The sequence below is a fragment of the Pseudomonas sp. SLBN-26 genome (assembly GCF_006715895.1).
Taxonomy (GTDB): Bacteria; Pseudomonadota; Gammaproteobacteria; order Pseudomonadales; family Pseudomonadaceae; genus Metapseudomonas; species Metapseudomonas otitidis.
Genome location: NZ_VFOB01000001.1, coordinates 5,119,925 through 5,231,027 on the forward strand (window position 1 = coordinate 5,119,925; position 111,103 = coordinate 5,231,027).

The 111,103-nt window shown below is 65.1% G+C and carries 112 protein-coding genes, 2 tRNA genes, 1 other RNA gene and 2 pseudogenes (1 of these 117 only partly in view); 75 read left to right on the top strand and 42 right to left on the bottom strand.

Annotated features, from left to right (window positions below; translation table 11 throughout):
* Positions 1-509, bottom strand: the 5' portion of a protein-coding gene (locus tag FBY21_RS23650; RefSeq protein WP_044412906.1) for an AraC family transcriptional regulator. 493 nt of this gene lie to the left of the window's left edge; 509 of the gene's 1,002 nt are visible here — the first part of the coding sequence; it begins with the start codon at positions 507-509; the stop codon falls past the left edge of the window.
* 216 nt (positions 510-725) lie between these two features.
* Between FBY21_RS23650 and FBY21_RS23655 the strand changes: the two genes are divergently transcribed.
* Positions 726-1,481, top strand: coding sequence for an EAL domain-containing protein (locus tag FBY21_RS23655; RefSeq protein WP_044412904.1), 756 nt, complete (start codon positions 726-728; stop codon positions 1,479-1,481).
* 152 nt (positions 1,482-1,633) lie between these two features.
* Here FBY21_RS23655 and FBY21_RS23660 read toward each other — a convergent pair whose 3' ends face one another.
* The 5 genes from FBY21_RS23660 to cydP are packed head-to-tail and all read right to left on the bottom strand — an operon-like array spanning position 1,634 to position 4,976.
* The gene (locus FBY21_RS23660) at positions 1,634-1,927 is read right to left on the bottom strand and encodes a cyd operon YbgE family protein (protein ID WP_232060765.1); all 294 of its coding nucleotides are present in this window, start codon (positions 1,925-1,927) and stop codon (positions 1,634-1,636) included.
* Positions 1,920-2,030, bottom strand: a complete 111-nt coding sequence (cydX, locus tag FBY21_RS23665) for a cytochrome bd-I oxidase subunit CydX (RefSeq protein WP_142014109.1) — start codon at positions 2,028-2,030, stop codon at positions 1,920-1,922. Before cydX ends, FBY21_RS23660 begins: the two co-directional genes overlap by 8 nt.
* Positions 2,031-2,042: 12 nt before the next feature.
* Positions 2,043-3,185 (bottom strand): cytochrome d ubiquinol oxidase subunit II, encoded by a 1,143-nt coding sequence (gene cydB, locus FBY21_RS23670; protein ID WP_142014112.1) that lies wholly within the window; start codon positions 3,183-3,185, stop codon positions 2,043-2,045.
* 10 nt (positions 3,186-3,195) lie between these two features.
* On the bottom strand, positions 3,196-4,758 hold the full coding sequence (locus FBY21_RS23675) for a cytochrome ubiquinol oxidase subunit I (RefSeq protein WP_142014115.1): 1,563 nt from the start codon (positions 4,756-4,758) through the stop codon (positions 3,196-3,198).
* Complete coding sequence (gene cydP / locus FBY21_RS23680) at positions 4,755-4,976, bottom strand: cytochrome oxidase putative small subunit CydP (protein ID WP_052807659.1); 222 nt, start codon at positions 4,974-4,976, stop codon at positions 4,755-4,757. Before cydP ends, FBY21_RS23675 begins: the two co-directional genes overlap by 4 nt.
* Positions 4,977-5,233: 257 nt before the next feature.
* On the opposite strand from cydP, the gene FBY21_RS23685 reads away from it, so the two are divergent.
* The 10 genes from FBY21_RS23685 to argE all read left to right on the top strand — a co-directional run bounded on the left by FBY21_RS23685 (position 5,234) and on the right by argE (position 12,289).
* Positions 5,234-5,530 (top strand): YceK/YidQ family lipoprotein, encoded by a 297-nt coding sequence (locus FBY21_RS23685; RefSeq protein WP_107331852.1) that lies wholly within the window; start codon positions 5,234-5,236, stop codon positions 5,528-5,530.
* A 123-nt stretch (positions 5,531-5,653) separates the two neighbouring features.
* Positions 5,654-6,478, top strand: coding sequence for a class I SAM-dependent methyltransferase (locus FBY21_RS23690; RefSeq protein ID WP_044412882.1), 825 nt, complete (start codon positions 5,654-5,656; stop codon positions 6,476-6,478).
* A 160-nt stretch (positions 6,479-6,638) separates the two neighbouring features.
* Positions 6,639-7,073 carry a YeeE/YedE family protein gene (locus FBY21_RS23695; RefSeq protein WP_142014118.1) on the top strand — a complete coding sequence of 145 codons (435 nt, stop codon included), beginning with the start codon at positions 6,639-6,641 and terminating at the stop codon, positions 7,071-7,073.
* A 1-nt stretch (position 7,074) separates the two neighbouring features.
* Complete coding sequence (locus FBY21_RS23700) at positions 7,075-7,494, top strand: YeeE/YedE family protein (protein ID WP_142014121.1); 420 nt, start codon at positions 7,075-7,077, stop codon at positions 7,492-7,494.
* A gap of 12 nt (positions 7,495-7,506) precedes the next feature.
* A complete protein-coding gene (locus FBY21_RS23705; protein ID WP_074974007.1) occupies positions 7,507-7,695 on the top strand; it encodes a DUF2892 domain-containing protein in 189 nt (62 codons plus the stop codon).
* Between the two features lie 64 nt (positions 7,696-7,759).
* Positions 7,760-8,314, top strand: a complete 555-nt coding sequence (locus tag FBY21_RS23710; RefSeq protein ID WP_142014124.1) for a DUF3365 domain-containing protein — start codon at positions 7,760-7,762, stop codon at positions 8,312-8,314.
* A 405-nt stretch (positions 8,315-8,719) separates the two neighbouring features.
* On the top strand, positions 8,720-9,994 hold the full coding sequence (locus tag FBY21_RS23715) for a flavin-containing monooxygenase (RefSeq protein WP_142014127.1): 1,275 nt from the start codon (positions 8,720-8,722) through the stop codon (positions 9,992-9,994).
* A 29-nt stretch (positions 9,995-10,023) separates the two neighbouring features.
* Positions 10,024-10,452: a RidA family protein gene (locus FBY21_RS23720; RefSeq protein ID WP_044412869.1), complete on the top strand. Its 429-nt coding sequence runs from the start codon at positions 10,024-10,026 to the stop codon at positions 10,450-10,452.
* Positions 10,453-10,461: 9 nt separating this feature from the next.
* On the top strand, positions 10,462-11,139 hold the full coding sequence (locus FBY21_RS23725) for a DUF1028 domain-containing protein (RefSeq protein ID WP_074974011.1): 678 nt from the start codon (positions 10,462-10,464) through the stop codon (positions 11,137-11,139).
* The gene (gene argE / locus FBY21_RS23730) at positions 11,132-12,289 is read left to right on the top strand and encodes an acetylornithine deacetylase (protein WP_142014131.1); all 1,158 of its coding nucleotides are present in this window, start codon (positions 11,132-11,134) and stop codon (positions 12,287-12,289) included. Before FBY21_RS23725 ends, argE begins: the two co-directional genes overlap by 8 nt.
* 12 nt (positions 12,290-12,301) lie before the next feature.
* On the opposite strand, the gene FBY21_RS23735 is transcribed toward argE, so the two are convergent.
* From FBY21_RS23735 to FBY21_RS23770, 8 genes are all read right to left on the bottom strand, one after another.
* Complete coding sequence (locus FBY21_RS23735; RefSeq protein WP_142014133.1) at positions 12,302-13,228, bottom strand: ABC transporter permease; 927 nt, start codon at positions 13,226-13,228, stop codon at positions 12,302-12,304.
* A gap of 50 nt (positions 13,229-13,278) precedes the next feature.
* On the bottom strand, positions 13,279-14,382 hold the full coding sequence (locus FBY21_RS23740) for an ABC transporter permease (RefSeq protein ID WP_044412857.1): 1,104 nt from the start codon (positions 14,380-14,382) through the stop codon (positions 13,279-13,281).
* A gap of 12 nt (positions 14,383-14,394) precedes the next feature.
* On the bottom strand, positions 14,395-15,927 hold the full coding sequence (locus tag FBY21_RS23745) for an ABC transporter ATP-binding protein (protein WP_044412854.1): 1,533 nt from the start codon (positions 15,925-15,927) through the stop codon (positions 14,395-14,397).
* Between the two features lie 844 nt (positions 15,928-16,771).
* Positions 16,772-17,605 (bottom strand): nucleoside-binding protein, encoded by an 834-nt coding sequence (locus tag FBY21_RS23750; protein WP_142014135.1) that lies wholly within the window; start codon positions 17,603-17,605, stop codon positions 16,772-16,774.
* A 900-nt stretch (positions 17,606-18,505) separates the two neighbouring features.
* Positions 18,506-19,441 (bottom strand): LysR family transcriptional regulator, encoded by a 936-nt coding sequence (locus tag FBY21_RS23755; protein WP_142014138.1) that lies wholly within the window; start codon positions 19,439-19,441, stop codon positions 18,506-18,508.
* On the bottom strand, positions 19,438-20,037 hold the full coding sequence (locus FBY21_RS23760) for an IMPACT family protein (protein WP_142014141.1): 600 nt from the start codon (positions 20,035-20,037) through the stop codon (positions 19,438-19,440). Before FBY21_RS23760 ends, FBY21_RS23755 begins: the two co-directional genes overlap by 4 nt.
* Positions 20,037-20,705 carry a TetR/AcrR family transcriptional regulator gene (locus FBY21_RS23765; RefSeq protein ID WP_044412842.1) on the bottom strand — a complete coding sequence of 223 codons (669 nt, stop codon included), beginning with the start codon at positions 20,703-20,705 and terminating at the stop codon, positions 20,037-20,039. Before FBY21_RS23765 ends, FBY21_RS23760 begins: the two co-directional genes overlap by 1 nt.
* Before the next feature lie 137 nt (positions 20,706-20,842).
* Entirely contained in the window at positions 20,843-21,238 is a 396-nt protein-coding gene (locus FBY21_RS23770; RefSeq protein ID WP_142014144.1) for a hypothetical protein, read from the bottom strand.
* A gap of 467 nt (positions 21,239-21,705) precedes the next feature.
* Here FBY21_RS23770 and FBY21_RS23775 point away from each other — a divergent pair, with 467 nt between their 5' ends.
* Positions 21,706-21,972 carry a type B 50S ribosomal protein L31 gene (locus tag FBY21_RS23775; protein WP_074974029.1) on the top strand — a complete coding sequence of 89 codons (267 nt, stop codon included), beginning with the start codon at positions 21,706-21,708 and terminating at the stop codon, positions 21,970-21,972.
* Here FBY21_RS23775 and FBY21_RS23780 read toward each other — a convergent pair.
* Positions 21,963-22,898: a LysR family transcriptional regulator gene (locus FBY21_RS23780; RefSeq protein WP_044412836.1), complete on the bottom strand. Its 936-nt coding sequence runs from the start codon at positions 22,896-22,898 to the stop codon at positions 21,963-21,965. The genes FBY21_RS23775 and FBY21_RS23780 overlap by 10 nt on opposite strands.
* Before the next feature lie 261 nt (positions 22,899-23,159).
* Between FBY21_RS23780 and FBY21_RS23785 the strand changes: the two genes are divergently transcribed.
* The 4 genes from FBY21_RS23785 (at position 23,160) to FBY21_RS23800 (ending at position 28,759) form a co-directional block, all read left to right on the top strand.
* Entirely contained in the window at positions 23,160-24,662 is a 1,503-nt protein-coding gene (locus FBY21_RS23785) for an aldehyde dehydrogenase (RefSeq protein WP_142014147.1), read from the top strand.
* 122 nt (positions 24,663-24,784) lie between these two features.
* Positions 24,785-25,831 (top strand): ABC transporter substrate-binding protein, encoded by a 1,047-nt coding sequence (locus FBY21_RS23790; protein WP_107331348.1) that lies wholly within the window; start codon positions 24,785-24,787, stop codon positions 25,829-25,831.
* Positions 25,832-25,935: 104 nt separating this feature from the next.
* Positions 25,936-27,321 carry an APC family permease gene (locus tag FBY21_RS23795; RefSeq protein ID WP_139233724.1) on the top strand — a complete coding sequence of 462 codons (1,386 nt, stop codon included), beginning with the start codon at positions 25,936-25,938 and terminating at the stop codon, positions 27,319-27,321.
* Positions 27,322-27,376: 55 nt separating this feature from the next.
* A complete protein-coding gene (locus FBY21_RS23800) occupies positions 27,377-28,759 on the top strand; it encodes an aspartate aminotransferase family protein (protein WP_044412827.1) in 1,383 nt (460 codons plus the stop codon).
* A gap of 408 nt (positions 28,760-29,167) precedes the next feature.
* Here FBY21_RS23800 and FBY21_RS23805 read toward each other — a convergent pair whose 3' ends face one another.
* Positions 29,168-30,412, bottom strand: a complete 1,245-nt coding sequence (locus FBY21_RS23805) for an acyl-CoA dehydrogenase family protein (RefSeq protein ID WP_142014149.1) — start codon at positions 30,410-30,412, stop codon at positions 29,168-29,170.
* A gap of 1,340 nt (positions 30,413-31,752) precedes the next feature.
* Here FBY21_RS23805 and FBY21_RS30385 point away from each other — a divergent pair.
* Positions 31,753-32,244 (top strand): annotated as a pseudogene (locus tag FBY21_RS30385) (methyl-accepting chemotaxis protein); the annotation flags it as partial.
* Positions 32,245-32,412: 168 nt separating this feature from the next.
* Complete coding sequence (locus tag FBY21_RS30390; protein WP_409563823.1) at positions 32,413-32,826, top strand: PilZ domain-containing protein; 414 nt, start codon at positions 32,413-32,415, stop codon at positions 32,824-32,826.
* Positions 32,827-33,081: 255 nt separating this feature from the next.
* Here the strand turns inward: FBY21_RS30390 and FBY21_RS23815 are convergent, their stop codons facing one another.
* Genes FBY21_RS23815 through FBY21_RS23825 form a run of 3 tightly spaced genes read right to left on the bottom strand, consistent with a single transcriptional unit; the run spans position 33,082 to position 35,220 of the window.
* Positions 33,082-33,552: an arsenate reductase ArsC gene (locus tag FBY21_RS23815; RefSeq protein ID WP_142014155.1), complete on the bottom strand. Its 471-nt coding sequence runs from the start codon at positions 33,550-33,552 to the stop codon at positions 33,082-33,084.
* A 17-nt stretch (positions 33,553-33,569) separates the two neighbouring features.
* Positions 33,570-34,853 carry an arsenic transporter gene (locus FBY21_RS23820; RefSeq protein ID WP_044413624.1) on the bottom strand — a complete coding sequence of 428 codons (1,284 nt, stop codon included), beginning with the start codon at positions 34,851-34,853 and terminating at the stop codon, positions 33,570-33,572.
* Between the two features lie 10 nt (positions 34,854-34,863).
* The gene (locus tag FBY21_RS23825) at positions 34,864-35,220 is read right to left on the bottom strand and encodes a metalloregulator ArsR/SmtB family transcription factor (RefSeq protein ID WP_074970427.1); all 357 of its coding nucleotides are present in this window, start codon (positions 35,218-35,220) and stop codon (positions 34,864-34,866) included.
* Between the two features lie 173 nt (positions 35,221-35,393).
* On the opposite strand from FBY21_RS23825, the gene FBY21_RS23830 reads away from it, so the two are divergent.
* From FBY21_RS23830 to FBY21_RS23880, 11 genes are all read left to right on the top strand, one after another.
* Positions 35,394-36,572 (top strand): saccharopine dehydrogenase family protein, encoded by a 1,179-nt coding sequence (locus FBY21_RS23830; RefSeq protein ID WP_142014158.1) that lies wholly within the window; start codon positions 35,394-35,396, stop codon positions 36,570-36,572.
* A gap of 2 nt (positions 36,573-36,574) precedes the next feature.
* The gene (locus FBY21_RS23835; RefSeq protein ID WP_142014161.1) at positions 36,575-37,678 is read left to right on the top strand and encodes a DUF2855 family protein; all 1,104 of its coding nucleotides are present in this window, start codon (positions 36,575-36,577) and stop codon (positions 37,676-37,678) included.
* Positions 37,679-37,928: 250 nt separating this feature from the next.
* On the top strand, positions 37,929-38,933 hold the full coding sequence (locus tag FBY21_RS23840; RefSeq protein ID WP_142014164.1) for an AraC family transcriptional regulator: 1,005 nt from the start codon (positions 37,929-37,931) through the stop codon (positions 38,931-38,933).
* Between the two features lie 111 nt (positions 38,934-39,044).
* The gene (locus FBY21_RS23845; RefSeq protein ID WP_142014167.1) at positions 39,045-39,659 is read left to right on the top strand and encodes a c-type cytochrome; all 615 of its coding nucleotides are present in this window, start codon (positions 39,045-39,047) and stop codon (positions 39,657-39,659) included.
* 2 nt (positions 39,660-39,661) lie between these two features.
* Positions 39,662-40,837, top strand: coding sequence for a cytochrome-c peroxidase (locus FBY21_RS23850; RefSeq protein WP_142014170.1), 1,176 nt, complete (start codon positions 39,662-39,664; stop codon positions 40,835-40,837).
* A complete protein-coding gene (locus FBY21_RS23855) occupies positions 40,834-41,859 on the top strand; it encodes a tetratricopeptide repeat protein (RefSeq protein WP_142014172.1) in 1,026 nt (341 codons plus the stop codon). Before FBY21_RS23850 ends, FBY21_RS23855 begins: the two co-directional genes overlap by 4 nt.
* A gap of 13 nt (positions 41,860-41,872) precedes the next feature.
* Positions 41,873-43,255, top strand: a complete 1,383-nt coding sequence (locus tag FBY21_RS23860; RefSeq protein WP_142014175.1) for a parallel beta-helix domain-containing protein — start codon at positions 41,873-41,875, stop codon at positions 43,253-43,255.
* A gap of 302 nt (positions 43,256-43,557) precedes the next feature.
* Positions 43,558-44,892, top strand: coding sequence for a DUF1329 domain-containing protein (locus tag FBY21_RS23865; RefSeq protein WP_253543779.1), 1,335 nt, complete (start codon positions 43,558-43,560; stop codon positions 44,890-44,892).
* A gap of 16 nt (positions 44,893-44,908) precedes the next feature.
* Entirely contained in the window at positions 44,909-46,729 is a 1,821-nt protein-coding gene (locus tag FBY21_RS23870; protein ID WP_142014178.1) for a DUF1302 domain-containing protein, read from the top strand.
* 55 nt (positions 46,730-46,784) lie between these two features.
* Complete coding sequence (locus FBY21_RS23875; protein ID WP_142014181.1) at positions 46,785-49,145, top strand: efflux RND transporter permease subunit; 2,361 nt, start codon at positions 46,785-46,787, stop codon at positions 49,143-49,145.
* Between the two features lie 11 nt (positions 49,146-49,156).
* Complete coding sequence (locus FBY21_RS23880) at positions 49,157-50,101, top strand: WD40/YVTN/BNR-like repeat-containing protein (protein ID WP_142014184.1); 945 nt, start codon at positions 49,157-49,159, stop codon at positions 50,099-50,101.
* A gap of 7 nt (positions 50,102-50,108) precedes the next feature.
* Here the strand turns inward: FBY21_RS23880 and FBY21_RS23885 are convergent, their stop codons facing one another.
* From FBY21_RS23885 to FBY21_RS23890, 3 genes are all read right to left on the bottom strand, one after another.
* Positions 50,109-50,657 carry a DUF4166 domain-containing protein gene (locus FBY21_RS23885; protein WP_160158620.1) on the bottom strand — a complete coding sequence of 183 codons (549 nt, stop codon included), beginning with the start codon at positions 50,655-50,657 and terminating at the stop codon, positions 50,109-50,111.
* 69 nt (positions 50,658-50,726) lie between these two features.
* Complete coding sequence (locus FBY21_RS29465; RefSeq protein ID WP_160158621.1) at positions 50,727-50,903, bottom strand: hypothetical protein; 177 nt, start codon at positions 50,901-50,903, stop codon at positions 50,727-50,729.
* Positions 50,900-51,796, bottom strand: coding sequence for a DMT family transporter (locus FBY21_RS23890; RefSeq protein WP_142014191.1), 897 nt, complete (start codon positions 51,794-51,796; stop codon positions 50,900-50,902). Before FBY21_RS23890 ends, FBY21_RS29465 begins: the two co-directional genes overlap by 4 nt.
* 83 nt (positions 51,797-51,879) lie before the next feature.
* Here FBY21_RS23890 and FBY21_RS23895 point away from each other — a divergent pair, with 83 nt between their 5' ends.
* On the top strand, positions 51,880-53,211 hold the full coding sequence (locus FBY21_RS23895) for a PLP-dependent aminotransferase family protein (RefSeq protein WP_142014194.1): 1,332 nt from the start codon (positions 51,880-51,882) through the stop codon (positions 53,209-53,211).
* Positions 53,212-53,220: 9 nt separating this feature from the next.
* On the opposite strand, the gene FBY21_RS23900 is transcribed toward FBY21_RS23895, so the two are convergent.
* From FBY21_RS23900 to FBY21_RS23910, 3 genes are all read right to left on the bottom strand, one after another.
* A complete protein-coding gene (locus tag FBY21_RS23900) occupies positions 53,221-53,964 on the bottom strand; it encodes a class I SAM-dependent DNA methyltransferase (protein ID WP_142014197.1) in 744 nt (247 codons plus the stop codon).
* Positions 53,965-54,062: 98 nt separating this feature from the next.
* A complete protein-coding gene (locus tag FBY21_RS23905; RefSeq protein WP_142014200.1) occupies positions 54,063-54,323 on the bottom strand; it encodes a hypothetical protein in 261 nt (86 codons plus the stop codon).
* A gap of 7 nt (positions 54,324-54,330) precedes the next feature.
* Positions 54,331-54,585 carry a DNA-binding protein gene (locus tag FBY21_RS23910; protein WP_107328335.1) on the bottom strand — a complete coding sequence of 85 codons (255 nt, stop codon included), beginning with the start codon at positions 54,583-54,585 and terminating at the stop codon, positions 54,331-54,333.
* Between the two features lie 195 nt (positions 54,586-54,780).
* On the opposite strand from FBY21_RS23910, the gene FBY21_RS23915 reads away from it, so the two are divergent.
* A complete protein-coding gene (locus tag FBY21_RS23915; protein ID WP_142014203.1) occupies positions 54,781-55,038 on the top strand; it encodes a hypothetical protein in 258 nt (85 codons plus the stop codon).
* Between the two features lie 107 nt (positions 55,039-55,145).
* Positions 55,146-55,478 carry a hypothetical protein gene (locus FBY21_RS23920; RefSeq protein ID WP_222119532.1) on the top strand — a complete coding sequence of 111 codons (333 nt, stop codon included), beginning with the start codon at positions 55,146-55,148 and terminating at the stop codon, positions 55,476-55,478.
* Positions 55,479-55,506: 28 nt separating this feature from the next.
* On the opposite strand, the gene FBY21_RS23925 is transcribed toward FBY21_RS23920, so the two are convergent.
* The 5 genes from FBY21_RS23925 to FBY21_RS23945 form a co-directional block, all read right to left on the bottom strand.
* On the bottom strand, positions 55,507-56,181 hold the full coding sequence (locus FBY21_RS23925) for an MAE_28990/MAE_18760 family HEPN-like nuclease (protein ID WP_142014207.1): 675 nt from the start codon (positions 56,179-56,181) through the stop codon (positions 55,507-55,509).
* On the bottom strand, positions 56,178-57,221 hold the full coding sequence (locus FBY21_RS23930; RefSeq protein WP_142014210.1) for a DUF262 domain-containing protein: 1,044 nt from the start codon (positions 57,219-57,221) through the stop codon (positions 56,178-56,180). Before FBY21_RS23930 ends, FBY21_RS23925 begins: the two co-directional genes overlap by 4 nt.
* Position 57,222: 1 nt before the next feature.
* Positions 57,223-58,281, bottom strand: a complete 1,059-nt coding sequence (locus tag FBY21_RS23935; RefSeq protein WP_142014213.1) for a DNA cytosine methyltransferase — start codon at positions 58,279-58,281, stop codon at positions 57,223-57,225.
* Between the two features lie 502 nt (positions 58,282-58,783).
* Entirely contained in the window at positions 58,784-59,140 is a 357-nt protein-coding gene (locus FBY21_RS23940; RefSeq protein WP_142014217.1) for a hypothetical protein, read from the bottom strand.
* A gap of 94 nt (positions 59,141-59,234) precedes the next feature.
* Positions 59,235-59,555 (bottom strand): hypothetical protein, encoded by a 321-nt coding sequence (locus tag FBY21_RS23945; RefSeq protein ID WP_253543781.1) that lies wholly within the window; start codon positions 59,553-59,555, stop codon positions 59,235-59,237.
* Between the two features lie 244 nt (positions 59,556-59,799).
* Between FBY21_RS23945 and FBY21_RS23950 the strand changes: the two genes are divergently transcribed.
* Positions 59,800-60,537 carry a SapC family protein gene (locus FBY21_RS23950; RefSeq protein WP_142014220.1) on the top strand — a complete coding sequence of 246 codons (738 nt, stop codon included), beginning with the start codon at positions 59,800-59,802 and terminating at the stop codon, positions 60,535-60,537.
* Positions 60,538-60,638: 101 nt separating this feature from the next.
* Here the strand turns inward: FBY21_RS23950 and FBY21_RS23955 are convergent, their stop codons facing one another.
* Positions 60,639-60,914: a hypothetical protein gene (locus tag FBY21_RS23955; protein ID WP_044413657.1), complete on the bottom strand. Its 276-nt coding sequence runs from the start codon at positions 60,912-60,914 to the stop codon at positions 60,639-60,641.
* Positions 60,915-61,294: 380 nt separating this feature from the next.
* On the opposite strand from FBY21_RS23955, the gene FBY21_RS23960 reads away from it, so the two are divergent.
* Positions 61,295-62,068: a TIR domain-containing protein gene (locus FBY21_RS23960; RefSeq protein ID WP_142014223.1), complete on the top strand. Its 774-nt coding sequence runs from the start codon at positions 61,295-61,297 to the stop codon at positions 62,066-62,068.
* A 297-nt stretch (positions 62,069-62,365) separates the two neighbouring features.
* Here FBY21_RS23960 and FBY21_RS23965 read toward each other — a convergent pair whose 3' ends face one another.
* Together FBY21_RS23965 and FBY21_RS23970 are read right to left on the bottom strand one after the other, a co-directional pair.
* Complete coding sequence (locus FBY21_RS23965) at positions 62,366-63,124, bottom strand: MltR family transcriptional regulator (RefSeq protein WP_222119533.1); 759 nt, start codon at positions 63,122-63,124, stop codon at positions 62,366-62,368.
* An 18-nt stretch (positions 63,125-63,142) separates the two neighbouring features.
* On the bottom strand, positions 63,143-63,559 hold the full coding sequence (locus FBY21_RS23970) for a hypothetical protein (protein ID WP_142014227.1): 417 nt from the start codon (positions 63,557-63,559) through the stop codon (positions 63,143-63,145).
* A gap of 253 nt (positions 63,560-63,812) precedes the next feature.
* Here FBY21_RS23970 and FBY21_RS23975 point away from each other — a divergent pair, with 253 nt between their 5' ends.
* From FBY21_RS23975 to FBY21_RS30005, 17 genes and pseudogenes are all read left to right on the top strand, one after another.
* Positions 63,813-64,019, top strand: coding sequence for a hypothetical protein (locus tag FBY21_RS23975; protein ID WP_142014230.1), 207 nt, complete (start codon positions 63,813-63,815; stop codon positions 64,017-64,019).
* A 563-nt stretch (positions 64,020-64,582) separates the two neighbouring features.
* Positions 64,583-64,768 (top strand): hypothetical protein, encoded by a 186-nt coding sequence (locus FBY21_RS23985; RefSeq protein ID WP_142014235.1) that lies wholly within the window; start codon positions 64,583-64,585, stop codon positions 64,766-64,768.
* 3 nt (positions 64,769-64,771) lie between these two features.
* Positions 64,772-64,972, top strand: a complete 201-nt coding sequence (locus tag FBY21_RS23990; protein ID WP_107331557.1) for a hypothetical protein — start codon at positions 64,772-64,774, stop codon at positions 64,970-64,972.
* Positions 64,969-65,097, top strand: a pseudogene (locus tag FBY21_RS29470) (Arc family DNA-binding protein); the annotation flags it as partial. The gene FBY21_RS23990 and the pseudogene FBY21_RS29470, both read left to right, overlap by 4 nt.
* 19 nt (positions 65,098-65,116) lie before the next feature.
* Complete coding sequence (pflM, locus tag FBY21_RS29475; RefSeq protein WP_160158636.1) at positions 65,117-65,401, top strand: lysogeny maintenance protein PflM; 285 nt, start codon at positions 65,117-65,119, stop codon at positions 65,399-65,401.
* A gap of 54 nt (positions 65,402-65,455) precedes the next feature.
* On the top strand, positions 65,456-66,040 hold the full coding sequence (locus tag FBY21_RS24000; protein WP_253543783.1) for a DNA cytosine methyltransferase: 585 nt from the start codon (positions 65,456-65,458) through the stop codon (positions 66,038-66,040).
* Between the two features lie 3 nt (positions 66,041-66,043).
* Positions 66,044-66,256: a hypothetical protein gene (locus tag FBY21_RS24005; RefSeq protein ID WP_142014246.1), complete on the top strand. Its 213-nt coding sequence runs from the start codon at positions 66,044-66,046 to the stop codon at positions 66,254-66,256.
* Positions 66,257-66,503: 247 nt separating this feature from the next.
* A complete protein-coding gene (locus FBY21_RS24010) occupies positions 66,504-66,863 on the top strand; it encodes a hypothetical protein (RefSeq protein WP_069563382.1) in 360 nt (119 codons plus the stop codon).
* Positions 66,864-66,886: 23 nt separating this feature from the next.
* Positions 66,887-67,009 (top strand): hypothetical protein, encoded by a 123-nt coding sequence (locus FBY21_RS30000; RefSeq protein ID WP_260845400.1) that lies wholly within the window; start codon positions 66,887-66,889, stop codon positions 67,007-67,009.
* A gap of 11 nt (positions 67,010-67,020) precedes the next feature.
* On the top strand, positions 67,021-67,254 hold the full coding sequence (locus tag FBY21_RS24015) for a hypothetical protein (RefSeq protein ID WP_142014248.1): 234 nt from the start codon (positions 67,021-67,023) through the stop codon (positions 67,252-67,254).
* Between the two features lie 8 nt (positions 67,255-67,262).
* Positions 67,263-67,484 (top strand): major capsid protein, encoded by a 222-nt coding sequence (locus FBY21_RS24020; RefSeq protein WP_107331554.1) that lies wholly within the window; start codon positions 67,263-67,265, stop codon positions 67,482-67,484.
* A 145-nt stretch (positions 67,485-67,629) separates the two neighbouring features.
* Complete coding sequence (locus tag FBY21_RS24025) at positions 67,630-68,865, top strand: attachment protein (protein WP_142014251.1); 1,236 nt, start codon at positions 67,630-67,632, stop codon at positions 68,863-68,865.
* A gap of 2 nt (positions 68,866-68,867) precedes the next feature.
* Complete coding sequence (locus FBY21_RS24030) at positions 68,868-69,224, top strand: DUF2523 family protein (protein WP_069563385.1); 357 nt, start codon at positions 68,868-68,870, stop codon at positions 69,222-69,224.
* Between the two features lie 2 nt (positions 69,225-69,226).
* Complete coding sequence (locus FBY21_RS24035; RefSeq protein ID WP_142014254.1) at positions 69,227-70,516, top strand: zonular occludens toxin domain-containing protein; 1,290 nt, start codon at positions 69,227-69,229, stop codon at positions 70,514-70,516.
* A 146-nt stretch (positions 70,517-70,662) separates the two neighbouring features.
* Positions 70,663-71,940, top strand: coding sequence for a hypothetical protein (locus FBY21_RS24040; RefSeq protein ID WP_142014257.1), 1,278 nt, complete (start codon positions 70,663-70,665; stop codon positions 71,938-71,940).
* Entirely contained in the window at positions 71,940-72,944 is a 1,005-nt protein-coding gene (locus FBY21_RS24045) for a tyrosine-type recombinase/integrase (protein WP_142014260.1), read from the top strand. The genes FBY21_RS24040 and FBY21_RS24045 overlap by 1 nt, the downstream gene beginning before the upstream one ends.
* A 578-nt stretch (positions 72,945-73,522) precedes the next feature.
* A complete protein-coding gene (locus FBY21_RS30005) occupies positions 73,523-73,654 on the top strand; it encodes a hypothetical protein (RefSeq protein ID WP_260845401.1) in 132 nt (43 codons plus the stop codon).
* 264 nt (positions 73,655-73,918) lie between these two features.
* Here FBY21_RS30005 and ssrA read toward each other — a convergent pair.
* Positions 73,919-74,270: a transfer-messenger RNA gene (gene ssrA, locus FBY21_RS24050) on the bottom strand.
* 139 nt (positions 74,271-74,409) lie between these two features.
* Between ssrA and FBY21_RS24055 the strand changes: the two genes are divergently transcribed.
* Positions 74,410-77,325: an ATP-binding protein gene (locus FBY21_RS24055; protein WP_074970402.1), complete on the top strand. Its 2,916-nt coding sequence runs from the start codon at positions 74,410-74,412 to the stop codon at positions 77,323-77,325.
* Between the two features lie 80 nt (positions 77,326-77,405).
* Here the strand turns inward: FBY21_RS24055 and FBY21_RS24060 are convergent, their stop codons facing one another.
* The 4 genes from FBY21_RS24060 to FBY21_RS24075 all read right to left on the bottom strand — a co-directional run bounded on the left by FBY21_RS24060 (position 77,406) and on the right by FBY21_RS24075 (position 83,852).
* Positions 77,406-77,687, bottom strand: a complete 282-nt coding sequence (locus FBY21_RS24060; RefSeq protein ID WP_044413662.1) for a hypothetical protein — start codon at positions 77,685-77,687, stop codon at positions 77,406-77,408.
* Between the two features lie 307 nt (positions 77,688-77,994).
* Positions 77,995-80,805: an FAD-binding and (Fe-S)-binding domain-containing protein gene (locus tag FBY21_RS24065; RefSeq protein ID WP_142014264.1), complete on the bottom strand. Its 2,811-nt coding sequence runs from the start codon at positions 80,803-80,805 to the stop codon at positions 77,995-77,997.
* 68 nt (positions 80,806-80,873) lie between these two features.
* Positions 80,874-82,019, bottom strand: coding sequence for an FMN-dependent L-lactate dehydrogenase LldD (lldD, locus tag FBY21_RS24070; RefSeq protein WP_044413668.1), 1,146 nt, complete (start codon positions 82,017-82,019; stop codon positions 80,874-80,876).
* Positions 82,020-82,166: 147 nt separating this feature from the next.
* Complete coding sequence (locus FBY21_RS24075; RefSeq protein WP_142014266.1) at positions 82,167-83,852, bottom strand: lactate permease LctP family transporter; 1,686 nt, start codon at positions 83,850-83,852, stop codon at positions 82,167-82,169.
* A gap of 315 nt (positions 83,853-84,167) precedes the next feature.
* Between FBY21_RS24075 and FBY21_RS24080 the strand changes: the two genes are divergently transcribed.
* Entirely contained in the window at positions 84,168-84,935 is a 768-nt protein-coding gene (locus FBY21_RS24080; protein ID WP_044413674.1) for an FCD domain-containing protein, read from the top strand.
* Positions 84,936-84,995: 60 nt separating this feature from the next.
* On the opposite strand, the gene smpB is transcribed toward FBY21_RS24080, so the two are convergent.
* On the bottom strand, positions 84,996-85,475 hold the full coding sequence (smpB, locus tag FBY21_RS24085) for an SsrA-binding protein SmpB (RefSeq protein ID WP_044413676.1): 480 nt from the start codon (positions 85,473-85,475) through the stop codon (positions 84,996-84,998).
* Between the two features lie 148 nt (positions 85,476-85,623).
* Between smpB and FBY21_RS24090 the strand changes: the two genes are divergently transcribed.
* Together FBY21_RS24090 and FBY21_RS24095 are read left to right on the top strand one after the other, a co-directional pair.
* A complete protein-coding gene (locus FBY21_RS24090) occupies positions 85,624-86,058 on the top strand; it encodes a type II toxin-antitoxin system RatA family toxin (RefSeq protein ID WP_069561650.1) in 435 nt (144 codons plus the stop codon).
* Positions 86,051-86,371 (top strand): RnfH family protein, encoded by a 321-nt coding sequence (locus tag FBY21_RS24095; RefSeq protein ID WP_142014270.1) that lies wholly within the window; start codon positions 86,051-86,053, stop codon positions 86,369-86,371. Before FBY21_RS24090 ends, FBY21_RS24095 begins: the two co-directional genes overlap by 8 nt.
* Before the next feature lie 95 nt (positions 86,372-86,466).
* Here FBY21_RS24095 and FBY21_RS24100 read toward each other — a convergent pair whose 3' ends face one another.
* Positions 86,467-86,988, bottom strand: a complete 522-nt coding sequence (locus FBY21_RS24100; protein WP_074970392.1) for an outer membrane protein assembly factor BamE — start codon at positions 86,986-86,988, stop codon at positions 86,467-86,469.
* 96 nt (positions 86,989-87,084) lie between these two features.
* Between FBY21_RS24100 and fur the strand changes: the two genes are divergently transcribed.
* Positions 87,085-87,489, top strand: a complete 405-nt coding sequence (gene fur, locus FBY21_RS24105) for a ferric iron uptake transcriptional regulator (RefSeq protein ID WP_044413688.1) — start codon at positions 87,085-87,087, stop codon at positions 87,487-87,489.
* A 54-nt stretch (positions 87,490-87,543) separates the two neighbouring features.
* Here the strand turns inward: fur and recN are convergent, their stop codons facing one another.
* Entirely contained in the window at positions 87,544-89,217 is a 1,674-nt protein-coding gene (gene recN, locus FBY21_RS24110; protein WP_142014273.1) for a DNA repair protein RecN, read from the bottom strand.
* Between the two features lie 155 nt (positions 89,218-89,372).
* Here recN and grpE point away from each other — a divergent pair, with 155 nt between their 5' ends.
* The 8 genes from grpE (at position 89,373) to FBY21_RS24150 (ending at position 99,569) form a co-directional block, all read left to right on the top strand.
* Positions 89,373-89,939, top strand: coding sequence for a nucleotide exchange factor GrpE (grpE, locus tag FBY21_RS24115; RefSeq protein WP_044413691.1), 567 nt, complete (start codon positions 89,373-89,375; stop codon positions 89,937-89,939).
* A gap of 103 nt (positions 89,940-90,042) precedes the next feature.
* Entirely contained in the window at positions 90,043-91,953 is a 1,911-nt protein-coding gene (gene dnaK / locus FBY21_RS24120; protein WP_069564936.1) for a molecular chaperone DnaK, read from the top strand.
* A 121-nt stretch (positions 91,954-92,074) separates the two neighbouring features.
* Entirely contained in the window at positions 92,075-93,202 is a 1,128-nt protein-coding gene (gene dnaJ, locus FBY21_RS24125) for a molecular chaperone DnaJ (protein ID WP_044413696.1), read from the top strand.
* Between the two features lie 82 nt (positions 93,203-93,284).
* Positions 93,285-94,088 (top strand): 4-hydroxy-tetrahydrodipicolinate reductase, encoded by an 804-nt coding sequence (dapB, locus tag FBY21_RS24130; protein ID WP_107328318.1) that lies wholly within the window; start codon positions 93,285-93,287, stop codon positions 94,086-94,088.
* 196 nt (positions 94,089-94,284) lie between these two features.
* Entirely contained in the window at positions 94,285-95,421 is a 1,137-nt protein-coding gene (carA, locus tag FBY21_RS24135; RefSeq protein WP_044413703.1) for a glutamine-hydrolyzing carbamoyl-phosphate synthase small subunit, read from the top strand.
* A 35-nt stretch (positions 95,422-95,456) separates the two neighbouring features.
* Positions 95,457-98,678, top strand: coding sequence for a carbamoyl-phosphate synthase large subunit (gene carB / locus FBY21_RS24140; protein WP_142014276.1), 3,222 nt, complete (start codon positions 95,457-95,459; stop codon positions 98,676-98,678).
* Entirely contained in the window at positions 98,675-99,148 is a 474-nt protein-coding gene (greA, locus tag FBY21_RS24145) for a transcription elongation factor GreA (RefSeq protein WP_044413709.1), read from the top strand. The genes carB and greA overlap by 4 nt, the downstream gene beginning before the upstream one ends.
* Positions 99,149-99,269: 121 nt before the next feature.
* A complete protein-coding gene (locus FBY21_RS24150) occupies positions 99,270-99,569 on the top strand; it encodes a hypothetical protein (RefSeq protein WP_313904203.1) in 300 nt (99 codons plus the stop codon).
* A 25-nt stretch (positions 99,570-99,594) separates the two neighbouring features.
* Here the strand turns inward: FBY21_RS24150 and yhbY are convergent, their stop codons facing one another.
* Positions 99,595-99,909: a ribosome assembly RNA-binding protein YhbY gene (yhbY, locus tag FBY21_RS24155; RefSeq protein ID WP_044413714.1), complete on the bottom strand. Its 315-nt coding sequence runs from the start codon at positions 99,907-99,909 to the stop codon at positions 99,595-99,597.
* A 76-nt stretch (positions 99,910-99,985) separates the two neighbouring features.
* Here yhbY and rlmE point away from each other — a divergent pair, with 76 nt between their 5' ends.
* The 11 genes from rlmE (at position 99,986) to infB (ending at position 111,093) form a co-directional block, all read left to right on the top strand.
* Complete coding sequence (gene rlmE, locus FBY21_RS24160; protein ID WP_069561639.1) at positions 99,986-100,609, top strand: 23S rRNA (uridine(2552)-2'-O)-methyltransferase RlmE; 624 nt, start codon at positions 99,986-99,988, stop codon at positions 100,607-100,609.
* Between the two features lie 198 nt (positions 100,610-100,807).
* Complete coding sequence (gene ftsH, locus FBY21_RS24165) at positions 100,808-102,721, top strand: ATP-dependent zinc metalloprotease FtsH (RefSeq protein WP_044413721.1); 1,914 nt, start codon at positions 100,808-100,810, stop codon at positions 102,719-102,721.
* 9 nt (positions 102,722-102,730) lie between these two features.
* Positions 102,731-103,582: a dihydropteroate synthase gene (folP, locus tag FBY21_RS24170; protein ID WP_142014282.1), complete on the top strand. Its 852-nt coding sequence runs from the start codon at positions 102,731-102,733 to the stop codon at positions 103,580-103,582.
* A 17-nt stretch (positions 103,583-103,599) separates the two neighbouring features.
* Positions 103,600-104,943, top strand: coding sequence for a phosphoglucosamine mutase (gene glmM / locus FBY21_RS24175; protein WP_074970385.1), 1,344 nt, complete (start codon positions 103,600-103,602; stop codon positions 104,941-104,943).
* 65 nt (positions 104,944-105,008) lie between these two features.
* On the top strand, positions 105,009-105,764 hold the full coding sequence (gene tpiA / locus FBY21_RS24180; RefSeq protein ID WP_142014287.1) for a triose-phosphate isomerase: 756 nt from the start codon (positions 105,009-105,011) through the stop codon (positions 105,762-105,764).
* Between the two features lie 4 nt (positions 105,765-105,768).
* The gene (secG, locus tag FBY21_RS24185; RefSeq protein ID WP_052807672.1) at positions 105,769-106,152 is read left to right on the top strand and encodes a preprotein translocase subunit SecG; all 384 of its coding nucleotides are present in this window, start codon (positions 105,769-105,771) and stop codon (positions 106,150-106,152) included.
* A gap of 10 nt (positions 106,153-106,162) precedes the next feature.
* Positions 106,163-106,248, top strand: a tRNA-Leu gene (locus tag FBY21_RS24190).
* A gap of 98 nt (positions 106,249-106,346) precedes the next feature.
* Positions 106,347-106,423: transfer RNA gene (locus FBY21_RS24195), tRNA-Met, on the top strand.
* 124 nt (positions 106,424-106,547) lie between these two features.
* Positions 106,548-107,006, top strand: coding sequence for a ribosome maturation factor RimP (gene rimP, locus FBY21_RS24200; protein ID WP_044413736.1), 459 nt, complete (start codon positions 106,548-106,550; stop codon positions 107,004-107,006).
* Between the two features lie 47 nt (positions 107,007-107,053).
* Positions 107,054-108,535, top strand: a complete 1,482-nt coding sequence (gene nusA, locus FBY21_RS24205; RefSeq protein ID WP_044413740.1) for a transcription termination factor NusA — start codon at positions 107,054-107,056, stop codon at positions 108,533-108,535.
* A gap of 26 nt (positions 108,536-108,561) precedes the next feature.
* Complete coding sequence (gene infB / locus FBY21_RS24210; protein ID WP_044413743.1) at positions 108,562-111,093, top strand: translation initiation factor IF-2; 2,532 nt, start codon at positions 108,562-108,564, stop codon at positions 111,091-111,093.
* Positions 111,094-111,103 lie beyond the last annotated feature (10 nt).

Below are 111,103 nucleotides of genomic sequence, written 5' to 3' on the forward strand. Positions count from 1 at the left end.
TCCGGCTCGGGGTAGGTGAACTCCACGCGGATCGGCATCGGCCGGTGATAGGGCTCCAGCCAGTGGATCAGCGCCAGCACCAGCGCCGCGCCAGCGTCGAGGAAGGCCCGGGGGGCGCTCAGCTGGCCCAGCTCGCGCCCGTGCAGCACCAGGTTGCCGGCGCTGTCCCGGTCGAGGAACAGCTGCGAGCCACTGCTGATCAGCGGGTGGTACTCCACCACCCGTTCCAGCGCGTTGCCCAGGGTCGGGGCGGACATGATGCTGTAGGTGAACGGGCTCCACACCGAGGGATGGGCGTAGTGGTAGGCCAGCAGGCCCAGATCCGGGTTGCCGGTCTGCCGCAGGGCCTCGTCGAACAGGCCGTAGATCACTGCCGTCCGGATTGGCGCGCCACTGGCCAGCGCGGCTTCGATCTCCTGTGCGGGGATCGCCAGGCTGTCCGGGTCGACTCCTGACTTGACCAGGGCCTTCCACAGGACCTTCGAACAGGCGGCGGTAATCGCGTACATGAATCTATCCAGGCCGGGTCATTGAGTTCTTGGAAGTGGGGTCGCCCTGTACTTCAGGACAAGGAAAAGGTGTCCCCGGACACTTACCGCGCATTTCTTCGCAATAGGATAATTTCCGTGAAAAACTTCACAAAGTTTTATGTGCGTGCATGTTCCCGCGCATGCCGGTTCTTTGTGGATTTAAAACATTCATCGAGGTCGTCCTTGTGTGCGCGCATGTCCCAATCCAGTGATCTTGCCTGTGAGTTCTACGATGCATTGAACGACGGGAAGTTGGGCCTGGCCTTTCAACCGGTGGTCCATTCCCGGCACCCCCATCGTGTTCTCTATTACGAAGGCCTGCTGCGCAGCCTGGCCGAACCGTTTCCCTGCAATCCCATCGCCCTGCTGGAGCGCCTGGGGCGTATCCGCCTGCTGGACGCCTCGGTGGTGTCCAACGTCGTGCGCTTGCTGGACCGCAACCCAGCCCTCACCCTCGGCTGCAACATCTCGGCCCTGAGCGCCACCCTCGACCCCGGCTGGGAGGCTCTGGGCGGCCTGTTCGAGGACCGTCCGGAACTGGCCGGTCGGCTGGTCATCGAGATCACCGAGAGCGCCCGCTTCGGCAGCCACGCCGATGCCCTGGCGTTCTTCCAGCGCTTCTCCCACCTGGGTTGCAAGGTGGCGGTGGACGACCTCGGCGCCGGCTGCTTCACCCTGGATTTCGTCGCCGAGGCGCGCCCCGGCATCATCAAGATCGACCGCAGCTACCTGGTGGAAGCACGGGAGGGTGGCTCGGCACTCAGGCGTCTGGAACAGGTCGTCGAAACCTGCCGGGATATATCCCCGGTGGTGGTACTCGAAGGCATCGAAACCCCGGCCGACCATCAACTTGCCTGCGCGGTAAATGTCGAATGGCTGCAAGGCTTCTTGTTCGGCATGCCGCGTGTCGATCACCCGGATATACCGGGCAATGGATCACTGAAGTTCTGATGGGTATGCGCGAGAGTTGCGCAGCTTAACCGTCTGGTGAATGCACTGGCGTGGCGTTGATAACACTTTCGAACATGGGCGAAGTGCAATTGTAAGTTGACCAACTCGACAACTTCACAACTGCCGATACCCCCCGCCTTGCGCGGGGGCGTTCAGAAACCCTGCGCCCGGGCCAGCAGCGCGTAGCCCAGCACCAGCAACGGCCAGGCGCACCAGGGGCTGAACAGCAGGCGCCAGGGCAGGGCGCGCGGGACGAAGCCCACGCCGTGGACGAAACCGCCGCTGATGCCGAGCATGGTCAGCATCAGCAGGCCGTGGGAGTAGGCGCCCGCGTCGTCGACGAAGGCACCGGGGTGGATCAGCAACAGCAGCGCGAGCGGCGCCGCCAGCAGCAGCGAGAGCGCTCGCCCCAGCGGGGCGGCGCTCAGGGCGCGGGGCTCAGTCATTGGCGTCCTCATCCAGGTTCTGCGTGGTTTCCAGCCACAGCGCGTTGATGATCCCGAAGCTGCAGGCCAGCAGCACACCGAGTATCCAGGCGAAGTACCACATGGTCGGGCTCCTTCAGTAGAGGCGATGGGTGTTTTCGTCGATGTGCGCGGTGGTCACCCGGCCCCACATCTTCGCGTAGCCCCAGAGGGTGTAGATCAGGATCAGCGGCACGAAGAGGCAGGCCACCACGAACATGATTCCCAGGGTCTTGTGGCTGGACACCGCGTCCCACACCGTCAGGCTCGACATCGGGTCCAGCGAGGACGGCATGACGAAGGGGAACAGCGCGAAGCCGGCGGTGCACAGGGTGCCGACGATGGCCAGGCTCGACCCGAGGAAGGCCAGCCCGCCGCGCCGCGCCGAGGCGCCGGCCAGGGCCAGCAGCGCGCCGAGCACGCCGAGCACCGGCGCCAGCATGGTCCACGGGTAGGCCGCGTAGTTGCCCAGCCAGCCGGGATTGCCGGCGGCCACCTGCTTGGCCAGCGGGCTCAGTGCCTTGCCGGTCTCCAGCGGGGCGGCGATCACCTGCCCGCCGATGCCGCCCAGCCACAGCCAGGCCCCCGCAGCGAGGAAGGCCGCCAGGTACACCAGCGCCGCCACCTGCGCCGCGCGCCGGCTGCGCAGGGCGACATCGCCCTCGGTGCGCATCATCAGCCAGGTGGCCCCGTGCAGCATCAGCATCGACAGGCTGGTCACCCCGGCCACCAGGCCGAAGGGGTTGAGCAGTTGCCAGAAGCTGCCGTGGTAGCTCACCCGCAGGTCCCCGTCGAACTGGAAGGGCACGCCCAGCAGCAGGTTGCCGAAGGCCACGCCGAACACCAGCGAGGGCACCAGCGCCCCGGCGAACAGCCCCCAGTCCCAGGTCTGCCGCCAGCGGGTGTTGGCCAGCTTGCTGCGGTAGTCGAAGCCCACCGGGCGCACGAACAGGGCGAACAGCACCAGCAGCATCGCCCAGTAGAAGCCCGAGAAGGCGGCGGCGTAGACCAGCGGCCAGGCGGCGAACAGCGCGCCGCCGGCGGTGATCAGCCAGACCTGGTTGCCGTCCCAGTGCGGCGCGATGGTGTTGATCACCACCCGGCGCTCACTGTCGGTGCGGCCGACGATCGGCAGCAGCGCCGCCGCCCCCAGGTCGAAACCGTCGGTCAGGGCGAAGCCGATCAGCAGCACGCCCACCAGGACCCACCAGATCAGCTTGAGGCTTTCGTAATCCAGCATGGCGGTCTCCTCAGGCAGCGGCCGGTTGTTGCTCGAAGTGGTAGCGCCCGGTGTGCAGGCTGGAGGGCCCGAGCCGCGCGAAGCGGATCATCAGGTACATCTCCACCACCAGCAGCAGGCTGTAGAAGGCGATCAGCGCGGTCAGCGAGCCCCACACATCGCCGGTGCTCAGGCTCGAGGTGGACAGGTGCGTCGGCAGCACCTCGCCGATGGACCAGGGCTGGCGGCCGTGCTCGGCCACGTACCAGCCGGTCTGCGCAGCGAGCCACGGCAGCGGCAGGCTCCACAGCGCCCACTTCAGCAGCCAGGGCTTGCGCTCCTCGTTCTTGCGCGCCGAGGCCCAGAAGGCACAGGCGAACAGCGCCAGCATGAGGAAGCCGGCGGCCACCATGACGCGGAAGCTGAAGAACAGCGAAAGCACGTCGGGGATGGTGTCCAGGCTGGCCTGGCGCACCTGCTCGTCGGTCGCGTCCACCACCTTGTCGGTGTACTTCTTCAGCAGCAGGCCGTAGCCCAGGTCCAGCTTCACCGCGTTGAAGGCCGCCAGGGTGGCCTCGCTGCGGTCACCGCCGCGCAGTTGCTCCAGCAGCGCGTAGGCCTTCATGCCATTGCGTATGCGTGCCTCGTGCTGCACCAGCAGGTCCTTGATGCCGGTGACCTCCTTGTCCAGCGAGCGGGTGGCGATCAGGCCCAGCACATAGGGGATCTTGATGGCGTAGTCGGTGCGCATGGCCGCCTGGTCGGGGATGCCGAACAGGGTGAAGCCCGCCGGTGCCGGGTGGGTGTCCCACTCGGCCTCGATGGCCGCCAGCTTGGTCTTCTGCACGTCGCCGATCTCGTAGCCGGACTCGTCGCCCAGCACGATCACCGAGAGGATCGACGCCAGGCCGAAGGCCGAGGCGATGGCGAAGGAGCGGCGGGCGAAGCCCTGGTCGCGCTTCTTCAGCAGGTACCAGCTGGAGATGGCCAGCACGAAGATCGCCCCGGTCACGTAGCCGGCCGCCACGGTGTGGACGAACTTGACCTGGGCCACCGGGTTGAACAGCAGGGCGCCGAAGTCGGTCAGCTCCATGCGCATGGTCTCGAAGTTGAACTCCGCGCCCACCGGGTTCTGCATCCAGCCGTTGGCGATCAGGATCCACAGCGCCGAGAGGTTCGAGCCCAGCGCGACCAGCCAGGTCACGGTCAGGTGCTGCACGCGGGTGAGGCGGTCCCAGCCGAAGAAGAACAGGCCGATGAAGGTGGATTCGAGGAAGAACGCCATCAGGCCCTCGATGGCCAGCGGCGCCCCGAAGATGTCCCCCACGTAGTGGCTGTAGTAGGCCCAGTTGGTGCCGAACTGGAACTCCATGGTCAGCCCGGTGGTGACGCCGAGGGCAAAGTTGATGCCGAACAGCTTGCCCCAGAACTGCGTCATGTCCTTGTACACCTGCTTGCCGGTCATCACGTACACCGACTCCATGATCGCCAGCAGGAACGACAGGCCGAGCGTCAGGGGCACGAACAGGAAGTGGTACATCGCAGTCAGGGCGAACTGCAGGCGCGATAGATCGACGACTGCTTCCGTGATCATCTCGGGCTCTCCTCAGTGGATGGTTGGGGGGATGCGGAAGGGGGCGTGGGCGCATCGAGCAGGCGGGCGGCCGTGCGTGATGCGCCGTCACGGGGGACCGTGGGGGCGTCGAACCAGAGCGTCTTGATGCCCCAGAGCAGCAGGAGCTTGATCAGCAGGATGCAGGTGATTTCCCTGACCAGGGTGCGCGAGGACATGAGCGTACGACGTGTGTGCATGCCAGATACCCCTTGGGGTATGAATGGTCCCTATTCTTGATCCTGGCCATCTCCCTGCACAAGGTGTGGGTAATGCGGCTGGGTGTCGCAGTGCAAGCTTAGCCAGTTCTCGCGCATGTCAAGGTTGGCGAGGGCTGCAGCCGAGGTCGGGATGATCGCCGGCACGCCTGGCGTGTCGAGATGTCGCAGCCGTTCACGGACCGCGGAGACGCCGATGGGGTAGGCTGCACCCCCATCCACCCCTGGCGTGACGGACCATGCGAACCCTCATCACCGCACTCACCTGCCTGGCCCTGAGCGGCTGCGGCACCTTGCTCGGCCGCGCCGACGACCACACCCCGAGCGGGCTGATCGGCCACGACTACTACAAGGGCGTGAAGGCCGACGTCATGCTGCTCAGCTTCGACCTGTACCCCGGCTACGGGGCTTATGCCTCGCTGTTTTGCTGGCTCAGCGTGGTCTGCCCGGTGGCCACCGTCGTCTCCATGCCGGTGGATGCCACCGTGGACACCGTGCTGCTGCCCTGGGACGCCTACTCGGCCTCGCACTTCTAGCCTTACAGCGCGCACGCCATCGGTCGGCGGCTTAATCCGACAGTACCCACCGTCGCCAGTATCTGGACGGAGGCGCCCCCGAGGCGCAGCATCGACGGCCTTCACGGACGACAGGAAGACCCCATGAACGGATACCTGGACCTCAATCGCGCCAACTGGGATGACCGCGCCCCCCTGCACGCCGCCTCGGCGGACTACCAGGTGGAGCGCTTCGTCAGAGACCCCGGCCACCTCTCCGACGTGGTGCGCTTCGACCAGCCGCGCCTCGGCGACATCGTCGGCCTGCGCGGCGTGCACCTGCAGTGCCACATCGGCACCGACACCCTTTCCCTGGCGCGCCTCGGCGCCCGCATGACCGGCCTCGACTTCTCCCCCGCGTCCCTTGAGCAGGCCCGCGAATTGGCGCGGCGCTGCGATGCCCCGCTGGAGTTCGTCGAGGCCGAGGTCTGTGCCGCCGACCAGGCACTGCCGCGCGCCAGCTTCGACTTCGTCTACACCGGCATCGGCGCCCTCTGCTGGCTGCCCAGCATCCGCGACTGGGCGCGTACCGTTGCGGCCCTGCTCAAGCCCGGCGGCTGGCTGTTCATCCGCGACGGGCACCCCATGTTATGGACCGTGAACGAGGAGCGTACCGACGGCCTGGTGATCGAATACCCCTACTTCGAACGGCCCGAACCGATGATCTGGGACGACGCCAGCAGCTACGTCGAGACCGACCGCCCCCTCACCGCCACCCGTACCCACGAGTGGAACCACGGCCTCGGCGAGATCATCACCGCGCTGCTGGAGAACGGCATGACCCTCACCGGGCTGGAAGAACACCGCAGCCTGCCCTGGGAGGCCCTGCCCGGGCGCATGCACCGCGTCAGCGGCGGCGAATGGCGCCTCAGCGAAGCCCCCGACCGCCTGCCCCTCAGCTACACCCTTCAGGCCGTCAAGCGCGGCTGAACCTGCCTCGGGAGCCCTCCGGGGCTCCGCCTTTCTCCTTGACCGTTCATCCGCTGCGGCGAAATGGCCGCTTGCCGGCACGTTTGCGCTGTAGCTAAATACCCCTATGGGTATATTGGCGGGCGGAAACGCCGCGCCCGATGGTCAACGAGGAGACCCCATGCACATCGACTGGATGGCCTTCACCCCCGGCTCCGCCTTGGCCGGCGGCGTGCTGATCGGCCTGGCGGCGGGCGCCTTCGCCGCCTTCAACGGGCGCATCGCCGGCATCAGCGGCCTGCTGGGCGCGCTGCTGCAACCGGGCAGCGAGGGGCGGGGCGAGAAGGCCCTGTTCCTCCTCGGCCTACTGCTCGCCCCGCTGCTCTGGGGGCTGCTGGGCCACTGGCCGCAACCGCAATTCCACACCGGCGTCCTCGGCTTGGTGGCGGCCGGCCTGCTGGTGGGGCTGGGCACCCGCTATGGCGCCGGCTGCACCAGCGGCCACGGCGTCTGCGGTCTGTCGCGGCTGTCACCGCGCTCGCTGGTAGCGGTGGCCTGCTTCATGGCCAGCGGCTTTGCCAGCGTCTTCGTCATCCGCCATCTGCTGGGAGCCTGACATGAGCCGACTCAGCGCATTCCTCGCCGGGCTGGTATTCGGCCTCGGCCTGCTGCTGGCCGGCATGGCCGATCCGGCCAAGGTCCTCGGCTTCCTCGATCTGGCCGGCGCCTGGGACCCGTCCCTGGCCCTGGTGATGGCCGGCGCCATCGGCGCCGCCCTGCTGCCCATGGCCTGGGCCCGGCGCCACGACCGCTCGCTGCTGGGCGAGCCCATGCGCTTGCCCGAGCGCCGCGACCTCGACCGCCGCCTGATCGGCGGCAGCCTGCTGTTCGGCATCGGCTGGGGCATCGCCGGCATCTGCCCCGGCCCGGCGGTGGCGCTGCTGCTGACCGGCCACTGGCAGGTGCTGCTGTTCGTTGCCGCCATGCTCGCTGGCATGGCGCTGTTCACCGTGCTGGATCGCCCGCGCGGCCACTGAAGGAGACCCGCCATGACTGCCAACGTTGGAACCCTCGACCGCACCCTGCGCCTCATCGTCGGCCTGCTGCTGATCGCCCTCGCGGTGTTCGGCGTGATCGGCGCCTGGGGGTATATCGGCATCGTCCCGCTGCTCACCGGGCTGTTCCGTTTCTGCCCGGCCTACCCGCTGCTGGGCATCAACACCTGCACGCGCCGCTGAGCGGTTGCGTCCTTTCACCACCGCCGCGAAGGATCGCCGTTGCGACGCGGCCAAGGAGTTCGTCATGCGTTACCCCCTGCTCGCCGCCTGCCTGGGGCTGTGCGTCAGCGCCCAGGCCGAGAGCCTCGACGCCCGCATTGCCGAAGGCGCCGCGTTGATCCCGGCCTTCCAGAAGCACCTGCTGGAGACCGTCCAGGGCGCCATGCGCCAGGGTGGCCCGGCCCAGGCCGTGGCGGCCTGCCAGACCCTCGCCCCCGGCATTGCCGAGGCCCACGGGCAGGACGACTGGCGCGTCGGCCGCACCGCCCTCAAGGTGCGCAACCCGGCCAACGCCCCGGATACCTGGGAGCGCCAGGTGCTGGAGGACTTCGCCCGCCGCGCCCAGGCCGGCGAACCCCTGGCCGGCATGCAGCGCGCCGAAGTGGTCGACGGCGAAGTGCGGGTGATGAAACCCATCGCCACCGGCGCGCCGTGCCTCGCCTGCCACGGCCCCCAGGTCGAGCCGCAGCTGGCCCGCCTGATCCGCGAGCGCTACCCCGACGACCAGGCCACCGGCTTCCGCGAAGGCGAACTGCGCGGCGCCTTCACCCTGCGCCGCCCCGTCGCCGACGAAGGTTGACCCGCCCGCTCCGTGCCCCGCCCCGATGGGCTTCGCACAGCGCAGCCCATCCCACCGCCGCTCCGTGCCTCACCCGTAGGATGCGGTGAGCTACGCGAACCGCATCAAGCACGCCTCGCGCCGCCGCTCCCAACCCCGCGCCGTTGCCGAGTTTTTTCATGGGCAGCGAGCATATTTTTAATAATTTTCCTGGCCTGGAAGCTGGCGCACCATCTGCCCGACCCGAACGAAAGCCAGACCGCACAGACGGTCGAGCCGGGGTGCAGCGTGCGTGATTCCAGCCTCCAACGGCCTCGTGCCCGCCTGCCCGGTTCATCCCTCTGCGCCTTGTCCGTCGTTCTCCGCCGGCCCTGAGCGGCCTGCAATTCCAAGAGCCGAAAACCGCCCAGCAGAAGGACACCGACCATGACCGTTGGACAGACTGAAATCGATACCCTGATCGTCGGCGCGGGCCAGGCCGGCATCGCCATGAGCGAGCACCTGACCCGGCTCGGCGTGCCCCACCTGGTGCTGGAGCGCGACCGCATCGCCGAACGCTGGCGCTCCCAGCGCTGGGATTCCCTGGTGGCCAACGGCCCGGTCTGGCACGACCGCTTCCCCGGTATGGAATTCGAGGGCATGTCCCCCGACGCCTTCGCTTCCAAGGAGCAGGTGGCGGACTACTTCGAAGCCTACGTGCAGCGCTTCGAAGTGCCGGTGCGCACCGGCGTCGAAGTCACCCGCGTGGTGCGCAACGTCGGCCAGCCGGGGTTCCGCGTGGAGACCTCCGACGGCGTGATCCAGGCCCGTCATGTCGTCGCCGCTACCGGCCCCTTCCAGCGCCCGGTGATCCCCGCCATCGCCCCGCGCAGCGAGACCCTGGTGCAGCTGCACTCCGCTGACTACCGCAACCCCGGCCAACTGCCCGCAGGCGCCGTGCTGGTGGTGGGCGCCGGCTCCTCCGGCGTGCAGATCGCCGATGAACTGCAACGCGCCGGCAAGCAGGTCTACCTCTCCGTCGGTGCCCACGACCGCCCGCCACGCAGCTACCGCGGCCGCGATTTCTGCTGGTGGCTGGGGGTGCTCGGCGAGTGGGACCAGCAGGCCATGAAGCCCGGCCGCGAGCACGTCACCATCGCCGTCAGCGGCGCCCGTGGCGGCCACACCGTGGACTTCCGCGCCCTCGCCGAACAGGGCATCACCCTGGTGGGGCTGACCCAGGCCTTCGACGGCGGCAGCGTGCGCTTCGCCAACGACCTGGCCGACAACCTCGCCCGGGGCGACGAGAACTACCTGTCCCTGCTGGATGCCGCCGATGCCTACATCGAGCGCAACGGCCTGGACCTGCCGGCCGAGCCCGAAGCCCGCCGCATGCGCCCCGACCCGGCCTGCGTGCGCGAGCCGATCCTCGAACTGGACCTGGCCGCCGCCGGCATCGGCGCCATCATCTGGGCCACCGGCTTCGCCACCGACTACAGCTGGCTGCAGGTGGACGCCTTCGACGCCCAGGGCAAGCCCCGCCACCAGCGCGGCGTGTCCAGCGAACCGGGGGTCTACTTCCTCGGCCTGCCGTGGCTGTCGCGCCGGGGCTCCTCCTTCATCTGGGGTGTCTGGCACGACGCCAAGCACGTGGCCGACCAGATCGCCACCCAGCGCAAGTACCTCGCCTACCACGACGCCGCCCAGCGCCGTCAGGGCTGAGCCCCGAACCCGACGCCAAGGACACCGCCATGCCGACCCATACCCGCATCCGCATGTTCAACACCCGCGACACCTACCCCAACCAGACCCTGGACAACGACCTCTGCCAGGCCGTGCGCGCCGGCAACACCGTCTACGTGCGCGGCCAGGTGGGCACCGATTTCGACGGCAACCTGGTGGGCCTGGGCGACCCCCGGGCCCAGGCCGAGCAGGCCATGAAGAACGTCAAGCAACTGCTCGAAGAGGCCGGCAGCGACCTCTCCCACATCGTCAAGACCACCACCTACCTGATCGACCCGCGCTACCGCGAGCCGGTCTACCAGGAGGTGGGCAAGTGGCTCAAGGGCGTGTTCCCCATCTCCACCGGCCTGGTGGTCTCGGCCCTCGGCCAGCCCCAGTGGCTGATGGAGATCGACGTGATCGCCGTGATCCCCGATGACTGGCAGGCCACCCGCTAAGGAGCTCCCATGACCTTTTCCATCGTCGGCCGTTGCGCGGAAACCGGGCAGCTGGGCATCGCCATCAGTTCCTCCAGCATCGCCGTCGGCGCGCGCTGCCCCTGGGTGCGTGCCGGGGTGGGGGCGGTGGCCACGCAGAACGTCACCCTGCCGGCCCTGGGGCCGCAGATCCTCGACCTGCTGGACGCCCAGCACCTCACGCCCCAGGCCGCCCTCGACCGGGCCCTGGGCGCCAACGGCTGGAGCCAGTACCGCCAGGTGACGGTCATCGACGGCCAGGGCCGCACCGCGCTGTTCAGCGGCAGCGAAGCCCTCGGCGTGCACAACGCCGTGGCCGGCGAGCAGTGCGTGGCCGCCGGCAACCTGCTGTCCGACCCGGCGGTGATCGACGCCATGGTGCGCGCCTTCGAAACCTCCGAAGGGCAACTGGCCGAGCGCCTGCTCAGCGCCATGCAGGCGGCCATGGCCGCCGGGGGCGAAGCCGGCCCGGTGCACTCGGCAGCGCTCAAGGTGATGGGTGACCTCACCTGGCCCATCGTCGACCTGCGGGTGGACTGGGCCGAGCACGACCCCATCGGCGTGCTCGCCGGGCTCTGGCAGGCCTATGCCCCGCAGCAGCAGGATTACATCACCCGCGCCCTGGACCCGACGGCGGCGCCCAGCTACGGAGTGCCCGGGGATGAGTGACGCCACCAGCCTCGACCTGCTGGAGCGGCTGGTGGCCTTCCCCACCGTCAGCCGCGACTCCAACCTGGCGCTGATCGGCTTCATCCGCGACTACCTCGCCGGCCACGGCGTGGCCAGCGAGCTGTTCCTCAATGCCGAGGGCACCAAGGCCAACCTCTTCGCCACCCTCGGCCCCACCGACCGGGGCGGGGTGGTGCTGTCCGGGCACACCGACGTGGTCCCGGTGGACGGCCAGGCCTGGACCCGCGACCCGTTCCGCCTCAGCGAAAGCGAGGGCCGCCTCTACGGGCGCGGCACCGCCGACATGAAGGGCTTCATCGCCTCGGTGCTGGCCGCCGTGCCGGCCTTCCTCGCCCAGCCGCTGCGCCTGCCGGTGCACCTGGCGTTCTCCTACGACGAGGAAGTGGGCTGCCTGGGCGTGCGCTCCCTGCTCGACGCCCTCGCCCAGCGGCCCAACCGGCCGCGCCTGTGCCTGATCGGCGAGCCCACCGAACTGCGCCCGGTGCTCGGCCACAAGGGCAAGCTGGCCATGCGCTGCCAGGTGCATGGCGCCGCCTGCCATTCCGCCTACGCGCCACAGGGGGTCAATGCCATCGAATACGCCGCGCGGCTGATCGGCCACCTGGGCGAGATCGGCGAGGAGCTGGCCCGCCCCGAGCACCACGACCCGCGTTTCGACCCGCCGTATTCCACCGTGCAGACCGGGCTGATCGAGGGCGGCCGGGCGCTGAACATCGTCCCCGCCGAATGCCGCTTCGACTTCGAGGTGCGCGCCCTGCCGGGCTTCGATGCCCAGCAGGTGGCGACGCGCCTGGACCGTTACGCCCAGGCCGAGCTGGTGCCGCGCATGCAGACCGTGCAGCCGGGCACCGGCATCCGCTTCGAGCCCCTGGGCAGCTACCCGGGCCTGGCCACCGATGCCGCCAGCGAGGCGGCCGAACTGGTGGCGCTGATCAGCGGCTCGCGGGACTTCGGCACCGTGGCCTTCGGCACCGAAGGCGGGCTGTTCCACGAGGCCGGCATCCCCACCGTGGTCTGCGGCCCCGGCAGCATGGACCAGGGCCACAAGCCCGACGAGTTCGTCACCCTCGCCCAGCTGGAGGCCTGCGACGCCATGCTGCTGCGCCTGGCCGAGTACCTGCGGGCCTGAACCACCGCGCCCTCAGTGCCCGCCCTTCCAGGGCTGGCCGAGGGACACGGGGGCAAACAGGCGGGTGCGCACCGCATCGCGGGAGAGCAGCACCAGCACCAGGATGGTCGCCACGTAGGGCAGCATCGCCAGCAGGTTGGCCGGGATGGCGAGCCCCACGCCCTGGGCCACCAGGTGGAGGATGCTCGCTAGGCCGAACAGGTAGGCGCCCAGCAGCACGCGGAACACCCGCCAGCTGGCGAACACCACCAGCGCCAGGGCGATCCAGCCGCGCCCGGCGGTCATGTTCTCCGCCCACATCGGCGTGTACGCCAGGGACAGGTAGGCCCCGGCCATGCCCGCCATCGCCCCGCCGAACAGCACCGCCAGGGTGCGCACCCGCAGCACCGGCAGGCCCATGGCGCTGGCCGCGTCGGGGTTCTCGCCCACCGCCTGCAGCACCAGGCCGATGCGGCTCTTCAACAGGGCCCAGGCGATCAGCGCGAACAGCGCGAAGGACAGGTAGATCATCAGGTCCTGGCTGAACAGCACCTTGCCCAGCACCGGCAGCGCACCCAGCAGCGGGATCGCCACCGGCTCGAAGCCTGCCAGCGGCTTGCCCACCCAGGCCGCGCCGACGAAGGACGACAGGCCGATGCCGAAGATGGTCAGCGCCAGCCCGGTGGCCACCTGGTTGGCGTTGCAGCCCAGCGCCACCAGGGCGAACAGCGCCGACAGCAGCACCCCGGCGGCCATCGCCGCCAGCACCCCGAGCCAGAGGCTGCCGGTGCCGATGGCGGCGATGAAGCCCACCACCGCGCCGAACAGCATCATTCCCTCCTGGCCGAGGTTGAGCACGCCGCTCTTTTCACACACCAGCTCGCCCAAAGCCACCAGCAGCAGCGGCGTGCCGCAGCGGACCATGGCGAAGAGGATGTTGGTCAGCAGATCGAGATCCATGGGTCAGAAGCCTCGGGCGGCGAGCCGCGCGTCAGGAAGAGGGGAGAGGGTCATGCCAGGGCCCCGCGTGCGCGGGCCGTCGTGCGCAGCGTCCAGCGGGCCGCCAGGCGCGGGCGGTAGAGGATCAGCACGTCACAGGCGAGCAGGAAGAACAGCATCATTCCCTGGAACAGCTGGGTGATGGACTGCGGCAGGTTCAGGGCCATCTGCGCGTTCTCGCCGCCCAGGTAGAGCAGCGCCATCAGCAGGCCGGCGGCGAGGATGCCGAACGGGTTCAGGCGACCGAGGAAGGCCACGGTGATGGCGGCGTAGCCGTAGCCCGGCGACACCTGCGGCACCAGCTGGCCGATGGGCCCGGTGACCTCGCCGACCCCGGCCAGGCCCGCCAGGCCGCCGCTGAGCAGCAGCACCAGCCACACCAGGCGCCGCTCGCGGAAGCCGACGAAGCCGGCGGCGCGCTTGTCCAGGCCCAGCACCTTGATCTGGAAGCCGAGGAAGCTCCTGTGCAGCAGCACCCACACCGCCACCAGCGCCAGCAGGGCGAAGTACAGGCCGATGTGAAGGCGCAGGTCCTCGAACACCGGCGGCAGGCGGGTGGCGTCGCCGAACATGGCCGACTCGGGGAAGTTGAAGCCGCCCGGGTCCTTCAGCGGACCGTGCACCGCGTACAGCAGCAGGTTCAGCGCCACGTAGTTGAGCATGATGGTGGTGAGGATCTCGTTGGCGTTGAAGCGCGTGCGCAGCCAGGCCGCCAGCGCGCCCCAGGCGGCCCCGGCGAGGGTGCCGGCGGCCAGCACCAGCACCAGCGCCCAGCGGCTCTCCCAGTCGATGACGTGGACCGCCAGCGCACTGCCGGCCAGGGCACCGACCAGCAACTGGCCCTCGGCGCCGATGTTCCACACCCGCGCCTGGTAGGCCACGGCCAGGCCCAGGGCGCAGAGCAGGATGGGCAGCGCCTTCACCAGCAGCTCGGAGACGCCGTAGAGGTCGCTCACCGGGGCGATCAGCAGGGTGTGCAGGGTTTCCAGCGGGTCCTTGCCCAGGGCCAGGAACAGCAGCGAGCCGCAGGCCAGGGTCAGCAGGCCGGCCAGCACCGGGGAGAGCACCAGCATCGCTCGCGAGGGCTGGGTGCGGGGAACGAGGGATAACAGCATGGGGGCTCCGGGTCAGGCGGCTTGGGGCGAATCGAAGCGGCCGGCCATCCAGCGGCCGACCTCCTGGGCGGTGGTGTCCGGCACCGGCTTGAGCGCCGACAGCTCGCCGCTGCACAGCGCACCGATGCGGTCGCTGATCTGGAACAGCTCGTCCAGGTCCTCGGAGATCACCAGGATCGCCGCGCCGGCATCCCGCAGCGCGATCAGCGCGCGGTGGATGGCCGCCGCCGCGCCCACGTCCACGCCCCAGGTGGGGTGCGCGGCCACCAGCAGCCTGGGTTGCTGGAGGATCTCGCGGCCGAGGATGAACTTCTGCAGGTTGCCGCCGGAGAGGCTGCGGGCGGCGGTGTGGGCGTCCGGGGTCTTCACCGCGAAGCGGCGGATCACCTCCTCGGCGAAGGCCAGCACCCGGCCCCGGCGCACCAGGCCGTGGCGCAGCAGGCCCTGGCGCGAGGCGGTGAGCAGCGCGTTGTCCGCCAGGGACAGCTCCGGCACCGCGCCGTGCCCCAGGCGCTCGGCGGGCACGAAGGCCAGGCCCCGGGCGCGCCGCGCATCCGGCGGCAACTGGCCCACCGCCTGCCCGGCGAAACGCACCGCCGCCGCCTTGGCCGGCGGCAGCCGGGCCTCACCGGAGAGCAGCGCCAGCAGCTCGTCCTGGCCGTTGCCGGCCACCCCGGCGATGCCGACGATCTCGCCGCTGCGCACCTCCAGGCCGATGGCTTTCAGGGACACGCCGAACGGGTCGGGGTTGTGCCAGTCGAGGCCCTCCAGGTGCAGGAAGGGCGCGCCGCCGCTGACCTTGGGGTACTGCGCCACCAGTCCTTCGGCATCGCCCACCATCAGCCGCGCCAGCTCCAGGTCGCTGCACGCGGCCGGGATGCACTGGCCGGAGACACGGCCGCCGCGCAGCACCGTGGCGCTGTGGCAGAGCGCCCGCACCTCGGCCAGCTTGTGGCTGATGAAGAGGATGCTGCAGCCCTCGGCCGCCAGCCGGCGCAGGGTGACGAACAGCTCCTCGGCCTCCTGCGGGGTCAGCACCGAGGTGGGTTCGTCGAGGATCAGCAGGCGGATGTCCTGCATCAGGCAGCGGACGATCTCTACCCGCTGGCGCTCGCCGATGGACAGCGCATGCACCAGCCGCCCCGGTTCCAGGGCCATGCCATAGCGCTGCGACACCTCGCGGATGCGCGCCTCCAGCTGCCTGGGCGTGCCCGCCTCGCGGCCCAGCGCCAGGGCGATGTTCTCGGCCACGGTGAGGGTCTCGAACAGCGAGAAGTGCTGGAACACCATGCCGATGCCCAGGGCGCGGGCTTGGGCCGGGTCGCGCACCCGCCGCGTCTCGCCCTGCCAGCGGATCTCGCCGGCATCGGGCTGCACCACGCCGTAGATGATCTTCATCAGCGTGCTCTTGCCGGCACCGTTCTCGCCCAGCAGGGCATGGATCTCCCCGGGGGCGATGGCCAGGTCGACACGGTCGTTGGCCAGGCAGCCGGGGTAGCGCTTGGTGATGCCCAGGAGTTCCAGGCGGGGAGGGGAGGCGGTCATGGGGCTTCACTCGATCAATCAGCTGGCCCAGCCAAAGCAAAAAGCTGGCCACCGGGTCAGAAAGCGCGCGGGCCTTGGGACAGCGAGACGACAGGGGGCCAGGGCCGCGCGGAGGCTGCACGCAAATGGGGCGTGGACGGTGGGTTGGCGCACCGTTGTGGCGGTTTTTCGATCAGGGCGGCGCAGGCCTTGGCGCAGCAGGGCTGGCGCGGTTATTCCCAAGGTTATCCACAGGTCTGTCCACGGTTATTGTGGGCGAGCACGGGGCACCTCGACGGGATGCTGGCGCGGTGCCTTATTTCCCAGCGAAATTAATCCATGCCTGTCAAGCCCTTGCGTGCGCCATTTGGGCGCAGGGCAGGGTGGTCGTTATTTGATCAGCTCGCGGCAGGCACCACGGCACGCAGCCCGGCGCCACCTTTGCAAAGGTTATCCACAGGCTTGTCCCCGGCTTTTGTGGGCGGTTCCGGACCACCGGAAGTGACAGGGCGGCACCCGTAGCCTGGGCTTCAGCCCAGGGGTGGGCTGGCGAGGGATCTCCAGGTTGAAGCGCAGGGCTGGGTGTGTGGAATCCCCGGACTGAAGTCCGGGCTACGGCCTATGCCACGGCGAGAGGAAGGCACCCGTAGCCTGGGCTTCAGCCCAGGGATGGGCTGGCGAGGGATTCTCAAGTTGAAGCTCAAGGCCGGGTGCGTGGAATCCCCGGACTGAAGTCCGGGCTACAGTCCGGGCTACACCCCGTGCCACTACGTTGCGGAGGGCACCCGTAGCCCGGGCTTCAGCCCGGGGCATGGCCGGCGAAGGCGCTCCGGGTTGAAGCCCGAACCACGGGGCCGGGTTGGGCTCAGAAGCTGAGTTCGAGGTTGAGGGTCGGGGTTGAGGTGCGGCTGCCGCGCCCGCCGTCCACGCCGAACTTGTTGTGCCAGTACTCGTAGCCGACGCCGAACCACAGGTTGGGCTGCACCCGGTCGCCCGGGCGGGCGGCCACCATCAGGGCGGTGCGCATGAGGGTTTCCGGGGCGGTGTCGCGGTTGTTGTAGTCCTCGCCCTTCTCCCCGATGTGGTTGACGAAGCCCTGGAACTTGGCCGCGTGGTCGCCCACCTTGAACGGCCGCAGCCAGGTCAGGTTGAGGTTGTAGGTGCCGTCGAAGGTGAGGTTCTCGTGGCGCACGCCGGGGATGCCGCTGTGGTTGCGCTCGCGGTAGTAGAGCAGGCTCAGGTCGAGCACGCCGACGGTGTTGAACTTGAGGGTCGGGCCGAACACCAGGGCGCGCTTCTTGGCCGAGGCGCGGTTGTTGTTGCGGCTGGCGTCGAAGCCGGCGGTGAAGGCGTAGTCCTTGATCAGGCCGGTGCCCAGGGGCTGGTCGAACACCCGCGAGGCGAACAGCTGGTGGCGGTAGGTGGCGTAGACCTCGCTGCCGCCGTCGTCGGTGCCCTTGCGCGGGTCGCGGTTGTCGGAGAGGAACACGTCGAGGTTGAAGAAGTTGCTGCCGTACTGGTAGCCGCTGGCGTGGGTGAAGCTGTAGATGCGCTTGGCGAACTTGTCCGGGTTGTTGGGGTTGGTGAACTGCTGGCCATAACGGAAGCCCAGGCTGTTGTTCATCCATTCCAGTGCGCTGGCCTCCCCGGCCATGACGAAGGCCAGTGCCAACGACGCTCCCTGCAGTGCTTTTTTCATTGTTGTGGCTCCTGTGGAGTGGGGTATCGACAGTTCGGTACGGACACCGAGCGACGCAGTATCGGCACAAGCCCGGTGTGCGCCAAAGAACAGTATTTCGCTCGGGCTGATGCCGGAACGGCAGCGCTGAATTGACCTGGAAGTCAGTATTTTCGCGGCCTCCAGCCCGGCGGGCGTTCCGCGCGCTCAAGGGCGCAGGCTGGCGTGAAGGGCAGAAATCGAGCGGGTAGGCAGAGGGCATGGGCTGACGCCGAAAGCCGGCGCCGGCACCAGTGCTAGAAGCAATCTTTACGATGGAAAGCGGCCAGGGCGGTAGGCTCTAGATCACAACAAGGCTGTTGTCTTTGGAGTTGCTAAGGTACCCATGCATTAAATCCGACCGGCTTGGGACACTCTTCCTTTCCCCAAGTAGCTTGGAAAAGCGAGAACGTTACTTTTGCAGTTTTCGGTGTGATTAGAGTGGCGTCGACATAGTCCAGAATCCTGTGTGTATATTCCTCGCCTTGAGCGGTAACTATCAAAAAATTACCGCCAGATTTCCTTTCCCAGCAGCCATATGTAGATGTGCCATTGGACTTGAGTACGTAGGACTTCATCCGGTTGGCGTTTGCGAGGGGGAGTTCGCATGAACGCTCTGGAAAAAGAGTTATTGAGGGAGAATCGACAGGGAATATATCCCCAGAGCATCGATGGCCTTTTTCTGCACTCACAAGAATTTTTTCACCACTGGCGCACCCATAAAGTGAAATTGAAACCAAGCAGATAAATATCTTTTTCGAAAACATAACGACTGCTTCTCTTACGTAGGTTGGAGCGTTTGCGAATGGCTTATTGGGCAAGCCCGAGAGCTTATCTCAGGGGCAGAAAACGCTTCGGTGAATTCGATCGCTTAGTGAAGCCTCAGAGCCGCGGCGGTTCCTCGCCCTCGCGGCGGGCGATCTCCTCGGCCATCAGCCGGGCGAAGGCGTCCACCGCCACCGGCAGGTGACGCCCGGCGCGCATGTACAGGCCGAGGTCGCTGTGCAGGCCGCCCTGGTCAGTCAGCGGCAGGTGCAGCAGCTCGCCGCTGGCGAGGTCGGCCTCCAGGCCGATGCGGGTCTGGAAGGCGATGCCCAGGCCGCGCCTGACCATCTGCCGGGCCAGCTCCAGGGAGCTGCTTTCCAGCACCGGCAGGCCGGGCTGGCGCAGGCGGCGGAACAGCGGGCCGATCTGGTGGTGCAGGGACAGCTCGCGCTTGGCGAGGATCAGCCCGTGCTCGGCGCAGGCGGCGAAGGCCACCTCCTGGCGCTGGGCCAGGGGATGGCCGGCGGGGACGATGGCCCCCAGGCGGAAGTGCCCCAGGCACAGCTGCTGCAGCTCGGCGCTGCGTTGCAGGCCGAAGGCCAGGCCCAGGTCGGCGTCGCCGCTGAGCACCGCCTCGGGGATGGCCTGGGAGCCGAGGGTGGTGACGCCCACGGTGATGCGCGGATAGCGCGTGTGCATGGCGTCGAGCACGCGGGGCAGCAGGTCGAGGGTGACGCCTTCGACGGTGGCGATCTCCACGTGGCCGGTGCTCAGGCCCTGCATGGCGTCCAGTTCCGAGCGCACCCGCTCCAGGTCCTGCAGCACCACGGTGACGTGGCGCGACAGGGTCTCGCCGGCCGGGGTCAGGCGCAGGCCGCCGGGCAGGCGCTCGAACAGCGGCGTGCCCAGTTCGTCCTCCAGCTTGAGGATCTGCCGGTTCACCGCCGACGAGGCGACGTTGAGCCGGCGCGCCGCCTCGCGGATGGAGTGGCAGCGCCGGACCATGTCGAAGTAGAGGATGGCCGGGGAGTGGATGCGCAGGCGGCCGCTCACGGCGCCACCGCCTCCACCGGTTGCAGCTGGCTGCGGCCCCGGCTGAGGTCGGCCAGCACCTGCTGCAGGGCCGCCTGGCGTTCCGCCGGCAGGGCCAGCTCCAGCCAGGCGCCCTCGGCGTCGTAGGCCTCGTCTTCCAACCGCGCCTGGTGCTCGGCCAGGCGCGCCTTGAACGGGGCCAGCTCGGCGAAGGCCACGTGCCCGCGCAGGCGCTGCAGGGCCAGCAGCTCGGTGCGTTCGCCGCCCTGCAGGCACTTCGCGGCGCTGCCGCCGTAGGCCCGCGCCAAGCCGCCGGTGCCGAGCTGGATGCCGCCGTACCAGCGGATCACCAGCACCGCCACGCGGTCCATGTCCTGGCCCTCGATGGCGGCGAGCATCGGCCGCCCGGCGGTGCCACCGGGTTCGCCGTCGTCGCTGAAGCGGTACTGCGCGCCCACCTTCCAGGCCCAGCAGTTGTGGCTGGCGGCGGGGTCGCTGTGGGTGGCGATGAAGGCCTGGGCCTCTGCCGCGCTGGTGACCGGCGCGGCCAGGGCGATGAAGCGGCTCTTGCGGATTTCCTCGCGGTACTCGCTGGGCCCGGCCAGGGTGAAGGGCATCAGGCGCTGGCCGGCGGCGTCAGGCCGCAGCCCTTGAGGATGATGTGGGTGAGGGTCTGGGCGGCGACTTCGTAGTCGTCCTTGGTCAGGCGCTTGCGGCCGCTGACGCGGCAGATCTGCGAGCCGAAGTCGGCGTAGTGCTGGGTGCTGCCCCAGAGCAGGAAGATCAGGTGCATCGGGTCCACCGGGTCCAGCTTGCCGGCGGCCACCCAGGCCTCGAACACGGCGGCGCGGCCGCGGAACCAGTCGCGGTAGTCCTGGTTGAAATGCTTGTCGAGGCAGCTGCCGCCGCTGATCACTTCCATGGCGAAGATCTTCGAGGCCAATGGGTAGCGGCGGGAGAACTCCAGCTTGGCGCGGATGTAGCGGGCCAGTGCTTCGGCCGGGTCGTCCTCGGCGGTGAGGGTGTTGAAGGTGCTGTCCCACAGCTCGAGGATGTTGCTCAGCACCGCCACGTAGAGCCCCAGCTTGTTGCTGAAGTAGTAGTGCAGGTTGGCCTTGGGCAGGTCGGCGCGCAGCGCGATGGCGTTCATGCTGGTGCCTTTGAAACCGTGCTTGGCGAACTCCTCCTCGGCGGCGGCGAGGATGATCTCTTCGTTCTTCTGGCGGATGCGGCCGGCGGGTTTGCCGGTGGCGGCGGGGCTGTGGGCGGGAACCAGGACAGTCATGGTGTTTCCAGGGAATTCAGGGGCGGGCGAATGCACTGATACCGCAAGCGCGGGCCCGCCGACAAGCCGCACGACGGGATCGGTGCCGGTTTTGTCGCCGCTGCACCGGCTCGGTGCGCAATGGTCCCGCCCGGAGGTCAGTCGCAGCCCTTCAAGCGGTTGCAGGAGAGCCGTATGCGGTCGCCGGCGGAGGTGGAGAGGCGGTTCAGCACGTTCCAGCCCATGCGCCGGCCAAAGCCGAACCACACGGTGCCGTCGCTGCTGATGCCGCTGAGCAGCAGCAGGCGGCCGAAGCGTGTGCTGGTCTGGGCCCAGCCGAGGCCGGTCAGGCCGTCGTGACCGCGCAGGTAGAGGTCGTTGCCCTGGATGGCCATGCCGTAGAAGCCGCCCTGGCCGTCGTTGCAGTGCATCAGGGTGGCGCTGCGGGTGCAGTGGGGGAGGGGACCCAGGGGGATGGGGAGGGCGGCTTGGGACAGGGGCGGCAGCAGGAGGAGGGGGAGGGTGGTCAGGAGGGCGAGACGCGGGATGTTCATGGATAGAGCGTTCCCGGGGGTTGAGTGAGCGCGGAGCCAGGTTGGTTATCGAGTTCTGTCGATGTTTTCTGTTTCGCCCCGCCGGGCGAGTCACTTTTCTCAATCGTCGGAATGCCGCCCACAGAAAAGTAACCAAAAGGGCTCGCCCCTGCATCCGGGTCCCGCTTCGCGGGACTCCCCTCGCTCCATCGTTGCTTCGGGGGCCGGCGCGATGGGCCATCCGTGGCCTGGCGCGCCTCTCGCGGCATCCATGCCGCTCGTCCCCCTGCGCAACGACTGCGCTCGGCCTCCTGAAGGGGCGCTGCCCCGCTCCAACGCTTGAGCCAGATGTCGTTTCGGGATGCGCACTGGGGTCTTACTTCTGAGAGAAGCTGACGAGTGGGTTATGGCTAGCACCGCGAGATATTGAAAATCATTCTCGACAAGCGCAGGATGCGTAACTTTATAACATTTGCATCGGAGGCTCCATGAAACCCGGCATTCACCCCGACTACCGGCCCGTGCTGTTCCACGACACCTCGGCCAATGCGTTCTTCCTGATCGGTTCCACCGTGGAAACCGACCGCACCTACGTGCACAGCGATGGCCAGACCTACCCCTACGTGGCATTGGACGTGTCCAGCGCGTCGCACCCGGTCTACACCGGCCAGCAGCGCCAGGTGGCGGCGGAGGGGCGCATTGCCCACTTCAACAAGCGCTTCGCTGCTTTCGGTGGGCGCGGGACTCAGGGCTGAGGCGTGGCCTCGCGGGCCTGGGCCAGTTGGCCCAGGCGCTCGCGGCAGAAGTCCACGAACAGCTGGGCCGGCTTGGTCAGCTGGGCGCGCTTGAGGCGCGCGGCCACCAGGCCGGAGGTGGCCACCGGTTCGGTGATGTCCACGCACACCACCCGCTGGCCGTCGTAGGTGCACTCGGAATGGGGGCGGGTGACCAGCAGGGAGAAGCCGAAGCCCTGGCCCACCATGCCGCGCACCATCTCGATGGAGGGCGAGCTGAAGACGATGTTGGGCGTCAGCCCCAGCTCGTGGAACAGGCTGACGAAGTAGGTGCGGCTCGGCTGCACGTCCAGCAGGATCATCGGCTCCAGGCACAGGTCGCGCAGCGACACCTGGGCCTGGCGGGCGAAGCGGTGGTGTTCCGGCAGAAGCGCATAGGGCTTCTGCGGGGCCATCAGCGGCTCGGTGGCGATGGTGCTGTCCAGCTCGTGGTCGTAGAGGAAGGCCAGGTCGAAGGTGCCGGCGGTCAGCCCCTGCACCAGCTCCTGCTGCTCGCCGTCGCGGATGCGGATGTCCACCCCCGGGTACAGCGCGCGGAACCCCGCGATCAGTTGCGGCAGGTAGAGCGGCGCCACCGTCTCGAAGCAGCCGATGTCGATCTGCCCGGCGACGATGTCGTTGTCCGCCAGGGCGTTCTGCTCGAACTCCCGCGCCACCCGCAACAGCTCCAGGGCCTTCTCGTAGAAGCGCGTGCCGCTGGGGGTCAGCGACACGCCCTGGGCGTGGTGGCGGATGAACAGCTGCACGCCGAAGCTCTCCTCCAGCCCCTTGATGGCCGTGGAGATGGACGGCTGGGCGATGTAGAGCTTGCGGGACGCCTCGGCCACGCTGCCGGATTCCACCGTGGTCACGAAGTACCTCAGTTGCCGCAGGGTGTAGGTCGCCATGGGACTCCTCCTCGTTTCAACAGCCTGATCTCAGCAGCCCGGTCTCGACGGCCTGTGCCACCTGTGCCGGCCGCGCCTCGCCCGTGGAGCGGAAGGCCAGCACCATACCCCAGGCCGCAGCGGGTGGGCCGATCGGCTGGTGAGCTTTTTCATGGCTAGCGAGCATATTTTTAATAATTTTCCTCATGCCCCCGCTGGCGCACCATCTGCCCCGACCCGAACGACAACCAGACCGCGAAGACGGTCGACAGGGGGTGCAGCGTGTACGACCTCGGCTATTGGCAGCAGCGAGCCGCCCGGCAATCCATCATCGACAAGGCCCTGATCGGCGGCCGCCTGGTGAGTGCCGCTTCCGGCGCCACCTTCGATTCCATCAACCCCGCGACCAACCAGCTGCTGGCCCGCGTCGCCGCCTGCGACACGGCGGACGTCGACCTCGCCGTGCGCAGCGCCCGCCAGGCCTTCGAGCATGGCCCCTGGGCACGCATGGCGCCGGCCGAGCGCAAGAAGATCCTGCTGCGCCTCGCCGAGCTGATGCTGGCCCACCGCGAGGAGCTGGCCCTGCTGGACTCGCTGGACATGGGCAAGCCGGTGATGGACGCCTACACCATCGACGTGCCCGGCGCCGCCAACGTCTTCGCCTGGTACGCCGAATCCCTCGACAAGCTCTACGACCAGGTGGCGCCCACCGCGCCCAACGCCCTGGCCACCATCACCCGCGAAGCGCTGGGCGTGGTCGCCGCTGTGGTGCCCTGGAACTTCCCCCTCGACATGGCCGCCTGGAAGCTGGCCCCGGCCCTGGCCGCCGGCAACAGCGTGGTGCTCAAGCCTGCCGAACAGTCCCCCGCCTCGGCCCTGCGCCTGGGCGAGCTGGCCCTGGAGGCGGGCATCCCCGAAGGCGTGCTGAACGTGGTGCCCGGCCTCGGCGAGCAGGCCGGCCGCGCCCTGGGCCTGCACCCGGACGTGGACTGCCTGGTGTTCACCGGCTCCACCCAGGTGGGCAAGTACTTCATGGGCTATTCGGCCCAGTCCAACCTCAAGCAGGTCTGGCTGGAGTGCGGTGGCAAGAGCCCCAACCTGGTGTTCGACGACTGCCGCGACCTCGACCTCGCCGCCGAGAAGGCCGCCTTCGGCATCTTCTTCAACCAGGGCGAAGTGTGCTCGGCCAACTCGCGCCTCTACGTGCAGCGCAGCATCCGCGACGAGTTCATCGAACGCCTGCTGGCCAAGGCCCGCGACTGGATGCCCGGCGACCCGCTGGACCCGGCCAGCCGCGCCGGCGCCATCGTCGACAGCAGCCAGACCCGCCGCATCCTGGGCTTCATCGAGCAGGCCCAGGGCCAGGGCGCCCGGCTGCTCGCCGGTGGCCGGCAACTGACCTTCAACGGCTCCAGCAACTTCATCGAACCGACCCTGTTCGCCGACGTCGGCCCCGACACCGTCCTCGCCCGCGAGGAAGTCTTCGGCCCGGTGCTGGCCATCAGCACCTTCGACCACGAAGACGAAGCCATCCGCCTGGCCAACGACAGCGTCTACGGCCTCGCCGCCTCGGTCTGGAGCGACGACCTGCACCGTGCCCACCGCGTGGCCCGCGCCCTCAAGGCCGGCACCGTGTCGGTGAACACCGTCGACGCCCTCGACGTCAGCGTGCCCTTCGGCGGTGGCCGCCAGTCCGGCTTCGGCCGTGACCTGTCGCTGCACGCCTTCGACAAGTACTGCCAGCTGAAGACCACCTGGTTCCAGCTGCGCCCCGGCCCCGCGTAGGCCCCGCCCGCGCGGGGACCAAGGTCGCCCCAGACGACCGGCCCCGATCCACCCCGCGTTCGCGCGGGGTCATGACTGCCTCCGTAACTGACAACAACCCAACAAGCAGTGAGGGAGTTCCCATGCGCATGTCCTTGCGTCGTACCGCTTTTGCCCTGAGCGCCCTGGCCGGCCTCAGCGGTTCCGTGCTGGCCGCCCCGGCCAGCCTCACCGTCATCTCCTTCGGCGGCGCCACCAAGGCCGCCCAGGACGCGGCCTACTTCCGCCCCTTCGAAGCCAGCGGCGCCGCGCGCGTGGTGGCCGGCGAATACAACGGCGAACTGTCCAAGGTGAAGGCCATGGTCGACATCGGCCAGGTCACCTGGGACGTGGTCGAAGTGGAGTCCCCCGAGCTGCTGCGCGGCTGCGAGGAAGGCCTGTTCGAGCGCCTCGACCCGGCGGTGATCGGCGATCCCGGCCAGTACATCCCCAACACCGTCAGCGAGTGCGGCGTGGCCAGCTACGTCTGGTCCATGGTGCTGGCCTACGACGCCAGCCGGCTGAGCAGCGCCCCCACCTCCTGGGCCGACTTCTGGGACCTGCAGCGCTTCCCCGGCAAGCGCGGCCTGCGCAAGGGTGCCAAGTACACCCTGGAAGCCGCGCTGCTGGCCGACGGCGTCAAGCCCGCCGACCTCTACCGCGTGCTGGAGACCCCCGAAGGCGTCGCCCGCGCCTTCCGCAAGCTCGACCAGATCAAGCCCAGCATCCAGTGGTGGGAAGCCGGCGCCCAGCCGCCGCAGTGGCTGGTGGCCGGCGACGTGGTGATGTCCGCCGCCTACAACGGGCGCATCGCCGCCGCCCAGCAGGAGGGCTCGAAGCTGTCCATCGTCTGGGCCGGCAACCTCTACGACCCGGACCACTGGGCCATCGTCCGCGGCAGCCCGAACAAGGCCGCTGCCGAACGCTTCATCGCCTTCGCCAGCCAGGCGCCGAACCAGCAGGCGTTCTCCACCCGCATCCCCTACGGGCCGGTGAACAAGGCCGCCCTGGATGCCCTGCCGGAGGCCACCCGCGCCCAGCTGCCCACCGCCCCGGCCAACCTGGCCGACGCCCAGCTGGTGAGCGCCGAGTTCTGGGTCAACCACGGCGAGGAGCTGGAGGAGCGCTTCAACGCCTGGGCCGCGCGCTGAGATCACAAGGGCGCGGCCGGCCCGCGCCCTGCATCACCGACCCGCCGGCCGGCGGGCGCATAACAACGACAAGATCGGAGGGTGTCATGAGTGCAAGTGTGTCCATGCCCGTGCAGGGGCAGGAGGAAGTCGGCGGGTTCCGCCGGGTGCTGGGGCTCGGCGCGTTGCTCGCCGTGGCCATCGGCCTGGTGGTGTCCCAGGGCGTGATGGTGCTGATGCTGCAAGGCGCCGGCCTCTCCGGCCTGGGCTTCCTGGTGCCGCTGGGGCTGGCCTGGCTGCTGGCGCTGAGCTACGCCTTCTCGTTCTCCGAACTGGCGCTGATGATCCCCCGCGCCGGCGGCCTGTCCAGCTACACCGAAGTGGCCCTGGGGCACTTCCCGGCCATCCTCGCCACCTTCTCCGGCTATGTGGTGGTGGCGATGTTCGCCCTCTCCGCCGAGCTGCTGCTGCTCGACCTGATCATCGGCAAGGTCTACCCCGACGTGTTCCCGCCCTTCAGCGTCGCCTTCGGCGTGCTCGGCCTGTTCACCGTGCTCAACCTCCTGGGCATCGACATCTTCGCCAGGCTGCAGACCGCCCTGGCAGTGGTGATGGTCATCGTCCTGCTGGTGCTGGGCATCGCCGCCATCGCCAAGGGCGCCCCGGGCACCACCGCCAGCAGCGTGCTGCACGGTGACTGGAACCCCATGGGCGCCGGCGTGCTGACCCTCACCGCCATGGCCGTGTGGGGCTTCGTCGGTGCCGAGTTCGTCTGCCCGCTGGTGGAGGAGACCAAGCGCCCCGAACGCAACATCCCGCGCTCGATGATCATCGGCCTCACCGTCATCTTCCTCACCATCGCCCTGTACTGCCTGGGCGCGCTGTTCATGCTGCCGGCCGAGGCGCTGACCACCGACGCCCTGCCGCACTACCTGTTCGCCACCACGGTGTTCGGCGAGTCCGGCGAAGTGTTCCTGGTGATCGCCGCCGTCACCGCCACCTGCAGCACCCTCAACACCTCGCTGGCGGCCATCCCGCGCATGCTCTACGGCATGGCCCAGAACGGCCAGGCGTTCCCGCAGTTCAAGCGGCTCAGCCCGCGTGCCCGCACCCCCTGGGTGGCAGTGCTGTTCGTCGCCGCCATCACCGGCCTGCCGATCCTCGCCATGGGCCAGGACGCCGCCTCCATCAACCTGCTGCTGCTGGCCGCCGCACTGGCCTGGCTGCTGGCGTACATCATCGTCCACCTCGACGTGATCGCCCTGCGCCGCCGCTACCCGGCCATCGCCCGGCCGTTCCGCACGCCGTTCTACCCGCTGCCGCAGCTGTTCGGCATCGGCGGCATGCTCTATGCAATCGCCTACGCCTCGCCGAGCCCGGACATGACCGGGAAGATCTTCGGCATCGCCGGCGTGGTGCTGGGCCTGGTGTCGCTGATCGCCGTGGCCTGGATCAAATGGGTGATGGGCAAGCCGCTGTTCCGCCCCGAGCCCCTGCCAGCCGCCCAGTGAGCCGCATCAACACGAACCCGCAACGCCCCCGCAAGGGGAGAAAGGAGACACCGACATGAACGCCCCATTCCAGGCCCAACGTGACACCCGCGACTACCAGGCGGCTGACGCGGCCCACCACATCCACGCCTTCCTCGACCAGAAGGCGCTCAACGCCGAAGGGCCGCGCGTGATCGTCGGCGGCGACCGCCTGCACCTCTGGGACAACGACGGCAAGCGCTACCTGGATGGCATGTCCGGTCTGTGGTGCACCAACCTCGGCTACGGCCGCAAGGACCTCGCCGCCGCCGCCTCGCAGCAGCTGGAGCAGCTGCCGTACTACAACATGTTCTTCCACACCACCCACCCGGCGGTGATCGAACTCTCCGAGCTGCTCTTCAGCCTGCTGCCCGGCCACTACAGCCACGCCGTCTACACCAACTCCGGCTCCGAGGCCAACGAGGTGCTGATCCGCACCGTGCGCCGCTACTGGCAGATCCTCGGCAAGCCCGAGAAGCGCATCATGATCGGCCGCTGGAACGGCTACCACGGCTCCACCCTCGGCTCCACCGCCCTCGGCGGCATGAAGTTCATGCACGAAATGGGCGGCATGCTGCCGGACTTCGAACACATCGACGAACCCTACTGGTACGCCCAGGGCGGCGACCTCAGCCCCGAGGAATTCGGCCTGCGCGCCGCCCGCCAGCTGGAAGAGAAGATCCTCGAACTGGGTGCCGACAAGGTTGCTGCCTTCGTCGCCGAACCCTTCCAGGGCGCCGGCGGCATGATCTTCCCGCCGGAGTCCTACTGGCCCGAGATCCAGCGCATCTGCCGGAAGTACGACGTGCTGCTGTGCGCCGATGAAGTGATCGGCGGCTTCGGCCGCACCGGCGAATGGTTCGCCCACCAGCACTTCGGCTTCCAGCCGGACACCCTCTCCATCGCCAAGGGCCTTACCAGCGGCTACATCCCCATGGGCGGCCTGGTACTGAGCAAGCGCATGGCCGAAGTCCTGGTGGAGCAGGGTGGCGTCTTCGCCCACGGCCTGACCTACTCTGGCCACCCGGTGGCCGCCGCCGTGGCCATCGCCAACCTCAAGGCCCTGCGTGACGAAGGGGTGGTCCGCCAGGTCAAGGCCGACACCGGCCCCTACCTGCAGCAGTGCCTGCGCGAAGTGTTCGGCAACCACCCGCTGGTGGGCGACATCCAGGGCACCGGCCTGGTGGCCGCGCTGCAGCTCGCCGAAGACAAGGCCACCCGCAAGCGCTTCGACAACGAGAACGACATCGCCTGGCGCTGCCGCACCCTCGGCTTCGAAGAAGGCGTGATCATCCGCTCCACCCTCGGCCGCATGATCATGGCCCCCGCCCTGGTGGCCACCCGCGCCGAACTGGACGAGCTGGTGGAAAAGACCCGCAAGGCCCTCGACCGCACCGCCCAGGAACTCGGCCGGCTCTGACACCGCCCCACCCAACGCCCCGGGGCACCACCCCGGGGCGTTTTCGTGCCTCGGCGCGATGCGCTCGTAGCCCGGGCAGATCCGTAGGATGCGGTGAGCTCGGCGAACCGCATCGGTTCCCACGCGGGAGCATTGCCTGCGTAGCGCGATGCGCTTCGTTCCTCAGCACATCCTACGAACCACGTGGCGATGCCCGCGTATTCCGGGCAGGCCCGTAGGATGCGGTGAGCTCGGCGAACCGCATCGGTTCCCGCACAGGAGCACGGCCTGCGTAGCGCGATGCGCTTCGTTCCTCAGCACATCCTACGGACCACGTGGCAACGCCCATGTAGCCTGAGCGGGTCTGTAGGATGCGGTGAGCTCAGCGAACCGCATCGTTCCTTGCGCGGGATCACTGCCCCGGCACGCTCACCCTTGGCGGCTGCCGCCGCCGATCTGCCACACATAGGGTGGTTCGGTGCCGTTGACGTGCCAGTCGCCGACGATGCGCTCCTTGTAGATCACCGGGTTGTGGGAGGCCGCCGTGCGGGCGTTGCGCCAGTGGCGGTCGAGCTGACGGCTGACGCTGGTGGCCGAGGCGCCGAGGGCGTTGAACAGGTCGCTGGTGGCGCGCAGCACCAGCTCCACAGCGGCCACCTGGGCCTGGGCCGACTCCAGTTCGGCATGCACGTTGGCCAGGCGCTCGGCCTCGTCGTCCCCGGCGAAGTGCGCCAGGTAGGCCCGCTGGGCGGCCTCGGCCGCGCGCAGGGTGGCCGCCTCGGCGGCGTAGACCTGGCCGGAGGCCTTGCCGATCACCTGCTGCACCTGCGGGTCCTCGCTCACCGCCGAGGCGTTGCCGTGGCTGAACACCCGGGTGCGGCGACTCACCTCGCCGGCGAAGTCCCGCAGGGCGCCACGCCCGGAACCGGCCAGCACCGCCAGCAGCACCAGCTGGTAGAACGCCGTCTGGTAGCGGAAGCGCTCGGCGAAGTCGATCAGGTTGGCTTCCTCCACCACCGCATCCTTGAACACCGAGGTGCCGCTGCCGGTGGTGCGCTGGCCGAAACCGTCCCAGTCATCCTGCTGCTGCACACCGGCCTGGTGGGTGCTGATGGCGGCGATCACGTCGCGGCCGTTGTCGTCGCGGCGGGCGAACAGGTCGATCCAGTCGGAGAACAGGCTGCCGGTGCTGTAGTACTTGGTGCCGTTGACCACCCACTGGTCGCCCTTGCGGCTGACCCGGGTGATCACGTCGCCGATCTTCACCGCACCCACCTCGGTCCAGGCGCAGCCCACCAGGTCACCGGCGACGAAGCGCTCGAACCACAGGGCCTGGGACGCATGAGCCTGGGCGTTGAGGCGGTCCTCGACGAAGGCGAAATGGCCACGCAGCGCCTGGGGCACGTTGGAGTCCGCCTCGGCCAGCTCGATCAGCAACTGGAACAGCTGTGGCAGCGAAGCCCCCGCACCGCCGAAGGCCACCGGGATGCGCACCGCGCCGAAGCCGGCCTCCTTCAGCCAGCGGATGGGTTCGTAGGGCAGGGTGCGCTCGCGCTCGCGGGCCACCGCGCCCTCGGCGATGCGCGCGAAGATCGGGCGGAAGCGCTGGGCCAGCGCCTCGTAGTCGGTACCGGTGGACAGGGCGGCGGGCAGGGTCTTTTGCTGGGCAGTCATGGAAGGGCTCCTGGATGCGAAAGGGACCGTAGCGGTCGTCCACCTCCCTTTTGCAGGGGCCGTGCCGCAGGCTCCAGAGCCCCATGCCCCGTGGCGTTCAGGGTGTTTTCCACAGCCTCGACGAGGCGCCGGGCCTGTTGCCGGCAGGGCAGGCTGCTGATCGGCTGTTCCGGGGCGGACAGGGGGCCTACGACTTTGGTCCAGTGCTTCAGAGCCGCTTAAGAAATCCGTGCTATCAGAGCGCGCAGATGCGCACGATCGCCTTCAAGGGAGCTGACGGGCGGCCGATAGCCTGGGACCCGATGGTGCGGATGTCCGGCGTGGCCGACTTCGTGCCTTGCAGTGGGGGGATGCCCCCCGACGCCGTTTTCTCCCTGTCAGGTAAGAAATACGAAATGAACCACGAGAAGTTGCCGGCCGCGTCCCTCAAGCGGCTGTTGCTGTCCCTGGGGACAGTGGTCGCCCTGGTGCTGGTGCTGGGCAATGTCGCGCTCTGGGTGGGCACCCGCCTGCTCAACGAGGCCGACGCCGAGCAACTGCGCCTGCAACAGGCCACCCTGGTCTTCAAGGACGTGCGCTACCACGTGGTGCAGATCCAGCAGTTCCTCACCGACGCCGCTGTGGTGGGCTCAGACGACCACAGCGAAGCCGCCGCCCAACGCCAGGCCGCCCACGACAACCTGCGCACGCTGCTGACGTTCGAGCCCAGCCTGCGCAGCCAGGTGGACCTGGCCCACGCCCAGGTGGACAAGCTGTTCGAGGTGGGCGAGCGCATGGCCGACCGCTACCTCAAGGAAGGCCGTGAAGCCGGCAACCAGGTGATGAAGGGCGAGGGCGGCTTCGACGCCATGTCGGCCGAACTGGCCAGCCAGATCGAAGCCCTGGCCGACCAGCTGGAACAGCGTGTGGTGGCGGCCAACCAGGACAAGCATGACGACCTGCGCAACCTCGAACGCATCAACGTCACCGTCGGCCTGCTGGCCCTGGTGCTGCTGGTGGGCGGCTACCTGTTCCTTCACCGCCGGCTGATCGCCATGCTCGGCAACGAGCCGGCCTATGCCGTGCAGGTGGCCCGCAGCGTGGCAGCCGGCAAGCTCGACCTGGTGATCGACAACCGCTCCAGCCACCCCGATAGCCTGCTGGCCAGCATGCAGCACATGGTCGAATCGCTGACCGGTGACATGCGCCGCATCGACCTTGAGTCCCGGCAGATCGGCCAGTCCTCCTTCCAGATCGCCGACATCTCCCAGCGCATCACCTCCAGCTCCCGCGAGCAGGAGCACCACGCCGTGGAGGTGCGCGCCGCCACCAGCGAACTGGCCGCCACCTCGCAGTCGGTGATGCAGCTGTCGCAGACCGTCAGCGACCGCGCCAGCGAGGCACGCTCGCGAGCCTCCGAGGGCGTGCAGGCGATCCGCGGCAACATCGACGAAATGGCCCGTGCCGTCAGCGACGTACAGGCCGCCGGCGAGCAGATCAACGCCCTGGGCGACGCCAGCCGGCAGATCCAGGCCATCACCGAAACCATCAGCGGCATCACCGAGCAGACCAACCTGCTGGCGCTCAACGCCGCCATCGAAGCTGCCCGTGCCGGCGAGGCGGGGCGCGGCTTCGCCGTGGTCGCCGAGGAAGTGCGCAACCTGGCCAAGCGCGCCGGCGAGGCCACCGCCACTATCAACGGCATCATCGGCAACCTCACCGACCTGGTGGCGGACAACACCCGCTCCATGGAAGGCATCATCCAGCGCACTCACCAGGGCATGGCCAAGGCCGAGGGTGCCAGCGAGGTGTTCGGGCTGATCCTCCAGGACATCGAATACAACGCCAGCCTGGCCAGCGAGATATCCGCCGTCAGCGGCCAGCAGATGGACAAGCTCGGCCAGCTGGAAACCCGCCTGGACGACCTGCTCACCACCCAGGAGGAAAACACCCGGCAGATCCATACCACCGGTGTGGTCAGCGCCGACCTGCACCAGGTTTCCGAGCGTCTGCGCAAGGTCATGCAGCACTTCCAGTTCGACGCCCGCCAGCTTGCCAGCGCCGCCCCGAGCGACAAGCGCAGCGCCCCGCGCATCGCCCAGAACCTCATGGTGCGGGTCAGCGACGGCCGCGAAGAACAGATCGCCACCAGCACCGACTTCAGCATGAGCGGCATCCGCCTCAAGGTCGCCCGCGCCCTTGAGGCCAAGGTGGGTGACCTCCTCGACCTGCAGATCCGCCAGCCCAGCGACGACCGCCAGGCCTACAACGCGCAGCGCCCGTTCGCCGTCAAGGCCCGGGTGCAGCGGCAGAGCCGCGAAGGCGACAGCTTCAGCTACGGCCTGAAGTTCGAAGAGCCCAGCGCCGACACCCAGAAGAAACTCGAAGCCTGCATCCGCTACTACAACCACGCCCCCTTCTACGGCGAGGCGTAAACGCAAACCGGGCCCACGCCGTTCCAGCCCGTAGCGCGGTGCATCGGTGGATCGATAACGCGCGATCGACCCTACGTCACGGGCAGGTCCGTAGGATGCGGTGAGCTCGGCGAACCGCATCGGCCCCTGCGCGATTGAGCAAGCTGGTGCGCCTCAAAGCTCGGGTTGACGCCCCCGTAGCCTGGGCTTCAGCCCAGGGAAGCGGCGGATCGATGAAGCGCAATCCCCCCTACGCCACCCCGGCGATCGGCCGGCTCAAAGCCGGCCGATGCGGTCGAGTTCGGCTTGCAGGGCGGGGCGGTCGAGGTGGGCGAAGGGCAGGGCGAAGAAGGCGCGGCAGCGGGCTTCGATGCGTTGCAGGGTGGCGTCGAAGGCGGCGTCCACCTCGGCGTCGCTGCCCTGCACGTCGGACGGGTCGGCCAGGCCCCAGTGGGTCTTCAGCGCGGGGCCGAAGTAGACCGGGCAGGCTTCGCCGGCGGCGTTGTCGCACACGGTCACCACGATGTCCGGCGGGTTGTGCTCGAAGGCGTCGTTGCCCTTGCTGCTCAAGCCGTCGGTGGCGATGCCGGCGCGGGCGAGGGTGGTCAGGCTGCGCGGCAGCACCTGGCCCTTGGGGTGGCTGCCGGCGCTCACCGCCTCGAAGCCGTCCGGTGCGAGGTGGTTGAACAGCGCCTCGGAGAGGATGCTGCGGCAGCTGTTGGCGGTGCACATGAACAGGACGCGCATGGTGGGTTCTCGCAAGGTCAGAGCCCCAGGCGCAGGGCCAGGGCGGAGAGGGTGATGAGCAGCACCGGCAGGGTCAGCAGGATGCCCACGCGGAAGTAGTAGCCCCAGGTGATGCGCACGCCCTTGCGCGCCAGCACGTGGAGCCAGAGCAGGGTGGCGAGGCTGCCGATGGGGGTGATCTTCGGTCCCAGGTCGCAGCCGATGACGTTGGCGTAGATCATCGCCTCGCGCACCACGCCCTCGCTGGCGCTGGCCTGGATCGACAGCGCCCCCACCAGCACGCTGGGCATGTTGTTCATCACCGACGACAAGCCCGCCGAGAGCAGCCCGGTGCCCAGCGCCGCGCCCCACACGCCGTGTTCGGCGAAGCGGTCGAGCAGGGCGGTGAGGCCGTCGGTGAGGCCGGCGTTCTTCAGCCCGTAGACCACCAGGTACATGCCCAGGGAGAACACCACCACCTGCCAGGGCGCCTCGCGCAGCACCTTGCGCGTGGCGATCACATGGCCCCGGGCGGCGACGATGAACAGCAGCACCGCACAGGCCGCCGCCACCGCGCTGATGGGCACGCCGAGCGGTTCCAGGGCGAACAGCCCGACCAGCAGCACCAGCAGCATCCAGCCGCCGGTGACGAAGGTGGCGCGGTCGCGGATGGCCGCCTCGGGGGCCTTCAGCGCCTCCACCGGGTAGCGCGCGGGGATGTCGCGGCGGAAGAACAGGTACAGCACCGCCAGGGTCGCCGCCACGCTGGCCAGGTTCACCGGCACCATCACCGAGGCGTACTCGGCGAAGCCCAGGCCGAAGTAGTCGGCCGAGACGATGTTGACCAGGTTCGACACCACCAGCGGCAGGCTCGCGGTGTCGGCGATGAAGCCCGCCGCCATCACGAAGGCCAGGGTGGTGGCCGGGGAGAAGCGCAGCGCCAGCAGCATCGACATGACGATGGGCGTGAGGATCAGCGCCGCGCCGTCGTTGGCGAACAGCGCCGACACCGCCGCCCCCAGCAGGATGCAGTAGGCGAACAGCCGCGCCCCGCTGCCCTTGGCCCAGCGCGCCACGTGCAGCGCCGCCCACTCGAAGAAGCCGGCCTCGTCCAGCAGCAGGCTGATGACGATCACCGCGATGAAGGTGGCCGTGGCGTTCCAGACGATGGCCCACACGGTGGGAATGTCCTGCAGCGACACCGCGCCCACCGCCAGGGCGATCAGCGCCCCCAGGCTCGCGCTCCAGCCCACGCCCAGCCCGCGCGGCTGCCAGATGACCAGCAGCAGGGTGAAGAGAAAGACCGCCAAGGCAATCAGCATGGCCACCTCCTCAGCACGCCGGGCAGCAGGCGGCGGCCTGCCCCGGACGCCCTTCCATGCCGTGCAGCCGCACCGCGTCCGCCGCCAGCCACTCGGCCGCGCCGCGCAGCGCCACCTGCAGCAGCTCGCCCACCCAGGCGGGCAGGGCCGGGTTCAGCCGGTAGTACACCCACTGGCCCTGGCGGCGATCCAGCAGCAGCCCGGCGGCGCGCAGTTGCGCCAGGTGGCGGCTGATCTTCGGCTGGCTGTCCCCCAGCGCGCACACCAGCTCGCACACGCACAGCTCGCCCTCCTGGGCGATGAGCAGCGTCGCGCGGGCCCTTGTCGGGTCGGCCAGGCACTTGAACAGGTCGGGTGGGGCGATCATGGCGGCAGGGTCCGGATATATGGGAGGGCGAATATATGGAAATCCATATGTATCCCGCAATACCCGTCGTGCTCGCCCGCGCTTATGCCCCGTGATTCCCCGCGTTCCTTGAAATTGACGGCACCCGGGGCCGCGCCTAGCGTCTGGGGTTTCCCCCGTGCAAGGACACCGCGATGAAAAAGACGGCTGAGTTCGACCTGATTGTCTTCGGCGCCTCCGGCTACACCGGCCGGCTGGTGGCCGAATACCTCGTGCAGGCCTATGGCAACGACAGCGCCCTGCGCTGGGCCATGGCCGGGCGTGACCTGGCCAAGCTGGCGGCGGTGCGGGACGAGATCGGCGCCCCGGCCGACACCCCCCTGGTGGTAGCCGACACCACTGACGCCGCCAGCCTGCGCGCCCTGGTGGCGCGCACCCGCGCCGTGCTCACCACCGTCGGCCCCTACCAGCTCTACGGCGAGCCCCTGGTGGCGGCCTGCGCCGAGGCCGGGGTGGACTACGTCGACCTCTGCGGCGAGCCGGCCTGGATGCGCCGCATGATCGACGCCCACAGCGCCGCCGCGCAGCAGAGCGGGGCGCGCATCGTGTTCTCCTGCGGGTTCGACTCCATCCCCTTCGACCTCGGCGTGTTCTTCCTCCAGCGGGCGGCCAAGGCGCGCTTCGGCGTCCCGCTGCAACGCATCAAGGGCCGCGTGCGCCAGCTCAAGGGCACCTTCTCCGGCGGCACCGCCGCCAGCCTCAAGTCCACCCTGGCCGCCGCCAAGGCCGACCCCTCGGTGCTGCAGCTGCTGGTCAACCCCTTCGCCCTGGCCCCCGGCTTCAACGGCCCGGCACAACCGGCCGGGGACCGCCCCGCCTACGACGAAGCCCTCGGCAGCTGGGCCGCGCCCTTCATCATGGCGGCCATCAACACCCGCAACGTGCACCGCTCCAACTTCCTCCTCGGGCACGCCTACGGCGCCGACTTCGTCTACGACGAAATGCTCCTCACCGGCCCCGGCGACAAGGGCAAGGCCATCGCCGAAGCCGTGGCGGCGGACCGCTCCCTGGCCAGCGACAGCGCACCCAAACCCGGCGAAGGCCCGACCCGCGAGGAGCGCGAGAGCGGCCACTACGACCTGCTGTTCGTCGGCGAAACGGCGGACGGACGCACCCTGCGCGCCGGCGTCACCGGCCAGCGCGACCCCGGCTACGGCTCCACCTCGCGGATGATCACCGAGAGCGCCCTGTGCCTGCTGCGCGACGCCACCCAGACCCCCGGCGGCATCTGGACCACCGCCCCGGCCATGGGCGAGGCGCTGATCCAGCGACTCACCGCCCACGCCGGCCTCACCTTCCGCCTCGAGCACTGACCATGGCCGAGCAACTCGACTTCCTCGTCGACCGCCACGACCTCACCCGCTGCCAGTGCCAGGCCAGCCCGCTGGCCGAAGCCCTGGCGCCGGGGCAGGTGCGCCTGCGCCTCGACCACTTCGCCTTCACCGCCAACAACGTCACCTACGCCGCAATGGGCGAGAGCCTGCACTACTGGCGCTTCTTCCCCGCCCCCGAGGGCTGGGGCAAGGTCCCGGTGTGGGGCTTCGCCGAGGTGGAGGCCAGCGCCTGCGACGGCATCGCCGTGGGCGAGCGCGTCTACGGCTACTTCCCCATGTCCAGCCACCTGGTGGTGGAGCCGGCCCAGGTGCGCGAGGGCGGCTTCCTCGACGGCGCCGAGCACCGCCGGCCGCTGCCGGTGATCTACAACCAGTACCTGCGCTGCGCCCGCGACCCGCTCTACGCCACCGGCAGCGAAGCGCTGCAGATGCTGCTGCGCCCGCTGTTCACCACCTCCTTCCTGCTGGACGACTTCCTCGCCGACAACCAGCTGTTCGGCGCCCGCCGCGTGGTGCTCACCAGCGCCTCCAGCAAGACCGCCATCGGCCTGGCCGAACTGCTGCACCGCCAGCGCGAAGCCCGGGGCGGCTACGAAGTGGTGGGACTGACCTCCGCTGGCAACCGCGCCTTCGTCGAGGGCCTGGGCTGCTACGACCGGGTGATCGGCTATGACGAGGTGGCCGAGCTGGGCGCCGAGGCCCCGACCCTGACCGTGGATTTCGCCGGCAACGGCGAACTGCTCGGCCACCTGCACCGCCTGCTGGGCGAGCAGCTGCGCTACAGCTGCCTGGTGGGCGCGGCACACTGGGACCAGCGCGGCGGCCTGCCCCGTGACCTGCCCGGCCCCCGGCCGACGCTGTTCTTCGCCCCCAGCCAGGCCGAGAAGCGCCTCAAGGAATGGGGCGGCCCCGGCTTCCAGGCGCGCCTGGCGGATTGCTGGACGCAGTTCCTCACCTTCGCCGGGCACTGGTTGCAGGTGCAGGAAGGCTCCGGCGCCGAAGCGGTGGAGCAGGTCTACCGCGCCGTGCTCGCCGGCCGCGCCGACCCGCGCATCGGCCACGTGCTGGCGCTGTCGGCACGCTGAGGCGGCCCGTAACGCAGAGGCACCTGACGCCCTGGCGGAGACCGCCAGGGCGTCAGGTGCCTGCCAGGTTGCTGCTACCCGCCAAGCCTGGTGACACGTTGCGGGGACCCTCAGTGCTTCGCCGCGTTCTGTGTCGAATATTCTTTGCAAATTGTTTCGCTTTGGACGTAGGCTGAAACGCCGTCGCGGCCTGCCTCGCGCCAGACCTTTCCTACAACAAGAAAAATGACTGGATCGGATTAGTCCCTTTATGTCCAAGCCCCGTCGTGTCCACACCATCTACACCGAATCCTTGTTCCAGCAGCGGCTGAAGTTCTTTGCGCCCTTTCTGCGCGAGGCCGGTCTGGACGACTCCGTGCTGAGCCGCGCCGATTGTGCGGTGCCGCTGTCGTGTTTCGTCGCCCTGTGGGAGTTGCTGGGAGGCAAGGTCGATCCCGACATCGGCCTGTTGATCGGCTCCGAGCCCACCCGGCACGTTCTCGGGGCCTATGGCCATGTCGTGCGCAGCGCCCCTGACCTGCCCACTGCACTGGCTTGCATGAGCCGCTACATCGTCGTTCACAGTCAGGCCACACGGCTGGATGTGCACTTCACTGCCGAACATGTGGTGATCGACTACCAGCTCACCGACCCGACCATCACCCAGCGCCGTCAGGATGCCGAGCTGTCCATCTCGCTGATCGCCACCAGCCTCCGCGAGATCACCGACAGCGAGTTGTACCCGCTGCGTGTGGAGTTCGAACACGCCGCTCCGCCGCGTACCACGGTCCACCAGGACACCTTCCGCTGCCCGGTGGCGTTCTCTGCCGGCAGTAACCGCCTCTACTACGGTCTGGACCTTCTCTACCGCCCCTTGATCACCGCCGACGCCCGCCTGCACGCAGCCCTGGTGGCCGGCATGGAGGAACAGCGCCAGGCACGCCTGGCCGAGTCCGACCTGGTCGGCCACCTCAGCCAGGTGATTGCCGCCCGTCTGCCCCATGGCGACGTCAGCCTGGAGCAGGTGGCCCGCAGCGAAGGCATGAGCGCCCGGACCCTGCAGCGGCGTCTGGGTGAACAGCAGATCGAGTTCAGCGTCCTGGTGGAGGACGTGCGGCGTGCCCTGGCTCTGGAATACGTCAGCCATTCCGGGCACAACCTCACGGAAGTGGCACTGATGCTCGGTTATTCCGAAGCCAGCTCCTTCAGCCGTGCGTTCCGCCGCTGGACCCAGCTCACCCCCCAGCAGTACCGCCAGAGGGCCCGCAGCGCCTGACCTGGCGTTTGGCGTGGCCTGTCAAACTCTCTGTCGCCTCCTGCCAAGCCAGCGCGGGAGCCTCCTCGGTAGCCTCTGACCTCGTTTGATCCGCGAGGCAGGAGGTACGAGGTGAAAGGGTTCGCACTGTGGAGCGCCATGCTCCTGGGGACGATGGCGCCGCTGGTTGTCCAGGCATCGGGGCAGGCCTTGTTCCAGCAGCGCTGCCAGGCCTGTCATCAGGCCGATGCCAGCGGCAGCGAAACACTCAAGGCGCCGGCCCTGGCCGGGTTGTCCGCGCCCTACCTGGCCTTGCAACTGCGGCACTTCCGCGACGGCGTGCGGGGTGCTGCGCCTGGCGACACCGAAGGCCAGCTCATGGCTGGCATGGCCAAGGGCTTGAGCGACGGTGATATCACCGCCCTGGCCGACTACCTCGCCGCCCAGCCCACCGTCATGGCGCCCCGGCCGCCGGCCCCCCAGGGGTTCGCCGCCCGTGGACTCTACTCCTCCTGCTCCAGTTGCCACGGCGCCAGTGCCGAAGGCTTCGACAGCCTGGGAGCCCCGCGCCTGGCCGGCCAGCACAGCGGCTACTTGAAGGCGCAACTGGTGAAGTTCCGCCAGGGCCTGCGCGGCACCCACCCGGATGACGCCCATGGCGCTCAGATGCGTGCCATGGCCATCGCCATCCCCAGCGAGGCCACACTCGACACCCTTGTCCAGTACATCGGCCAGCAGGGGCGCTGAACATGCGCGCCTGCCGGATCTGGTTGCCCATCCTGCTGCTGCTCGCCCCACTGGCCTGGGCGCAGGCACCCGTGCGCCTCAGCGAGGCGTGTCCGCCGAGCTTCGAGAAGCTCGCCGACGGCACCTGCCAACTGCGCACCCTGTACGACTTCTACGACTCCCCCGAAGCCCATGGCGGCCTGCGTGCCAGCCTGCCGGCGGAGCCAGCGCGCTACACCCCCGAGCAGATCGACCTGGGCCGCTACCTGTTCTTCGATCCGTTGCTGTCCGGACGCGGCGACCTCGCCTGCGCCTCCTGCCACCAGCCGGCCAAAGGCCTGGCCGATGGTCGTGCCCAGGCCCTTGGCGTGCGGCGCGCGGACGGCAGTCGCACGCCTCTGCCCCGTGCCACCCCCAGCCTGTGGAACGTCGCCTTCCTCAAGCGGTGGATGTGGGACGGCAGCGAGAAGAGCCTGCCGGCCCAGGCCCAACGCCCGCTGTTCTCCCCCGAGGAGATGGCCAATACCCCCGAGCAGCTGGTGCGTTCGCTGAACGCCGCGCCCGGCTACCCGCCGCTGTTCCAGCAGGCTTTCGGCCAGGCCCCCAGCGTGGACACCGCCACCCGCGCACTGGCTGCCTTCCAGTCCACCCTGGTGAGCTTCAACAGTCGGTACGACCGCTACGTACACGGTGACAGCAGCGCCCTCACGGCCCAGGAAGTCCGCGGTTACAACAGCTTCCGCGGCTTCGTCGGGCGCTGCACCCAGTGCCACATCCCGCCTTTGTTCACCGACAGCGAGCTGGCGGTGATCGGCCTGCCCAATGCCGCCGGGCAGGGTTTCGACGCCGGTGCCGGCAAGGGCTCCAGCGACCCGGCCCTGCTGGGCGCATTCAAGGTGCCGACCCTGCGCAACATCACCCGCACCGCACCGTACTTCCACGCCGGCCAGGCGCAGACCCTCACCGATGCCGTGCACTTCTACAACGACACCCGTGGCCATGCGGCCCCGGCTGGCGTTCCGCTCAAGCTGCATTGGCACATCCACATGACCCGTGGCCCGCAGCTCAGCGCCCAGGACGAGGCCGACATCGTCGCCTTCCTCGACAGCCTCGAAGACGAGCTGCTGCTGCCGCGCACCCCGGATGCCGTTCCCTCGGGCCTCAAGCCCTCCACCACCCTCGACGCGGAGTCCCCATGAACCATTCCAAGTTGCTGTTGAGCCTGGCGCTGGCCGTTGCCTCGACCTGGGCCCAGGCCGAATCCGAGCGCGGCGTGTCCGTGGCGGCCGAGCTGTCCCGACCAGAAGTCATCGCCCGCTATGAGAAGGAGGCCCAGCCGAAACTGGTCTGCGCCGAACCGGCCTCGGCCGATGCCTTGCTGCAGGCCTACCAAGGCCTTGCCAGTCATAAGTGGAGCCGAAGCGAGCTGGGCTGCGCCGCCCTCTATGGTTTCCAGCTGGCCCAGGGGCAGCCCTCCAATGTCGAACTGGCGTTCGGCGCACTGGTTACCCAGATCGACTACCTCGACCTGCTCGCCAGTGAGTACGAAGGCCTCTATGCCGGGCCGGAAACCAGCGCCGAATTGCGCCTGCGCTGGAAGCAAGCGCGCAGCCAAGGGCAGGCCCTGGTCGATCAACTGGAGCCGCTGGCCGGCAAGACCCTGGAGTTCCGCACTTTGCGCGCCACCTTCTGGATGGCCTCGACGGTGAAGGAGAGCAACCCCATCGAGGCGGCGACCGCCGCCGCCCGAGCGCTGCCCGAGCTTGAGGCGGTGGTCGCCGAAAAGCCCGAGACCCTTGGCGGCCTGCCGCTGATGCTGCTGGGGCGCATGACCTTCCTGCTGCCCGAGTTCGCCGGCGGTGACCCGGTGCGTGCCATCGAACTGCTCAGGCAGGGCGTCGCTGTTAACCCCCAGGACATGGTGATGCGCCGCTGGCTCGCCGAAGTGCTGATCAGCGAACGCCAGTACCCAGAGGCCCGCGAGGTGATCAAGGCAGCCATCGCTGCCCCGGTCAACAGTGCCGAACCCCAGGCCTACGCCGACGAGATGCGCGCCATGGCCGGCCTGGCCCGGCGGGTGAAGGACGAGGCCATGGCCGAGCAGGTGGCCCAACAGCGCAGTCGTTTCCTCGAAGCCCATCCGTACCTGCTCGCCCGGCGCTCCTCTGCCTCCTTCGGGCATGGCGGCGCCGATCCCTTCACTGGCAAAGAAGCCGACTAAGAGGACTCCCCCCATGAAGAAGCTGTTCACCCTCGGGGCGATCGCCCTCAGCCTGACCACCTGGCAAGCCACCACCCAGGCCGCCGAACTGCGGGTCGAGCCCGGCCAAAGCATCCAGGATGCCGTGCGCAAGGCGCAGCCCGGCGATACCGTGCTGGTGGAGCCCGGTCGCTATGTGGAAACCGTGTTCATCGACAAGCAGAACATCACCCTCAAAGGGGTGGTGCGCAACGGCGAGCGCCCGGTGCTCGACGGTGAGAACCGCCTCAACGATGGCGTGCTGGCAGCCGGCCACGGCGCCGTGATCCAGGGTCTGCACGTCAAGCGCTTCAAGGGCAACGCGATCATGACCCAGGGCGCCAACAACTTTCAGATCCTCGACAACTACGTCGAGGGTGCCTTCTACGGCATCTTTCCGCAGTTCGGTAAGAACGGCCTGGTCAAGGGCAACGAGATCACCGGTGCCGAGGATGCCGGCATCTACGTCGGCATGAGCGACAACATCGACGTGATCGGCAACAAGGCCCACGGCAACGTCATCGGCCTGGAACTGGAGAACACCCGCAAGGCGCTGATGGCCGACAACGACGTCACCGGCAACTCCAGTGGCATCGTGCTCTCGCTGATTCCCGGGCTGCCGGTCAAGGACAGCCGCGACATGGTCATCAAGAACAACCGCATCGTCGACAACAACCTGAAGAACTTCGCCCCAGCCAGCTCCATCGCTGCCGGCGTGCCCGAGGGGTCGGGCATCCTCATCGTCGGTGCCGACGAGGTCAGCGTCGAAGGCAACCTCATCGAGAACCACCACAGCGTCGGGCTGATGGTGGTAGACACCCTCACCTTCGGCCTACCTGACGATCCCAAGGTGGACCCCTACCCGGATCGCATCCAGGTGTTGAAGAACACCTGGAAGCGCAATGGGGAGCAGCCCTCCGGTGTGATCGGCCAGTTCATCGCCCCAAGCGGGCGGGTCGGCTTCGAGATCATCGCCACCGGCAAGGAAAAGGACAGCTGCACCGCCCAGCAGGATGGGGTCGAGTCCCTCGGCACCAAGCGCTGGAGCCGCTGCACCGACGGCCTGACCTTCGCCAGCCTCACCAGCGTGCGCCCGGAAAAACCCATTCCCAGCGAACCGCTGACCGCCGAGCAGAAAGGGCGGTTCACTTACCTCGCCGTGTGCACCGGTTGCCATGCCTACAGCAGCGTGCTGCACGGACCTTCCATGCAGTCGATCCAGGCGCTGTACAAGGACAACCCTCAAGGGTTGGTGAAGTTCATCGCCCACCCCGAGCGCAAGCGCAGCGACTTTCCCGAGATGCCACCGCAGGCCTACCTGGGCGACGAGACTCTCTCGGCGATTGCCCACTACATCCTCAATGACCTGAAGAACTGAGCCGGCGACAGGGATGCATTGTCCCGCTTGCTGCCACGGCGCGTGGTGGACCGAATGATCGGCCGGTGGTTGGGCGTGCTGCCCCCGGCCTGACGAGCGGGTTGTCATCCGTGTGTTGCTTTTTCACCGGCTACGGCCGGTGTTTTTTTGCCCGCGCTGCACTTGGCATCGAATGCCAAGAACTCTGACGCCTCCTGGCAAGCCAGGGGGGAAGGCCGGGTGCAATTCTGCGGACGCCAACGCCGCCGGGCACACCCGAGCATGGGCCGGCGAGCCCTACAAGAAGCAGAAAGGAGAGGACTGTGCGCACTTCAAGAAAGACGTCATTCCGAGTCCTGGGTTGCCTTGCCCTGCTGGGCCTGGCCCAGGCGTCATACGCCGAACTGACACCCTTCGGCGCCCAGCGCGAAGGCAACGCCGCGGGCACCGTTCCCGCCTGGGAAGGGCGCCTTGCCCAGATGCCCCAGGGCTGGCAGCTGCGTGACCCCGATCCGCTGGCCGGCGAGAAGCCGCTGTTCATCGTCAACGCCGGCAACGTCGCCCAGTACGCCGCCCAGTTGCCCGCCGGCCAGGCCGCGCTGCTCAAGCAGTTGCCCGGCTACTTCATCAACGTCTACCCCAGCCACCGCAGTTGCGGCTACCCGCAGGAGGTGCTGGAGCGTACCGCCCGTTTCGCCGGCCAGGCCCGCATCGCCGCTGACGGCTGGAGCCTGGAGAACGCGGCCGGCGCGGCCATTCCCTTCCCCGAGCCCAAGAGCGGCATCGAGGTGATGTGGAACTACAAGATGCGCTACATGGGCAAAGGGCGGCGCTACCAGAGTTCGCTGATGCTGCCCGGCCAGAACGGCAACATCTTCGAGGCCAAGCAGTGGAACTACGAGTTCTACCCCCACAGCGACCCGGCCCTGGAGCCGGGCTCCGATGCCTATGGCATCGAGAGCAAGAGCCTCTATGAAGTGATCACTCCCTCGGCCCGTGCCGGCGAGCTGTACCTCATCCACGCCTACATGGACCGCCCGCAGGATGCCTGGATCTATTTCCCGGGCCAGCGCCGCGTGCGTCGTGCGCCGTCCTTCGCCTACGACAACCCGGTGTCTGGCTCCGATGGCCTCTACATGGTCGACCAGATCCACATGTACAGCGGCGCCCCGGATCGCTATGACTTCAAGCTGCTGGGCAAGCGCGAGTTCATCACCCCGTACAACACCTACGACTTTGCCGCCAAGACCCACACCTACGCCGAACTGCTCGGTCCCGACTCCCTCAAGCCCGGCGTGAAGCGCTACGAACTGCACCGCCTGTGGGTGGTGGAGGCCACGGTGAAACCCGGCAAGCGCCACACCTACGCCAAGCGCGTGTTCTATTTCGATGAAGACAGCTGGTCCCTCCAGCACGTCGACAGCTACGACGCCAAGGGCAACCTGTGGCGTGTGCAGGACCACAGCCTGGTGGCCTCGCCCGAGCTGAACACCTGCATCAACGCCGGCTTCGAGCTCTACGACCTGGTCGCCAAGCGCTACCTGGTGGACGACTACATGCAGGAAAGCGAACTGATCGACCTCAAGGCCGGCGACAACGGCGGCATCACCGACAGCACCTTCAACCCCAGCGAACTGCGTCGGCGCGGCGAGCGCTGATCCCGGAGGCACGATCATGACCACAACGGACGTACGCACCGTGCTCACCCGCGGCCGCCTGGCGCTGGCCATCTTCCTGGCAGGCGGGGTCGGCAGCCTGCCGGCCCAGGCCTACACCTTCGGCACCGAAGGACAGGGCGTGTGGGGCAGCTTCGATTCCACCCTCAGCTATGGCTTTTCCCAGCGGCTCTCCTCGCCGGACTGCCAGGTGCTGGGCAACGACAGCGGCGGCTGCAACCCCGGCCTGAACAACGAGCTGTCGCGCTACTACAACCTGGCCCAGGGCACCGGCTACGCCAACGCCGACAACAACTACACCAACGCTGATGACGGCAACCTCAACTACCACAAGCACGACGTCTACTCCCAAGTGCTCAAGGGCATCCACGAACTGAGCCTGAAGTTCGGCGACGGCTGGAGCGCCCTGGGCCGGGTGAGCTGGATGAAGGACTTCAAGATGGACAACGTCCGCACCGTGGCGCTGGACGACGACGCCAAGCGGGCTTCCAGCGAGCGCATCGACCTGCTCGACCTGTGGGTGGCCAAGAGCTTCGACCTGGCGGATCGGCCGGCCAAGGTGAAGCTCGGCAACCAGGTGATCAGCTGGGGCGAGGAGATCTTCTTCTCCGGCGGCATCAACCAGATCAACGCCATGAGCCTGCCCAAGTTCCACACCCCCGGTACCCAGCTCAAGGAGGTGTTCATCCCCGCGCCGATGGCCTCCTTCAGCATCGGCCTGACCGACTCGCTGAGCCTGGAGAGCTACTACCAGTTCAAGTGGAACGCCTACGACCTGGACGCCTCCGGCACCTACTTCTCCAACGCCGACATCGTCGGCGAGGGGCACCGGCCGATCTTCCTCTCCACTTCAGTGGTGGAGGGTCAACTGGGTGCCGGTACCTGTGCCGTGCTCACCCCCACCGGGCGCTGCGGTGCGCCGGAGATCAGCGGGCTGGACGTCCAGACCCTCATCGGCCTGGGCCTGGCGATTCCCTACGGCGGTACTGACCGCCCCTCCAACGGCGGTCAGTACGGCCTGGCCCTGCGCTGGATGGTGGACGAGATCGAGACCGAGTTCGGCCTGTTCTACCAGCGCTACCACGACAAGACCCCCTTCGTCGGCTACACCGGCAATCGCAGCGGCCAGGTCACCAGCTACTTCATCAGCTATGGCGAAGACCGTGACCTCTATGGCGTGTCCATGAACACCATGTTCGGTCCGGTGGCCGTGGGGGCGGAGCTGTCCTACCGCCCGGAAGACAGTGTGGCCGTTGACCCTACCCTGTCCTTCGGCTCGCTGCTGGGGGGCGCGTTCGACGCCGACAGCGTGTTCGACGTCGGTCGCCACCCCGGCTACGTGAAGGAAAAGAAATGGCAGTTCGACGCCAACGCCACCTACGGTTTCTCCGCCAGCGACCCGCTGGGCTTCATCCCCGAGCAACTGGGGGCGGATGACGCGGTGTTCATCGCCGAAGTGGTGGGCGTGCGCTACCCCGACCTGAAGACCGACGGCAGCGTGCCCTACCTGCTCAACAACTTCTCGCTGCCGGACCGGGGCGCCTGGGCCTACATCGCCGAGTTCGCCCTGAACTACCAGGACGCCTTCGGCACCGGCATCACCCTCACTCCGCAACTGGACTTCTCCCACGAGTTCAGCGGCACGGCGCCCAACGCCGCCCTGGTGGAGGGGCGCAAGTCACTCACCACCTCGCTGCTGTTCAACTACCGCTCGCGCTGGAAGGGCGGCGTCCAGTGGGTGAGCTACTGGGGAGGTGGCGAGCTGAACGGTCTGACCGACCGCGACTTCGTCAGCGCCAACCTGTCCTACTCCTTCTGATCCCTCGCCCCCTCGCCGGTCCGGGAGGGGGCACCGTGCTTTCGGGAACATCGCCATGCTGTCCACACTGGTCGCCAGCCTTGAACGGCTGTTCTTTCGTCACCGCCTCGTCACCCTGCTGTGCATGGGCGTGGTCACCCTCGTGATGGCGGTGTTCGCCCTGCAGTTGCGCATGTCGGCCGGGTTCGACAAGCAGTTGCCCCAGCAGCACCCCTTCATCAAGACCTTCAACCAGTACCGGGACGTCCTGTTCGGCGCCAACCGCCTGGTGGTGGTGCTGCACGCGCGGGATGGCGACATCTGGAACCCCGCCGCCCTGACGCGCCTGCACGACCTGACCCAGGCCGTGTTCTTCATGCCCGGCGTGGACCGGCGCACCGTCACCTCGCTGTGGACCCCCAACACCCGTGCCGTGCAGATCACCGAAGAGGGCATGAAGTCCGAGGATGTGATCGGCGGCGACGTCACCGTCGACACCCTCGATGCCGCCGCCATCGCCGGCATCCGCGAACGCACCCAGATCGGTGGCTTCGTCGGCAGCCTGGTGGCCAATGACAGCTCGGGCGCCATGGTCACCGCCGAACTCAACGAAGTGGACCCGGAAACCGGCGAAACCCTGGACTACAAGGCCTTCAGTGAGCGCCTGGAGCGCGAACTGCGCACGGTGTTCAGCGACAGCCACTTCGACGTGCAGATCATCGGCTTCGCCAAGCAGATGGGCGACATCAGTGCCGGCGCCTCCAGCGTGGTGGGCTTCTTCGCCCTGGCCTTCCTGCTCACCGCGGCCGCCGTCTACTGGTACACCCGCTCCTGGGCGCTGACGGCGCTGCCCTTGATCTGCTCGCTGACCTCCGTGGTGTGGCAGTTCGGCACCCTCACGCTGCTGGGCTACGACCTCGATCCGCTGGCCATCCTGGTGCCCTTCCTGGTGTTCGCCATTGGCGTGTCCCACGGGGTGCAGCAGGTCAACTTCATCGCCAAGGAAGTCTGTGCCGGCGCCAATGCCGTCACCGCCGCCCGGCGCAGCTTCAGCGGCCTGTTCATTCCCGGCACCCTGGCGCTGGTCACCGCCTTCGTCGGCTTCGCCACCCTGGTGCTGGTGCCCATCCCGATGATCCGCGAACTGGCCATCACGGCGTCCATCGGCGTGGCCTACAAGATCGTCACCAACCTCATCATGCTGCCGGTGCTGGCCAGCTACTTCCGCTTCGACCCCGGTTACGCCAGCCGCCTGCAACCCCTGCAGGCCAAGCGTGACCGGCTGATGAGCCGCATCGGCCGCTTCGCCGAACCGCGTTACGCTGCCCTCGGCAGCGCCTGCTGCCTGGTCCTGCTGGGCGTGGCCTTCTGGCAGAGCCAGGGTCGCCACGTGGGGCATGTGCTGCCAGGGGCGCCGGAGCTGCGCAACGACGCCCGCTACAACCAGGACATGGCCAGCGTGGTGGCCCACTTCGGCCTGGGCCTGGATGTGCTCACCGTAGTAGCCGAAGGGCCGGAAGCGGCCTGCTACGACGTGCGCAAGATGCACGCCCTGGACCGTTTCACCTGGTACATGGCCAATGTGCCCGGCGTGCTGGCGGCGCAGTCGCTGCCCCAGCTGGCCAAGCTGGCAGCCTCTGGCGTGAACGAGGGCAACCCGAAATGGGCCGAGCTGCCCAGCGAGTCAGCGGCCCTTGGCGAGGCCGTGCACCAGGTGCCGGAGTCCCTGCGGCTGTACAACGAAACCTGCAGCGTACTGCCCATCAATCTCTACCTGGCCGACCACAAGTCCACCACCCTCAAAGCCGTGGTGGCGGCGGTCCAGCGCTATGCCCGCGAACACCCCGAGCCGGGCCTCAGCCTGCGCCTGGCCAGCGGTAACGCCGGCATCCAGGCGGCCGCCGACGAAGTGGTGGAAGCGTCCGAGCTGCCAATGATGCTCTACGTCTACCTCACCATCGTCGCCCTGGTGTGCCTGGTCTACCGCGACTGGCGCGCCATGCTCGCCTGCTGCCTGCCGCTGACCCTGGCCACTTTCCTCGGCTACTGGTTCATGAAGACGCTGGACATCGGCCTCACCGTCGCCACCCTGCCGGTGATGGTGCTCGCCGTGGGGGTGGGCGTGGACTACGCCTTCTACATCTACAACCGCCTGCAGCACCACCTGGCCGACGGCCTGAGCATCACCGCCGCTTTCCAGATGGCCCTGCGCGAAGTGGGTGTGGCCACCCTGTTCACCGCCGTCACCCTGTCCATCGGCGTGGCCACCTGGTCCTTCTCGCCGCTGAAGTTCCAGGCCGACATGGGCCAACTGCTCACCTTCATGTTCATGGTCAACATGCTCATGGCGCTCACCTTGCTGCCGGCTATCGCCATCATGCTCGACCACCTCATTCCGCGCCGCGCGCCCGTGCGTGCGCCACGCATTGCCCATTGATGGAGGCCCCCATGACCGCATCCCGCTGCATCACCGGCCTGCTGCTGGCCTGCTGCCTGTGGTGGCCGACCGTGCAGGCCGCCGAAGCGAGCCCATCTGCCCTGCGCCTGCCCGGTGCGCAGCAAGCGCCCCTGGTGGCTCTGGCGCAGGCAGGCGAGCGCCTGGTGGCCGCAGGTGATCATGGCGTCATCCTGCTCAGCGACGACCGGCTCACCTGGCGTCAGGCCCGCAGCGTACCGGTGGATACCCTGCTCACCAGCCTCGCCTTCATCGACCCCCAGCGGGGCTGGGCCGTCGGGCACGGCGGCACCGTGCTGCAGACCCGGGATGGCGGCGAGACCTGGCAGGCGCAGCAGCTCAACGGACAGCCCGTGCTGCTGTCGATCCATATGCAGGCCGATGGCCACGGACTGGTCACCGGTGCCTATGGTTACGCCGCCCGAACCCTTGATGGCGGGCAGACCTGGCAGCCGTTCAAGGTGTCCGCCGAGGATGACTACCACCTCAACCAGGTGTTCCCGGCACCGGGGGGCGCGCTGTACATCGTCGCCGAGGCCGGGCAGGTCTACCGCTCTTATGACGCTGGCAACCACTGGAAGGCCCTGGACACCGGCGCCGACGGCTCCTTCTGGACCGGCCTGGCCCTGCGTGACGGGCGCCTGCTGGTGGCTGGCATGAGTGGCCGACTGCTGCTCAGCGAGGACCAGGGTGAACACTGGCGGGAACTGGACGTGGGTACCGATGCCGCCATTACCGCCCTGGCCGAACTGCGCGACGGGCGCCTGGCACTGGTGGGCAATGGCGGCTTGTTCGCCGTGGCCGACCCGCACCTCAAGCGCTTTCGCACCCTTGTTCGCGACGACCGCCAGGGCATCGCCGCACTGGCCCTGCGGGACAACCTCAACCTCGTGCTGGCCGGCGCCCAGGGCATCGGCAACCAGGCCCTGTCGCCGTGAGGTGGGCTCAGCCCGCCGCCTCCAGCAGCCCCTCGTAGGTCACCAGCGGCCCCAGCAGCGGCAGCGAGAAGGCCACATGGAAGCGGTAGCGGCCGGCTTCGATACGCTTGTAGGCATCGGTGCGCGGCAGCAGCGCGCGGGGCAGCGGCAGGCCCCACAGGCGGATGCCCAGGCAGCGCCAGAACCAGCCCCCGTCGATCACGTCCACCGTCAGCAGCAGGCGCAGCGGCCCGGTGGACTCCACCCAATGACCGCCCTCGGCCAGGCAGCCCACCGGCGCGAAGTGGGAAGTGAGCGGCGCCTGCCCGTCGAAGCTGCGGGACCACAGCAGCGCCGCGTCCTGGTGGGCGATGGTCACCTCCAGGCGGTGCGGGCCGGGACCGGGGAAGCGCATCTTTTTCGCCAGACGCCGCCCCAGCACCCCCGCCAGCCCATGGCCGTAGGTGATGGTCACCTCGCCCAGCAGGCGCCCGCCGTGGCTGTGCAGGTGCTGGAGCTGGGGATGCAGCTCACTGAAACGGTCGCCGAACCAGCGGCGGGTCGCGGTGGTGGACATGGCAGGGCCTGGAGAGGGGAGAGGTGCGCAGTCTGGCAGGCCCGTCGCGGCCATGCAGTCGGTTTTTCCTCAGCCTGTTAACGGGCCCGCAGCGGCCACGCCGCCCGTTTCCACAGGTTTTTTGAAAAACGTAGGCGAGGCAGGCGATGCAAGGCGAAAGCGGCCTAAAAAGCGCAGTTTACGTTTGTAAATGAGCATTTTTAGGGCGTTTTCAACGCCGCAGCGGCCACGCAGCCAGTTTTTCACCGGGCGAAGCGCCGCGCCCCGGCCACACAGAAGATCACCGCCACCGTCACTCCCAGCATCGCCGGGCTCACCGCCTCCCCCAGCAGGCCGGCCGCCAGGGCCAGGCCGAAGAAGGGCTGCAGCAGCTGCAACTGCCCCACCGCCGCGATGCCGCCCTGGGCCAGGCCCCGGTACCAGAACACGAAGCCGATCAGCATGCTGAACAGCGACACGTAGCCCAGGCTCAGCCAGGCCGGCAGCGTGATGCCGGCAACGCTCGCCGGCAGGCGGTACAGCGCCAACGCCAGCATCACCGGCAGCGCCAGCACCAGCGCCCAGCAGATCACCTGCCAGCCGCCCAGGCTGCGCGACAGCCGCGCGCCCTCGGCATAACCCAGCCCGCACACCACGATGGCCAGCAGCATCAGCAGGTCGCCACGGGGCGAGGCCGTCAGCCCCTGGGCCACGGCGAAGCCCACCACCAGCAGGCTGCCCAGCACCGAGAAACCCCAGAACGCCGGGCGCGGCCGCTCGCCGCCGCGCAGCACGCCGAAGGCCGCCGTGGCCAGCGGCAGCAGGCCGAGAAAGACGATGGAGTGCGCCGAGGTCACCGTCTGCAGCGCCAGCGCCGTGAGCAGCGGGAAGCCCACCACCACGCCCAGTGCCACCACAACCAGTGGCAGCAGCTGGCTACGGGAAGGGCGCGGCGCCCCGGCCGCCAGCAGCAACGCCAGCGCCAGCAGCCCGGCCAGGCTGGCCCGCGCCACGGTGAGGAACAGCGGATCGAACTCCAGCACCGCCACGCGGGTGGCCGGCAGCGAACCGCTGAAGATCAGCACGCCGATCAGGCCGTTCAGCCAGCCGCTGCCGGCCAGGGAACGGGTGGGGGAAGAGGGGGTGACGGTGCGTTCCACGACGGGCTCCTCGCTGTTTGGGCGCTGCCACCGTACGATCCAGCGGTTGATACGCTCAAATAATTGTCATGGATACAGCGCCCATGCCCCGCTCCCGCTACAAGGCCGTCGTCGATGCCCTGGCCCGGCAGATCCGCAGCGGCGAGCTGCCGCCCGGCACCCGCCTGCCCACCCACCGCGAGCTGGCCCGCCGCGAAGGCGTCGCCCTGGCCACCGCCACACGCATCTACGCCGAGCTGGAACAGATGGGCCTGGTGAGCGGCGAGACCGGGCGCGGCACCTTCGTCCGCGAGCTGGCCCTGCCGCCGGGGCACGGGGTGGACCAGCCCGGCGTCTCGGCCGGGGTGGCCGACCTCAACTTCAACTACCCCACGCTCCCCGGCCAGGCCGAACTGCTGCGCACCGCCCTGCGGCAGCTGGCGCTTTCCGGCGACCTGGAGGCGCTGCTGCGCTACCAGCCCCACGCCGGCCGCCCCCACGAGCGCGCTGTGGTGGCGCGGCACCTGCAGCAGCGCGGGCTGAGTGTGGAGGCCGCCCAGGTGCTGCTGGTGAGCGGCGCCCAGCACGGCCTGGCGATCAGCCTCATGGCTCGGCTGCGCCCCGGCGACGTGGTGGCGGCGGATGCGCTGACCTACCCCGGCTTCAAGGTGCTGGCCGAAGCCCTGCACCTGGAGGTGGTGGCCGTACCCGCCAAGCCCGACGGGCCGGACCTGGACGCCCTGGCGCAGCTGTGCCGGCGCCGGCCGGTGCGTGCGCTCTACACCATGCCGACCCTGCACAACCCCCTGGGTTGGGTGCTGCCGCTGGCCACCCGGCAACGCCTGGTGGCCCTGGCCGAGGCCCATGACCTGCTGCTGATCGAAGACGCCGCCTACGCCTACCTGGCCGAGGACCCGCCGCCGCCCCTGGCCGCGCTCGCCCCGGCGCGCACCCTGTACGTCTCGGGCCTGTCCAAGAGCCTCGCCACCGGGCTGCGCATCGGTTTCGTCGCCGCCCCCGAAGACTGGGTGCCGAGCCTGGAGCGCAGCCTGCGTGCCACCACCTGGAACACCCCGGGGCTGATCACCGCCCTGGCCTGCGCCTGGCTGGAGGACGGCACCGTGGCCCGCCTGGAGGCGCAGAAGCGCGACGACGCCCGCGCCCGTCAGGCCCTCGCGGCCCAGGCGCTGGCCGGCATCGAGCACCTCGGCCACCCGGCCTCCTACTTCCGCTGGCTGCCGCTGCCGGAAGCGGCGCGGGCCGACCGCATCACCCAGGCCCTGCTGGAGGAGGGCATCGCCGTCTCCACCGCCGAACCCTTCTGCACCGCGCCCCACGTGCCCCACGCCCTGCGCGTGGCCCTCGGCTCGGTGGACCTGGCGACCCTGGAGCGCGCCCTGCGCCGGGTCGCCTGGGTGGTCAGCGCGGCGGGGTGAGGCGCGCGCTCAGCGCTTCACGCAGACGAACAGCGCATTGCCGGAGCGGCCGTCCCAGGGGGTGATGCGCTCGTAGTTGTGCTCGAACACCTGCACCTCGAAGCGCGGCTCCAGCAGCTGCTGCAGCTCGTCGAAGCCGGTGGCGACCATCGGGTGCTCGTCCTCCCAGCGCTGGGTGATGCCGTTGGTGGTCTTCTCGATGCACAGGCGCAGCGCCTGCTGCTCCCCCTCGCCCCGGTAGAACCAGCCGGAGCCGAAGGTGAAGGCGCTGCCCTCGTGTTCCACCGAATGGCGCACGAAGGACTGGTTGTCGATCTGCCGCTTGTCCACCGTGTTGAAGCAGAACACCCCGCCCGCCGCCAGCGCCCCGTGCACCTGCTCCAGGCAGGCCTGCAACGGCGCCAGGCCCGGGTTGTAGTGCAGGGAATAGAGGAAGCAGGTGATCAGGTCCTGGGGCGCGTCCACCGTGAAGCTGGCCATGTCCTGCCGGCTGAACTGCGCCTCGGGGCAGCGCAGCCGGGCCAGGTCCAGCATCGGCTGGTTGATGTCCAGGCCGGCGCTGGTGTAGCCGAAATCGAGGAAGTGCCGCACATGGGGCCCCGTGCCGCAGGCCAGGTCCAGGTGCCGCCGCCCGGAGGTGCCGAACAGTTGGTGCAGGCGCCGCACGCAATGGCTCTGGGCCTGATAGTCGATGTCCGCGCACATCAGGTCGTAGTAGGCGGAGAGGTCGGTGTAGAGCGCGTTGGAAGACATAGGGGCCAGCCGCCAGCAGAACGAAAAGGCGCGCATGGTAACCCAGCGCCGCGCGCAGCCTGTCGGATGGCGCAACGGCGCAGGAGGAGGAGGGGGGATTACTCGGCGGGGTCGGCGGCCTGGGCGTCGTGGGCCGGGCTGGTCTGGCCCTTCTCGGGGATGATTTCGCCGCTGGCGAGCCACAGCGCGTACTGCGGGTAGAGCTGCACGAGGGCCGTCATTTCCTGGGTACTGATGCGGGTGCGCTTGTCGTAGCGAACCGTTCTCCAGCGGGTGCCGCTGATGTCCGTCGTTCTCACCAGCTCATCCAGGCCGGTGATGTCGATGAGTGCTCGGATGCGAGCGTCGATAGAGGGCATTTTGGGCTTACTCCATGTTTTCGGCGGGGGGTGTATCCAGAGGTGGGCTGATCTGGCCAATGTCCGGCAGAACTTCGCCCGTGGAGAGCCACCAGCGGTACTGGGGATACACCGTGCCCAGAATCTCGACTTCATCGGCGCCCACTCGCGCCCGTCCGCGCTTGATGCTTACCCAACGGGGGTAGTTCGTATCTCCTGCGTTCGCCAGGTCCTTCAGGCTGGACATGCCAATCAATAGCAGTGCTCTATCGGAAATCGACATACATATCCGTTATTTCAATCAATTTGAACTATGTTCAAAATTCCGACTGTGATACTTTGCACATAGTGCAAAGTTGTCGGTGCGTGAGGTCGACAAGCGCCCGGCATAGTGCAGCAAAGCCATTCCCTGGGAAAGGAAGCCCGCGCCTGTCTGGGTGACGGCCCGCCTGGGCACGTATGCAAGGAGGAATCCCACATGCAGGCACCCCGCGTTCCCGACGCCGCCGCCGCGTTCGATTACTTGGGCCAGACCGTGGTCATGGAATTGCGCTGGGACGACCAGCCCGAATCCATCTGGCGCATCTATCACGTGCTCGGTCTGGTGGCCCCTATGGCCGGCGTTTACGAAACAGGCCACTTCCTTGTTCTGGACGCTGTCAACGGCGGCGACTTCCCGGACGAAATCTTCTGGGACACCATCCGCACCCTGCTGCCCCTGAACCCGAGCGACTGAAGCGTCGAACGCCCCACGCATTTGTGGCGGCCTGCACGCCGGGCGATTTCGGCAGCGCTTATCCTGCCCTCCCGACCCGGCGCATCCCGCGCCCAAGGACAGCCCCCATGAAACGCGCCTGGTGCCTCGCACTGCTGATGCTGGCCAGCCACCCCCTGCTGGCCGCCACCCTGCACGAAGCCGAAACCAAGAACCTCGCCTACTCCGTCAGCGGCGAGCAGACCACCGTCATCACCTTCATCAACCACGCCCGCGCCACCCGCAAGCTGTACTGGCTCAACTACGAAGGCCAACGCGTCCTCTACAAGGAACTGCGCGCCGGCCAACGCCAGCGCTTCGACACCTACCTCACCCACCCCTGGCTGGTCACCGACGCCGACGACAACGCCCTGACGATCTACTACCCGGATACCGAGGCGAGGGTGGTGGAGTTGAGGTAGGGCGGGGTAACTTAGAGCCGCTCTGCGGTTATATGGCCAGTCTATATTTGGAGTTATCTAAGTAATCCGTCACGTTAGTTACATATTGGTCTAGAAATATCATGACTTGGTCCATAACGGCTTTCAGTTCCGATGGAGTAGAGTCTTTACCGATTTCAGAAAATGACTTGTTTCCATGGGAAAGCCAGTTTCGATATTCTTTTACCTTCTGTAGGTCTCTGCCATCACTGATAAGGTCAATACCGTATTTTCTGCAAACAGATCTAACTCCCTCAGCGTCCATGTTGCCTGATACCCCTGCGATAAAATCTTGGAAGCCTGGGCTGGAATCAGAGCGGCATAAACAATAAACCTCATACACTCTGCTTATTAGTGAGTCTCTGGGGGTGGCGGTTATAGATTCCTGGTGCGAATGCCACCATACTTCTTGGAGTTTTTCATTAAGTTCAAGAAAGCTGATTCCATCGTCCGATATTTTGTTGTAAATGCTCCTTATGCCCTCCCTGACAGTAGCTTCAACTAGATTGTAAATTACTAAATAGAATGAGGCTTTTAGAGTGGTGGAGTCTAGGGAGCTGACTTTATGTGTTTTGCCGCTGTCGTTCTTGATTTCGACGTTGTCGCTGGAAATTATAGAGACTAAGTCTAGGTATGCTGTTATTTCTTGCTTTCTTTTTCCGTATTCCTCTAGAAAATGTTTCATTTTGACATCTCTAGCAGGAAGTCTTTGACATAGTCAATTCTTGCCCTAAGTCTTGGGCCGGAGTTGCTTCCGTGAGATGTGGTTAAAGTAAGGAATTCTTTGCTTTCTGTAAGGATATTGCCGTCGATTATTTTTAGGTTGGGATTGGCTTTAAGGGCTAAGTTACACCCAATTGCGAGTGCTTCAAATCGGACTCTAGGCGTAGATGTTGCTGTCGGGGATTTAGCAAATCCCCCCTCGAAAGTTTGCTCTACATACCTGAGAGTATTCTTGAATTGTTCTAGGAGCGCGGCTTCTTCAAATCCGGATTTGTTTTTTTCTACGAGGTACTCATTTAAAAAGCCCGTGACGCTGTGTTTGAAGTCTCTGTAGTTTTCGCTATAAGCAAAAAATCGCAAAATAAGTTCTTCCCGTTCTCTGCGGGATTTGGATTTTTCGGACATGGGGCAAAGTTTGTTGAAGAGCGGCTCTTCTATGCACTTTTCTATGAAACTAGAGAAGGCGCCTGCATAAGCTCCTCTCCGAATTTCGGAGGCTTTAAGTTCGTAGCTACCGGTATTGATTCTCTCGAACATATCCAGCCGGACGCTTAAACTGACAGTTGAGGGTAGAACAACCATTCTAAGAGGCCGGTCAAGAAACTTGTTCTGTTGAGCGCTCGGTAGGTCGTTAAAATTCAGGTCGTCTAGTAGGTCTAACCGTTCTAGATTCTTTAGCCTGAGATTCCCATCTACAAATTGCTCTAATGTTTGTATGCGTTGTGCGCCGTCTAAAATTTCAACCGTGCCATCGTCGCATTGAACTCCGAACATAAAGGGAATTGGTAGTCCCATAAGTACGGATTCAATAAATTTTGATTTTTTTTGTTCTGGCCATACGAATTGGCGCTGATATTGCGGGACAAAGAGTTTCTTTTCTTTGAAGCGCTTTATTAGGACTTCTACGACATATTCCTTCGTGTCGTATGCAATGGATGATTGAAATTCAGATATTTGCTCGTCAATCATGTTCAAAGTTATTGGCGGGTCAAGAAGGTCCATATCAACTCTCCATTGCGCTCAGTACGAATCGGCGAGAAAGTGCCGGTGGCACGGCGTTTCCTATCATCTTTTGTAAGTTTGATCGTAGCTTGATTTCTGAATAGTCTAACCAGTCTGGAAGACCCTGAATTCTAGCCGCTTCATGCGGTGTAATTACTCTTTTCCTTTTGGGGTGTAAAAACCTTCCTTGTCCCATTGAACCGAATCCGCTCGTAATGGTTTGAGCTACTTCGTTCCATTTTAGTCGGCCATACATGGATTTATATGAGTGACTGCCTTGATGGCACTTGGGTCTTAGTTCATTTGGAAGGTCGTAAGTGTCTGTGTCAAAGAGATGGTTTGCGCGGGCTATGTTCTCTTTGTTCATTCGTGATGGGGTGTCGAAAATAGTGTTGCTTTGAATGTCTAAAAGATCCTGTAATACGTCTGATATGTAAATTTTTTCATTGGTATATAGTTTTTCTAATATATTTTCTAGGTTGCGCCTTAAGCTGCCGAAAACTACGTGGCGCTTCCTGCTTTGCGGTATGCCAAGCTTTGTAAAGTCAATTACTTTCTCCCGTACCTCATATCCAAAGCTCTCCAAGAGTTTGGTTGATGTGTCTATTATGCTCTCTTGGGAGTGAATGACGGCGGGTACGTTCTCAATCAGAAAGTAGGTTGGCTTGGTAATCTCAATGAATCTAATTGTTTTTAAGTAGAGAAGATTTCTTGGGTCGTTTCTACGGCTATGGTTGTTCAGGTTTGAGTGACCTTGACAGGGAGGGCCGGCGAAAAGGAAATCTATATTCCCATTTAATTTTGCATGCTCTAATTCATTGGCATTTGGCTGTGCTGAGAAATTTTCTCCAAGAACTTTTGAGATGTCTCCAAAGTAGTATTTGTTCAAATATTTTGAGTAATTTTTCTGATAGAAATCAGAAGCCTCTCTATCAAGATCGCAAGCGAACTCAATTTTCGGGTTTTGATTTAGTTTCTCGATAGCCTCTAACGCGCCGATAGTAAGGCCGCCCATTCCACAAAATAGGTCAGCTATCTTGATGCTGTTTCTATTTTTCAAATAATTAGTTCCAAGTCTTTGCTTTTTTTGGGCTGTTCAGAGTATTTCGGTGCTATGAATGATCGAGTGCATATAAATTCCTGCTTTAGAACAGTCTATGTTTCTTTTTCTTGAATTCTCGAAATCATGCCAGCTTTTGATTTGCGTAATTTATCAGAGGTTATTTCCGGATAGAAACATTCTGTTTGCTGTCCAAAATCCTTGGGGTGCTTTGCGGCACGTTCAGTCCGGAGCTGAGTCGCAAAGGGAGTTTTTGGGGAGGGGCCTGCCAGTTGTACGCCTTTCTTAAGCTTGCTTTTGTTGGCACAGCCAAAAAATAACCAAAGCCAATCAGGTGCCTGCAGTCGTAGAAGGCGCGCCGGCGCTACTCCCGTTGCTGCACCAGCACTACCGCATTTTCCTACGCGCATCCCTGGCTGGTCACCGACGCCAACGACAACGCCCTGACGATCTACTACCCGGATACCGAGCCGAGGGTGGTGAAGCTGAGGTAGGGGTGGGGCTACTGGAACAGTCCTTCGAGCGCCCGCAGCGCACTGAGGATCGGAGGGGTTGCAAGATCGGACGTCGGGCCCAACTCGGGCAGGGCCTCCCGCACGTATGCCATCGGAATGACCGGCCCGAAGCCCGCCAGGACCTGGGCAGCAGCCGGGAACACCGCCGGGTGCAGCGCAAGTACCGACTCATCGACACCTACCCACACACCTGGCCCGAGCCACTCCCACTGGCGAAGGCTCTCGGCCAATGCGTGCTGCCCAATCGCCGCCGCCCCCTGTTCGAGCAGGTGACGGACCAACGCGACGTCCACGTCATGCAGGCGAAGGGTGCGGTTGGCGAACTCGAAGAGGTGGTGGGCCATGGATACCTGTTGGGCGGGTGAGCGCGTCGCTATGCGTATACGCAAGCGTATAGCACCGCATAGACGCGCATAGAAAGACGTATATCGCCGTGTATCAATCTGCGCCGGGCAAGGTATAGAAACTCCACCGCCGCTCGCCATGCTTGACCAGCTTTTCCCCCACCATCAGGCGCTTCAGTAACTGCCACGCCTGATCCTCGGAAAGTCGACAAAGCTCCATTACTTCCGCCCGCTTGATCTGCCCATGCTGTTGCACATAGCTCAACACCATCTGTTCCTGCTGAATCGGTGTGAAGCCTACCTGGCGGGTATAGGCGGCCTTGTTTCCCACTGCTTGTTGGCGGAGACACGGGAAAGGCCGTTTGCTGAGGCAGAGTTTTCGAGCGGGTATTTCGCTTCGGGTTTCGGCGTGCAATCTTGCAGTGCTTCGGCGCTAGGGTGGGCGTCGGCGAACCGTTCGCGTTGCTCGATCACGGCTGGGCCGTAGCGCTCGGTCTTGCCGGTGTTGGCCTGCAACGCGTCGCTATCCGCTTCAACCGGGACCGGCCTTTCAGTGCCGGCCCTGTGGTCGCCACCCTTCAAGGACGTGGTGCCGGACCTGGCTGCGGGCAGTCGCTGGCCCGGTTGGCACCGCATTGAGTGATGCAACGGAGATACCCATGACCACCCTGCTGCTCTACAAGGACATCCAGGCCCTCAACCGCGAGGAGCACAAGGCGCTCAAGCTGCGTGCCGCCGAGGATTGCGGCTTTGCCGGTTCCACCCACCTGGTCCCCCTGGCCGGCCTGGAATTCTTCCAGGCGGCGCCGCACTACCCGATCCTGTTCATCGGCGAAGGCGAGCGCCTGGTGCCCATCGCCCTGCTCGGCCTGAAGGAGGGCACCAACAGCTACCTCGACGCGCAGCAGCGCTGGCAGGCGGACACCTACATCCCGGCCTTCGTGCGGCGCTACCCGTTCGTGCTGGCCCAGGACGATGCCCACAATTTCACCGTGTGCTTCGACGCGGCCTATGAAGGCTGGAACGAGGGCGAGGGCCGTGAGCTGTTCGTGGAGGAGGGCGGCAACAGCGCGTTCCTCGACGAGATGATCGACTTCCTGCAGAACTTCTCCGCCGAGATGGAGCGCACCCGGCTGTTCGTCCTCAAGCTCGAGGAACTGGGCCTGCTGGCCAAGCGCACCCTGCAACTGACCCACTCCAGCGGGGAGACCTTCGTGCTGTCGGACTTCCTGGCGGTGGACGAAGAGAAGTTCCTCGCCCTGGACGATGCCCAGGTGCTGGAGCTGCACAAGACCGGCTTCCTCGGCTGGATCTATGCCCACCTGATGTCCCTGGGCAACGCCAACCGCCTGTTCACCCGCATGGTCACCTCCCGTGGCGAGGCGGCCCTGCACTGAGTGCCGGCGGGCGGGGCTTCGCGCCCCGTTCGTGCTGGCGGGTGCGGGCATGAAAAAAGACGTCCTCGGACGTCTTTTTTATGGGCGGTCGGGGGCTGTGGTCAGGCTTGCGCCTGGGCCGCGCGCCTCGAGGCCGTTTCCCGGGCTACGGCCTTCCAGGTCTTCTGCTCCGGCTCCAGCTCGGGATAGGCCTTCACCGCCGGGTTGATGAGGTCCATGACGATCATGCCCATGGCTTTGCCAGTGATCCGGGTCAGGTCGTCCTGCTGCGCCTCCGTCAGGTGCGGGAGTGCCTCCTGGAGCAGGTCGTTCAGCGCCGCCAGCGCATCAATCCCGCCGTCCCGTATGGCCTTGGCGGCATCCAACGTCAGTGTCATGGGGGCTTCTCCATCCTGGGAATTGGGAGCGGCAGTATGGCAAATGCCAGTCGAGGGCCCAAAGAAAAAGCCCCTGAGGTTCGATGAACGTCAGGGGCTTGATCTTGGGTTTGGTGGAGCCGGGGGGATTTGAACCCGTTTCGGCTCATGGTCTTTGCTGGGCTTTCCCTGTCAACGTCAGTCAATCCGGGATTTCCAGGGCGTACGACTTGGCGTGTGCTGGGCATTGCCGGCCTGTGGTTTCGACACTTTTTCGACATCTACAACCTTTATCCCATACCTATGCTGCACTGCTATGTGGCATGCTGGCGCTGTGCTATCTATACGGTAAGTTGGAATAAAAACTAATAAGCTTCATGTGTTAGAGGGAGGGATTCTTTATGAAGGTTTTTCTGAGTTGGTCTGGTCAACGTAGTAAAGATGTTGCGAGTTTGCTTAGCGATTGGCTGTGTTGCGTAATTCAAGCATCAAGACCTTGGATATCAGCTCGTGACCTTGATCGAGGTTCGCTATGGTTTGGTGAGATTAATGATCAACTAAAGGATACTACTGTTGGCATAATTTGTCTTACCCAGGAAAATAAAGCAAGACCATGGATACTTTTTGAGGCCGGCGCTCTTGCAAAGGGGCTTTCTACTTCTCGTGTTTGTACTCTTCTAATAGACTTAGATCCAAAAGACATAGAAGACCCGCTTGCTCAGTTTAATCACACCTTCCCTACTAAAGAAAGTATATTGAGTCTTGTAAAGACTTTAAACAGTGCATTAGCAGGCAATGGTTTAGATAATAGAATTCTTGAACAGGTTTTTGATACGTATTGGCCTCAGTTTGAGAATCGCTTTGCCGATATTCTAGCAATGACCGAATCGCAACCGCCGACTAAGCCTCGTCCTAAAGAGGATGTACTAGCTGAGATTTTGGAGAATACGAGAGTACTTAATTCACGGATTAGGCGGCTAGAAGTCGACACTGAGCGTCATCGTGTTCGAGAGGCAGATTTTAAATCTCCTATTGTGTTCGAGCAGGTTTACGAAATGTTAAGTGCTGGAGCTCCTTCCGAAGTAGTATTTGATCGCTTTGAAAATCGTGTTCCAAAGGGGCTTCTTAAGGAAATGATTTCAAAATTTGAAAGGTCTAGATCTGGTTTGGAGTGACTGCTTAGTGCTTGAGTTTGCTTTTATCATGTGTCGCTGGCCCAGTTAATAGCTGGGTCAGTTTAATTAAGATGGCTGGTGCTTAGTTTTTATACCCTGTATTGCAGTATGGGTGAGTTAGCTGGGCTTTACCTGCTAACGCCAGTCAATTTGGAGCCTTCATGGAAAGCTACTCGCGTATTCTGGGCAGTGCTGGTTTGTATTTTCGAAACTTTTTCGACAGAAGCTGTATGCACTATTGAGTTTTCGGCTGATAACAGTTGGCCGTCTTCACTTAACCCTTTGCTGTCGATTCTTCTATGTCTTTTCTATTGCAAGTGAATGTAGGAATGTCTTTATCTGGAGGTGGAGTTCAATAATTTCCTCGCGCTCAGATTCAGTGTTCCAGTTTATGTACTTAACTCTCTCCGAAAGACGGTTAAGTGCTGTAATGTAGAATTTCTCTTTTTCTTTGTTTTCGTTAGGTAATTGCTTTAGGGTTTCTTTTAGTTCCTTTCTTGCTGATTCTATTTGATTTTTATAGTCACCGGCAAAGCCCGCTATTAAGTTGCTTGTGGTGATTTTTAGTGTTTTTCTGCTCCTCTCGATTTCTTGTTTGGCGCACTCTAGTTCAATGATCATGCTTGTCATTGAGCTGATAAATTTATCTCTCAGGGTTTCAGGGAATTCTTCTGTGATTCTGCTGTAACTTAATTCCTTAATGTGTTCTGAGATTTTTTTGTCTTCGAATTCTAATTTTTTCCATGTATGCGCAAAGTGGTTTCTTATTTTTCTGAGTCTTTCCAGGTCGCTGAACTGCTGATCTTGTAATAGACCTACTGAGTGAGAGATTTTGATTCTCGAAGAGAAGGTCCCAAGAGGTGCATTGAATCCATCTAGTAAGTCTGATGTTGATTTTACTGGCCGGAAGTATGCTTTGATTAGTCTTCCAAGGCTCTCTTCAGTAAATGCTGAAACTGAGAGCACTATTCCTCGTTCATCCAATTTATTTAGGTATTGGTAAAGCTGATTAAATTCAGAGAACTGATGCTCTTTGTTGAGATTTTTGTTGTGCAATTTCAACCTTCCAGAGTTTTACCAAGATTTCGTTATTTCACCCTTTGAACAACCAATCACATCAGCATCAATGGTGTAGTCAGGCTTCAGGCACTCTTGGATCGGGCGGGGTTTGCAGTCGACCTTGCAGCGCTTGGCTTCCACGATGGCGGCGTGCCTACGCTTCATTTCTTCGTCGTAGGCAATCTGCTCTTCGATCTTTCGTTGCTTCAAATACTCTCTTGCCGCTGGGGCCATTACGCCTTCGTTTTCCGCGAAGCCTCGCATCATCCGGTCGCTGAGTTCTTGGCTCATTGGCTTGATGATGAAGTCGGTGATTGCCTTGCTCGCGGTGTCTATCGCGTCATTCTGGGTGGGGTCTTTGGGCTCGTCGGCTGCGCTGAGTGTGGTCAGTGCCAAGAGGGCAAGCCCGAGTGCGGCGGCGGGAAATTTCATTGTCAGAGTCCTTTCTGCTGCGTTGTCGGCAGGTAGGCATAAATTGGCGTTGATCGTGTGATCCGTCAATTTAGCTTTGGTGTGACCCCATGGGCTGCTCTGCTCCTTGGGCTCCTTGTCTGAGTTCCTGTGCGTTCTGTGGTAGCTGGGGTGCTCAAGTTTCTTCAGAAACGTCTGAACCCGCTTAACCGCTCTCGCGCCTTGGTCGCCTGCTGTGGTGTTCTCACTCCGTCAAAAATGTGAGGTACATCACATGCAGCTTCATCAAGGTGTCTGTCGTGCTGGTGACGTGGTGTCGATCAACATTCTCGAGGGCGAGCCGGATGAGCGGGTCATGCGGTTGCTGCTGACTCAGGGAATCGAGGTCGAGGTGGTGGAGGTGCTGGAAGGGGCGGTGAAGCTGGCTGTTAGGGCGCCGGGTGGGATGCTCATTGTGGAGGAGCTGGCGTTTCCTCCGTAGTCGCTTCTTCTTGCTCTTGCTGCGGGCGGTCTCGCCGGGAGAACCAGCGGGCCGCCGCTCTGGCTGTAACGTCTATACCGCGCTTGGTTTGTCCAAGTTGGAATGCGCTTCGTCGTATTCCGGGCTAGTTTGCCCAACCTCTGGCATCACTTCCCCTGTCGTCAGCCACCACCGATAAGCAGGGTAGACCTTCCCGAGAATCTCAATCTCGTCTGCGCCAACCCGCGCCTTTCCTCTCCGAATGCTTGTCCACCTGTCGTAGTTGGTTTCACCAGCCCGAGTGAGGGTGTTCAAGTTCGTCAGCTCGATTAATAGCCGTGCTCTATCTGAGATAGTCATCTAATTCACTAAAATCATCGCATGGAATATTGCCTGGACATAGTCCATGTGCAATAGTCAGTACATGTTCCTGGAAATAGTCCAGACTATGTTCCAGCAAAGTCCAATATAGTGCAGCAAAGGCCAAGGATGTGGAAGGAATCAACCAACTACCCTGCGTTCCCCGCGCTCCCTCTGTCTCGCCGGCTCACGCCAACCCGACGCTTGCCGCGCTGCTGTGTGGCTTGCTCCGCGTCATCCGCTACGCCCCGCACCGCGACGCCTTCGCGGCTGCGCTGAGGTTCCGCCAACTGCTGTTGCTGTTCCGCGTGGCCGGTCACCTCGATGCCGCACAGGCCTCCCGCCTCTCCGCGCTTGTGGATAACGCCCTGTACCGGGGCACCCGCTCACCCTCTGTGAAGGATCGCTAGGTCATGGACCGTGAACACTATTTGACCCCGCCGCCGCTGATGCCGTGGCGCCAGTTCGCCGACTGGATTCGGATGGGTGACGACCACGATGTGGTGTGGGGCTGGATTCGCAACGGCTACCTGCCGTCTCACAAGGTCGGCAAGTACGTGATGGTCAACGTGGCGCTACTGGTCCAGCAGATGCTGGACAAGGACGACCTATGAGCCGCGCCGACGCTGAATTCGCCCTGCGCCTGCCTGAGCTGCTCCGGGCTCGCATCGAACGGGCGGCCAGTGCCTCTCGGCGTTCGCTGAATGCCGAGGTGGTGGTCCGCCTGGAGCACAGTTTCTGCCGTGAGGGTGTCGCCGATGGGGATGCACCGCTACCTGCACAAACCGCACCCCGTGGGCTGCGCCTGCTCTGTCTGCTGGTCCCGCGCCGCCCCGGTCGCCCCCGCAGCCTCCCGGTCCACGGCATGCGACCACTGCCGCCCCGCGCAGATGTCCAGGGTCGATGGGAAATGGGTCTGCCAGCCGGCCTCGTTCTGCGAGAAACACAGGCCCGCGCGCCGCGCCCCGAAGTACTGGAACGTTGTCTTCGACAGCGGGCCGCCCACCCCTTTCGTGCCCATTCACGAACCCTTCGGAGACTGAGCCATGTCTAGGCATCAACCCACCGCCCTGGTGGCCTGCGAATTCTCTGGCCGCGTGCGTGATGCACTGACTCGCATCGGCTTCTACGCCGTGAGTTGTGACCTGCTGCCATCGGAAACCGAGGGCGAGCACATCCAGGGTGATGTTCTGGAGGTTCTCGACTGGGGCTGGGATCTGCTGATCGCGCATCCGCCCTGCACTGATCTGGCGGTTTCCGGTGCTCGTCACTTCGCCGCCAAGATCGCCGATGGCCGCCAGGGCAGGGCGCTCGACTTCGTTCGTGCTCTGATGGCTGCCCCGGTTCGCTTCAAGGCCCTGGAGAACCCCAAGTCGGTGATTTCGAGCCATATCCGAAAGCCGGACCAGATCGTTCAACCCTGGATGTTCGGCCACGGCGAACGCAAGGAAACCCACTTCTGGCTGGAGAACCTGCCGAAGCTGGTGCCTACCGACATCGTCGAGGGGCGGGCGCCTGTGGTGCATTACATGGGGCCAGGCCCCGACCGCTGGAAGAACCGTAGCCGCACCTATCAGGGCATTGCCGATGCGATGGCCGAGCAGTGGGGGCGTCACGTCATCGAACAGCTCGCCAGTTCCTCCCGGCCTGCCGACCCGTTCGGTCTGGTCCTGGAGGCCTGAGCCATGGGTGACGCTCTGTTCATCGCCGCCTTCGCGGTTCTGTTCGTGGTGCTGTCGCTCCGGTTCGCCAAGGCCCTTGGCTTCTGGCCCCGGCCGAACCCCCACACCGAACCCGCCCCGGTCCAGGGCCGCCGCACCGGCTTGTCCGAACACGTTTCACCGTTCGGTCAAACGGAGCGCCGGGCGCAGCGAACCCTTGACCGTCCTCCCCCCTGAAAGCCTCAGCGCGGGAGTAGGGAGAACGCTCTTCCCTCCCTGCTCCCGAGCCCTCGGCGGCAAGAGCGGGATGACAAGGGCAGCGCCCTTGGTGTTAACCGAGTAACCGGCCACGCATAGGCCGCGATTCAAACCCCAGCAGACCGACCACGCACTCGGGCGAAAACGAAAGTTCGCCCGTGTGGGATCGCTCGGCCTGCTGAAAGGCAAACCGCGCACTAACGCGCACTCAAGTGAGGTCACTCAAATGGCACGTTCGATCATGGAAGTTGCATTCCTGGGCACTCAGAAAACCGAGATGGAGGGAGCGAAGTACGTGAAGGTCTTCTACGGCGATGAGCCGGACGGCAAGACCGAGCACGGGCTCTCGATCATCGGCATGGCGGTGGCTGACGACTACGCCGATGAAGTCTTCGCCGCTGGGGCTCAGTTCCAGCCGCTGGAGATGGTCCGCATCACCTTCGAGGTGGACCGGGGCGGCCAGAACAAGGGCAAGAATCTGGCGTTGCACATCGAAGCGGTCAAACCGCGCCCGGTTGCCCCCAGCGGCAACACCCGCAATCAACCCCAACCGACCGCCCCGGCTGCTGAGCCGGCCAAGTCCTGACCTGAGCAGGGGAGGGGCTGAGCATGGCGCGTTACCTGTTCATCGCCGCGTTGGGCTTCTCGGGCGGCTTCCTCGCCGGGTACGTCGATGGGCTGAGCACGGTTGAGCAGTACGCGCCGATCGCCCTCGGAAACATGCACCCCTGAGGAGGTCCCCCATGTCGCTTGCCGCCGTTCAAGTCTGCACCCGCTGGGTGGGCTCGCTGTGCGTCCAGACCGAATGGCGGCAGGCCTACCTGATCCCCCCGGAGGCTGCCGGCTACGTCGACATCCTCGTTACGGGTGGGTTCTCCCCGAAGGCGTTCGGCATCGGTTTCGCCGGCACCCTCGGGGTGTTCCTGACCGGTCTGGCCGTGGGCTGGATCGCGTCGATCCTTCGCAAAGCAAAGTGAGGCATCTCATGAAAAACCTGTTCCGCAACACCTGCATCGCCCTGTCCGTTTCCGCCGTCACCGCCGTGCCGGCTTTCGCTGCCGGTGAGTCGATCATCGACACCGCCGCCATCAAGGCATCCATGGAAGCGGCCAAGTCCGACGCGGGCACCGTGGCCGGCTACGTCGCCATCGCGCTGTCCGTCCTGGCTTGCGCGGGCGTGGTCTTCGGCATGCTCCGCAAGGCGTAAGCCGGTGATCTGGTCCCTCTTCCTGGGAACCCTCGTCGCGGGCGCCTTCATCACGGGCTACCGCACCGGCGAGTTTTTCTAGGCCACTGAGAACCGCCCGGCTGCTGGGAAAGGGCCGGGCTTTTTGTTGTGTGGAGACGTGGCAATGCCCCTCAACCTCGCCCGCCTCAACGTTCTGGTCGTCACGGTGCTGGCTTTGCTCGCTCCGCTGAGTGTTCAGGCCAAGTACATCTGGAGCTTAAGCACACCGGATGCGCCTATCGCCTCCCCCAGCCCCATGGCCGCGTGCAAGCTGGCGTTGACCGGCAACGCAGCCGGTACATCCGACTACCGCCGTGGCTTCACCCTGCACGGCCCCATCGAGCCGGCTACCAAGCTAGTCCGGTGCAGTTATCAAGAGCTCTATTGGGGTAACTGGATCGACCGTTACATCATGCTCACCCGCTTCGGCGATGGCTGCGATCCCGGCACGCTTTACGACCCCAACACCGGCGAGTGCATCGTTCCTGACAAAGACTGCAAAGCCGAAACCGGCGACATCCTCACCCGTGGCAGCATTGCCGGCATCGTCGTCTCCAACGGTCGCACCTACTCGCTGTCCCAGTCCCCGGCGAGCGCCTGCGTAGATAGCTGCACCTTCGCTCTCAAGGATACTGGCCGCCCGCGTTACACCAGCTGCTACCTCGTCAAGGGCTCCCAGGTCGACAGCTTCTGCAACTACATCCTCACCGGCACCGGAGAACCCTGCTCCGGCTGGAACTGGGCCCAGCCCGAAACCGGCGACCCGCTGAACCCCGCCGACACCCCCGACGCTCCCCCATCCGACCCCAACGACCCCGGCTGCCCCAAAGGCTGGTCCTGGTCCGGCACCACCTGCGTCAAGACGCCCACCGATGGCGACGGTGGCGGCGACAAGGAGGGCGACAAGGACAAAGACCCCAGCGGCGGTGGCGGCGTCGGTGGGGGTGGCGACAAGGACCCCGGCGGCGACGGCCAGGACGGCGGCACCGACGGTGACAAAGACAAGGACAAAGACCCCGGCAGCGGAACCGGTGGCGGCAAAGACCCGGACAAGGGCAGCAGCCTCAAGCCACCCAAGGCCGGCAGCTTCGACAACGCCAACAAAGAGTGGGCCGCCAAGGCCGAACAGGCTCGCCAGCTCTTCAACGACAAGCTCAAGCAACAGATGAACAGCTTCAAGGGCGTCTTCGACGTCAACCTCGGCCAGGGTGCCGGCTCGCTGCCCTGCGAGCGGTTCACCGTCCTCGGCCAGACCCTGAGCATCTGCCTCACCGACTACGCCACCGAACTGGCCTACCTGCGCCAGATCCTCCTGCTCGTGGCCAGCGTCATCGCCGCCACCATCGTTCTGAGGGATTGACCATGGACACCATCGCCGGCTTCTTCGACCCGATCATCGGCTTCTTCCAGGCCGCCTGGGACTTCCTCGCCCAAGGTATCTACGACTACTTCAAGGACGCCTTGCTGGTCGCCACCAAGGCCGCCATCTACAGCTACTTCTCCAGCCTCACCCTGTGCATGGAAATCGCCTTCGTTGCCGCACGGGAAATCATCCAGAGCCTGGGCCTGTCCTCGGCTGTCCGCTCCGCGTTCTCCGCACTGCCCCCGCAGATCAGCAGCGCCCTCTCGTTCTTCGGCATCCCCCAGGCCCTCAACATCCTGTTTTCCGCCCTCAGCACCCGCTTCGTCATGCGGTTCGTGCCCTTCATAGGACGCTGACCATGTCGATCAAAATCCACCACGGCCCCAACGGCTCCTACAAGACCTCCGGCGCCCTTCAGGATGACGCCATCCCCGCGTTGCTGCAGGGGCGCGTCATCATCACCAACATCCGCGGCTTCACCCTGGACCGCGCCTACACCGTCTTCCCCGACCTGCCCAACACCAGCGAAATCATCAACCTCTCGCTCGAATCGCTCACTGACCTCGAGCGCATGCGCACGTGGTTCCAGTGGGCACCGCGCGGCGCCTTCATCATCTTCGACGAAACCCAGCTGGTGTTTCCCAAGTCCTGGCGCGACAGCGACCTCAAGCGCTTCGACTTCCCCGGAGGCCCCGAAGCCGCCGCCGAGGCCGACCGCCCCATGGGCTGGCTCGACGCCTGGACCCGGCACCGCCACTTCAACTGGGACATCGTCCTCACCACACCCAACATCGCCTACATCCGCGACGACATCCGCATGACCAGCGAGATGGCCTACCGGCATTCCAACCTCGCCGTCATCGGCATCCCCGGACGCTACAAAGAGGCCCAGCACGACGCCCAGATCAACCGCCCGCCCATGGAAGGGACCGTCATCGAATACAAGCGGATCAAGAAGCAGACCTTCGCCCTCTACGACTCCACCGCCACGGGAGCGCACCATGACACCAAAGCCGGCAAGAGCCTCTTCAGGTCGCCTAAGTTACTGCTACTACTGGTATTTATTGCCGCTTGCGTTGGCTTTTCGGCATGGATGGGGCCAGTTACTTTCGGCGTTGCTCCGCCTGCTGAAACAGCCGCTGCCCCTGCTCAAACGGGTGACCCGAACCAGCTGCAAGGCACTGGCCAGCCTGGGGCTGTGGCTGCTGCGCCGGGTGATCCTGCGGGTAGCCTCCTTCCTGGCGTGCCTGTGGGCCTTCAGCCAGGTAGCCCGCCTGTTCAGCTAGCGCACCCCTTCGGTGACCGCCGCATCTCCATCATCGGCACCCTGTACATGGCCGACAAAGGCGTCATCTATCTCTTCCAGATGACCGACGCCCAAGGGCAGGTGATCAACCTCAACTCCTGGCAGCTCATGTCCAGTGGGTACCGCTTCAAGCCCCAGGGTGAATGCGTGGTGCGGGTCACCTACGAAGACTGGGAATCCCGCTTCACCTGCCAGGGCCAGCCCCGCAACAGCACCCCAGCGGCCACCGCCCCACCGCCTGACCCCAACGCCCCGCCCAAAGTGGCGGCCCCCATATCCCAGGGCCTTGCAGAGGTCCCCGCCAGGGTATGGCCCTCAACCCTCGGCTACAGCGCGCCCTAGGGGCAGTGCTGAGCGCGCGTGCGGCCTGGAGGGAGCGCAAGGCACGAGCGCACGACAGGCCGCACGCGCGCCGCTGACGCCCCTGTAACACGTCAGACAAACCCATTTTGAAACGGCCAATACTGGCCAATGTTGGAGATTCGAACATGGCAGCCAAAGACCTCTTGAGAGTCGACGCCCTTTGCAATGAAGACCCGAAGGGCCGGATGTTCATTGACCCCCACACCCTGAAAATGACCGACCTGGGTCGCGTCACCCTCCTGCGGTGTGGCGTGGATACGGTGCGTCAGCTCTACCGGGGACTGATACGACCCGGCGTCATCGAACTCTTCGACAACCCGGGGACCATCGTCGAGTTCGCTGGAGAGCGGTGGCATGCCGGACGTGTCAGCAAAGACTCCGGCTACCAGTACAAGCTACAGAACGCCGACCTGGGCTTCGTCCTGCTGGTGAAGAACTTCAACGCCAAGGTCGACAGCATCGGCCCCCACGTCAAAATCGAAGTCTCCCCCCACGCCATCGACGCCCTCAGCCCCCACCGGCTACAGGCCCGCATGGACCGCTACGCCGAACACCTGCTCACCCATGTTGAGGTCAACCAGTGCGCCGTTCACCTCGCCCTGGACCTGCAGAACTGGACCCCGCCCGCCGACCTGGTTGCCCGCATGCACTGCCGGGCCCGGACACACCGCGACATCTCGGGCATCAACGAAATCCAATGGGACACCAAGTCCAGCGTCTACGGACGCGGCGAAACCTTCATGTTCGGCTCGGCCAGCGGCATTCAGCTCTGCCTCTACAACAAGACCGAGCAGGCCCGCGTCACGGACAAGCTCGACTACTGGGAAAGCGTCTGGAAGCGTCGAGACTCGTTCTGTGACGACGACCCCCACAACTACAACCCCGAGGCCGACGTCTGGCGGATCGAACTGCGCTACCACCACTCCATCGTCCAGCAATTCGCCTCCGGCTCCATCGACGCCAAGAGCGGCCAGCCCATCGACACCAAGACCTACGAAGCCTTCACCCATCACCTCGACGGCCTGTGGCGCTATGGCCTGGGTCAGTTCCGCCTGCTGGCCCGTCCCGGCTACTACGAACCCATCTGGACGCTCATCCGCAACGACGTACAGGTCGACGTCCCCGTCGATTCGCTCATCGATGAAACCGAATACAGGCGCTACCACAAGACCGCACGGGGCTTCTCGGGCAAGAACGTCGAGCTGTTCCTGGGAAACTTCGTCAGCCTGCTTGCACGGGAGCGAGTGGGCGCAAAGACCGCCTTTGAACGGCTCCAGACCTGGGAATGCTGGCCTGTGATCCGCGACCACTACGCCGCCAAGGAGATGACCGCACACGACGTCTACAAGCACATCAAGCAACTACTTGAGGAACGCCATGTCAGGTGGGGGAGGGCCGTGTAATGGCTGTCACGCAACTGCCTGACGGTCGTTGGCGAGTCGACACCGAACCCATCAAGGGCAAGCGTTTTCGCAAGACCTTCAAGACCAAGGGGGAGGCTCAGCGCTTCGAAGCCACTTGCCGTGCCAGGGTTATCGAGGCCCCTTCATGGACACCCAAACCGAAGGACCGTCGCCGCCTCTCTGAGTTGATCAGCCTCTGGTACAACCTGCACGGGCACTCACTCCGTGACGGAAAGCGTCGTCTCTCCAAGCTGGAGCAGGTGGCTGTTCGTCTGCGTAACCCGATTGCAAGGCTCCTTGACGCTTCAGACTACTCCGCCATGCGGCGTAAACGTCTCGATGCGGGTGTGTCACCGAAGACGATGAACAACGAACTCGGCTACATCCGCGCCGTGTTTAACGAACTGCGTGACCTGGGCCAGCTCGACTATGACAACCCACTCGCAAGCGTGAAGCCGCTCAAGCTGCAAGAGCGTGAACTGTCCTGGCTCACCCAGGACCAGATAGGCGAACTGCTCGATTCGATCAGTACCGGCTGTGAGAACCCGCATACCGAGCTGGTGACGCTGCTTTGCCTCGCCACGGGGGCCCGATGGTCGGAGGCCGAAAAGCTCCCCCCAAACCGCCTGAAGGGGAATGTTGTCACCTATGCCGGCACCAAGTCAGGGAAGGTCCGTTCTGTCCCGATATCCAGGGAGCTTGCGGATCGACTCAGGAAGCACTGGCGCACACACGGGCAGTTCACGTCGTGTATCACATCCTTCCGCCGGGCCTTGAAGCGAACCACCATCAAGCTCCCGAAAGGGCAGGCTGCCCACGTCCTGCGCCACACCTTCGCCAGCCACTTCATCCAGAACGGCGGCAACCTCTTCACCCTTCAGAAAATCCTGGGGCATTCCACCGTCGCCATGACGATGCGGTATGCGCATCTGGCGCCTGAGCATCTGCGAGACGCTCTTCGATTCGGACCACTTACAAGCGATTCCGCTCAACACAACATGTAGTGCCACATTTTTGTTGGTCAAAAAATGCTCAGGAGAAGGCGAAAAAAAATGGCTTATCTGGAAGCCTAGTGCTTCAAGGCCTTGAGCCTTATGGCCTCAAAATTTCTGCGCACAAGTTATCCACAGCTTGTTCAGTACTCCTCGCCTTGCAATGGAGTAAATGGGGGCATATCTTGTGTCCACGTCGATGCGACATGGCAATTTAATGGCGCTTCCCGAAGGGATTCGGACCGAGCCTGTAGGTAAAAGGCTCGTGCGATGTGAGGAAATGCTTGACCGGCTCTTACGAGTCTCGATAGCATTTAAATTGCTGGATTTCTATCCAGTAAAAAGAACGCCCTCGCTACCTTTAGGTAGCAAGGGCATCATCCGGCGCAGAGACAGTCAGGTCTGGAAAACTAAGCCTGTCAAAACGCCTACGCTCAAGCCCTTCAGGACTGGAGGTGGGGACTTACTATACGCATATGCATAAACGCACACAATCTCTTGTAGGCCTGGATGGCCTCAGTGGTCAAGGGGTTGGTAGGTAAAAACTCACCTTGGTCTTGAGGGGCTTCCTTTTATAGGAACCCCCCAACATGAAAGAACCTACTGATGAGTTTGAGTACGTGTACTGCCGCTACCGGCGGTGCGGTAAGCGCCTCTTGGACGCGCATGCCTATGGTTTGAAAGCCTGGCGCCTGCGCATCCGCCGCAAGAAGGAGAAGTGATCATGACTACTTCTCGTCGGCGGTCTGGAAATCGCCTCCGCACGGTGTATGTCCACCAGTACAAGCGGCGCCGTTTCGGTAAGTGGGAGGATGTTTGTGCCCACTACCGGAGTCATCCGGGGCAGCTCAAATTCGACTTCTGATGCTCTGTTTTGGAGGGTGGCTCTGCCACCCTCCTTTTTGTGTTCGGCTTATGCTTTTCGACACTTTTTCGACACCCAAAGAAAAACCCCTGAATTTCTCTAGGAAAATCAGGGGTTTATTTGGTGGAGCCGGGGGGATTTGAACCCCCGTCCGCCAGTTCTCCGCTTTCGGGACTACATGCTTAGCCTGGTCTACTGAGTTAGCTCATTGCCGCCCGACAGGCAGGGTGCTTTGAGCGAGCTGTATAAGTTTTAGCCGTTACGTCTACAGCGAACTTGGCGGCGATCCTGTTCTATCTGACAGTCGTTTCGGGTTTACAGGCATCCCCTAGCGACTGCTGGCGCATTAAGCAGCCAGAGCGTAGTTGTCGTCGTTGGCAACTATTAAAGTGCAGCAACTGATTTACGAGGTCTGCTGCCAGCTCGGCATGCCCCTAGAGTTTTGTTACCGGCGTCGAATCCTAATCGGCCCCGATGCTCGCTCTAGAGCAGGGGCGCATCGTACGCCAAAACCCGGGCAACGTCGACAGCCCCGCGATAATTGGGGGTGGGCTGGCCGCATGACATATGATTGCCAGCTATCGTCAGGGTGTCCCTTACAGAGAGCGTCCCATGCTGCGTTCACGTCATCCCCTTCGCCAGTGGATCTGGCGGGCGTTCGTGCAGAGCGCGCTGATTCCGCTGATCCTCGTGGAGTCGGTGCTGATCGCCGTCTACCTGCTGACCAACGGCGCCATCCGCGATGCGCAGGTGGACTACCTGCAGCGCAGCGCGCTGGAGGACCTGAGCAGCGCGGTGGTGCGCGAGGGCAAGATCATCGACGGGCGCCTGCACAGCATCGAGGTGCTGACGCGGATGTACCGCGACGCCGCCTACCGCGCGCTGCACCACGAGGACTTCCGCCCCGACGCCCTGGAGCGCCAGCGCCACGCGCAGACCCCCGACGGGGTGTTCTACACCCGCAGCGACGACGGCCGTGCCGCCTCCTTCTATGCCAACAGCACCCCGCCGGCGCAGCAGGACCGCGAGAAGGTGATGCGCCTGTCGCAGTTGGACCCGCTGATGAAGTCCATCCGCGAATCCGACCCGCTGATGGCGGCGGTCTACTTCAACACCTGGGACAGCTACAACCGCATCTACCCCTTCTTCATGACCCCCGAGCAGTATCCCCATGACATGGTGATACCCGACTACAACTTCTATTACCTCGCCGACGCCACCCACAACCCGCTGCGCCGCGTGGTCTGGACCGACGTCTACCTGGACCCGGCCGGGCAGGGCTGGATGATGTCCGCCATTGCCCCGGTGTACACCGGCGACTTCCTCGATGGCGTGGTGGGCCTCGACATCACCGTCGACAAGATGCTCAAGGAGATCGGCGGCCTCAAGGTGCCGTGGCAGGGCTACGCCATGCTGGTGAGCCGCGACAACAGCATCATGGCGCTGCCCGAGGCCGGCGAGCGCGACTTCCGCCTGCGCGAGCTCACCAGCTACTCCTACGAGGAGGCGGTGCGCCGCGAGATGCTCAAGCCCGAGGACTTCAAGCTCGACCGCTTCCCCGAGATGCGCCCGCTGCTGGCGGCCATGAGCGGTGAGAAGGGCAACGTGCAGGAAGTGGTGCTGGGCGGGCGCAAGCAGATGGTCGCCTGGGCCGAGATCCCGCAGACCGGCTGGCGCCTGATGATGGTGGTGGACGAGGCCAACATCTTCAGCGAGACCAACCGCCTGGCCGAGCGCTACCAGCAGATCGGCTACCTGCTGATCGCCGGCCTGGCCTTCTTCTACGCGCTGTTCTTCGCCTGGATGTGGTCGCGCTCGCGGCGCCTGTCCAACGAGCTGTCGGTGCCCATGTCCGGCATCGTCGGAATGATGAGCAGCCTGGGCCGGGGCGATTACCACCCCGCCGCGCCGCAGAGCGGCATCCAGGAGCTGGCCGACATGGCCGAGGCGGTGCAGCACACCGGTGCCCAGTTGCAGGCCAGCGAGCAGGAGCGTTTCCAGGCCCAGCGCAACCTGGAGCTGGTGCTGGAGAGCACCACCGAGAGCATCTGGGAGACCGACCCGCAGGCCCACACCATCCGCATCAGCGGGCGCTTCGCCCGGCGCTTCGGGCTGCCCAGCGACCACCTCAGCCTGGCCGACTTCAACAAGCGCGTGCACCCCGACGACATCGAGCGGCTGCGCCAGCTGCGCACCCAGTTCTCCGCCGGCGAGCAGGAGAACTTCGACGCCGAGTACCGCTTCGCCGATGCCAATGGGCAATACGCCTGGCTGCTCAGCCGCGGCAAGGTGCTGGAGCGGGATGCCGACGGCCACGCCAAGCTGGTGGCCGGCACCCACGTGGACATCACCCGCCTCAAGGAGGTGGAAGAGGAGCTGCGTCGCGCCACCCGCGAGGCCCAGGCCGCCAGCCAGGCCAAGAGCCGCTTCCTCTCCAGCATGAGCCACGAGCTGCGCACCCCGCTCAACGCCATCCACGGCTTCGCCCAGCTCATCACCCTGGATGCCGAAGGCCGCGAGGAGCGCCGGGAGGAGGGCGAGTACGCCCAGGAGATCGTCAACGCCAGCCGGCACCTCACCTCGCTGGTGGACGACATCCTCGACCTCTCCAGCATCGAGAGCCGTCGCCAGCAGCTGCAGCTCAAACCGGTGGACATCGGCCCGCTGCTGACCAGTTGCGCCGAGCTGATCCAGCCCGAGCTGCAGTCACGCCAGCTGCAACTGCAGATGATGGCCGCGCCCGAATCGGCGCTGTTCGTCATGGCCGATGCCCGCCGCCTGCGCCAGGTGCTGCTCAACCTGCTGTCCAACGCGGTCAAGTACAACAGCCCCCAGGGCATGGTCAGCCTCGGCTACGAAGTGCGCGCCACCGGCGTGCGCCTGTGGGTGGCCGACACCGGCTCGGGCCTCAGCGAAGAGCAGCAGGCCATGCTGTTCCAGCCGTTCCAGCGCCTGGGCCGGGAAAACTCCACCATCCCGGGGACCGGCATCGGCCTGGTGCTGTGCCGCGAACTGGCGGAGCTGATGGGCGGGCAGATCGGCTTCAGCAGCACCCCCGGCGTCGGCAGCCGCTTCTGGATCGACCTGCCCAGCGCCGCCGCACCCCAGCCCCAGGGCTCGCTCAACGAGCACATCGGCGCCATCACCCTGCCGGAAGTGCTCTGCGTTGAGGACCACCCGGCCTGCCTCAAGGTGCTCAAGGAAGGGCTGCGTGAAGTGGCCGACGTGCGCGGGGTCGGCTCCATTGGGCGCGCCCTCGCCACCCTCGACCAGATGACCCCGGCGCTGCTGGTGCTGGACCTGGACCTGCCCGACGGCGACGGCCTGCAGGTGCTCGACCAGGTGCGCCGCTCCGCCCACCTGCAGGGCATGCCGGTGATGGTGGTCAGTGCTGCGGCCGACGACGCCCTGCTGGCCGAGGCGCGCCGCCGGGGCGCCGATGCCTGCATGACCAAACCGGTGGACCTGCAGCAACTGCGGCAGCTCGCCGTGTCCCTGCTGGAACGCGCCGCCCGCACCAACGAGTAAGCCCCGCTCGGGCGGGGCCTTACCGTCTCTGCGGCCCGGCGTACTGCCGGGCCGCCTTGTCGCGATCCTTCTACCTGCCTCTACTGCGACGCGCCGGCGCTGCCGCCGTCGGTGTTGGGACGCTGCAGGCGTTGCAGGGCCATGTTCGAGGCGCTGATGCAGCCTTCGGTGTCGCCGTGGGTCTTGGCCTGTTCGGCCTTGGCGCGCAGGTCCTGGACTTCCTGCTTGAGCGGATCGCCGAGGGTGGTGGCGGTGGCGAGCTGGTCGCTGATCTTCTGCAGGTTGAGGGTGCAGAGGTCGTCGGCGAAGGCCAGGGGGGACGCCAGCAGGGTGGCGCCGAGCAGCAGGGCAGTGCGTTTCATGGGGGTGGTCCTCTCTTCGTTCTGTGGCACTCGGAGTGGGCCTCGCGGGAAGGCCGGGTGGAGCACGGATGTCCGAGATGGGCGAGCCGGCGCGAAGCGGGCTCATGAAGGTGGACAGGGTGGCGGGGAGGGCGGTTCAGGTTTTCTGCTGGGGGACCTGTCGCCGCCCCACCGTCCCACGCTTGGCAACACTGCAGTGTGCGCACACACGTTGCTGTCGGGAATCGCAGTTGCAGGGCGGTGAAGAACCATAAAAAAGCCCCGCTCGAGGCGGGGCGCAATCCGTGCCGGGCACGGCTCTTGAGGTTCAGTCCGCGCGGGGGCGGGTGACCCGGTCCACCAGGTAGACCAGGCCGTGATAGTCGATACCGCTGTGGTGGCTGAGGCCGATCTCGCAGGTGCGGCTTGTGGAGACGCCTTCCTCGCAGATCTGCACGGCGTCCTTCAGGCTGCGCAGGGCGTGGCCGTTGAGTTCCGGGGTGGTGAAGCCCTTGTCGCCGGCGAAGCCGCAGCAGTGGATGCCTTCGGGGACGACCACCTGGCGGGTGCAGCGGCTGACCAGGTCGATCAGCGCCTGGGATTCGCCCAGGTGCTGGGTACTGCAGGTGACGTGGACGGCCACCGGCTGCTCCTGGGGGGTGAACTCCAGGCGGTCGAGCAGGTGGGTGCGGATGAACTTCACCGGGTCGTGGATCTTCAGCCGGGGGTCGTCCAGGTCCTGCACCAGGCGCAGGGTGCAGGGGCTGGTGTCGCAGTAGATCGGGTCGAGGCCGCCGCGGCTGGCGCGCAGCAGTTCGGCCAGCAGTTCGTCGCGCTTGTCGTCGGCCTGGCGGGCGTAGCCCTTGGAGGCGAAGGGCTGGCCGCAGCAGAGGTTGTCGGCGTTGTCGGGGAAGACCACCTGGTAGCCGGCCTTCTCCAGCAGCCGGCGGGTCTTGTCCATCAACGGCATCTGTTCGTCGGCACCGGCGGCCGGGCCCATGGCGCGGGAGACGCAGGCGGTGAGGTAGACCACGCGCGGGCGCTCGCCCACGGGGCCGGCGGCCGGTGGGTCGAAGCGCACCGGTTGCGGCATGGCCGGGGTCCACTGGGGCAGGCGTTCGCCACTGGCGCGGTGCAGGGCTCCGCTGAGGCGCGCCAGGCGCGGGGCGCCGAGCACGGCTCGGGTGAGGTTGGCGGTGGCCAGCAGCAGGCGCGTGCCCTTGAGGGTGGTGGCGAAGTTGCGCGCGAGCCAGGTGGCGGTGCCGGGGCGGTGGGCGTGTTCGCCGCGCAGCTTGCGCACCAGATCGCCGGTGTTGATGCCGACGGGGCAGCGCTGGGCGCAGAGGCCGGTTGCGGCGCAGGTGTCGACGCCCTGGTAGGCGAAGGCTTCTTCCAGCTCACGGGTGTCGATGCCGGCGCGCTTGCGGGCCTGGATGTCACGCCAGATGACGATGCGCTGGCGTGGGCTGAGGGTCAGGCCCTTGGAGGGGCAGACCGGCTCGCAGAAGCCGCATTCGATGCACTTGTCGACGATCTCGTCGGCGGCCGGCAGCGGCTTGAGGTTCTTCAGGTGCAGTTCGCGGTCGTCGCTGAGGATGACGCCGGGGTTGAGGATGCCGGTGGGGTCGAGCAGGCGCTTGAGCTGCCACATCAGCTGGTAGGCGTCGTGGCCCCATTCCAGTTCGACGAAGGGCGCCATGTTGCGGCCGGTGCCGTGCTCGGCCTTGAGGGCGCCGCCGAATTCGACGGCGACCAGTTGGGCGACGTCCTGCATGAAGGCGTCGTAGCGGGCGACCTGCTCGGGGCTGTCGAAGCCCTGGGTGAAGACGAAGTGCAGGTTCCCTTCCAGGGCGTGGCCGAAGAGGATGGCCTCGTCGTAGCGGTGCTTGTCGAACAGTTCGATGAGGCGGTTGACGCCGGCGGCGAGCTGTTCGACGGGGAAGGTGACGTCTTCGATGATCACCGTGGTGCCGGTCTGGCGCACGGCGCCGACGGCGGGGAAGGTGTCCTTGCGGATCTTCCACAGCTGGTTGTAGACGACCGGGTCTTCGCTGAAGTCGACCTTCTGCTCCACCGGGAAGTCGGCGATGGAGGCGGTGATGCGGGCGAGCTGTTCGTGCAGCAGGCTGGCGCTGGCGGCGCGGGATTCGATCAGCAGGGCGCAGGCGCTGGCGGAGAGGCCCTTGACCCAGGTGGGCATGCCGGGCTTGTCCTGCACTGAGCGCAGGCTGCGGCGGTCCAGCAGTTCGACGGCGGAGACCGGTTGCTGCTTGAGCACGGGGACGGCGCGGCAGCAGGTTTCCACGTCGGGGAAGACGATCAGCGCGGAGGCCTTGTGCGGGTGCTCGGGCACGGTGTCGTAGGTGACGGCGCTGATGAAGCCGAGGGTGCCTTCGGAGCCCACCAGCAGGTGGGTGAGGATGTCCAGCGGCTGGTCGTAGTCCACCAGGGCGTTGAGGGACAGGCCGGTGGTGTTCTTCAGGCGGTACTTGTGGCGGATCTTCGCGGCCAGTTCGGTGTTGGCGCGGGTCTGCCGGCCGAGTTCGGCCAGGCGCTCCAGCAACTCGCCGTGGCTGGCCTGGAAGGCGGCGACGCTGGCCGGGTCTTCGCTGTCGAGCAGGGTGCCGTCGGCCAGCACCAGGCGCAGGCCGGCGAGGGTGTGGTAGCTGTTCTGGGCGGTGCCGCAGCACATGCCGCTGGCGTTGTTGGCGACGATGCCGCCGATCTGGCAGGCGTTGATGGAGGCCGGGTCGGGGCCGATCTTGCGGCCGTAGGGGGCGAGCCAGGCGTTGGCTTGGGCGCCGATGACGCCGGGCTGCAGGCGGATCTGCTCGCCGCCCTTGCGGATGTCGCGGCCGTTCCAGTTGTCACCCAGGACGATCAGCACCGAGTCGCTGATGGCCTGGCCGGAGAGGCTGGTGCCGGCGGCGCGGAAGGTGACGGGCACCTGTTCGGCGTGGGCGGCCTTGAGCAGGGTGATGACTTCGGCTTCGCTCTCGACCCGCACCACCAGTTTGGGGATGAGGCGGTAGAAGCTGGCGTCGGTGCCGAAGGCGAGGGTGGAGAGCGCATCGTCGAAGCGCCGGTCGCGGGGGATCAGGCGCTCGACGGTGTGCAGGAAGGCGGCGGGCAGGCTCATCGGTCAGGTCCTGTCATCAACGGTGGGGTGCGGGCCGCTTGGGCGGCCTCGTCTTGGATGGACGCCGTTCAGCGGGGCAGGTCGCGCACCAGTGAGTCGGCGTTGATCTCGGCGATGGACTTGGCGCCGGTGAGCACCATGGCCACGCGCATTTCCTTTTCGATCAGGTCCAGCAGGTTGCTCACGCCGGCGCCGCCGGCGGCGGCCAGGGCGTAGACGAAGGCGCGGCCGAGCATGACGGTGTCGGCGCCGAGGGCGAGCATGCGCACGACGTCGAGGCCGGTGCGGATGCCGGAGTCGGCGAGGATCTTCAGCTCGCCCTTCACGGCATCGGCGATGGCGGGCAGGGCGCGGGCGCTGGAGAGCACGCCGTCGAGCTGCCGGCCGCCGTGGTTGGAGACGATGATGCCGTCGGCGCCGAAGGTGACGGCGTCACGGGCGTCCTCGGGGTCGAGGATGCCCTTGATGACCATGGGGCCTTGCCAGAAGTCGCGGATCCATTCGAGGTCCTTCCAGGAGATGGAGGGGTCGAAGTTGGCGCCGAGCCAGCCGATGTAGTCGGCCAGACCGGTGGGGTTGCCGCGGTAGGTGGAGATGTTGCCGAGGTCGTGGGGCTTGCCCAGCAGGCCGACGTCCCAGGCCCAGGCGGGGTGGGTCATGGCTTGCAGCACGCGGCGCAGCGGGGCGTTGGGGCCGCTCATGCCGGAGTGGGCGTCACGGTAGCGGGCGCCGGGCACGGGCATGTCGACGGTGAAGACGAGGGTGGTGACGCCGGCGGCCTTGGCGCGCTCCAGGGCGTTGCGCATGAAGCCGCGGTCCTTGAGCACGTAGAGCTGGAACCACATGGGCCGGTCGATGGCCGGGGCGACTTCTTCGATCGGGCACACCGAGACGGTGGAGAGGGTGAAGGGGATGCCCTTGGCCGCTGCGGCCTTGGCGGCCTGCACTTCGCCGCGCCGGGCGTACATGCCGGTGAGGCCAACGGGGGCGAGGGCGACGGGCATGGCGAGGGTTTCGCCGAACAGCTGGGTTTCGAGGCTGAGCTCGGACATGTTCCGCAGCACGCGCTGGCGCAGGGCGATGTCGGCCAGGTCCTGCACGTTGCGGCGCAGGGTGTGCTCGGCGTAGGCGCCGCCGTCGATGTAGTGGAACAGGAAGGGCGGCAGCTTGCGTTGGGCGGCGGCGCGGTAGTCGGTGGAGGCGGAGATGATCATGGGCTCTTCCGTTTTGGCAGAAAACGTGGATCGGGCGCGCTGGAGCGATACAGGGCGGAAATGGCCGGGGGAGCCGAGCCTACCTATGTAGGCGAGCCTCCCCGAGGCCATTCCCTTGCTGCATCACCGACGCGCAGCCGGCCCTGGTCAGTGAACCAGCATGCCGGTGAACACATAGGCCTGCGCCAGGGTGATCAGACCGACCATGGCGGCGAACAGCAGGCTGTGCTTCAGGGTGAAGCGGAACAGGTCCGATTCCTTGCCGACCATGCCGGTGGCGGCGCAGGCCACGGCGATGGACTGCGGGGAGATCATCTTGCCGGTGACGCCACCGCTGGTGTTGGCGGCGACCAGGAGGGTGTCGTTGACGCCGATCTGGTGGGCGGTGGTGGCCTGCAGCGAGCCGAACAGGGCGTTGGAGGAGGTGTCGGAACCGGTCAGGAACACGCCCAGCCAGCCGAGGAACGGCGAGAAGAACGGGAAGGCCGCGCCAGTGCCGGCCAGCACCAGCGCCAGGGTAGTGGACATGCCGGAGAAGTTGGTGACGAAGGCGAAGGCCAGCACCATGCCGATGGAGAGGATCGGCAGTTTCAGCTCGACGAAGGTTTCACCCAGACTGGTCAGACCATTTTTAAAGTTGATCTTCAGGACCAGCATGGAGACCACGGCGGAGAGGAAGATCGCGGTGCCGGTGGCGGAGATCGGGTCGAACTTGTAGACGGCCGGAATCGCGGTGGCGGTGGCGACGATGGGGGCGCCTTTCATCACCAACTGGTCCAGGTGCGGGATGGCGAACATGAAGACGAAGTGCTCCAGCGCGCCACCCGGGGCGAACAGGGCCTTGAACGGCTTCAGGGTCCAGATGGTGACCAGCACGGTGAGGATCAGGAAGGGCGACCAGGCCTTGAGGATCTCGCCGAAGCTGTAGGGCGACGGGGTGGTGCTGCGCGGGCCGCCGAAACCGCCCATGACGGCTGCACCGCCGGAGACGCCGACCACTTCGCGGTCTTCGGCGCGCTTGGGTTGCCACACCTTGAGGAACAGGGTCAGGGACACCAGGCTCACCAGGGCGGAGGTGATGTCGGGCAGTTCCGGGCCGATGAAGTTGGAGGTGAAGTACTGGGTGATGGCGAAGCTGGCACCGGCGACGAGGGCGGCCGGCCAGGTTTCCCTGATGCCGCGCCAGCCATCCATCATGGCCACCAGCCAGAACGGCACGATGATCGACAGGAAGGGCAGTTGGCGGCCGGTCATGGCGCCGATCTTGAAGGCGTCGATGCCGGTGACCTGGCCCGCGACGATGATCGGGATGCCGAGGGCGCCGAAGGCCACCGGGGCGGTGTTGGCGATCAGGCACAGGCCGGCGGCGTAGAGCGGGTTGAAGCCCAGGCCCACCAGCAGCGCGGCGGTGATGGCCACGGGGGCGCCGAAGCCGGCGGCTCCTTCGAGGAAGGCGCCGAAGGAGAAACCGATCAGCAGCACTTGCAGGCGCTGGTCGTCGGTGATGGACAGCACGGAGCTGCGGATCACTTCGAACTGGCCGCTCTTGACGGTGAGTTTGTAGAGGAACACCGCGGCGACGATGATCCAGGCGATGGGCCAGAGGCCGTAGGCGAAGCCGTAGCCGGCGGCGGCGAAGGCCATGTCGACCGGCATCTTGAAGGCGAAGATCGCGACCGCGAGGGACAGGGCCAGGGTGATGGTGCCTGCGATGTAGCCCTTCATGCGGAACACGGCGAGGGCGAGGAAGAAGAACACGATGGGGATCAAGGCGACCAGCGCGGACAGGCCGAGGCTGCCGAGCGGGGTGTAGATCTGTTGCCAAGCTTGCATTCGGGTGGCTCCCTGATTGTTTTTGGAGTGCCTGTTGGCCTTCCGGAGTCGTTGCGCTCGTGGCGCAGCAGCAGGCAATTGCTCTCCGTTCGGCGTTTTCGTCGAATTGGTATTACCAATTTACAAAATCGACGGCTCAGGGTAAAAGCCCTCCTATTGACCTGTCAATTTCGTGTCCTACAACTTTGGTCGAGCGCATGGGGCTCATCTGCGCCTTGTGGATGGCGATGGCGCTGGTTAGGCTGCCGCGCTGAATGAGCTGGGCTGCCATGGCAGGCGGCTGGAACGGGAACGGAACGGTGGTTCGGGAGGGGTATGGGATTCGGTCAGGTGCGTCAGCGCCGTCTGTCGGATGACATCGTCGATCACCTTGAGGCGATGATCCTCGAGGGGACCCTGAAAGCAGGCGAGCGGCTGCCGGCGGAGCGTGTGCTGGCCGAGCAGTTCGGGGTATCGCGTCCGTCCCTGCGGGAGGCGATCCAGAAGCTGGTGGCCAAGGGGCTGCTGGTGAGTCGGCAGGGCGGCGGCAACTACGTGTCGGCGGAGCTGGGGTCGACCTTCAGCGATCCGCTGTTGAAGCTGCTGGAGGGCAACCCCGACGCGCAGCGCGATCTGCTGGAGTTCCGCCATACGCTGGAAGGTTCCTGCGCCTACTACGCGGCGCTGCGGGCGACGGCTGTTGACCATGAGCGCCTGGGCGAGGCTTTCGAGGCGCTGCAGGCCTGCTATTCGCCGGGCAGCCAGGCGACCCGGGAGGAGGAGGGCGCCGCCGATGCGCGCTTCCACCTGGCGATTGCCGAGGCCAGCCACAATGCGGTGCTGCTGCACACCATCCGTGGGCTGTTCGATCTGCTCAAGCACAACGTGGTGACCAACATCGGCGGGATGTACCTGCAGCGCAGCGAGACCCGCGACATGCTGATGGCCCAGCACCGGGCGCTGTACGAGGCGATCATCGAGCGGCGTGCGGAGGAGGCGCGGGAGGTGTCCCATCGCCACATCGACTACGTGCAGGAAGTGCTGGCCGAGGGACGGCTGGAGGCGGTGCGCCTGGAGCGGGCGCAGCGGCGCCAGGGCATCTGAGTCGTCAGTGCGCGCAAACGAAAACGCCGGGCAATGCCCGGCGTTTCTGTCTGGCGAGGATCACTCCTTGCCTTTGGTGCGCATGGCGCGCTCGATCTCCCGGTCGGAGTCGCGTTCCTTCTCCGTGGCGCGCTTGTCGAATTCCTTCTTGCCCTTCACCAGGGCGATCTCGCACTTGATCAGGTGGGCCTTCCAGTACAGCGAGAGGGCGACGCAGGTGTAGCCCTTCTGCTGGACGGCGCCGAACAGCTTGCCCAGTTCGCGCTTGTGCAGCAGCAGCTTGCGGGTGCGCACGGGGTCGGCGATGACGTGGGTGCTGGCGGTCTTCAGCGGGGTGATGTGGCTACCGAGCAGCCAGGCCTCGCCGTCCTTCAGCAGTACGTAGCTGTCCACCAGTTGGGCCTTGCCGGCACGGAGGCTCTTGACCTCCCAGCCTGCCAGGGCGAGGCCTGCCTCGAAGCGCTGCTCGACGAAGTAGTCGTGCAGGGCCTTCTTGTTCTGTGCGATGGAGCCTTGGGATTGTTTCTTTTGCTTAGCCATAGGCGCGGCATTATAGGGAGTCGCTCGCCAGCCCGCTACGGCGGCGTAGGCTTGAGCGCGTTGGGCGAATCCCCGACAATGCGCGCTCTTTTTTTGACCAGCCGTGTTGCCCCTGCTGCAGCCGACTGACTGACGTTCAGAGGCTCCGATGTCCACGCATATCCAGCGTTCCGCGCTGCTCCCCTATCCCGCCAAGGCGCTCTACGACCTGGTCAACGATGTGGTGCGCTACCCCGAGTTCCTGCCCTGGTGCGCGAGCAGCGAGGTGCTGGAGTCGAGCGAGTCGCACATGGTGGCCAGCCTGGGCGTGGCCAAGGGCGGGATCAGCCAGCGCTTCGTCACCCGCAATGTGCTGGTGGAGGGGGCGAGCATCGAGATGAACCTGGAGGAAGGGCCGTTCACCGAACTGCATGGGGTCTGGCACTTCAAGGCGCTGGGCGAGAAGGCCTGCAAGATCAGCCTGGACCTGTCCTTCGACTATGCCGGGCCGATCGTCAAGGCGACCCTGGGGCCGCTGTTCAACCAGGCGGCGAATACCTTGGTGGATGCCTTCTGCCAGCGGGCCAAGCAGCTGTATGGCTGAGTCGCTGATCACCGTCGAGGTGGTGTGCGCGCTGCCTGATCGTCAGCGCCTGGTGCGGCTGGATGTGCCGGCCGGCACGACGTTGCGCCAGGCCGTGCTGATGGCGGGGCTGGCGGATGCGTTTCCCGACCTGGACCTGGCGGCTGCGCCGCTGGGCATCTTCGGCAAGGCGGCGCAGGACGCCGAGGTTCGGCAGGTCGAGGCGGGGGATCGCATCGAGGTCTATCGCCCCCTGGTGGCCGATCCGAAGGAGGTGCGCAAGGCGCGTGCCGCGCGTGCGGCTCAGGCCAGGGGAGAGGGGCGGGGCGATTGATCGGCGTCTGAGGACGCTGCGGCTGTCGGCCCTTCTCGATCAGGCAGGTACAAAAAAGCCCGGAACCAGTCCGGGCTTTTTCATGTGCGCTGCAGTTATTGCGGCGTGGTGTCCAGGGGCTCCGGGATCGGGACCGGTACGGTTTCCACCTGGTCCACTTCCTTCTGGATCTGCTCCAGCAGCGAACCGGGCTTGGCTTTCTCTTCCGGCTTCTGCTGGGTGGGTTTGTTCGGGGTGACCTGGTTGTTGCCGTCGCTGCCGAGGATCGCCTCGTCGCGGCTGACGCCAGGCATGAAGTCACCGCCCAGGCCGATCAACTGGTCGTTGCCGTCGAACAGCAGCGTGACGCGCTCCTGCTGACGCTGGCCGCCGCCGGGCTGGATGCTGTAGAGGTAATCCCAGCGGTTGGCGTGGAAGGTATCGAGAATCAAGGGGTTGCCCATGATAAACCGCACTTGGCGCCGGGTCATTCCGGGCTTCAACTGGTCTATCATGTCCTGCGTTACGACGTTGCCTTGCTGGATGTCGATCTTGTAGACACCGGGAAACGAACAACCGGCGAGTGCGAGCAGGCCTGCAAATGAGAGGCTGGTCAGCAGGAGCTTGGTGTTTTGCATCGGTGGGTGACTTCCACTATCTTGGCTGGGCAACGAAAATCCGATCATACCCGCATTGAGGGAAGCTGCGAAGCAGCATCCACGAGAAAGCTGACCATGGTTGAAAATAACGAACTTCGCAAAGCCGGTCTGAAGGTCACCCTGCCTCGGGTGAAGATCCTTCAGATGCTCGACTCCGCCGATCAGCGTCACATGAGTGCCGAGGATGTGTACAAGGCACTGATGGAAGCCGGCGAGGACGTAGGCCTTGCGACGGTCTACCGCGTGCTTACCCAGTTCGAGGCTGCCGGCCTCGTCGTCCGCCACAACTTCGATGGCGGCCATGCCGTGTTCGAACTGGCTGACAGCGGCCACCACGACCACATGGTCTGCGTGGACTCCGGTGAGGTCATCGAATTCATCGACGCCGAAATCGAAAAGCGGCAGAAAGAGATCGTGAAAGAGCACGGCTTCGAGCTCGTCGATCACAATCTGGTGCTGTACGTGCGCAAGAAGAAGTGATTTCCGCTCCATGAAAAAGGCGACCTCGGGTCGCCTTTTTCATGCCTGCGCGAATCAGTGGCGGGCGCTGGTGACCATCTTGCGGGCGTGAGCGATGGACTCTTCGGTGAGGTCGACGCCGCCCAGCATGCGGGCGATCTCCTCCACGCGCGCCGCGTCGTCGAGGTTGGCGACGGCGGTACGGGTTTCCTTGCTGCCGCGCTTCTTGTGCACGAAGAGGTGGTGATGGCCCTGGGCGGCCACCTGGGGCAGGTGGGTGACGGTGAGGACCTGGCCGCGTTCGCCCAGGCGCCGTAGCAACTGGCCGACCACTTCTGCGGTGGGGCCACCGATGCCCACGTCCACTTCGTCGAACACCAGGGTCGGTACCCGCGAGGTCTGTGCGGTGATGACCTGGATGGCCAGGCTGATCCGGGACAGCTCGCCGCCTGAGGCAACCTTGGCCAGGCCCTTGAGGGGCTGACCCGGGTTGGCGCTGACCAGGAACTCCACCTGTTCCTGCCCGTTCGGCTGGGGTTCGTCGCTTTCGATACCGCGCAGCTCGATGCTGAAACGCCCACCGGGCATGCCCAGGCGTTGCATCTCCGTCTCCACGGCCTTGGCCAGCTTGCCGGCTGCTTTGCCGCGCAACTGGCTCAGCTCGGCGGCTTTTGCCTGGTAGTGGCGGGCATAGGCCGCCAGTTCGTCCCCGAGGCGCTCCACTGCTTCGTCATCGGCATTGAGCGCTTCGATCTCCTCCAGCAGCGTGTGCTGCAGATGGGGCAGTTCGCTGGGATGGATGCGGTGCTTGCGGGCCAGGGTATAGAGCGTATCGAGGCGTTCTTCGACCTCCTGCTGGCGGTGGGGGTCGGCATCGAAATGGTCGATGAAGCGGTTGATCTCGCCGACCGCTTCTTCCACCTGGATCTGGGCGCTGGCCAGCAGGTTGGCGGCTTCGGCAATGGGGCCCTGCTGGGCGTTGAAGGCCGTCAGGCGGTTGAGGCTGGAGGTGAGGGCGCTGAGGACGTTGCCGGCATCGCTCTCGCTGCACATTTCCAGTACCTGGCGGCAGCCGGCCAGCAGGCCTTCGGCGTTGGACAGGGTCTTGTGCTCGGCTTCCAGTTGCTCCAGTTCGTTGTCGCCGAGGGCCAGTTGCTCCAGCTCTTCCAACTGGTAGCTGAGTAATTGGTGGCGGGCGCGCTGCTCCTCGCTGTTGCGGGACAGGCGCTGGAGCTCCTGGCGGGTCTGGCGCCAGCGCTGGGCAGCGAGCTGGACCTGGCGGGCCAGGTCGCTGGCGCCGGCAAATTCGTCCAGCAGGCGCCGATGGGTGTCCGGCTTGAGCAGCGACTGATGCTCATGCTGGCTGTGGATGTCGATCAGCAGTTCGCCAAGTGCCTTGAGATCGCCCTGGGGGCAGGGCGTGCCGTTTATATAGGCACGGGAGCGGCCTTCCGCAGTGATGACCCGGCGCAGGATGCACGGGCCGTCGGTTTCCAGGTCCCGCTCGGCGAGCCAGGTGCGGGCTTCGGGGATGTCGCTCAGGTCGAAGCTGGCGAGGATGTCGGCCTTCTCCGCGCCGGGGCGGACGGCGCCGCTGTCGGCGCGGTCGCCCAGGGTCAGGCCGAGGGCGTCGAGCATGATCGACTTGCCCGCGCCGGTCTCGCCGGTGATCACGGTCATACCGCCTTCGAGCTCAAGATCCAGGTGCTCGACGATGGCGTAGTTGTGGACTGAGAGGTGGACCAGCATGGCGGGGACTCCCCTGGGCTTAGGCTGGCTATTTATACAGTGTTTGTTTTCCGGCTGACAATCGCCTGCTGCCCTTGAAGCGACAAATTGCGACCCCATATAGGCGGACAGATCGGCGGGTCATTCCCCGCCACCGTTTCAGTAAGGAGGAAGGCATGGCAGACGAACAGAACCTGGATACCCAGAACCCCGAGGTGAGCGCACCGGCTGACGTGGCGGGCGAGGACCTCGTGGCCCGCGTCCAGGCGCTGGAGGAGCAACTGGCTGCGGCCCAGGACCAGTCCCTGCGTACCGCCGCCGAGCTGCAGAACATCCGCCGCCGTGCGGAGCAGGATGTCGAGAAGGCACACAAGTTCGCCCTGGAGAAGTTCGCCAACGACCTGCTGCCGGTGGTCGACAGCCTGGAGCGCGGCCTGGAGCTGACCAGTGCCGAGGACGAGGCCGTTCGCCCTGTACGTGAAGGCGTCGAGCTGACCCTGAAGCTGTTCCACGACACCCTGAAGCGCTTCCAGGTCGAGGCCGTCGATCCCCATGGCGCTCCGTTCAACCCGGAGCATCATCAGGCGATGGCAATGGAAGAGAGCACCCATGTCGAGCCAGGTAGCGTCCTGAAGGTCTTCCAGAAGGGTTACCTGCTCAACGGCCGCCTGCTGCGCCCGGCCATGGTCGTGGTCAGCAAGGCCCCGGCCGAAGCGCCGCCGTCCATCGACGAGCAGGCTTGAAATCCGGCTCAGGGCCCCCATCTGGTAGTCCAAGCGTTCACATGCTGATGCGGCCCCCAAGCGAGCGGGGCCGTAAAGAAATCAAAGTTTCGGGAGAGAGAATATGGGCAAGATCATCGGTATCGACCTGGGTACCACCAACTCCTGCGTTTCCATTCTTGAGAATGGCAACGTCAAGGTGATCGAGAACGCCGAAGGCGCGCGTACCACCCCCTCGATCATCGCCTACACCAACGACGGCGAGATCCTGGTCGGTCAGTCCGCCAAGCGCCAGGCCGTCACCAACCCGCACAACACCCTGTACGCCGTAAAGCGCCTGATCGGTCGTCGCTTCGAAGAAGACGTCGTGCAGAAAGACATCAAGATGGTCCCCTACAAGATCGCCAAGGCTGACAACGGTGACGCCTGGGTCGAAGTGAAGGGCCAGAAGATGGCGCCTCCGCAAATCTCTGCGGAAGTGCTGAAGAAAATGAAGAAGACTGCCGAAGACTATCTCGGCGAGCCGGTGACCGAAGCCGTCATCACCGTTCCGGCCTACTTCAACGACAGCCAGCGCCAGGCCACCAAGGACGCCGGTCGCATCGCCGGTCTGGATGTCAAGCGCATCATCAACGAGCCCACTGCGGCTGCGCTGGCCTACGGCATGGACAAGGCCAAGGGCGACCACACCGTGATCGTCTATGACCTGGGTGGCGGTACCTTCGACGTGTCGGTCATCGAGATCGCCGAAGTGGACGGCGAGCACCAGTTCGAAGTGCTGGCCACCAACGGCGACACCTTCCTGGGTGGTGAGGACTTCGACATCCGCCTGATCGACTACCTCGTCGACGAGTTCAAGAAAGAGTCCGGCATGGACCTGAAGGGCGACCCGCTGGCCATGCAGCGCCTGAAAGAGGCTGCCGAGAAGGCCAAGATCGAGCTGTCCTCCAGCCAGCAGACCGACGTCAACCTGCCGTACATCACTGCAGACCAGACCGGTCCGAAGCACCTGAACGTGAAGATTTCCCGCGCCAAGCTGGAAGCCCTGGTGGAAGACCTGGTTGCTCGCACCATCGAGCCGTGCCGCATCGCGCTGAAAGATGCTGGCCTGGACGTGGGCGACATCCACGAAGTCATCCTGGTCGGTGGTCAGACCCGCATGCCGCTGGTGCAGAAGCAGGTGGCCGATTTCTTCGGCAAGGAAGCGCGCAAGGACGTCAACCCGGACGAAGCCGTCGCCATCGGTGCGGCCATCCAGGGCGCCGTACTGGCTGGTGACGTGAAGGACGTGCTGCTGCTCGACGTGAGCCCGCTGACCCTGGGTATCGAGACCCTGGGTGGCGTGATGACTCCGCTGATCGAGAAGAACACCACCATCCCGACCAAGAAGTCCCAGGTGTTCTCCACTGCCGACGACAACCAGTCCGCCGTGACCATTCACGTGCTGCAGGGTGAGCGCAAGCAGGCCGGCCAGAACAAGTCCCTGGGCAAGTTCGACCTGGCCGAGATCCCGCCGGCTCCGCGTGGCGTGCCGCAGATCGAAGTGACTTTCGACATCGACGCCAACGGCATCCTGCACGTGTCCGCCAAGGACAAGGCCACCGGCAAGCAGCAGTCCATCGTGATCAAGGCCAACTCCGGCCTGTCCGAGGAAGAAATCCAGCAGATGGTGCGTGACGCCGAAGCCAACGCCGAGGAAGACCGCAAGTTCGAAGAGCTGGCCGGCGCCCGCAACCAGGGCGATGCGCTGGTTCACGCCACCCGCAAGATGATCACTGAAGCGGGCGACAAGGCTACTGCTGAAGAGAAAGCGGCCATCGAGAAAGCCGTAGGCGAGCTGGAAGTTGCCGTGAAAGGCGATGACAAGGCCGAGATCGAAGCCAAGATGAACGCGCTGTCCCAGGCTTCCGCTCCGCTGGCGCAGAAGATGTACGCCGAGCAGGCCAAGGCCGGCGAGGGTGCTCCCGCAGGCGACGACAAGGCTGCCGACGATGCCGTCGACGCCGAGTTCGAAGAGGTCAAGGACAACAAGTAAGCGCCACGCTTGCTTGCGCTCCTGCCCCGGGCCGCTCGGCTCGGGGTGATTCGCCGCGCGGGGGCTTGCTCCCGCGTCGGCGTGTCTGGAGGGCGCGAAACTTTCAGAGTGCAGAGAACCAATGGCTAAACGTGACTTTTACGAAATCCTCGGTGTGGAGCGTGGCGCCAGCGAGGCCGAGCTGAAGAAGGCCTATCGTCGCCTGGCCATGAAGTACCACCCGGACCGCAACCCGGGGGACAAGGAGTCCGAGGAGAAATTCAAGGAGGCCAACGAGGCCTACGAAATCCTCTCGGATGCCAGCAAGCGCGCGGCCTACGACCAATACGGCCACGCCGGCGTCGACCCGCAGATGGGCGGCGGCGGTGGGGCAGGGTTCGGCGGTGCGAGCTTCTCCGACATCTTCGGTGACGTGTTCAGCGACTTCTTCGGTGGCCAGCGTGGTGGCCAGCGTGGCGGTGCCCAGCGCGGCAGCGACCTGCGCTACACCCTTGAGCTGGATCTCGAAGAGGCGGTTCGCGGCACGACCGTGACCATCCGTGTGCCGACCCTGGTCAACTGCAAGACCTGCGATGGCTCCGGTGCGAAGAAAGGCACCAGCCCCGTCACCTGCACCACCTGTGGTGGCATTGGGCAGGTGCGCATGCAGCAGGGCTTCTTCTCCGTCCAGCAGACCTGCCCGCGCTGCCACGGCACCGGCAAGATGATCAGCGACCCGTGCGGCAGCTGCCATGGTCAGGGGCGTGTGGAAGAGCACAAGACCCTGTCGGTGAAGGTACCGTCCGGCGTGGACACCGGTGACCGCATCCGCCTGTCCGGCGAAGGCGAGGCGGGTGTGATGGGCGGGCCACCCGGCGACCTGTACGTGGTGGTCAACGTGCGCGAGCACCCGATCTTCCAGCGTGATGGCAAGCACCTGTACTGCGAGGTGCCGATCAGCTTCGCCGATGCGGCGCTGGGCGGTGAGCTGGAGGTGCCGACCCTGGACGGCCGCGTCAAGTTGAAGATCCCCGAGGCAACCCAGACCGGCAAGCTGTTCCGCCTGCGTGGCAAAGGCGTTGCCCCTGTGCGGGGTGGTGGTGCGGGCGACCTGATGTGCCGCGTGGTGGTCGAGACGCCGGTGAACCTGGACAAGCGCCAGCGGGAACTGCTGGAAGAGTTCCGCAAGAGCCTGCAGAGTGACGGCTCCCATTCGCCCAAGGCCAGCACCTGGTTCGAAGGCATGAAGCGCTTCTTTGGTGATCTTTGACGCAGGGCGCCAGGCGGCGCACGGCAGGCTTGGCCTGGTCGTGCGCGGGGCCTGGCGCTTCTAGCTTGGAGCTTTGTTCGTTATGCGACGTATTGCAGTGATGGGCGCCGCCGGGCGCATGGGCAAGACCCTGATCGAAGCGGTCCAGCAGAACCCGGGTGCCGGCCTGACCGCCGCCATCGATCGACCCGACAGCACCCTGGTGGGGGCTGATGCAGGTGAGCTGGCCGCCCTGGGGCGTATCGGTGTGCCGCTCTCGGGCGACCTGGCCAAGGTGGTGGACGAGTTCGACGTGCTGATCGACTTCACCCACCCGTCGGTGACCCTCAAGAACCTGGAGGTCTGCCGCCAGGCGGGCAAGGCCATGGTCATCGGCACCACCGGTTTCACCGCCGAGGAGAAGGTGCTGCTGGCCGAGGCGGCCAAGCAGATCCCCATCGTCTTTGCCGCAAACTTCAGCGTCGGGGTGAATCTCTGCCTCAAGCTGCTGGACACCGCTGCGCGGGTGCTCGGCGACGAAGTGGACATCGAGATCATCGAAGCCCATCACCGTCACAAGGTGGATGCCCCCTCCGGCACCGCGCTGCGCATGGGTGAGGTGGTGGCCGAGGCCCTGGGGCGCGACCTGTCGAAGGTGGCGGTCTATGGCCGTGAAGGGCAGACGGGCGCTCGCGAGCGCGAAACCATCGGCTTCGCCACCGTGCGTGCAGGTGATGTCGTCGGCGACCATACCGTCCTGTTCGCGGCCGATGGCGAGCGTGTCGAGATCACCCACAAGGCGTCCAGTCGCATGACGTTCGCTCGTGGTGCCGTACGTGCCGCGCTGTGGCTGGATGGCCAGGGTGCCGGTCTTTACGACATGCAGGATGTGCTGGGTCTGCGCTGATTATTGGTCGCGGAATGCAGTTTGGTGATGTCTTTCCTGTGGACCGAAATGACGCATTCCTGTAAGCTGCAGCTTTAGTGTGTCCACTAAAAGTTACGCAGAAATGGCTCAGATAAAAAAGCGGGGTGACGGTATCAACGTCATCCCGCTTTTTTACAATCTGCGTTTGCTTCAGCCTTAGATACGGGAGGTCTTCTTGACTAAGCCAGCCATACTCGCGCTTGCCGACGGCAGCATTTTCCGCGGCGAGTCCATCGGGGCCGACGGCCAGACCATCGGAGAGGTGGTGTTCAACACTGCCATGACCGGCTACCAGGAAATCCTCACCGATCCTTCCTATGCGCAGCAGATCGTCACCCTGACCTATCCCCACATCGGCAACACCGGCATCACGCCGGAAGATGCCGAGTCCGACCGCGTCTGGGCCGCCGGCCTGATCATTCGCGACCTGCCGTTGCTGGCCAGCAACTGGCGCAGCAAGCAGTCCCTGCCGGAATACCTGCAGGCGACCGGTACCGTTGCGATCGCCGGGCTTGATACCCGCCGCCTGACCCGCATCCTGCGTGAGAAGGGCTCCCAGAACGGCTGCATCCTGGTCGGCGCCGATGCCACCGAGGAAAAGGCGCTGGAACTGGCACGCAGCTTCCCGGGCCTGAAAGGCATGGACCTGGCCAAGGAAGTGACCTGCGAGAAGCCTTATGAATGGCGCTCCAGTGTCTGGAACCTGGAAAGCGACAGCCACCCCGAGATCGCTGCTGCCGAGCTGCCCTACCACGTGGTCGCCTACGACTACGGCGTGAAGCTGAACATCCTGCGGATGCTCGTCGCACGTGGTTGCCGCCTGACCGTGGTGCCGGCCAAGACCCCGGCCAAGGACGTGCTCGCCCTGAATCCGGATGGCGTCTTCCTGTCCAACGGCCCGGGTGACCCGGAGCCTTGCGACTACGCCATCGCCGCCATCAAGGAAATCCTCGAGACCGACATCCCGGTGTTCGGTATCTGCCTGGGCCACCAGTTGCTGGCCCTGGCCTCCGGTGCCCGCACCATGAAGATGGGCCACGGTCACCACGGCGCCAACCACCCGGTGCAGGACCTGGATTCCGGCGTGGTGATGATCACCAGCCAGAACCACGGTTTCGCCGTGGACGAGTCCAGCATGCCGGCCAACCTGCGTGCCACCCACAAGTCGCTGTTCGACGGCACCCTGCAGGGCATCGAGCGTACCGACAAGGTGGCCTTCAGCTTCCAGGGACACCCCGAGGCGAGCCCCGGTCCGCACGATGTGGCTCCGCTGTTCGATCGCTTCATCGAAACCATGGCCAAGCGCCGCTGATCCTCGCCGACTGACCCAAGGATTCGAGTAAGACCATGCCAAAACGTACAGATATCAAAAGCATCCTGATCCTCGGCGCCGGCCCCATCGTCATCGGCCAGGCCTGCGAGTTCGACTACTCGGGCGCCCAGGCCTGCAAGGCCCTGAAGGAAGAAGGTTTCCGCGTCATCCTGGTGAACTCCAACCCGGCCACCATCATGACCGACCCGGCCATGGCCGACGCCACCTACATCGAGCCGATCAAGTGGCAGACCGTTGCCAAGATCATCGAGAAGGAGCGTCCTGACGCCCTCCTGCCCACTATGGGCGGCCAGACCGCGCTGAACTGCGCCCTGGACCTGGAGCGCCATGGCGTCCTGGAGAAGTTCGGCGTCGAGATGATCGGTGCCAACGCCGACACCATCGACAAGGCCGAGGACCGTTCGCGCTTCGACAAGGCCATGAAGGACATCGGCCTGGCCTGCCCGCGCTCCGGCATCGCCCACAGCATGGAGGAGGCCTATGGCGTCCTCGAGATGGTCGGCTTCCCCTGCATCATCCGTCCGTCCTTCACCATGGGCGGCACCGGTGGCGGCATCGCCTACAACCGTGAAGAGTTCGAAGAGATCTGTGCTCGTGGCCTGGACCTGTCCCCGACCAACGAGCTGCTGATCGACGAGTCCCTGATCGGCTGGAAGGAATACGAGATGGAGGTTGTCCGCGACAAGAAGGACAACTGCATCATCGTCTGCGCCATCGAGAACTTCGACCCGATGGGCGTGCACACCGGTGACTCCATCACCGTGGCGCCCGCGCAGACCCTGACCGACAAGGAATACCAGATCCTGCGCAACGCCTCCCTGGCGGTGCTGCGCGAGATCGGCGTGGAGACCGGCGGTTCCAACGTGCAGTTCGGCATCTGCCCGAACACCGGCCGCATGGTCGTGATCGAGATGAACCCGCGCGTATCCCGCTCCTCCGCCCTGGCTTCCAAGGCCACCGGCTTCCCGATCGCCAAGATCGCCGCCAAGCTGGCTGTCGGCTACACCCTGGACGAACTGCAGAACGACATCACCGGCGGTCGTACCCCGGCGTCCTTCGAGCCGGCCATCGACTATGTGGTGACCAAGGTTCCGCGCTTTGCCTTCGAGAAGTTCCCCAAGGCTGACGCCCGCCTGACCACCCAGATGAAGTCCGTGGGCGAAGTGATGGCCATCGGTCGCACCTTCCAGGAGTCCGTGCAGAAGGCCCTGCGTGGTCTGGAAGTCGGCGTTGCCGGCTTCGATCCCAAGCTGGACCTGGCTGACCCCGAGGCCGAGAGCATCCTCAAGCGCGAGCTGACCGTGCCGGGCGCCGAGCGTATCTGGTACGTGGCCGACGCATTCCGCGCCGGCAAGACGGTCGACGAAGTGTTCGACCTCACTCGCATTGACGAGTGGTTCCTGATCCAGATCGAAGACCTGGTGAAGGAAGAGCAGCAGGTGCAGACCCTGGGCCTGTCCGGGATCGACTACGAGCTGATGCACCGCCTCAAGCGCAAGGGCTTCTCCGATGCGCGCCTCGCCAAGCTGCTGGGTGTCACCGAGAAGAACCTGCGGGCCCATCGCCACAAGCTGAAAGTGCTGCCGGTGTACAAGCGCGTCGACACCTGTGCTGCCGAATTCGCCACCGACACCGCCTACATGTACTCGACCTACGAGGAAGAGTGCGAGGCGAACCCGTCCGGTCGCGACAAGATCATGATCCTGGGTGGCGGCCCCAACCGCATCGGCCAAGGCATCGAGTTCGACTACTGCTGCGTACACGCCGCGTTGGCGATGCGCGAAGACGGCTACGAGACCATCATGGTCAACTGCAACCCGGAGACCGTCTCCACCGACTACGACACCTCGGATCGCCTGTATTTCGAGCCGGTGACCCTGGAAGACGTACTGGAGATCGTCCGCGTCGAGCAGCCCAAGGGCGTCATCGTGCAGTACGGCGGCCAAACCCCGCTGAAGCTGTGCCGCGCCCTCGAAGAGGCCGGCGTGCCGATCATCGGCACCAGCCCGGATGCCATCGACCGTGCCGAAGACCGCGAGCGCTTCCAGCAGATGGTCCAGCGTCTCAACCTGCGCCAACCGGCCAACGCCACGGCCCGTAGCGAAGACGAAGCCCTGGCCCTGTCCAAAGGCATCGGCTACCCGATGGTGGTGCGTCCGTCCTACGTGCTGGGCGGCCGTGCGATGGAAATCGTCTACCAGGAAGAAGAGCTCAAGCGCTACATGCGTGAGGCCGTGAAGGTCTCCAACGACAGCCCGGTGCTGCTGGATCGCTTCCTCAACTGCGCCATCGAGGTGGACGTGGATGCGGTGTGTGATGGAGAAACCGTCGTGATCGGCGCGATCATGCAGCACATCGAGCAGGCCGGCGTGCACTCCGGTGACTCCGCGTGCTCGCTGCCGCCGTACTCGCTGCCGAAGCACATCCAGGACGAGATCCGCGAGCAGGTCAAGAAGATGGCCCTGGAGCTGGGCGTCGTCGGCCTGATGAACGTGCAGATGGCTGTGCAGGGCGAGGACATCTACGTGATCGAGGTGAACCCGCGCGCGTCCCGTACCGTGCCGTTCGTCTCCAAGTGCATCGGCGAGTCCCTGGCCAAGGTGGCCGCACGCGTCATGGCAGGCAAGAGCCTGGCTGAGGTCGGCTTCACCCAGGAGATCATCCCGCCGTTCTTCAGCGTCAAGGAGGCGGTGTTCCCCTTCGCCAAGTTCCCGGGCGTCGACCCGATCCTCGGCCCGGAAATGAAGTCCACTGGCGAGGTCATGGGCGTGGGTGATACCTTCGGCGAGGCCTTTGCCAAGGCCCAGCTCGGTGCCAGCGAGATCCTCCCGAACTCCGGTACTGCCTTCATCAGCGTGCGCGAAGACGACAAGGCCGAGGCCGTTCAAGTCGCTCGTGACCTGGTGGCGCTGGGCTTCGAGGTCGTGGCGACTGCCGGTACCGCGCGTGTCATCGAGGCCGCCGGCCTGCCGGTACGCCGGGTGAACAAGGTGACCGAAGGTCGTCCCCATGTGGTCGACATGATCAAGAACGATGAGGTCACCCTGATCATCAATACCACCGAGGGGCGTCAGTCCATTGCCGACTCCTACTCGATCCGTCGTAACGCCCTGCAGCACAAGATCTACTGCACCACCACCATCGCGGCGGGGCAGGCGGTCTGTGAGGCGCTCAAGTTCGGTCCCGAGAAGACCGTGCGCCGCTTGCAGGATCTCCATGCAGGAATCAACGCATGACCAAGTTTCCGATGACCATCCAGGGCGCTCAGGCCTTGGAAGACGAACTCAAGGCGCTCAAGATCGAGCGCCCGAAGATCAGCCAGGCCATTGCTGAGGCGCGTGAGCTGGGCGATCTCAAGGAGAACGCCGAGTACCATGCTGCCCGTGAGCAGCAGGGCCTGGCCGAGGCGCGCATCCGCGACATCGAGGCCAAGCTGTCTAACGCCCACATCATCGACATCACCACCATCCCCCACAGTGGCAAGGTGATCTTCGGTGTGACCGTGGACATCGCCAACGTCGAGACCGACGAAACCGTGACCTACCAGATCGTGGGTGACGACGAGGCCGACATCAAGCGTGGCAAGCTCTCGGTCAGCTCCCCCATCGCGCGAGCGCTGGTGGGCAAGGTCGAGGGTGATGTGGTGGTGGTGAAGACGCCCAGCGGTCTGGTCGAGTACGAGATCGTCGAGGTTCGCCATATCTGATCGACGCTCGTCCCGTGCAGCGGTAGCCGGGTGGCAGCTGGCCCAGACATTCTGGGTCGGCGGCCTCTGGCTGCTGCACTTCGTGGTTCTGCCAGCCTTGGAGCGAGTGGGATTCGCGCCATTGTTGGTGGAAGAGCTGTCTCGCAGTCTTTCCCCGTTGTTGGTGGGGTTTGCGGCGTTCTGTGGCGTGCTTCAGTTGGGGCTGCTGGCCTGGCTGGAGGGCGCGCGCAGCGTGTTGCGGGATTCGCGAGGGCAGCTGCTGTTGGTCATCCTGCTGGCGGCAACAATCTTCCTGGTCGTCAGCTTCTGGAAAGCCGAGTTCGCTCGCCTGTTGGCATTCAGCTACATGGTGTTGACGCTGTGTGGTGCGTTGCTGGTCGTGCAGTCCGTGCCGGGTAGTGATCGCCGCAGGGCGCGCTAAGTGGCGCCCCGTCGGCTTCAAGGCATCAAAGGCCGCTGAAGCGGCTGATGTTGGAGAGGTTGCGGTTGGGCTTGGGATTGCGGCGGTATATCAGCGCCATCTTGCCGATGACCTGAACCAGTTCGCACTTGCCGGCTTCGCAAAGCTCGTCAATCAGTGCGCGCCGATCCTCGCGTTCGGTGATGCGGAACTGCACCTTGATCAGTTCGTGATCGTTGAGCGCACGATCCAGTTCGGCCAGGACCCCTTCGGTCAGGCCGTTCTCGGCCACGATCAATACCGGTTTCAGGTGGTGGCCGATAGATTTGTATTGCTTCTTGTGCTCCTGAGAGAGCGCCATAATCAGACCCCTGCGAAAAAAGGCTGCTAGTTTACCCGAGTGACTTCGGGGCGCACAGCCGAACACGAGGTATCCCGTGGCCCGTTCCAAGACTAGCCATCGTTGGCTGAAAGAACATTTCGATGACCCCTACGTCAAGATGGCGCAGAAGGATGGTTATCGCTCGCGTGCCAGCTACAAGCTGCTGGAGATTCAGGAGAAGGACCGCATTCTTCGACCCGGCATGACCGTGGTCGACCTCGGGGCTGCGCCGGGCGGCTGGTCCCAGGTCACCAGTCGGGTGATCGGCGATCGAGGGCGGCTCATCGCGTCGGACATCCTTGAAATGGACAGCATCCCGGACGTCACCTTCATTCAGGGGGACTTCACCGACGATGTGGTCTTTGCGCGGATCCTCGAGGCGATCGGCGAGCACCCGGTCGACCTTGTGATTTCCGACATGGCCCCCAATATGAGTGGTGTCAGGGCGGCCGATCAGCCGCGTGCCATGTACCTGTGCGAGCTGGCGCTCGATCTTGCGGCGCGAGTCCTGACTCCGGGTGGCGATTTCCTGATCAAGATATTCCAGGGTGAGGGATTCGATCTCTACCACAAGCAGGTCAAGGAAATGTTCGACAAGGTGCTGATGCGCAAACCGCTTTCGTCGCGTGATCGCTCCCGTGAGCAATACCTGCTCGCGCGCGGCTTCCGTGGGGAATAGACTGCGACAGACAGGTGGTTCGCGGGTCTCATGGAGTGGGACCGCCGTCACGGCGAGCGCCAGGCATCATAAAGGGTTACAGACGGCGCCTGCCGGCCGGCAGGGGTTGTGGTGTAAGTTAGGCCGGTTGATAACCAGCCGTCATGCGGGGCACGTTCCGTGACGGAGCCTGCTCCAGAGGGTAGCTAATTGAACGACATGGCAAAGAACCTGATCCTGTGGCTGATCATCGCCGCCGTACTGGTCACGGTGATGAACAACTTCTCCAGCCCCAGCGAACCGCAGACGCTGAACTATTCCGACTTCATCCAGCAGGTGAAGGACGGCAAGGTCGAGCGCGTCACCGTCGATGGCTATGTCATCACCGGCAAGCGCAATGACGGCGATACCTTCAAGACCATCCGGCCTGCCATTCAGGACAACGGCCTGATCGGCGATCTGGTCAACAACAACGTGGTCATCGAGGGGCGCCAGCCTGAGCAGCAGAGCATCTGGACCCAGTTGCTCGTTGCAAGCTTCCCCATCTTGGTGATCATCGCGGTCTTCATGTTCTTCATGCGCCAGATGCAGGGCGGTGGCGGTGGTCGTGGTGGGCCGATGAGCTTTGGCAAGAGCAAGGCCCGCCTGCTGTCCGAGGACCAGGTGAAGACCACCCTGGCCGACGTTGCGGGTTGCGACGAAGCCAAGGAAGAAGTCGGCGAGCTTGTCGAGTTCCTGCGTGACCCGGGCAAGTTCCAGCGCCTGGGCGGCCGCATTCCCCGTGGCGTGCTGATGGTCGGCCCGCCCGGTACCGGCAAGACACTGCTCGCCAAGGCGATTGCGGGCGAAGCCAAGGTTCCGTTCTTCACCATTTCCGGTTCTGATTTCGTCGAGATGTTCGTTGGCGTGGGTGCCTCACGCGTACGTGACATGTTCGACCAGGCCAAGAAGCACGCCCCCTGCATCATCTTCATCGACGAGATCGACGCCGTCGGTCGCCATCGCGGCGCCGGCCTGGGTGGTGGTCATGACGAGCGCGAGCAGACCCTCAACCAGTTGCTGGTGGAGATGGACGGTTTCGAAATGAACGACGGCATCATCGTGATCGCCGCCACCAACCGCCCGGATGTGCTGGACCCGGCGCTGCTCCGCCCGGGCCGCTTCGATCGCCAGGTGGTTGTAGGCCTGCCGGACATCCGTGGGCGCGAGCAGATCCTCAAGGTGCACATGCGCAAGGTACCGGTTGGCGACGACGTGGATCCTGCTGTCATCGCCCGTGGCACGCCCGGTTTCTCGGGGGCTGACCTGGCGAACCTGGTCAACGAGGCTTCGCTGTTCGCTGCCCGTGTCAACAAGCGCATCGTCGAGATGCGTGAGTTCGAACTGGCCAAGGACAAGATCATGATGGGTGCCGAGCGCAAGACCATGGTCATGTCCGAGAAGGAGAAGCTCAATACCGCCTACCACGAGGCCGGTCACGCGATCGTGGGTCGCATCGTTCCGGAGCATGATCCGGTCTACAAGGTTTCGATCATTCCGCGTGGCCGCGCGCTGGGCGTCACCATGTTCCTTCCGGAGGAGGATCGCTACAGCCTGTCCAAGCGCGCGCTGATCAGCCAGGTCTGCTCGCTGTTCGGCGGACGGATCGCCGAGGAAATGACCCTGGGCTTCGACGGCGTGACCACGGGCGCATCCAACGACATCATGCGTGCGACACAGATCGCGCGGAACATGGTGACCAAGTGGGGCTTGTCCGAGAAGCTCGGTCCGCTGATGTATGCGGAAGAAGAGGGCGAGGTCTTCCTGGGGCGTAGCGCTGGCAGCCAGCACTCGAATGTATCGGCGCAGACCGCGCAGCTCATCGATCAGGAAGTGCGCAGCATCATCGATCACTGCTATGCCACCGCCAAGCAGATCCTGGTGGATCACCGCGACAAGCTCGACATGATGGCCGAGGCGTTGATGAAATTCGAAACCATCGATGCCGACCAGATCGACGACATCATGGCGGGGCGCCAGCCTCGCGAGCCCAAGGATTGGCAAGGTGGCTCGGGTACCTCCGGCAAGTCCGCTCCGCGTGAGGAGTCGCCTCGCCCGGAGAATCCGATCGGTGGGCCCGCTGGCGAACACTAAGGATTCTTGATGAGTTCCATGCAGTACCCGACCCGGTTGCCTTGCGGCAACCGGGTTCTTGATTTGGGGAGCCCGCATGTCATGGGCATCCTTAACGTAACTCCCGACTCCTTTTCCGATGGTGGTCGCTTCAGTCAGCGCGATGCCGCGCTGCGTCACGCCAGCGCCATGGTGGCGTCCGGAGCGACGCTCATCGATGTCGGCGGGGAGTCGACTCGGCCTGGCGCTCGCCCGGTCTCGCCTACCGAGGAGCTGGAGCGTGTCGCGCCAGTGGTCGAGGCGATTGCGCGCGAGCTGGATGTCATTATTTCCCTGGATACGTCCACCCCTGCCGTGATGCGGGAAGGCGCCAGGTTAGGCGCGGGCCTCATCAACGATGTGCGAGCCTTGCGCCGGGATGGAGCGCTGGATGCTGCCGCGGACAGTGGTCTTCCCGTGTGCCTGATGCACATGCGTGGAGAGCCCGGCAACATGCAGGATGCGCCTGCCTACGACGATGTCGTCCGGGAAGTCGGTGATTTCCTGCTGGAGCGCATGAGAGCCTGCAGCGAAGCCGGTATTCCTGAAGAGCGAATCGTGCTTGATCCCGGGTTCGGCTTTGCCAAGAGTCTCCAGCACAATCTCGTGCTGTTTCGTCATCTGGCTGAGCTGGGGCGTCTCGGCCGCCCCCTGTTGGTCGGTGTGTCGCGGAAAAGCATGATCGGTCAGGTGCTGGGGCGTGATGTCGACCAGCGCCTGTACGGCAGTCTTGGGCTGGCAGCCCTGGCCGTCTCAAAGGGCGCGTGCATCCTGCGGGTGCACGATGTGGCCGAGACGGTTGATGTCATCAGAATGATCGCCGCAGTCGAAGCGGCGGAGTAGGAATCGCGGAGCAGTAGATGAGCAGAAAGTACTTTGGCACCGACGGCATTCGTGGGCACGTTGGGCAATTCCCGATCACTCCGGACTTCATGCTCAAGCTCGGCTGGGCGGCGGGAATGGCGTTCCGCAAGCAGGGCAAGTGCCGAATCCTCATCGGCAAGGACACGCGGATCTCCGGCTACATGTTCGAGTCCGCCCTGGAGGCTGGTCTCTCTGCCGCCGGTGCCGACGTGATGCTGCTGGGGCCCATGCCCACGCCGGCGATTGCCTACCTGACGCGCACCTTCCTGGCGGATGCGGGCATCGTGATCAGCGCATCCCACAACCCCCACAGCGACAACGGCATCAAGTTCTTCTCCGGCCAGGGTGTGAAGCTCTCCGATGAAGTCGAATTGATGATCGAGGAGCTGCTCGACCAGCCGATGCAGGTGGTGGAGTCGGCCAACCTCGGCAAGGTTTCCCGGATCAACGACGCGGCGGGGCGCTACATCGAGTTCTGCAAGAGCACGGTGCCGATGAGCACGGACCTGGGCGGCATGAAGATCGTCGTCGACTGTGCCCATGGTGCGACCTACAAGGTGGCGCCGAGTGTGTTCCGTGAGTTGGGAGGCAACGTTTCGGTGCTTGCGGCGCAGCCCAACGGCCTGAACATCAACGACAAATGCGGCTCCACCCACATGCAGGCCTTGCAGGCCGAGGTCGTGGCCCAGCATGCGGATATCGGTATTGCCTTCGATGGCGACGGCGACCGCGTGCTGATGGTCGACCACACGGGCGCCATCGTGGACGGGGATGAGCTGCTCTACATCATTGCCCGCGACCTTCAGGAGCGGGGCAAGCTCAGCAATGATGGCGTCGTGGGTACGCTCATGACCAATCTTGGTCTGGAGCTGGCGCTTGCCGAGATGGGGATTCCCTTTACTCGTGCCAAGGTCGGCGATCGCTATGTGATTGCCGAGATGCATGAGCGTGGCTGGACCCTGGGCGGGGAAAATTCCGGACACATCCTTTGCAGCTACTTCACCACCACCGGCGATGCCTTGATTGCGGCGCTGCAGGTGCTGCTGGCCCTGCAGCGCCGTGGCCAGTCGCTGGCGGAGGCTCGCCAGGGCATGCGCAAGTGCCCGCAGGTTCTTCTCAATGTCCGCTACAGCGGGGAAGGTCTGGATCCTGTCGAGCACCCGGCCGTTAAAGATGCTTGTGCCAGGGTCACCGAACGCATGGCGGGGCGCGGGCGAGTACTGCTGCGCAAGTCCGGGACCGAGCCGCTGGTGCGTGTGATGGTGGAAGGGGACGACGAAAAGCAGGTTCGCACTTACGCCGAGGAGCTCGTGAAGGTTGTTTCCGAGGTATGTGCTTGATTTCGCTTGCTAGTTGGAAAAACCTCGGATAACATCTGCGCCCACTTTGATCGACGAGGTACGGCATGCGTCGCCCTTTGGTAGCTGGTAACTGGAAAATGCACGGTACCCGCGCCAGCGTCGCAGAGCTGATCAAAGGTCTTCATCAGCAGGTTGTGCCGGCTGATGTCGATGTGGTGGTCATCCCGCCTTCCCTGTACATCGCCCAGGTTGCTCAAGTGCTCGATGGTGGCTCTATTTCCATCGGTGCCCAGGATTGCGCGATAGAGCCCATGCAGGCTGCCCTTACCGGGGAGATTGCTGCGGTTCAACTGGAAGATGCAGGCTGCAAGTGGGTCCTCGTTGGTCACTCCGAGCGTCGTTTGATTCTTGGTGAGCGTAATGATGTTGTGAGTCGCAAGTTTGCTGCGGCTCAGGCGTGCGGTCTGGTTCCGATTCTCTGTGTCGGCGAGACTCGCGAGCAGCGTGAGGCAGGCGAAACCCTGCGTGTGGTTGGTGAGCAGATTGGTAGCGTCATCGAAGAGTTGGGTGTTGGTGCCTTCTCTTCTGCGGTAATCGCGTATGAGCCTGTCTGGGCCATCGGTACCGGGTTGACGGCTTCTCCTGTTCAGGCGCAAGAAGTTCATGCTGCGATCCGTTCGCAATTGTCGGCTGAGAGTGCCGAAGTGGCGGCGGGTGTGAGAATTCTGTACGGCGGCAGTGTGAAGGCTGCCAGTGCGGCTGAGTTGTTCGGGATGCCGGATATTGATGGGGGGCTTGTGGGTGGAGCCTCCCTGAATGCAGATGAGTTCGGTGCGATTTGTCGTGCCGCAGGAAGCTGACGAGATGCTTGAAACTGTCGTTATCGTGGTGCACCTGCTCGTCGCCATCGGCGTTGTGGTTCTGGTGTTGCTGCAACATGGTAAAGGCGCGGATGCAGGCGCTTCGTTTGGTGCAGGTGCTTCGGGTACTGTTTTCGGAAGCCAAGGTTCTGCTACCTTTCTGAGTCGCTTTACTGGTATACTCGCCGCGGTTTTTTTCATTACCAGTCTGGGTTTAGCGTTCTTCGCTAAGCAAAAGGCTGAAGCTCTGAGTCACGTTGGTCTGCCGGATCCGGCCGCCATCGAGGTTCAGCAGCAAAAGCCGGCATCTGATGATGTGCCGGTGCTCGAAGAGCAGAAGCCCGCAGGATCTGCAGGTGACGTTCCGCAAGCTCCAGAGCAGAAGTAAGGCAAGTTTTGCCGAGGTGGTGGAATTGGTAGACACGCTACCTTGAGGTGGTAGTGGCCATAGGCTGTAGGGGTTCGAGTCCCCTCCTCGGTACCATGCAAGACAAGGAAGCCCGCAGTAGCGGGCTTTCTTGCTGGAGGAGTGTCAGGTTGACCGGGCGTCTGTCTGGTCGTATACTCCGGGCCCAGCTTTGACGCGGGGTGGAGCAGTCTGGTAGCTCGTCGGGCTCATAACCCGAAGGTCGTTGGTTCAAATCCAGCCCCCGCAACCAGTTCAAGCAGAGCCCCTTTTAAGGGGCTTTTTGCTAGCTGGATCACTTTGCCATCGGTTCCGGATGGCTTTCATGATGGGCGTTATGCCCATTTTTTATTTCTACGGCATGCGAGGGCAAACAGGTGTCGAGCAAGCTAGAACAGTTGCAGGCCTTGCTGGCCCCGGTGGTCGAGGCGCTCGGCTATCAGTGCTGGGGTATCGAGTTCCTGTCCCAGGGGCGCCATTCGCTCCTGCGCGTCTACATCGATCATGAGAACGGCATCCTCATCGACGACTGCGAAAAGGTCAGTCGTCAGATCAGTGGCGTTCTTGATGTGGAAGATCCCATCTCCAGCGAATACACCCTTGAGGTGTCCTCGCCCGGCATGGATCGTCCCTTGTTCAGACTCGAGCAGTTCGCGGCCCATGCCGGAGAGCTCGTGAAAATCAAGTTGCGTTCTCCCTACGAGGGCCGGCGCAACTTCCAGGGTCTCCTCCGCGGGGTGGAGGAACAGGATGTGGTGGTTCTCGTCGAGGATCACGAGTACCTGTTGCCGATCGACCTGATCGACAAGGCCAACATCATTCCCCGTTTTGACTGAGACGCGGATCCCGCGGGTCCAATGGATTGCGAAAGGCGAGGCGTACGATGAGCAAAGAAGTACTGCTGGTTGTAGAGTCGGTATCCAACGAGAAAGGGGTGCCGGCAGGTGTGATTTTCGAAGCGCTGGAGCTGGCACTGGCCACCGCTACCAAGAAACGCTTCGAGGACGAGGTTGACCTGCGTGTGTCCATCAACCGGCACACCGGTAGCTATGACACTTTCCGCCGCTGGGCGGTGGTGGACGACGAGAACTTCGAGGATCCGGCCATCCAGCTGACCCTCGACCAGGCCCAGGCCCGTGACGAGAACGCCAAGATCGGCGACGTCATCGAAGAGAAGATCGAATCCATCGAGTTCGGCCGCATCGCTGCCCAGACCGCCAAGCAGGTCATCGTGCAGAAGGTGCGCGAAGCCGAGCGTGCGCAGGTGGTCGAGGCCTATCGCGAGAAGCTGGGCGACATCATTTCCGGTACGGTCAAGAAGGTCACCCGTGACAACGTGATCGTCGACCTGGGCAACAACGCCGAGGCGTTGCTGGCCCGTGAGGACATCATCCCCCGTGAGACCTTCCGCGTCGGCGCCCGTGTCCGGGCCCTGCTGAAGGAAATCCGCACCGAGAACCGTGGTCCGCAACTGATCCTCTCGCGCACCGCGCCGCAGATGCTGATCGAGCTGTTCCGCATCGAAGTGCCGGAAATCGCCGAAGAGCTGATCGAAGTGATGGCCGCCTCCCGTGACCCGGGTTCGCGCGCCAAGATCGCCGTTCGCTCCAAGGACAAGCGCATCGACCCGCAGGGCGCCTGCATCGGCATGCGTGGCTCCCGCGTCCAGGCTGTTTCCGGCGAACTGGGCGGTGAGCGTGTCGATATCGTCCTGTGGGACGACAACCCCGCTCAGTTCGTCATCAACGCCATGGCTCCGGCCGAAGTGGCGGCGATCATCGTCGACGAAGATGCCCATGCCATGGACATCGCCGTTGCCGAGGACAACCTCGCCCAGGCCATCGGCCGTGGCGGCCAGAACGTTCGCCTGGCCAGCCAGCTGACCGGCTGGACCCTGAACGTGATGACCGAGGCGGACATCCAGGCCAAGCAGCAGGCCGAGACCGGCGACATCATGCAGTCCTTCGTCGATGAACTCGGCGTGGATGAAGAGCTGGCTCAGGTGCTGGTGGAGGAAGGTTTCACCAGCCTTGAAGAGATCGCCTACGTGCCCATGGAAGAGATGCTGAGCATCGATGGGTTCGACGAGGACATCGTCAACGAGCTGCGCGCCCGCGCCAAGGATCGCCTGCTGACCAAGGCGATCGCGACCGAAGAGAAGCTGGCCGATGCCCAGCCCGCCGAGGACCTGCTGGAACTCGAGGGCATGGACAAGGAGCTGGCGGTCGAACTGGCGGTGCGTGGCGTAATCAATCGCGAAGACCTGGCCGAGCAGTCGATCGACGACCTGCTCGACATCGACGGCATGGACGAAGAGCGTGCCGGCAAGCTGATCATGGCCGCCCGAGCCCATTGGTTCGAGTAAGCAGTGCGGCCTGAGGAGAGAAGTGCATGACGCAAGTCACGGTGAAAGAACTGGCCAAGGTGGTCGATACACCGGTGGAGCGCCTGCTGCAGCAGATGCGTGAGGCAGGCCTGCCTCACAGCAGCGCCGACCAGGTGGTGACCGACAGTGAAAAACAGGCGCTGCTCGCGCATCTGAAGAGCAGCCATGGCGAGCGCCTGGAAGAACCCCGCAAGATCACACTGCAGCGCAAGACCACGACCACCCTGAAGGTGGCGGGCAGCAAGACCATCAGCGTCGAAGTGCGCAAGAAGAAGACCTACGTCAAGCGCAGCCCTGACGAGATCGAAGCCGAGAAGCAGCGCGAGCTGGAAGAGCAGCGTGCCGCCGAAGAGGCCGCACGCGCCAAGGCCGAGGAAGAGGCCAAGCGCCGCGCCGAAGAAGAGGCCCGCCGTGAGGCGGACGCCCGTGCCAAGGACGCTGCTCGCAGCCCCGAGGCTCCGGCAGCAGTGGCTGCTGCTCCCGCAGCCCAGGCGGCTCCGGCTGCGGGCGCCGCTGCTGCGGCACCCGCCGCAGCAGGCGCTGCCGACGATCGCCGTCGCGAAGAGCCTCGCCGTCCGGAACGCGCCCGTGACGAAGACGACCGTCGCGACCGCAAGCAAGCCCAGCACCGTCCCTCCGCCAAGGAGAAGGAAAAGGTGCCGTCGCCGCGTATTGCTCCGCGCAGCACCGAGGAAGAGAGCGACAGCTACCGTCGCGGTGGCCGTGGCAAGTCCAAGCTCAAGAAGCGCAACCAGCACGGGTTCCAGAGCCCGACGGGGCCGATCGTGCGAGAAGTCAGCATCGGTGAGACCATCACCGTGGCAGAGCTGGCGGCCCAGATGGCCGTCAAGGGCGCCGAAGTGGTCAAGTTCATGTTCAAGATGGGCAGTCCTGTCACCATCAACCAGGTGCTCGATCGCGAGACCGCGCAGCTGGTCGTCGAGGAGATGGGCCACAAGGTCAAGCTCGTCAACGAGAACGCCCTGGAAGACCAACTGGCCGAATCGCTGAAGTACGAAGGCGAGTCGTTCTCCCGTGCACCGGTCGTGACCGTCATGGGTCACGTCGACCACGGCAAGACCTCGCTGCTCGACTACATCCGTCGCGCCAAGGTGGCATCGGGCGAAGCCGGTGGCATCACCCAGCACATCGGTGCCTACCACGTGGAAACCCCGCGCGGCATGGTCACCTTCCTCGACACCCCCGGTCACGCCGCGTTCACCGCCATGCGTGCCCGTGGTGCCAAGGCCACTGACATCGTCATCCTCGTGGTGGCGGCTGACGACGGCGTGATGCCGCAGACCCAGGAAGCCGTCCAGCACGCGAAAGCCGCTGGCGTACCGATCGTGGTCGCCATCAACAAGATGGACAAGCCGGAAGCCAACCCGGACAACATCAAGAACGGCCTGGCCGCTCTGGATGTGATCCCCGAGGAGTGGGGCGGCGACACCCAGTTCGTGCCCGTTTCGGCCAAGGCCGGTACCGGCGTCGACGAGCTGCTGGAAGCAGTCCTGCTGCAGGCCGAGGTACTCGAACTCACCGCTACCCCGTCCGCTCCCGGTCGTGGTGTCGTGGTCGAGTCCCGCCTGGACAAGGGCCGTGGCCCGGTGGCCACCCTGCTGGTCCAGGACGGTACCCTGCGTCAGGGCGACATGGTCCTGGTGGGCGTCAACTATGGTCGCGTTCGCGCCATGCTCGACGAGAACGGCAAGTCCATCAAGGAAGCCGGTCCGTCGATCCCCGTGGAAATCCTCGGCCTCGACGGCACCCCGGATGCGGGTGACGATATGACCGTGGTAGCCGACGAGAAGAAGGCCCGTGAAGTGGCCCTGTTCCGTCAAGGCAAGTTCCGCGAGGTCAAGCTGGCCCGTCAGCACAGCTCGAAGCTGGAGAACATCTTCGAGACCATGGGCCAAGACGAGAAGAAGACCCTCAACATCGTGCTCAAGTCCGATGTGCGTGGTTCTCTGGAAGCCCTGCAGGGTGCCCTGTCCGACCTCGGCAACGACGAAGTCCAAGTGCGTGTGGTCGGTGGCGGCGTCGGTGGCATCACCGAGTCCGATGCCAACCTGGCACTGGCCTCCAATGCCGTTCTGTTCGGCTTCAACGTGCGTGCCGACGCCGGTGCGCGCAAGATCGTCGAGCAGGAAGGCATCGACCTGCGCTACTACAACGTCATCTACGACATCATCGAGGACGTCAAGAAGGCCCTCACCGGCATGCTTGGCAGCGATGTGCGCGAGAACATCCTGGGTACCGCCGAGGTACGCGACGTGTTCCGCTCGCCGAAGTTCGGCGCCATCGCCGGCTGCATGGTCATCGAGGGTACTGTCCATCGGAACCGCCCGATCCGCGTACTGCGCGACGACGTGGTGATCTTCGAAGGCGAACTGGAATCCCTGCGCCGCTTCAAGGACGACGTGTCCGAAGTGCGGAACGGCATGGAGTGCGGTATCGGCGTGAAGAGCTACAACGACGTGAAGGTCGGCGACAAGATCGAGGTCTTCGAGAAGGTCCAGGTGGCCCGCTCGCTCTGAGTGGCCACTG

Coding starts and splice junctions, on each gene's coding strand:
- FBY21_RS23895 (WP_142014194.1), top strand. CDS start 51,880: ATGCCCCGCTCCCGCTACAAGGCCGTCGTCGATGCCCTGGCCCGGCAG.
- FBY21_RS23855 (WP_142014172.1), top strand. CDS start 40,834: ATGAACCATTCCAAGTTGCTGTTGAGCCTGGCGCTGGCCGTTGCCTCG.
- FBY21_RS23770 (WP_142014144.1), bottom strand. CDS start 21,238: ATGAACATCCCGCGTCTCGCCCTCCTGACCACCCTCCCCCTCCTCCTG.
- FBY21_RS23870 (WP_142014178.1), top strand. CDS start 44,909: ATGACCACAACGGACGTACGCACCGTGCTCACCCGCGGCCGCCTGGCG.
- FBY21_RS23765 (WP_044412842.1), bottom strand. CDS start 20,705: ATGACTGTCCTGGTTCCCGCCCACAGCCCCGCCGCCACCGGCAAACCC.
- FBY21_RS23735 (WP_142014133.1), bottom strand. CDS start 13,228: ATGGATCTCGATCTGCTGACCAACATCCTCTTCGCCATGGTCCGCTGC.
- FBY21_RS23660 (WP_232060765.1), bottom strand. CDS start 1,927: ATGACTGAGCCCCGCGCCCTGAGCGCCGCCCCGCTGGGGCGAGCGCTC.
- FBY21_RS23975 (WP_142014230.1), top strand. CDS start 63,813: ATGCAGCTTCATCAAGGTGTCTGTCGTGCTGGTGACGTGGTGTCGATC.
- FBY21_RS24095 (WP_142014270.1), top strand. CDS start 86,051: ATGGCTGAGTCGCTGATCACCGTCGAGGTGGTGTGCGCGCTGCCTGAT.
- FBY21_RS23960 (WP_142014223.1), top strand. CDS start 61,295: ATGAAGGTTTTTCTGAGTTGGTCTGGTCAACGTAGTAAAGATGTTGCG.
- pflM (WP_160158636.1), top strand. CDS start 65,117: ATGGGGATGCACCGCTACCTGCACAAACCGCACCCCGTGGGCTGCGCC.
- FBY21_RS24005 (WP_142014246.1), top strand. CDS start 66,044: ATGGGTGACGCTCTGTTCATCGCCGCCTTCGCGGTTCTGTTCGTGGTG.
- nusA (WP_044413740.1), top strand. CDS start 107,054: ATGAGCAAAGAAGTACTGCTGGTTGTAGAGTCGGTATCCAACGAGAAA.
- FBY21_RS23915 (WP_142014203.1), top strand. CDS start 54,781: ATGCAGGCACCCCGCGTTCCCGACGCCGCCGCCGCGTTCGATTACTTG.
- FBY21_RS23745 (WP_044412854.1), bottom strand. CDS start 15,927: ATGACCGCCTCCCCTCCCCGCCTGGAACTCCTGGGCATCACCAAGCGC.
- FBY21_RS23850 (WP_142014170.1), top strand. CDS start 39,662: ATGCGCGCCTGCCGGATCTGGTTGCCCATCCTGCTGCTGCTCGCCCCA.
- FBY21_RS23830 (WP_142014158.1), top strand. CDS start 35,394: ATGAAAAAGACGGCTGAGTTCGACCTGATTGTCTTCGGCGCCTCCGGC.
- FBY21_RS23715 (WP_142014127.1), top strand. CDS start 8,720: ATGACCGTTGGACAGACTGAAATCGATACCCTGATCGTCGGCGCGGGC.
- FBY21_RS23950 (WP_142014220.1), top strand. CDS start 59,800: ATGACCACCCTGCTGCTCTACAAGGACATCCAGGCCCTCAACCGCGAG.
- cydB (WP_142014112.1), bottom strand. CDS start 3,185: ATGCTGGATTACGAAAGCCTCAAGCTGATCTGGTGGGTCCTGGTGGGC.
- FBY21_RS23925 (WP_142014207.1), bottom strand. CDS start 56,181: ATGAAACATTTTCTAGAGGAATACGGAAAAAGAAAGCAAGAAATAACA.
- FBY21_RS23955 (WP_044413657.1), bottom strand. CDS start 60,914: ATGACACTGACGTTGGATGCCGCCAAGGCCATACGGGACGGCGGGATT.
- folP (WP_142014282.1), top strand. CDS start 102,731: ATGAGTTCCATGCAGTACCCGACCCGGTTGCCTTGCGGCAACCGGGTT.
- FBY21_RS24015 (WP_142014248.1), top strand. CDS start 67,021: ATGTCGCTTGCCGCCGTTCAAGTCTGCACCCGCTGGGTGGGCTCGCTG.
- FBY21_RS24020 (WP_107331554.1), top strand. CDS start 67,263: ATGAAAAACCTGTTCCGCAACACCTGCATCGCCCTGTCCGTTTCCGCC.
- FBY21_RS24035 (WP_142014254.1), top strand. CDS start 69,227: ATGTCGATCAAAATCCACCACGGCCCCAACGGCTCCTACAAGACCTCC.
- tpiA (WP_142014287.1), top strand. CDS start 105,009: ATGCGTCGCCCTTTGGTAGCTGGTAACTGGAAAATGCACGGTACCCGC.
- dnaJ (WP_044413696.1), top strand. CDS start 92,075: ATGGCTAAACGTGACTTTTACGAAATCCTCGGTGTGGAGCGTGGCGCC.
- dapB (WP_107328318.1), top strand. CDS start 93,285: ATGCGACGTATTGCAGTGATGGGCGCCGCCGGGCGCATGGGCAAGACC.
- recN (WP_142014273.1), bottom strand. CDS start 89,217: ATGCTGGTCCACCTCTCAGTCCACAACTACGCCATCGTCGAGCACCTG.
- FBY21_RS23690 (WP_044412882.1), top strand. CDS start 5,654: ATGAACGGATACCTGGACCTCAATCGCGCCAACTGGGATGACCGCGCC.
- argE (WP_142014131.1), top strand. CDS start 11,132: ATGAGTGACGCCACCAGCCTCGACCTGCTGGAGCGGCTGGTGGCCTTC.
- FBY21_RS24030 (WP_069563385.1), top strand. CDS start 68,868: ATGGACACCATCGCCGGCTTCTTCGACCCGATCATCGGCTTCTTCCAG.
- infB (WP_044413743.1), top strand. CDS start 108,562: ATGACGCAAGTCACGGTGAAAGAACTGGCCAAGGTGGTCGATACACCG.
- FBY21_RS30005 (WP_260845401.1), top strand. CDS start 73,523: ATGAAAGAACCTACTGATGAGTTTGAGTACGTGTACTGCCGCTACCGG.
- FBY21_RS23970 (WP_142014227.1), bottom strand. CDS start 63,559: ATGAAATTTCCCGCCGCCGCACTCGGGCTTGCCCTCTTGGCACTGACC.
- secG (WP_052807672.1), top strand. CDS start 105,769: ATGCTTGAAACTGTCGTTATCGTGGTGCACCTGCTCGTCGCCATCGGC.
- FBY21_RS23795 (WP_139233724.1), top strand. CDS start 25,936: ATGCCCGTGCAGGGGCAGGAGGAAGTCGGCGGGTTCCGCCGGGTGCTG.
- FBY21_RS23940 (WP_142014217.1), bottom strand. CDS start 59,140: ATGGCCCACCACCTCTTCGAGTTCGCCAACCGCACCCTTCGCCTGCAT.
- FBY21_RS23750 (WP_142014135.1), bottom strand. CDS start 17,605: ATGAAAAAAGCACTGCAGGGAGCGTCGTTGGCACTGGCCTTCGTCATG.
- FBY21_RS23780 (WP_044412836.1), bottom strand. CDS start 22,898: ATGGCGACCTACACCCTGCGGCAACTGAGGTACTTCGTGACCACGGTG.
- FBY21_RS30000 (WP_260845400.1), top strand. CDS start 66,887: ATGGCGCGTTACCTGTTCATCGCCGCGTTGGGCTTCTCGGGCGGCTTC.
- FBY21_RS24055 (WP_074970402.1), top strand. CDS start 74,410: ATGCTGCGTTCACGTCATCCCCTTCGCCAGTGGATCTGGCGGGCGTTC.
- FBY21_RS23825 (WP_074970427.1), bottom strand. CDS start 35,220: ATGATCGCCCCACCCGACCTGTTCAAGTGCCTGGCCGACCCGACAAGG.
- FBY21_RS24090 (WP_069561650.1), top strand. CDS start 85,624: ATGTCCACGCATATCCAGCGTTCCGCGCTGCTCCCCTATCCCGCCAAG.
- FBY21_RS24040 (WP_142014257.1), top strand. CDS start 70,663: ATGGCAGCCAAAGACCTCTTGAGAGTCGACGCCCTTTGCAATGAAGAC.
- FBY21_RS23775 (WP_074974029.1), top strand. CDS start 21,706: ATGAAACCCGGCATTCACCCCGACTACCGGCCCGTGCTGTTCCACGAC.
- FBY21_RS23990 (WP_107331557.1), top strand. CDS start 64,772: ATGGACCGTGAACACTATTTGACCCCGCCGCCGCTGATGCCGTGGCGC.
- FBY21_RS23885 (WP_160158620.1), bottom strand. CDS start 50,657: ATGTCCACCACCGCGACCCGCCGCTGGTTCGGCGACCGTTTCAGTGAG.
- FBY21_RS24100 (WP_074970392.1), bottom strand. CDS start 86,988: ATGCAAAACACCAAGCTCCTGCTGACCAGCCTCTCATTTGCAGGCCTG.
- FBY21_RS23910 (WP_107328335.1), bottom strand. CDS start 54,585: ATGTCGATTTCCGATAGAGCACTGCTATTGATTGGCATGTCCAGCCTG.
- FBY21_RS24075 (WP_142014266.1), bottom strand. CDS start 83,852: ATGCAAGCTTGGCAACAGATCTACACCCCGCTCGGCAGCCTCGGCCTG.
- FBY21_RS23710 (WP_142014124.1), top strand. CDS start 7,760: ATGCGTTACCCCCTGCTCGCCGCCTGCCTGGGGCTGTGCGTCAGCGCC.
- FBY21_RS24080 (WP_044413674.1), top strand. CDS start 84,168: ATGGGATTCGGTCAGGTGCGTCAGCGCCGTCTGTCGGATGACATCGTC.
- FBY21_RS23880 (WP_142014184.1), top strand. CDS start 49,157: ATGACCGCATCCCGCTGCATCACCGGCCTGCTGCTGGCCTGCTGCCTG.
- FBY21_RS23655 (WP_044412904.1), top strand. CDS start 726: ATGTCCCAATCCAGTGATCTTGCCTGTGAGTTCTACGATGCATTGAAC.
- FBY21_RS23920 (WP_222119532.1), top strand. CDS start 55,146: ATGAAACGCGCCTGGTGCCTCGCACTGCTGATGCTGGCCAGCCACCCC.
- carB (WP_142014276.1), top strand. CDS start 95,457: ATGCCAAAACGTACAGATATCAAAAGCATCCTGATCCTCGGCGCCGGC.
- FBY21_RS23725 (WP_074974011.1), top strand. CDS start 10,462: ATGACCTTTTCCATCGTCGGCCGTTGCGCGGAAACCGGGCAGCTGGGC.
- FBY21_RS23875 (WP_142014181.1), top strand. CDS start 46,785: ATGCTGTCCACACTGGTCGCCAGCCTTGAACGGCTGTTCTTTCGTCAC.
- ftsH (WP_044413721.1), top strand. CDS start 100,808: ATGGCAAAGAACCTGATCCTGTGGCTGATCATCGCCGCCGTACTGGTC.
- FBY21_RS23820 (WP_044413624.1), bottom strand. CDS start 34,853: ATGCTGATTGCCTTGGCGGTCTTTCTCTTCACCCTGCTGCTGGTCATC.
- FBY21_RS24060 (WP_044413662.1), bottom strand. CDS start 77,687: ATGAAACGCACTGCCCTGCTGCTCGGCGCCACCCTGCTGGCGTCCCCC.
- FBY21_RS23790 (WP_107331348.1), top strand. CDS start 24,785: ATGCGCATGTCCTTGCGTCGTACCGCTTTTGCCCTGAGCGCCCTGGCC.
- FBY21_RS23815 (WP_142014155.1), bottom strand. CDS start 33,552: ATGCGCGTCCTGTTCATGTGCACCGCCAACAGCTGCCGCAGCATCCTC.
- FBY21_RS24010 (WP_069563382.1), top strand. CDS start 66,504: ATGGCACGTTCGATCATGGAAGTTGCATTCCTGGGCACTCAGAAAACC.
- grpE (WP_044413691.1), top strand. CDS start 89,373: ATGGCAGACGAACAGAACCTGGATACCCAGAACCCCGAGGTGAGCGCA.
- FBY21_RS24045 (WP_142014260.1), top strand. CDS start 71,940: ATGGCTGTCACGCAACTGCCTGACGGTCGTTGGCGAGTCGACACCGAA.
- FBY21_RS23695 (WP_142014118.1), top strand. CDS start 6,639: ATGCACATCGACTGGATGGCCTTCACCCCCGGCTCCGCCTTGGCCGGC.
- lldD (WP_044413668.1), bottom strand. CDS start 82,019: ATGATCATCTCCGCCTCCACCGACTACCGCGCCGCCGCCCAACGCAAG.
- FBY21_RS23675 (WP_142014115.1), bottom strand. CDS start 4,758: ATGATCACGGAAGCAGTCGTCGATCTATCGCGCCTGCAGTTCGCCCTG.
- yhbY (WP_044413714.1), bottom strand. CDS start 99,909: ATGGCGCTCTCTCAGGAGCACAAGAAGCAATACAAATCTATCGGCCAC.
- FBY21_RS23840 (WP_142014164.1), top strand. CDS start 37,929: ATGTCCAAGCCCCGTCGTGTCCACACCATCTACACCGAATCCTTGTTC.
- FBY21_RS23740 (WP_044412857.1), bottom strand. CDS start 14,382: ATGCTGTTATCCCTCGTTCCCCGCACCCAGCCCTCGCGAGCGATGCTG.
- smpB (WP_044413676.1), bottom strand. CDS start 85,475: ATGGCTAAGCAAAAGAAACAATCCCAAGGCTCCATCGCACAGAACAAG.
- dnaK (WP_069564936.1), top strand. CDS start 90,043: ATGGGCAAGATCATCGGTATCGACCTGGGTACCACCAACTCCTGCGTT.
- FBY21_RS23705 (WP_074974007.1), top strand. CDS start 7,507: ATGACTGCCAACGTTGGAACCCTCGACCGCACCCTGCGCCTCATCGTC.
- FBY21_RS30390 (WP_409563823.1), top strand. CDS start 32,413: ATGCAGCACTTCCAGTTCGACGCCCGCCAGCTTGCCAGCGCCGCCCCG.
- cydP (WP_052807659.1), bottom strand. CDS start 4,976: ATGCACACACGTCGTACGCTCATGTCCTCGCGCACCCTGGTCAGGGAA.
- FBY21_RS23805 (WP_142014149.1), bottom strand. CDS start 30,412: ATGACTGCCCAGCAAAAGACCCTGCCCGCCGCCCTGTCCACCGGTACC.
- cydX (WP_142014109.1), bottom strand. CDS start 2,030: ATGTGGTACTTCGCCTGGATACTCGGTGTGCTGCTGGCCTGCAGCTTC.
- FBY21_RS23720 (WP_044412869.1), top strand. CDS start 10,024: ATGCCGACCCATACCCGCATCCGCATGTTCAACACCCGCGACACCTAC.
- FBY21_RS23860 (WP_142014175.1), top strand. CDS start 41,873: ATGAAGAAGCTGTTCACCCTCGGGGCGATCGCCCTCAGCCTGACCACC.
- FBY21_RS23760 (WP_142014141.1), bottom strand. CDS start 20,037: ATGCCCTTCACCCTGGCCGGGCCCAGCGAGTACCGCGAGGAAATCCGC.
- FBY21_RS23700 (WP_142014121.1), top strand. CDS start 7,075: ATGAGCCGACTCAGCGCATTCCTCGCCGGGCTGGTATTCGGCCTCGGC.
- glmM (WP_074970385.1), top strand. CDS start 103,600: ATGAGCAGAAAGTACTTTGGCACCGACGGCATTCGTGGGCACGTTGGG.
- FBY21_RS23930 (WP_142014210.1), bottom strand. CDS start 57,221: ATGGACCTTCTTGACCCGCCAATAACTTTGAACATGATTGACGAGCAA.
- FBY21_RS24065 (WP_142014264.1), bottom strand. CDS start 80,805: ATGAGCCTGCCCGCCGCCTTCCTGCACACCGTCGAGCGCCTGATCCCC.
- FBY21_RS23835 (WP_142014161.1), top strand. CDS start 36,575: ATGGCCGAGCAACTCGACTTCCTCGTCGACCGCCACGACCTCACCCGC.
- FBY21_RS23800 (WP_044412827.1), top strand. CDS start 27,377: ATGAACGCCCCATTCCAGGCCCAACGTGACACCCGCGACTACCAGGCG.
- FBY21_RS23900 (WP_142014197.1), bottom strand. CDS start 53,964: ATGTCTTCCAACGCGCTCTACACCGACCTCTCCGCCTACTACGACCTG.
- greA (WP_044413709.1), top strand. CDS start 98,675: ATGACCAAGTTTCCGATGACCATCCAGGGCGCTCAGGCCTTGGAAGAC.
- FBY21_RS23905 (WP_142014200.1), bottom strand. CDS start 54,323: ATGCCCTCTATCGACGCTCGCATCCGAGCACTCATCGACATCACCGGC.
- FBY21_RS24025 (WP_142014251.1), top strand. CDS start 67,630: ATGCCCCTCAACCTCGCCCGCCTCAACGTTCTGGTCGTCACGGTGCTG.
- FBY21_RS23685 (WP_107331852.1), top strand. CDS start 5,234: ATGCGAACCCTCATCACCGCACTCACCTGCCTGGCCCTGAGCGGCTGC.
- fur (WP_044413688.1), top strand. CDS start 87,085: ATGGTTGAAAATAACGAACTTCGCAAAGCCGGTCTGAAGGTCACCCTG.